Source organism: Pedobacter sp. D749 (assembly GCF_019317285.1).
GTDB lineage: Bacteria > Bacteroidota > Bacteroidia > Sphingobacteriales > Sphingobacteriaceae > Pedobacter.
In genome coordinates, this window is record NZ_CP079218.1 from 2,364,524 (window position 1) to 2,479,866 (window position 115,343).

Here is a 115,343-nt window from a genome sequence, read left to right on the forward strand (position 1 = left end):
TTTAAATGCCAATTTCGGGATTAAACTCGACAAACATTTCTCTGTTAACCCTTTTCTGCGTTATTTCTATGGAGATTATAAAATAGATGAAGGTGCGTTTGCCGATGGCTTACCAACTAATAACTCTATTTTAAAGCAGTTTAGTGCGGGCTTCAATTCAGAATACAAATTCAATACTGGTAAAATAACGTTAAATTATAGCCACGAGAGCAATTCAAATGATGTAAAGTCTAGTTATGCAGGTTTTCCAAGTAATTTTTTAAACTTCGGTAAACTTAATGTAGTTGATTTATTCTACAACCAGAAACTGGGTAATAAATTAGATTTATTGGTAGGTATCGACAACAGAAAAATGAAATTAGTTACTGATACCAAAAACCCAACAACCAATATCTTCGCTGCTTATGGATCATTGTTCTTACATGATTTAAGTATTTTTAACCTGGAAGTAGGCGGACGTTACAATAAACATGACCAATATGGCGAAAACTATACCTACTCAGTTACCCCAAGCATTAACATTATTAAAGAAGTAAAATTATTTGGAACAGTATCTACTGCATTCAAAGTTCCTACACTGAATATGTTGTTTGGTCAATATGGTGCCAATCTTGATCTGAAACCAGAAAAATCTCAAAATTATGAGGCTGGTGTAAACTTAAATATCGATGAAGAAGCATTTACTTTGCGCATTACAGGTTTTAAACGCGATTTAACTGATGCTATCGTTTACACCACTGGTTATATTAATCAGGGTAACCAAAAGTATAAAGGTTTTGAGATTGAGCCAGCGGCAAAATTCAGTGTTTTCAATATTAATGGTTACTATGCTTTTGTTGAAGGAAATACGGGAACAACCAATTTTTTAATCCGTAGACCAAAACACACCTTCGGCATTAATGCAGGTGCACAGGCAACCAGCAACCTATATGCAAGTGTCAACTTCCGTTATTTTGGCAAACGTTTCGATACCAATTTTATATCTTATTTAGATGAAGAGATGCCATCATATAACCTGTTAAATGCATATGTAGAATATGCCCTTGCTAAAAAACGCGTGAAAGTATTTTTTGATGCCAAAAATATCCTGAATAAAAAATATACTGAAATTATTGGCTACAATACACCAGGCTTTAACTTTAATACAGGTGTAAGTTTTAATATCCGCTAATAAAAATTTAACTTTGCCTCATACGTATTAACCAAAATAAAATGTCTCATTTAAAATTTAATCCACGCACCTTAATTTTGCTGTTGATGATATTGGCCATAACGGCATTCCGTTTATTGGTAACATTCAACTCTGATGAATTAAAGTTCGCCAATTTCTCATCAATAGGTGCTGTAGCTTTATTTGGAGGAGCCTATTTTAAAGATAATTTAAAAGCATTTGCCTTCCCGTTATTAAGCTTGTTCTTAAGTGATTTGATTTTATCGGCCACCATCTTTAGCAAATACAGCAGTGGTTTTCTTTATGAAGGCTGGTATTGGACCTATATTGCCTTTGCTTTGATGGTGTTGGTTGGTAGAATAATGCTTAAAAATGTAAGCATAGTAAATCTGTTGGCATCAACCTTAGTTATTGTTTTAATCCACTGGATTGTAAGCGATATTGGTGTATGGTACCATAACCCTGCATATACGCAAGATATTGCCGGTTTTTGGACGTGTTTAGTCAAAGCTATTCCATTCGAGATTAGATTCTTAGAAGGAACTGTGATTTACGGCGCATTACTTTTTGGAGCTTTCGAAATCTTGAAAGTAAAATACCCGGTATTAAAGCTGCAAACGCAAAAGTTATAATTAACTGATTGGTGGCTCACCAAACAAAAAAATAGAAATCCTCTTTTGATTCGATTCAAAAGAGGATTTTTTTTAACTTCGAAAATCAATTCCATTTTACCTATTACATCTTACATCCAAATGAAAGTTGTTTCTTTTTTACCTGCCGCTACCAAAATGATTTACGATATGGGCCTGCAAGAATACCTGCATGGCGTAACATTCGAATGCCCTAAAGAGGCAGTAGATCAGCCAAAAGTTGTCCGCTGTATCCTCGAAGGCAAAAACTATTCAAGTATCGAAATCGATCGCATATTTTCAGCCTCAAAAGCGCAGGGTAAAAGTCTGTATTGGGTAGATGATGAGTTGTTAGAAAGCATAGCGCCCGACGTGGTTTTTACACAGGATATCTGCGAGGTTTGTAATATCGATACCGTTTGTACAGAAACGGCCGTAATGAAGCTAAGCAAACTACCTACGCTGGTTCCTTTATCGCCAAATAACTTACAGGATGTATTCGAATGTGCCATAACCATTGCCAAAGCTTTGGGTAAGGAAGAAGTGGCTTTAAATTACCTCGCAAGCTTACAAAAGAAAACAGATTATATTTTAGATCAGCTTAGGGCTAACCGGGCACCGTTAAAAAGGATCATGCTGATGGAATGGATCGAACCGATCTATAATTGCGGACATTGGATTCCTTTTCAGATTGCTGCAGCTGGTGGTGTTGATATGCTTTCCAACCCTGCTGGTGATTCGATTGTTACTCCATGGGAAAAGATTCTGAAGTACAATCCAGAAGTTTTGGTAATTGCTCCTTGTGGGTTCGATCAAAAAAGAAGTCTTGAAGAAATGGCGCTGCTCACCTCAAAACCAGGATGGGATAATTTAGAAGCCGTAAAGAATAATCAGGTTTATATTGCCGACTTTGATATGTTTACCCAGCCAAGCATTGGTACTTTGGTAGAAGGTATTGAAGCTTTAGCTTGCATGTTCCACCCGGAGATTTTTAAAGCTGATGAAAATATGGCTAAGAAGTTTATCAATTACGCGCAATCACTACAATCAGTGTAATATATATGAAATTAGTTGTGTTAACAGGAGCAGGGATCAGTGCCGAAAGTGGATTAAAAACATTCAGGGATGCTGATGGTTTGTGGGAAGGTTACAATATATATGATGTGGCCACACCCGAAGCCTGGGAAAGAAATCCGGAATTAGTACAGGAGTTCTATAACGAAAGAAGAAGACAGGTTTTAGCTGCAAAACCCAACCATGCCCATCATTTATTGGCAGAACTGGAAAAAGATTTTGATGTAGAAATTATTACCCAAAATATTGATGATTTGCATGAAAGGGCAGGATCAACCAAAGTTACCCATCTTCATGGTGTAATTACCAAATCGCAATCCGATTTAAAATCAGAATTAGTTTATCCCATTACAGGCGCTGAAATTAAAATGGGCGAGTTATGCGAATTCGGTTCTCAGCTCAGGCCCCATGTAGTTTGGTTTGGTGAAGCCGTTCCGATAATAGAAGTAGCGGCTAAACTTTGTAAACAGGCCGACGTATTTGCAATTATTGGTACATCATTAGCCGTTTATCCGGCAGCAGGCCTGATAGACTTTGTGCCATCTGTGATCGACAAATACATCATTGATCCTAAGACACCAGATGTAAAACGTTATAAAAACGTAATCAATATCGAGAAAAATGCAGTCGAAGGTGTTGCAGAGTTAAAAGGACTGTTGTCGAATGCCAGATAAAAAGATTTGTATTTTTAACTGGAGCGGAGGTAAAGACAGTACTTTGGCACTCCACTATGCCTTACTAGACCAAACTATAGAAATCCGTTACCTCATTACCACGGTCACAGAAAAGTACAATAGGGTATCCATGCATGGTGTTAGAGAAGCCCTGCTGATTAAACAGGCTGAAAGCATTGGTATTCCATTGTATCAGATCCGTTTAGGAGAAATGCCTGATATGGAAACCTACGATCGTACAATGAAACAACACCTCACTAAGTTTAAAGAAGAAGGCATCACACACTCTATTTTTGGTGATATCTTTCTGGAAGATTTACGAACATACCGCGAAAACAAATTAGCAGAAATAGAAATTACTGCAATTTTTCCATTGTGGCAGAAAAATACTAAAGAACTAATTGAAGAATTCTTGAATCTGAGCTATAAAACCATCATTGTTTGCACGCAACAAAATCTCGAAAACTTTTGTGGAAAAGTAATCAGTATGGATTTAATTAATCAATTACCTGCAGAAATTGACCCTTGCGGAGAAAACGGAGAGTTTCATACTTTCGCCTTTGAGGGACCAATATTTAGGAAAAAAATCGCTTTTACCATAGTTGAGAAGGTATTCAGAACTTATAATACACCAAAGAAAACGGAAGAAAATGAAGATTCACCATGCTCAACCTCAGCACTTTCCGGCTTCTGGTATTCAGACTTAGTGGAATAATTTTCCATTTTCAAAACATTTTGGCATCATTTTTTCTTTAGTACTGGTAATTAACTAAATCACACATCCATTGAAACCTGTTTAGCGAGGTTAGGTAGCTGAACAAGTGTCATTAAAAAAATTAAAAGTTATGAAAAAGATATTGGTAGTAATCGCATTAAGTTCTTCAGTTTTATTTGCTTGTAACAATAAAGCAAAAGAAGAAGCTGCATTAAAACAACAACAAGCTGACAAGGAATTAGCAATTAAAGCAGTAAAAGACAGTTTAAGATTAGATAGCTTTAAAAAAGCAGAAGTGGCTAAAGCAGAGCAAGAAAAAGAAGCTAAACACCAGGCAGAATTAATAGCAGCCAGAAAGGCAGGAGCAGCGTCGTCAAGATCATCAAGATCGTATGCAAGCTCTGGTGGTAGTTCAAGTGCTGCATACGGTGGTACACAACCAACAGCAAAGAAAAAAGGTTGGAGCGACGCAGCTAAAGGTGCAGTTATTGGTGGTGCAGCAGGAGCAGTTGGTGGTGCTTTAATCGATAAGAAAAAAGGTAGAGGTGCTATAATCGGCGGATTAGTTGGAGCTGGTGGCGGTTATTTAATCGGTAGAGGCGAAGACAGAAAATCTGGTCGGGTACAGCCTAAAAACTAATCTTTTTTAAAAGATATGAAAAGTCCTGATTTACATCAGGACTTTTTTTATGTCTAATAAAAAATGATTAATATATTTAAAGAAAAAAGAACCCATGACAGAAATCCATACCGCTGATAAAGGACAGATTCAACACTTCGTAATGTTCTGGTTAAAACCTCAACTGACTAAAACCGAAATCGCAGATTTCGCCAACTTCTTCGAAAGTTTAAAACCAATAAAATATATTAAAACATTAAGTTACGGCCTGGCGGCTAATACGCCTGTACGCCCCGTAACTGATAACTCTTTTACATACTCTTTAACCATTACATTTGCCAACATTGCAGATCATAACGCGTACCAGGAAGATAAAACACATTTAGATGCGGTAGAAAAATTCTCTCAAAACTGGTACAGGGTAGTAGTACACGATACAGTGGTTTCTGTTTAAAACCCATTTTGTTATTTCGTTTCAAACTGATAAATCTACATTTTAACCACGGATGCACACGGATAAACACAGATTTTATTTAATTGCAGCTTTATCTTGCCTAATGCCTAGAGATTTGTGTTTGATAAACAAAGGAGTTGTGGGGTAGGAACTGGTGATCGTCATTTCGACTGAAGCGCAGCGAATGGAGAAATCTTTAAACTGTGGTAAAAGATTTCTCCACTGCGGTCGAAATGACGACCTTTGCATGGAATTTTATTGAAAGATGTTTTTTACAAAGTAATTCTTGTTTCATCCCAAAATCACTAAACCTCCCATTTATTTGGCTAAATCAAGTGTCAAAATTATATTTTGTATAATAATTCAAAAATCAATATATCAATAACTTATACTGCTTTATCTTAATAAAAACTATCAACACCACATCATTTCAACTCCAAAAACACCCTTAAATTCAGAATATAATTCTGTATACTCATTTAACGTGTTGTAAATCAATAAATTGATTCGATTATTTCTAATATTGATGCCTGTTATATGCTGCTGTAAAGTCGGTGCGCATAATCTTAAATTTAGCGATAACAGTCTGGATAAATTCTTCATCCAAAATTTCGAATACATCATTTACGCCTCCTCCACTCAGGTCAAGCTCAGCCAGTTTATAACTTTGCTCAAAAGTACCCTGTTCAAATTTGATGATGAATTTCTGGTTCATCGAAAAAATGGTAATCTTACATTCCGGATGTGGAAGTTCTGCTACTACTCTCATTTATTTATATTTTATTTACGATTCAATACATACACCATTAAGCGTACCCCAACTATCTATAATAGCGAAACGGGCAAACAACTCTTCATTATACCATTTACGCTCCCTGGTGAGTTTAATAACGTCTGAATGATCGTGTGATTGATAGGCGTAAGCCTTCATGCTTTCAGCGCTTTCCCATATCGAAAAAGTAGCCTGATCAAAAAAGGGATTTTCACCAACTCCGGCAGAAAGAACAAACCCAGGAGCATTTCTCATGGCATTCGCTGCCCGTTTTATATTCTGCCTAAACTCTTTTAATTTATTAAATTTAATAGCTGCGCGGGTGATCACTGCTATTTTACCCTGGTGCTGACTCTTGGTTTTTGAAATTTTAAACGGCTCTATTCCTGACCATAAGCCATGACTGGATAAAGGATTTAGTAAGATGGTAAAACTTTCGATCCCAAAAAAATTAAACCATTTTACAACAAAAGAATTACCATAAAAACGATCACAATCGTTTCTATTATCCCAGGCAGTAAGTACCGCCCAATGCTTATAATCTGGTGCAAGATCTACCTGAGCATCTTTTCCGCTTCCCATTAATTTCCAGAATCTACATGTTTTATTTAGCCATAGCGGCAATCTTAAAACCGCCATGCCGATAAATGCAAAAGGAATGGTTAGGCGATGGAATTTCGTAATGGTTAAGGCTACAATCATTAATTAAATTGATAAGGCTCAAAACTAATAATTTTAGAAATAGGTTGTCGTTCAAATTTTCGTCATTAAATCATCTTTACAGTTGCGTTTGGTAAATCATGATTAACTTTGGCTGTAAACGCAATAAACATGGCAGAAGATTTAACCATTACCCGAAACATATCGAAAGAAGAGCAGTACCAATCTATCATCCCTCAAATTGAGGCATTATTGTATGGTGAAACAGATTTTATAGCCAACCTGGCAAATGTTGCTGCTGCACTAAAAGAACAGTTTGGTTGGTTTTGGGTAGGTTTTTACCTGGTAAAACAGGATGAACTGGTATTGGGCCCGTTTCAAGGTCCGGTGGCCTGCACAAGGATTAAAAGAGGAAAAGGAGTGTGCGGGGCTTCATGGGAGCAGGCAGCAACTATTATTGTTCCTGATGTTGATGCGTTTCCCGGACACATTGCCTGCGCATCTGCTTCGAAGTCAGAAATTGTTTTGCCGCTGATTGTAAATGGTAAAGTGATTGGTGTTTTAGATGTGGACAGTGAAGTGTTGAATAAATTTGATGAGACAGATCAGATTTATTTAGAGCAAGTTATTCATGTTTTGTTAAATAGATAATTTATATCTGATATTGAAATTAAAACCAGAATATTACCTGAATGAGGATGTTGTAGGTCTTGCCAAAGATTTACTCGGTAAGGTTTTGTACACGAAAATCGGTGATGAAATCACTGCAGGAATCATCGTAGAAACAGAAGCCTATTTTGGAATAAAAGATAAAGCGTCTCATGCTTATGGCGGTCGCCGTACCAACCGCACCGAAACCATGTATGGTGCAGGTGGCATTGCCTATGTGTATCTTTGTTATGGTATGCATCATCTTTTTAATGTGGTTACTTCCGTCGAAAATGATCCTCATGCCGTTTTGATCAGGGGTATTGAGCCTTTAGTTGGTGTAGAAATTATTGAAGAACGGAGAAATATGCCTCATACAAAAGGTGCTATTTCTGCTGGACCCGGATCTGCGGCAAAAGCATTAGGGATCGATAAAACCTTTAACGCAAAAAATCTTTCTGGTGATGATATCTGGATCGAAGATCATGGTGTAAAATATAATGAAGAAGATATTGCGGCTACACCGCGTGTAGGTATTGCTTATGCTAAAGAGCATGCTTTGCTGCCCTGGCGATTCTTTGTTAAAGGTAATAAATATGTAAGTAAACCAAATAAGGTTTAATTACCAGAAACATTTTACCGCGCTTCCTGTTGTCTTTATAAAACAAAATAAAGATGAAAAACGAGAAAAATATAGCTATCCTTAAAGAAATGGCCGAAAGTGTAAGAACATGTATGTTTACCACATTTTCTTCATCAGATGAATTTGGAAGCAGACCAATGGGAACTGCGAAAATCGAAGACGATGGTAGTTTGTGGTTTTACACAAATGAATATTCGCTGAAATCAAAAGAAATTTCAAAAGAAAATAATGTATTGCTGGCCTACAGCGATCCATCCAATAATACATACCTTACCGTTAAGGGTAAAGCTGAGCTTGTGGATGATAAAGTTCGCAAAGAAGCGTATTTCTCACCATTTGCGAAAGCATGGTTTCCGGATGGAGTCGAAGACCCAAGATTAATCCTGATTAAAGTTACTCCGGAAGAGGCAGAATACTGGGATGCTTCATCGTCTAAAATTGTTGTATTATTCAGCATTTTAAAAGCAGTTGTTACTGGTGATACGCCAGACTTAGGCAAGCACGATACAATTAAATTTTAAAAGCATTAAATAAATTGAAAAGCAGGATTGGGAACAATGCCTGCTTTTTTTGTAGTTTTGAGCCAATGAATTTCGAAAATAACCTATCATTCGCACAAAAACTTGATGAAGCTGATCAGCTCCGTCATTTCAGGTCTCAGTTCTTATTTCCAAACCACAACGGAAAAGATTTTATTTATCTGTGTGGCAATTCATTAGGGCTTCAACCTAAAGTTGCATCTGAAGTTTTAAAAGGTCAGCTCGATAACTGGGCAAACTATGCTGTGGAGGGATGGTTTGATGGAAACGAACCCTGGATGTTCTACCATAAGGCACTTAAAAAGTTAATAGCCCCGATTGTTGGCGCATTACCAGCTGAAGTTTGCCCGATGAATACTTTGACTGTAAATCTCCATTTGTTAATGGTTAGCTTTTATCAGCCCAAAGGCAAACGCTTCAAAATCATTATGGAAGGCGGAGCATTCCCATCCGATCAGTATGCAATAGAAAGCCAAGTGAGGTTTCATGGTTTTGATCCAAAAGAAGCGATTATAGAGGTTTTTCCAAAAGAAGGCGATGAAATACTCCGCACCGAAGATATCATAGCTAAAATCAAAGAAAATGCAGATGAAATCGCTTTGGTTTTATTTGGCGGGATAAATTACTACACCGGACAATGGTACGACATGGAAACCATTACCAAAGCAGGCCATGAGATCGGGGCAATTGTAGGCTGGGATCTGGCGCATGCCGCAGGTAATGTTCCTGTTAAATTGCATGATTGGGATGTTGATTTTGCCTGCTGGTGCTCATACAAATATCAAAACTCTGGTCCGGGGGGAATAAGCGGAATCTTTGTTCACGAAAAACATTTCAGTAATACCCAATTAAATCGCTTTGCAGGGTGGTGGGGTTACCAGGAAAGTAAACGCTTTAAAATGGAAAAAGGTTTTGTTCCTGAAGCAGGGGCTGATGGCTGGCAGGTGAGCTGTACGCAGGTAATGCCGATGGCCTTGTACCATGCTTCGCTACAGATTTTCGAAAAAGCAGGTTTTATAGCGCCATTAAGAGAGAAAAGTATTACTTTAACTGCTTATCTTGAATTCATTATAAATGAAGTGAATAAGGATTTAGGATTTCAGCAATATAAAATCATTACACCAAATAACCCTAAAGATAGAGGAGCACAGTTATCCATCATTGCCCAGCGTAGCGGTAAGCAAATTTTTGATGGTTTAATGAACAATAATGTACTCGGCGATTGGCGCGAACCCGATGTAATCCGTTTAAGTGCCGTGCCACTTTATAACTCTTATGAAGATATTTACTTAGCCGGACAGGCGTTATTAAAAGTGAGTAAAGATATTTTAACGTAGAAAAGATAAAAAATGATTAACTACAACCCTAAAGACTGGAGTACCTTCATTTTTCATATTGATAAAAGCGACACCTTTAGAAAGCTTTGGCCTTTAATGCTTGGGGTAGCTATATTTTCGGGGCTGGTTGCTTATGCTGAATTGAATTACTTTCAGCTTTCTAAAACGAGTAATGTAACCAATATTGGCATGATGCATAGCTTATTGGGCTTTGTTTTGTCACTTTTGTTGGTTTTCAGAACGAATACGGCTTATGATAGGTGGTGGGAAGGCAGGAAACTGCTTGGATCATTAACCAATGTAAGCCGTAACCTGGCTTTAAAGATTAAGGCACTTAAACTAACTGATGAGGATGTTCGCTTTTTTGAATACGGCATTCCTAAATATGCTTTTGCGCTAAAAGAACATTTAAGAGAAAAAATGTATTTTGGGAAGAACAGCTTATTGATAGAAGTTGAAGAAGGTAAACATGTTCCAAACCAGATAGCAGGTAGTTTAACCAACAGATTCTACGGGTTGTTAGAAAAAGGTTCGATTTCGCAGGAACAGTTTATTGTTCTTTCCAGTGACTTTAATCAGTTTACAGATATCTGTGGTGCTTGCGAAAGAATTAAAAACACGCCAATCCCGTTTTCTTACAGCGCATTTATTAAAAAATTTATTTTTGTTTATGTGATCACTCTACCATTTGGTTGGGTGTTCAGTTTAGGTTATTTTGTGGTGCCAATCGTTCCCTTTATCCTCTATGTATTAGCGAGTTTGGAGCTGATAGCTGAAGAAATAGAGAACCCGTTTGGCTATGATGCGAATGATCTTCCGGTAGATCAGATTTGTACCAATATCGAAAAACATGTAGGAGAGATTTTAGGCTAATGATCAAGATTGCCTGGCATCCTCTTTACGCACACCCTTTACCTGAAGGGCATCGCTTTCCGATGCTGAAATATGAATTGATACCTGAACAGCTTTTACACGAAGGTACGATAGAAGAACAAAATCTATTTAGTTCTGAGCCAGTGAGTGAAGATATCATCTTGTTAACGCATCAACGAACCTATTGGGAGCAACTAAGAGATTTAACACTTTCAGAAAAAGAACAGAGGAGGATCGGATTCCCCTTAAATGCGCAACTCTTAGAACGGGAATTAAGGATTACACAAGGAACAATTGATGCGGCACATTTTGCATTAAAAAATGGAATTGCTTTTAATGTGGCTGGAGGGACGCACCATGCAGGCAGCAATTGGGGAGAAGGATTCTGTCTGTTAAACGATCAGGCAATAACGGCTAACTATTTACTAAATAATGGTTTATCAAAACGCATCTTAATTATTGATTTAGATGTGCATCAGGGAAATGGAACAGCAGAAATTTTTCGAAATGAGCCAAGGGTATTTACTTTTTCGATGCACGGAGATAAAAATTTTCCTTTCAGAAAAGAAGTTTCCAGTCTGGATGTTCCTTTAAATGATGGCGTCCAGGATGAAGAATATCTATCTATTTTAAAATTCAATCTAAAAAAGGCTTTTGAAAGTGCTCAACCAGATTTCGTGTTTTATTTATCAGGAGTGGATGTACTTTCGACAGATAAGCTTGGTAAACTGTCACTCAGCAAAGTCGCATGCAAGGAACGCGACAGATTGGTATTACAAGCATGCAAGGATAAAAACTTACCGGTTCAGGTAAGTATGGGAGGTGGTTATTCTACGGAAATCAAAGATATTGTAGATGCACACTGCAATACCTATCGGCTGGCTTTTGATTTATTTACCTAGGTCATGACGCAAAAACCATAATATCCTTATCTTCGCGGCAATATGTTGGAGATCATTTATCAGGACGAAAATCTAATTGCAATTAATAAACCCCACGGATTGTTGGTGCATCAATCATCAATTGCCAGAGATGCGACCGAATTCGCACTTCAGTTACTCAGAGACCAGGTGGGCAAACACGTTAGCCCGGTTCATCGTTTAGATAGAAAGACGAGTGGAATCCTATTATTTGCTTTTGATAAGGTATCGGAAATCGCTATGCATCAGCAGTTTATGAATACAGAGACTGATAAAAAATATCTTGCTATCCTGCGTGGTTTCACACCTGACACCATGGATATCGACTATCCATTAGCTAAAGAAAACGGAACCATGCAAGATGCTTTCACCTCGTTCATTACCCTTCAAAGATCAGAAGTTGAAGTAGCTTTTGGCAAACATCCAACATCCCGTTACTCATTGGTAGAAGCTACTCCTAAAACCGGAAGAATGCATCAACTTAGGCGTCATTTTAGTCATATCTTACATCCAATTATTGGCGACAGGACGCACGGATGCAACAAACAGAATAAATTTTTTAAAGATCAGTGGGAGATGACCACCATGTTATTACATGCATCTGAACTAAAATTTACGCATCCAATCACTAAAGAAAGAATCCATTTAAAAGCTTGCTTGCACGACGAATTTAAGCGGGTAATGGATTTCATGAAAATGGAACTTTAGCACAATTTTTAACCTCAAAATCTGTTTATATAACATCTATGATTAAATACCTACGTTTTACATTTCCAGTTTTAGCGCTTTTCGCAGCCAGTTGCTCTTCAGTTTATATGCCAAACGTTCCAAATACGCCTATGTTAAGTAAACAGGGTGAATTTAGCGGAGGCGCGCATATTTCTTTAAAAGGTAATGCCAGTGTTAATGGTGCTTATGCTGTTTCGGATCATATTGGTTTATTGTTTAGTGGTTCAAGAATGAACAGCGAAAGAAAAACCAAAGATTTTGGACATAAATTAATTGAGATCGGCGGGGGATACTTTGATACCTTTGGTCCGGATAACAACCGTATTATTGAGGTTTATGCTGGCGTAGGTAAGGGCTGGAGTGACATTACCTTACGCGATTTTAAAAATGATATTCTGATCAGCAGTGAATTGCAGGAAGTAGATTACAGAAAAACGTTTTTACAAGTAAATTACAGTTCGAAAAAGAAAAACAACCTGCGTTTGTTTGGAACCGACTTCCCGATCAATTATGGTACTGCGCTGAGAATTAGTCATATTAAAATGGACCGTTTCTTTTTAAATGGAGTTGTTCAACCAAAAGAAGACAATATTTTCTTTGAACCGGTTTTCTTTACCCGCATGGCGCTGAGCAAAACCTTTCAGTTACAATATACCACAAGCAGTAATATTGGCCTGAAGAACCGCAAATATATGTCTGCAGGAAATTCAATCTTCACCATTGGTGTTGTGGTAAATGTGGGAGGGAAATAGCACCTGCTGTCATTCTGAGCGCAGCGAAGAATCTGTTTTGACTAAGCCTATATTAACTTCAATCTTCTGTTGAGCCTGAGGAAGTCGAAGTATCTACTGTTCCTGGCTAAGGGATTATTCGCTACGCTCTGAATGACAGAATCTATCAGTACGGCCGTCATTCTCGCGCAGGCGGGAATCTTAAAGCGATTGCATTACGATTCCCAATCAAGTTGGTAATGACGATTCCTCGCAGCCTATAGTTCCCTAAAAAATCTGTCATTCATATTGATTTTTATACAATAAATTATCCCTCAGAATGACAATTAAATAATCTTCAAACTTCTCGTTTTATTACTTATTCTCTTCGTTCCATCCGATAGCTATCGAATGGAGCGAAGCGAAATGAATAATCTATCCATAAGAAATTCTGTTTGATAGATTTCTCCACTGCGGTCGAAATGACGAATTTTATCTAAGGATGCATCTGCTCCATCTTCAAACTTCTCGTTTTGTTTTGGAACCTTAAAAACAATAGGATAGAGGCTGTTAATAATCCTAAGGTTAACCCATACCAAATACCATTAACGCCTAAGTTAAAATGAAATCCCAATACATAACCAATAGGAATTCCAACTACCCAATAGGCTAAAAAAGTAATAAAGGTTGGAATGTTGACATCTCCTATGCCACGTAAAACGCCTAATCCCACGACCTGGGTACCATCAAATAATTGAAAAAAGCCTGCAATAATTAATAGTTGTGCTGCAATAGGAATTACTGCTGCATCTTCGGTATAAATAAAAGGCATGATGTTGTTGGCTAGTACAAAAATAACCGCAGTACAACACATAAACAATAAAATAACGTGATAACTGGCTATAGCAGATTTACGTAAATCGTCAAAATTTTTCTTTCCAAAGTTATTTCCTGTTTTAATGGTCGCTGCAGAAGCTACACCACTGGCAATCATATAAGTCATTGCGGCTAAACTAATGGCGATTTGATGTGCAGCCTGTTCTGTTGCACCAATCGTACCAATAAGCACTGCTGCCCCACTAAAAGCACTGATTTCGAAAGAGTATTGCATGGCAACCGGCATTCCGATCTTTGCAATTTTAATTGCCCTTATTTTATCAAAAAACGTGGCTTTAAAACTCGTCAGGTACTTTTTAAAGTACTGTGAACGTAAAACGTAAAAACACATTACTGTAGCCATTAAAATCCTGTCAATTAGAGTACTTAAACCTACTCCGCTAACACCCATCGATTTAATGCCGAACATTCCTTTAACGAAAATAATTCCCAGGATGATATTGAGTGCATTTCCCCAGATCGAAACGAACATCGCCTGTTTGGTAAAACCTAAGCCCTCAGCAAACTGTTTAAAGGTCTGAAAAATCAATAATGGAATAATTGAAATTGATAAAAGATTCAGGTAGGGTTTTGCATAGCGTACTACCTCAGGGGTTTGTTCAAGTCGATCGATGACAAAAAATATCCCCAATTGAACCAGTACATATAAAAATATGCCTATACAGATATTAATGATTAAACTGTTTGACAGAAGTTTTCCGCATTCATCGTAATTCTGCCGACCGTTTTCTTGTGCTATGAGTGGCGTTAAACCATAAGAAATACCCAATCCTATTACTAAAATAAGCATGAATATGCTATTAACCAGCGAAACAGCAGCCAATTGAATAGTATCCGTAAAATGACCTACAATAATACTATCAGCCATGTGTACCAAAGTATGACCAACCTGAGAACCTACAATTGGCAGCGCCAAATGAAGATTTTCTTTGTAATAGGGTTTATACCTGGTGTAAATTTTAGAAAACATAAGATTGCAAAGGTCGCGTTTTTAAAGCTCAAAAAGTAGGGATGTAGAAAAGTTAATCTCTAACGGTCGTCCTTTCGACTGAAGCAAAGCGGAATGGAGAAACCTAAAGAGATAGATTTTTCTTCCGAATTTCAGAGGCTGTGCTTCAGTCTAGATGACGTGGCACGAGAAATCGTCATTCCCAACTCAATTGGGAATCTTAATGCAATAAGCGTAAAGATTAAGATTCCCGCCTGCGCCTATCGTGTGGACACATCTTTTTGAGTTTAATTTTTTAGGCGTTTTGCTAGCTTCCTTAAATAACCCATTGTTTTAACCGAAGAACGCCGTCAATCCCAAGGGCCGGAGAAATCAAAAAAACAGGTGCAGAATAGAACAAATAGCATTGCCAAACCTAAAACGCAGTGGTTTTGTGTTCATAAACGCTAATTTAAAGTTTTAAAGAAGTATTGAACACAAAACGAAGTGCCGCTGTTTTTTTGATGTGTATAGGATTGTGTAAAAGGCCCATTGCTGGATTGACAGAGCGCTTTGGGTACTTTGGCGCTCCAAAGTACCATGCCACCGCGGCATAGACAATGCTTGCTTAATTAATGTTTTGGAAATAAATGCCTTTTTATAACTGGAAAGATGCTGAAATAAATTCAGCATGACGACCGCCTTAATGAAGTACTAAAAAAACATATATATAGGTAACAAAAGATGTGTCCACACGATAGGCCTGCGCGGGAATGACGATTTTTCTAATTAAATTCTATTATAATTATATTCAACTACCTAACAGCTGTAAAATACTCTTCCTTTTCTGAAGTATGCGACTTAATTACATTGGTCAGGATTAAATTCACCAATACTTTTTGGGCTTTGCGGTACGAACTGCGTAATAGTTTGCTAAACTCTTTCAGGGTAATTTTTTCATTCTGTTCCAGGTATTCGAGCAGTTTTTTCTCGTTCTCCGAGTAAGAGATTAACACGCCGTCATTTTTATATTCCTGTTTAAGTACTTCAACAATAATCCGACTGGCTAAAATGCTTTTATCATCAATGCGGATATAAGCCCACCATTTTTTTTGATCATCAAGTGCATAATGCGGTTTGGTATCACTTTCAGGAATATTAACTACCAGCACTAATTTATCATCAACATAAATTTCCTCAAAGTAAGGTTCAATCGCAGGCTTACAAAACTGATGTGCAGAAGTTAAAATCATATATTTCTCTTCTTCTTCTGATTTCACACCTTTAATAGATCCATCATCGGCCACACCAATTAATAATTTACCACCTTTATTATTAGCAAAAGCAACCAGACTCTTGGCAATTTTCTCTGTATTGGTAATGGTTTTCTTAAAATCGAGCATAACGCCCTCACCCTGCAAAATTAAACTCTTAATACTCGGCATAATCTAAAAATTAGTAAGCAACTCTGGGCGTTTCGCCCTGATGCAGGTTTCGGATATATACTTCATTCATTACGGTCGCACACAGTTCACCATTCTTATTGGTTATTTCCATGGGGTAAGCCTTTACAAACTTTCCAATGGTTTTTAAGGCATGTTCTGCTTCAGCAAGCATGTCGTCAGTTACTGTTATAGTAAAATATAATGTAGAACGACCAGGTTTTAAATATTGTATAGAGGCGCTCTTTAACCAAACACGTACTTTAAATCCCCGACGTTGCATTAACTGATCAAATAACAAGGCATAAAACGGGTCAGTAGCTGCATAAATAGTGCCTCCAAAAATAGAACCGTTATAATTTTTATTCAGAAAACTCTTGCTAAGCTTAACTGTACAGCTTCTAAATTCATTTTCAAATCTCTGAACCCAAATGCGTTGAAAAAATAGGGGTGGGTAAAAACGCATTACCCATTTAAGGGTATTTTGAGAAATTATCATACTTACTAATATCAGAAAGTTTTATCACCTTTTAAAGTTTTGGCCGTGTTGTTTTAGTAATATTTCAGTAATTTAGATCATGCATGTTATGATCCCCTTAGCGACGCTTTAACAGATTTGGATAGTCGTGGTTATAATTTAATTTTAATTGAAAATATATCTCGAGGCTGCTGAATAAATTAAAGATCCATCACGAATAGCAATTGTTTTATAACATAATCATTTAAAAATCAGCATTATCTGTTAAAAAACATCCTTTTTGAAGAAAAAAAATAAAACCAAATGATTAAAAGGTTGTTAGGATGATAGATAACAATAAAAACTATGAAAAAAATAATCTTAAGTCTTGCTTTTGCGGGTTCTCTTATGATAGCCACATCAGCATGCAATTCGTCAAAAAATATGGCTGGTTCTTCAGACAGCACTAAAACGGATTCGACAACAACGGCACCAATGGATACAACATCTAAAAAAATGCCAGACACGACAAAAATGCCAACTGACACTACAAAAAAGAACCCTACTATGTAGGATCTTAAAAGCCACTCTAACGCAGAGTGGCTTTTATTTTTAAGAATCTATTTTAAATATTTGTGTTATTGCGTATTTTCAGCGTTTAAACCAAATAATTAAATGGATCATCAAGCAAAAACCAACAGCCGTAATGTTATTTTCTTAGTTATCGTAGCCGCCCTGGGCTATTTTGTTGACATTTACGATCTTGTTTTATTTTCTGTTGTAAGGGTAAAAAGTTTTACAGATATCGGTGTTTCTGCAGCACATATGCGTACTGAAGGAGAGTATGTAATCAATATGCAGATGTTCGGCTTATTGCTTGGCGGTTTGCTTTGGGGAATCATAGGTGATAAATTTGGCAGAATCAAAGTATTATTTGGATCAATTTTAATGTATTCGTTAGCAAATTTAGCCAATGGTTTTGCTACAGATGTACACACTTATGCCATCATCAGGCTTATAGCAGGCATCGGTTTGGCAGGCGAGTTAGGTGCAGGGATTACACTTGTTACCGAAACCATGGACAAAGAAAAACGTGGTTACGGCACTATGGTGGTAGCTGGCATTGGTTTACTGGGAGCAGCAGCAGCAGCTACCATCGGCAAACATTTTACCTGGCAAACCTCTTATTTTGTAGGTGGTGGTATGGGTTTGCTTTTGTTGCTCTTACGTGTAGGTACTTTCGAATCGGGTATGTTTAAACATGCTGAGCAAAGTTCAGAAGTTTCGAAAGGCAACTTTTTTATGCTTTTTTCTAACCGGAAGCGGTTTTTAAAGTACCTGGCCTGTATCTGTTTAGGGCTTCCACTTTGGTTTATTGTAGGTATTCTGGTTACTCAATCGCCAGAAATCGGGAAAGCACTGGGTGCAAAAGATTTATTGAATGCCGGCACGGGCATTATGTACACTTACTTCGGTATTGCCATCGGCGACGTAGTATGTGGCTTTTTGGCGCAGGTATTAAAGTCACGCAGGAAAACAGTCCTTATTTTTCAAAGTTTATCAGTGATTACCGTACTCGTTTATTTAAACAGTACAGGTTTAACTGAAAGTAGTTTTATCCTGATCTGCCTGTTTATGGGCTTTGCAGTAGGCTATTGGGCAACGTTTGTAACTATTGCTGCTGAACAGTTTGGTACTAACATCCGCTCAACAGTTACCACCACAGCGCCAAACTTTGTACGTGGGGCATTAATTCCGATTACATTTGCTTTTGAATTTTTTGTACACCGTTATAACATTGTTTCGGCCGGTTTTATTGTCATGGGAATTGTTACCGTGATCGCCATGATTTCGGTCGTCTATTTAAAAGAAAGCTTTAATAAAGACCTTAATTATCTAGAACATTAGTTTTAGGACCAGGGACTAAAGACTCCCAAGACTAACAGCAATGTCAATAAAATGTACTATCTAAACATAAATCAATATAGCTGGTTTAATAGGCTTAAATTTGTATAGAAATAGAACGAGCCGTCATGTTTAAAGAAGAAGTAGCAGCGAGATATAAGCAAATTCAGGATGAAATTTGCCGCGGATTGGAAATTGCCGATGGCAAAGGAAAATTTGAAGAAGAACTGTGGGAGAGAAGCGGCGGGGGAGGCGGACGTACGCGGATTATGCAAAATGGTGCAATTATCGAAAAGGGTGGTGTAAATTTCTCCGCTGTACATGGAAAGCTTCCGGAAGCGGTAAAAAAAGCATTTAATGTGACAGAAGATGATTTTTTTGCTACAGGCGTTTCAATTGTGATTCACCCAAATCATCCGCTGGTGCCAATTATTCATATGAATATCCGTTATTTTGAACTCAATGAAGAAACACGTTGGTTTGGTGGCGGTATCGATTTAACGCCGCATTATGTTTTCGAAAACGATGCCCGTTTCTTTCACCATAAACTAAAACAGGCTTGTGACGATTTCGGTGCTGAATTTTATCCAAAATTCAAAACACACGCTGATGATTATTTTTTTATTAAACACCGTGAAGAAACCCGTGGTATTGGCGGTATTTTTTACGATCGCTTAAAACCTGAAAACACCAATTTATCGTGGGAGCAGATTTTAGATTTCTCCATCAATATCGGCGAAACATTTTTGCCGATTTATACCGAATTAATTGACCGTAACCGGGACAAAGAATTTACCGAAGCACATAAAGAGTGGCAATACCAACGCCGTAGCCGTTATGTAGAATTTAATTTAGTTTACGATTCTGGAACTAAATTCGGACTGGAAACCAACGGACGGATAGAATCTATTTTAATGAGTTTGCCTCCACAAGCTAACTGGGGTTATAATGTTCAGCCCGAAATTAATTCTGAAGAATACAAAACGATACAGCTGCTTAAAAAAGGGATTAACTGGGTTTAGGAATTGCTGTTGTCTAAGTATAAATATAAGTTTATCAAAACAAAGTCAATGGTGCTGATACCACGTGAAAACCAGCTTTTAGCTTTCCAATTCTAAAATCATTTACAACATTGTGGGCCATGCGGGTCGGTTCGGGAATGCGATAATTTCCGACACAGTTTTTAATGATCGCTAAGCTTTGATCAGCAGTAATTAAATGACCAGCGGATACATAAACAGGTGCGCAATTGATTTTTGTTTTCAATGCAAAACCAAGGAGCTCACCTGTATTATTTTTAATTTCTGAAGTGCTATATCTGACATTTTCTGGCTGGTGATCTTTTCCGTGCAAGAGACTTTTTGCGCAGCCAATTGTAGCTTGATTAGCCAAAATACCAAAATGCGAAGCAACACCCATACGGCGTGGGTGCAAAATTCCATTGCCATCCAATACCACAACATCTGGTTTCTCGACTATCAATTCCCAAACTTTTAATAATGCCGGAACTTCATTAAAACCCAAAAATCCTGGCTTGTAAGGAAAACTAGTTTCATAAGTTTCTAAGGCGAATGATTTTAAAATCATTTCCGGGTAACTTAAGATTACAATTCCTGCATACATGGTGGTGCTGTTTTTATTGAAAGAAATATCAGCGCCTGCAATGGTTTCTATTTTATCAAGCGGTTGAAATTTTAATTGTTTAGCCAGTTCAATTTGATAAGCGGTAGCCTCCTCGAAACTATAATGATCATACATGGTTTTAGTACAAGTTAATGCTGTAAATTGTTTGATTAAACCTAATTGTAAGAGTTAAACTATCAGTGTGTGGGTTTTATTTTTAATAATGCGAAGAATGTGTAATAACCAGGAAAGTAGTATTAAATTTCAATACTTTAACTATTTTAGAGGTATATACCAGATTTTGCCATGAAAATGACGAGTATTGCCTTTTTTGATATCGAACTAAACGCCACTGGCAAATTGTTGCTTGATATCGGCTGTGTTTTGTCAGATGGTACGGGTTTCCATAAAAATCACCCCGAAGAATTTGCACAGTTTATTACGCAGTGCGATTTTATTTGTGGACATAATATTGTGGCACATGATCTGGCTTACCTGCGAAGGCATTTTGGTCATCCAGAATGGGGCCTGGATAAGGCTATTGACACGCTGTTATTATCGCCTTTACTATTTCCGAGGCAACCCTACCATCGCCTGCTTAAAGATGATAAGGTACAAACAGAAGAACGCAACAATCCTTTAAATGATGCAAAAAAAGCGAGGGATCTGTTTTACGATGAGTTAAGCGCCTTTAGAGCACTAGATGATACATTTAAGGGCATCCTGTATGGACTTTTGCACAATCAAAGCGGCTTTGATAATTTTTTCAGGTATCTTAATTATACCGCTCCAGTTAATAAAGAACAGTTGACGTCCAAAATCAGAGGCTTATTTCAAGGTGAGATTTGTAAAGAGAGTGAGCTCGATCATTTTATAGATGAAGATCCCGTTGCTTTGGCCTATACTTTAGCCTTGCTCAATTGCGGTGATCGTTTCTCTATCACACCACCATGGGTATTAAAAAACTACCCAGATGTAGAGCGACTGTTTTTCCTTATGCGGAACAATCCCTGTTTGCAGGGATGCGATTATTGCAGTCGCGCCCATGACCCGCTACTGGCTTTAAAAAAGCATTTCGTTTTTTCAGGTTTCCGAAAATATGGTGATGAACCGCTGCAGGAAGATGCCGTTAGGGCAGCTATCCAGGGGGAATCCATTTTGGCAGTATTTCCCACCGGTGGCGGCAAGTCTATCACTTTCCAGGTACCAGCATTGATGAGTGGCGAAAATGCCAAAGCGCTTACGGTGGTAATTGCGCCCTTACAGTCTTTGATGAAAGACCAGGTAGATAACCTGGAAAAGAAAGGCATTACAGAAGCCGTTACCATCAATGGATTATTAGATCCGATAGATCGTGGTAAAGCAATCGAACGCATAGAAAACGGCTATGCAAGCTTACTTTACATTTCGCCTGAGTCGCTCCGTTCAGTTACTATTGAACGATTGTTGCTCAAAAGAAAGATCGCCAGGTTTGTGATTGATGAAGCGCATTGCTTCTCATCCTGGGGTCAGGATTTTCGGGTAGATTACTTATATATCGGTGATTTTATCAAAAATCTGCAGCAAAAGAAAGGGCTCGATTATACCATCCCAGTGTCATGCTTCACGGCTACCGCAAAGCAAAGGGTAATTGAAGATATCCGGTCTTATTTCAAGGAGAAATTACAACTTGATTTAAGGGTATTCCAGGCTGATGCTTCGCGCACCAACCTGCATTACCGTGTTTATCGGCGGGATAATGAGGAAGAAAAATATAATCAGCTAAGGAACATCATCGAGGAAAAGAATTGTCCTACCATTGTATATGTGTCACGTACAAAAAGAGCCAAAAAATTAGCCCAAAAGCTAACCAGCGATGGATTTGTAGCCAAAGCTTATCATGGCAAAATGGAGAAAGACAAAAAGTCTAAAAATCAAAATGCCTTTATGAGTGGTGAGGTCGATATTATGGTGGCTACTTCAGCATTTGGCATGGGAGTAGACAAAAGCGATGTAGGTGCGGTTATACATTATGATATTTCGGACTCACTTGAGAATTACGTGCAGGAGGCGGGAAGGGCAGGACGTGATGAACAGATACAGGCCGATTGTTTCGTACTATTTAATGAGGAAGATCTGGATAAACATTTCATCCTGCTCAATCAAACTAAAATCAGCAGCAAAGAGATTAACCAGGTATGGAAAGCCATAAAGGAATTAACAAGGTCGAGGGATAGGGCGTCCAATTCGGCGCTAGAGATTGCAAGGAAGGCAGGTTGGGATGATGGTATCAGTGAGATTGAAACCAGGGTAACCACTGCCATAGCCGCCCTGGAAGATGCCGGCTATTTAAAGCGCGGGCAAAACATGCCCCGGGTTTTTGCCACCAGCATCCTGAGTAAAAATGCACAAGAGGCGATTGAGCGGATTAACGCATCAGAAAAGTTTTCCAAAGATCAGCGGGAGCAAGCGGTGCGCATTATTAAAAAACTATTTTCGAGCAAAAGCAAAAGATTATCTACAGACGAGGTGGCCGAATCGAGAATAGATTATATATCCGATCAGCTGGGCATATACAAAGAGCAGGTAATCCGGGCAATTGAATTAATGCGGGATGAAAACATACTGGCCCATACCAAAGATCTTACCGCTTTTATTAAGAAAACAGAATCTACTAGCAGATCATTAGCCATTGTAGAAAGCTTTAGAAAACAGGAAGAACTTTTATTGGCGCAGTTAAAAGAGGAAGAAGCTGCATATAATTTAAAAGAGATCATTGAGGCATTTTTGAAATCAAGCATCAAAGACAGTTCGCTTAATCAGTTAAAGACCATTATTAATTTCTGGGCCATAAAAAGATGGATCAATCGCCGTAACCTGAAACATTCAAAGAACCATATAAAGATCGGTTTATTGGTGGATAAAAATACCTTTCGCGAAAAGCAGGAAAAACGGCATTTGCTCGCCAGGATGATTACAGAGTACCTGCACAAAAAAGCGGCAGCACTAATTGCACCCGATAATCAGCAGGAAGAAGTATTGATAGAGTTTTCGGTACAGGAACTCAGAGAGGTGGTTGAAAAGGAACAAGGGATGTTTTCAGTGCAGGCCAGTATTGATGATATCGAAGACAGTTTGTTTTACCTGTCTCGCATAGCAGCCATTAAGATCGAAGGCGGTTTCATGGTAGTGCATAATAAGCTCACCATCGAGCGCATTGAAAAGAACAACCGCATACAATACAAAGAAAGCGACTACGAAAAATTAAAACAGTTTTACCAGCAAAAAGTACAGCAGATCCATATAGTAGGAGAATATGCCCAAAAAATGATCCGTAACTATAAAGAAGCCCTACAGTTTGTGGATGACTATTTCAGGCTTAACTATACTTCTTTTCTCTCAAAATATTTTCCCGGCAGCAGGCAGGATGAAATAAAACGTACCCTTACGCCTGCAAAATTCATGAAATTATTTGGTGCGCTTTCGCCAACGCAATTGAAGATCATAAATGATACCAGCAGCCAGTACATTGTAGTAGCTGCCGGCCCTGGGAGTGGCAAAACAAAGCTATTGGTACATAAACTGGCCTCCTTACTTATTGCCGAGGATGTAAAGCACGAGCAGTTACTGATGCTTACATTTTCCCGTGCAGCAGCCACAGAATTTAAAAAACGACTGATGGAGCTCATTGGCAAAGCAGTTCATTACACCGAAATCAAAACCTTTCATTCTTATTGCTTTGATCTGCTGGGTAGAGTAGGAAGCCTTACAGAATCTGAAAACATCATACAAACGGCAGTAGACAAAATAAAAGCTGGCGAGATGGAACCCTTCAGGATAACTAAAGCTGTGCTGGTAGTAGATGAAGCCCAGGACATGAATAGGGAAGAGTATGAACTGGTACAGGCCCTCATGCAACACAATGAAGATATGCGGGTAATATTGGTTGGCGATGACGACCAGAATATATATGGTTTTCGAGGGGCAGATTCAGCCTATATGCAAGCGCTTATTACCGAAAAAGGTGCAGTTAAGTACGAACTTACGGTAAACTACCGCAGTAAAAACAATATTGTATCGCTGGCCAACCAATGGTCCACTACAATTGGCCAGCGGCTCAAAACCGAACCTTGCTTTGCCAGCCAGCATCAAAATGGGCTTATCCACATCACAGAATATACCCATAACCACATTATTGTTCCGTTGGCCGGTATTATAGGCAAGGCCGAGCTATCGGGATCTACATGCGTGCTTACCCAAACCAACGAAGAAGCCACGTTGCTCTGTGGTTTGCTCGCGCAACAAAAGCTACAGGTCAGGCTTATTCAATCAAACGATGGCTTTAATCTCTATAACCTGTACGAGCTGCGCATTTTTTCCGATATGATTGATAGCTATGCAGACAGTCCGCTGGTAACCGATGATGAATGGAGCGATGCCAAACGACGCTTAATGGCGCATATCCATACTAGTGCCCAGAAAAATCTTGCTATTGCTGCCATCCGTGCATTTGAAGAGGTGAACACAGCCAAGAAATATAAAAGTGACTGGAAGGCTTTTCTTTTTGAATCTAAAGTAGAAGACTTCCTGGATATTAATACCATAGTGATATACACTTCTACTATTCACAAAGCCAAGGGTAAGGAATTTGACAACGTGTACCTATTATTGCAGCATTTTAAACCACTTACTGATGAGCACAAGCGGCAATTTTATGTGGCCATTACAAGAGCCAAAACCAAGCTTAACATACACTACCAGGGCCAATATCTTCAGCCTTTTTCTGCTGAGGAACTTGTTTATACTGAAGACGATAACCAATATCCAGAGCCGCAACAAATAGCTATACATCTTACGTTTAGAGATGTTCAACTGGGCTATTTCGAATATGTACAACACCGCATCAACTTACTTTTTAGCGGTGCATCTCTGCAACCAACAGAAGAAGGCCTGACCAATGCCCAAGGTGAGCTCATCCTTAAATATTCCCAAAAATTCATGACAGCCTTGCAGGAGCGCTTCGATCAGGGATTTAAAATTACTGCTGCCAGCATAAATTTTATAGTGTACTGGAAAGATGAGGCCAAACAAAAAGAATCTAAGATCATATTGCCTTCGTTGTTGCTGAAAAAAGTATAAGCACACTATTTTTATGGTATGGAGCGTGTCCCCGGTATGGGCCCATGCATCCAATGCAGCATCAGGCTAGTTTATAGCCTTCGTATCCATAAAACCGCTACTACCCCTCACGCGACAACACAAATCCAGGGAATGTATTTATATCTTGTAACAAAAGATGTATTATTCTACAGTTTTGGTTCCAAAGAGTCTTATTCCATTTTCTTTGAAGCTTTTCTTTACTGGGTCTTTTTCCATCATTTCTTGCACTTATAGTAATACCATTTAACTTGGCGTATATTGTATTGTTCAAATTAGATTATTGCGCAAATTTCTCTTCCAGGATGGCTCGCCAATCTCTTCAAAAACAACTTTCTTTCTGTTTTCAATCCAGTTTCTGAAGTTTACCAGGTCCCTGGTATTGGGACTGGCTTTATGACAACGGCGACAAAGCAGTACAAGATTAGCTGCAACCATTAATGCTTTGGGAACGATATGGCATTTTTGAAGATAGTTGTGATTATTCCATGCTTTAATATTCGCGTCAGAAACATCTATATAAAAAGAACCATCGAAGGCATTACATGCCCAGTAAGATGGTTCGCCCCAATCCATTATGTAATCAAAATGCAGGTGTACAATATCTTTCCAGTAAAAAGCGATTTGAGCGCGGTTCGGCATTGCTTTTCTAAGCTTAGTACATTCGATGTTATCAATATGAATCACCCTGTCTTTTATTTATGATGTTATTAAACTCGAAGAGCGGCCAGGGCATTATTAATATGTGCTCTGCAAAGTAAGCTCGTACGTATTACCAAAAAGACTGCAATATTACGGGTTCAGCAAAAGGTTTCATAAATTGCAATAGAATATTTTTCGGACCAAACTATGCCTAATCAATATACATTTAATGACTTCGACCCGAGGGAGTTTGAATTTTTGTGCAGAGACCTGTTACAGCTGACAATAAGCGAAGAGACTGGAAGGCCATTTCTTTTTAACAGCTTTAGTGAAGGTGCAGATGGGGGTATTGATGCAATTTTTGAAGATGAAAAGGAGAAAATAGTGCTCCAATGCAAACGCTGGAGCGACTTTGATGCTTTGTATGCGACGCTCAAAAACTCGGAATTGCCCAAAGTCATCAGGCTCAATCCTACCCGGTATATTATTGCCACCTCCTGCAAGCTGTCTCAAAGGCAGATGGAGAAAATATATACGCTGTTTAAGCCTTATGTACACAGTACCAATGACATCCTGGGGCAAGCCATGATCAATAACCTGCTGGCGCTATACCCTGATGTGGAATTGAGCTATCCGCGCTTATACCTGCATAGTGCAACGGTTTTGAACCGCCTGCTACAGGCCAATGTGTACAACCAGTCTGTCGATAAGCTTAAAAAATACCACAAGGTCTCCCGGTTTTATGTGCCCGATGCCTCCTTTCAGCAAGCCTTAAAGATATTGAACGACAAACGGTATGTGATTATTTCGGGCGAGCCGGGTGTGGGTAAGTCCACGCTGGCCGGTATTCTAAGCCTGTATTACCTGGAACAGGGATACGAGTTTATCTTCCTGCGCAGGAGCATATCAGAAGCGGAGGGGAGTGTATGGAATGCACAAAAGAAGCAGGTATTCTTCTTCGATGATTTTTTGGGCAGCACTACATTTGAAGGCTTTGACCGTAATGAAGATCGCCAATTGCTTGATTTTATCAGCAAAATCGTTGATTCTTCCAATAAGCTGCTGTTGATCACGACCAGAGAATATGTATTCAAACAGGCTGAAGCTATATATCCAGAACTTAAAAAACTCCATTTTACAAAATGCCTGATCCGCCAAAAGGAATTTACACCAGCCTTCAAGATCAATATTTTATACAATTACCTGTATTATTCAAAAGTAGAGCTGAAGCATATTGAGCCACTATTATATGACGAACACTACAAGGAAATTATTCACCACAACAACTTTACACCCAGGCTTATTGATGATTACCTGGATCGGTATTACAACCTGTATGCAGATAGCTATTCCCTGTATTTTGGTTTGAAAAAGTACCTCGATGATCCTTATTCTTATTGGGAAACAATATTCCTGAAACTGAGTGAAAACGCACAAATACTCCTGCTCATCATGGCCATAACAGAAGAGCCCTCCATTGAAGCATTGTTGTTCAAAACCTTTATAAATGTAGGGCTGCACCGCAAGATATATGAGCAGGGATATGAGCAGGATAGATTTGACCAGGCTGTAGCCGAGCTTGCCGAATCATTTATATCCATATCCCACAATCCGGAAATTAAAAGAGGAGATGGGAGTATTTCTTCAATGGATTATTCCCTCATTTTTACAGCATTCAGGACCGATAATTTTTTTGAATTTCAAAACCCCTCCATTAAGGATTTTACGGTAAACTATCTTAGGAAAAGAGAAGACCTAGTCGCTTTCATGATCCGCGGCGCTACGCTTTTCAACCAGTTGTATTTTGTTTTTGCCACGAGCAAGGAGGATAAGCATATTGAGGATTATGATACAGACACGCCATTCTCGATCGGCAAAATCATTTTATCCCCTTCTTTATGCGCGCTGATGGCTGAAAAAATGATCAGCGAATTTGATACCTTACCAATAGCCAAAGTAAAAAGGATCGACTGGGAGGGAGGAGACACTTCTTTCCACTTGGATAATGATCAATTTGATAACCGCATGGATAAACTGTGGCTGCTATGCCGTTATTTCCCCTTAGCTAACCACGAAACGGTACTCAGGTTTGTCAAAGAAAAATATGAGCAATTGCTCGAGGAAGATAAATTTGCGAAACAAGCCATGACGTCCGGGAGCAATTATCGTGCATTATCTTTGGCAGAGCGGATTACTCAAACAGATATCATCAAGAAACTCCAACCTTTTGTATCTTTTGATCCGCTCGCGACCGTAAAGGCCTATTATCATAACCTCCGGTTTGCAAAAGAATTCTTCGGCCTGCATTACCTGCAGGAAATTTTCCCTGATGCTTATTATGAAGTGGTTACTACCAATATAAAAGATATCAGGCGCTGGATTAAAGGAATGATTTATGATGATATTGATTATTATTTATGGGAAGGCACACATGAAGCCGAATTGGCAATAGATGAGCTGGTGGATGAAGAACTGGAGCATCTTGAAGAGATCTACAAATTCAAGCTGAGCAAAAAAACTAAGCAGGACATTAATGATATGGCAGGACGTGAATTATTCAGGATAAATAAGCTTAAGAAAAATGCTGATAACCTGGTTTACGAACCGGAAGAAGACCTGGCAGAAGAAACTCCAAGAGCCAAACAGCTGGATAAACAGAAATATAAGGCATACCAGCTGGCCTTGAATAGGCTGAAACCTAATTGGGCTGAAGATTGGGAGGAGGAAGAAGATGCTTTCAGGTATATCAGGTCCACGGCGAATGATCCGGCTGCAGCCGAGCACCTGATTGGCCGGATTGCTAATCATAAACATTACCAGGATTTACTGGATAATACCAGAAATACTGATCTTTTATTGAATTATTTGATTGTGCATAAAGAAGACGTTCTTAACGAATATGCGTTTTACGAATGTCTTCTTTTGTCTGACTCATGGAAAGAAGAGCAATTAACCACCTTGCAGGCTGTTGCTTACAATTTATATATTAATGAGCTTTTTACCTTCCGGCAGAATACTTTTGAAAGTGCCCTTAGCAAGGTGGCACTTATACCCGTTGAGCAATACCGTACCATCCTGCAGCAGCAAGACATCTGGTTCCGGTTTCCGAATACAACATTCCATATATTTCTCTCGGTAAGGTATATGATAAACCTCCCGGAGCAAGAAAGAAGTGAGTTGTACAGAAGTTTTAAAGACGATGATGACTGTGTGCATTACGACAACCGGGAAATACTTTGGCGGTTATGCTACGAGGCCGATAAAGATCTGTTTTGTGCTCACTTTATAGTCCCGGTAATCCAATCTGAACTGAATATAATTTTTAATAAGTACGAAGATGAAATGACAATTCAGTATTTAGAGAAAAACAGCCTTGATTATGAATTTGGTTTTTGGAAAGAAGCGCAACAATTTGAAATCGACCGAGCTGGTGGTGGAAATGCCTTATTGGACGATATTGCCAGAGTTTTTGAAGAATGGAACATTCCAGATCCCTTCTGGAGCATAGGCGACTGTTTTAATATCAGTTATATAGAAAATACTGCAGTTATTAAATATATGCAGCAACATTGCCCCGTTACAGATGGCCAATATAAGATTGATCTTACAGATGAGCTGAAGAATGCAACATTCCGGAAATTATTAAAGCCTGCAGGTGTTACCCGGATAATAGTAGATTATACAGTCGCATGGAGCAAAGTGCTGCTTGAACTACAATAGGAACCCGAACCCACTTACAGCAACAAACCTTAAACACACCCGTATGTCCAGTATTTTTTTAAGCCACACCAGTATCGATAAGCCCTTTGTAGAAAAGCTGGCCAAAGACCTCAAAAGAATAGGGGTCGAAGTATGGTACGATAAATGGGAGATAGGCATTGGCGAATCCATAACCTGGAAAATAGAAACCGGCATTCGCGAGAATGAATACCTAGGTATCATCCTCTCTCCCGAAGCCCTGCAGTCCGAGTGGGTTAGGGGCGAGCTCAGCGCTGCCTGGGTAAAGCAGATGCGTTCCAAAAAAGTATTCATACTGCCGGTATTGTACCGCGAATGCGAGATACCCCTACTGCTTGCCGACAAAAAGTATGCTGACTTCCGCTCCAGCTACGATGATGGATTCCAGACCCTGGCCAAGGCTTTTGGAATTAAGGATACCGATACATTATCCGTAGAAAACTGGCGAAAATTTACCAATAGGAAAGATGTTGATTGGAAAAAATACAAGGAACTGGAATTTGAATCATTGGTTACAACACTGGTAGATAGAACCATAGCTTACAACTGGTCTTCTTACGTTGGTGGTACGGCCAATCCTTTTTCTATACAGTTGCATGCCAGTATTGCTATAACTCATGGCAATTTGGGTAACCAGGTTACACATAAATATATCAGCAAGTATGTTACATTTAAGTTGAAGTCAGGCACTAATGCCTATTGGGCCGCATCAAAAGAGATGTATAACCCCAATCATTTAAAGGCTGGCGACTTTGATATTTATGTAGGCAACTCTATCAATGCCTGTGATGAATATCTTTGGCGGATAATGGAAGATTTTAAAAATCAATATAAAAACCCTAAAGAAAAACCTATACATTTTACTAATAAGTTTATAAAAAGCAATGATTACAGAGAAGTTTCGCGTGAGCTGATGAAAAAGCTTCATTGGTATAAAGGGGATAATTTATTCTGATTTATTACAGCGCAACAAGACAAGCTATACTACCATTCTTTTGAAAAGTGTAAGGAGTACTACAAGACAGGCTTCACCCTAATAGAATATGAAACAAAAGTCTAACCTGAGAAGGCCATAATAGCTAAATTTGAGGGAAATCCTTATTTCAAAGAATTTTTGGCCTACTTTTTTACCGCCCAAAACCTATCACATGTTCAGGACCTGGTCGATAAACTTATAACGATTGCGCGGACTCTTGCGGTGCGCAGGGCCCGGCAAAAATGCGGGCCCTGCGTGGGCCTTGCAGCGTGGAAGCATATTTTTGCCTTGATTTTTGGTTCTTTTTGATCAAGCAAAAGAGCACACACTGAAATTATCTCTGAATGCGCCTACAAGGCACATTGCATTTTTTCTAAGCGACTATTTTTTGTCCTATAATTAATATTATGTTAAGTTTTGTTTTCGAACACTATCCTATCCTCGTTAGATTTCCTATAAAATTACAGTTCCTGAAGTTTGCGGTTAAGTTCCTGTGCCTTATCTGTTACGCCTTTTTTGTTATAGATATCAATCAGCAACTGTACAGTTTTCTTATCGTTTGGATTAATTTCGTTGGCACGTTGTAAAGCAAATTGTGCGCGGTTAATTAGACCTTTATATTTTTCGGTTTTGTCCGCATCGCCTTTGCGCAAAGTTTCGTTCGCAGTATTGATATAAGCTAAACTCAATTGGTACAAGGCATCGAAATAATTCTGGTCTGTGGTTAATGCTTTATCGTAAGCTAAAATTGCTGTAGCATTATTTCCTCCAACCTGTTGCAGGTAACCGTACAGAAAATAAAGCAGTTTATTTCCTTTTTCCACTTTTAAATTATTTTCGATCAATCCCTGTGCTTTACTATAATTTTCTGTGTCAAGCAAAAGATTGATATAATCGTTCGTTAAAAAACGGTTAAATGGATTTAAAACCAATCCATCTTCTAAAGTTTTGATAGCGGTTTCGTTTTCTGATTTCACTACATACATCTGGGCCATTTTCTGAAAAACAGATGGATTTTTAATGCCATTTTCTTTTGCACGTTTAAAATAAGTTAAAGATTCATCGTAAGATTGAATATTTAATGCACAAATCGCGGTATTTAAGGCCAAAGTAGTATCAGCAGGAAAATTATCTGATACTTCTTTCAGATCGGCAAATGCCTCTTTAAATTCGTTGTTAAAATAGGCTTCATTGCCTTTATCCTGCTTTTTGATCAAAATATTATGGTCAGATGCTTTAATAAGTCCCCCATTATCATTGTAACGGTCTAATGCTTTTGCTTTGGCAACCGCCTCTACTGCGCTGTCATAAAATTTATTTGCATTATTCGGGTCGGTATCAATCAGTGATGCAAATGAGGTAAGGTAAGATTTTATAGACCAGGTTTCTGTCCAGTTTTTGGTTTTGTTATCTTTTTCGGCAGATTCTATCGATTTTAAGCCTTCTGTAATGATGCTTAACTGCTTTTTCTCATCTTCTTTATTGGCTATAGAAGCCTGAAGTTTGCCGACTGAATTTCTGGCAATCAGAATCTGACTTTTTTGGGCTACAGCATTAAATGAGACGAAAATTAAAGCGGTTAAAGATATTTTAAGGCAATTCTGCATAATGTATAGATGTGATAAAACCGTAATAAACCATAAAAATAAACATAAAAAAAAGAGCCCCGAAATTTCGGGGCTCTTTTTTTAAATCGTATCAGAATTATTGTTTAGGTAATGCATCTAAACGTTTCTTAACATCTTCGTAATTTTTAGTGTCATTTCTAAAAGCATAGATCGTTTTTAATGTTTCTAATGCACCCTGGTTTTTAGCATCAACTTCTAAAGCTTTTTTGTAAAATGGAAGTGATTTATCTAACAAAGCATTCATTTTACCGGTTACTTCATTAAATTCTTTTACTTTTTTAGGATCGATTTTATTTCTGTCGGCCTGTAATTTTAAAGCCTGGCTGAAATAGATATTACCTAATAAAACCTGATAACTAGGGTTATTTGGCTCTTTTGCAGCTAAAGCAACCAACATTTGCTCCGATTTTGCTGCATCACCCCTATCAATATAGATCTGGGTTTCAGTTTTGATCCAGTCGGTATTTTCAGGGAATTTTGCACTTGCTTCTTTAATAACGGCCAAAGCAGCTGTAGTATCTTTCTGCTTGCTTAAAACAGCATTGATAATTTCAGAATATAATTCTTTAGATTGTGGTGAGTTTAAAGAGATCACTTTTTTAAACTGAGTAATCATACCTGGATAATCTTCAATATTTCTTGCTGCAATACCAGCATTTAAATACATCGCAGTATCTTGTGGGTTAATTACCGTTGCAGCAACAAATTTCTCGTAAGCTGTTTTGTAATCTTTTTTGTTGTAAGCAATTACACCAGCGTTTCTAACTGCATTACTCACATTCGTTTCAGCTGAACTGATGTTGTCCTTTTCAGCACCTTTAGTATCCAGTTTTTTTGCTTCAACAATAGCTTCTTGTGCAATTTTCAAATTTGCATCAGCGTTTGCAGTACTGGTTGAATCTAAAATCGCTGCAGAAGAAGCAAATAGCGCACGGTAAGACCATGCTTCAGGCATTACTTTAGATTTTTCATCCGCAATGGCTTTATCAGTATGGGCCAAGCCTTTAGCTAACGCTTCAAGTTTTTTTGCCAATGGAGTTGTAGCGCTTGAAGAAGTTAACTGGAATAAACCCCAGTCGTTTTTTGCCGCGTTTACTTCACTTTTCTGAGCAAAAGCAGCGCTTACCGCACCTGCTAGAAATATACTTAGAAATACTCTTTTCATAATTTTTATTCTAATCTTAATTTTAGTTAATTTTCTTCTTCCGTTTCGTTATCTGATTCGCCCTCTTCTTCTTCAGTATCATCAGCTTCCGGAGTAGTATCTGCTTCTATTTCTTCACCGTCTGTAACTACAACATCAGTTAAATCTACTGTTTCTTCCTCGTCTTCCTCGTGGTCAATTTTAGTAACCGATGCAATCTCGTCATCACCTTTTAACGATATTAAACGAACCCCTTGTGTGGCACGTCCCATTACCCTTAATGCTGATACCGGAATTCTGATTACAATGCCTGAACGGTTAATGATCATCAAATCTTCGCTATCAGTAACGTCTTTTATAGAAACTAATTGCCCGGTTTTTTCAGTAACGTTAATTGTTTTTACACCTTTACCACCTCGGTTAGTTACACGGTAATCTTCAATATCGGTACGTTTTCCGTAACCTTTTTCTGATACTACTAACACCGTAACTTCAGGATTGTTTACAGCAATCATGCCAACAACTTCATCCTGGTCGTGTGCAAGCCTTACACCGCGTACACCAGTAGCTGTTCTTCCCATCGGACGAACGGTTTTTTCATTGAAACGGATGGCTCTTCCTGAGCGTAAAGCCATTACAATTTCGCTTTCACCGTTGGTTAAACAAGCTTCTAATAAGATATCGCCTTCGTTAATGTTAATGGCATTGATACCATTTACACGTGGACGTGAATACGCTTCAAGAGAAGTTTTCTTAATGGTACCTTTTTTAGTACACATGATGATGAAATTGTTCTCTAAATATTCCTGGTCTTTAAGGTTTTTAACTTTGATATAGGCCTTAATTTTCTCTTCTTTCGGGATGTTGATGATGTTCTGTATCGCTCTTCCTTTACTGGTTCTCGAACCTTCCGGAATTTCGTACACCCTCAACCAGAAACACCTTCCGGCTTCGGTAAAGAATAACATGTAATTGTGGTTAGTAGCTACCAGCATGTGCTCAATAAAATCTTCATTTCTTGAGTTACTGCCTTTAGATCCTTTTCCGCCCCTTCCCTGCGCTTTAAATTCGCTTGCCGGGGTACGTTTTACATAACCTTCGTGAGAGATGGTGATCACAACTTCTTCATCGTCGATGAAATCTTCCATACTCATGTCTTCGGCTGAGTGAACGATTGTAGTTCTGCGTTCATCGCCAAATTTCTGTTTCACTTCTTCCAGTTCATCCTTGATAATCTGCATACGCAAACCTTCATCTGCTAAAATAGATTTCAAGTATTCGATGGTTTTCATTAATTCAGCATATTCTTCTTTAATCTTATCACGCTCTAGTCCTGTTAAACGACGCAATGTCATATCCAGAATCGCACGTGCCTGAAGGTCGCTTAGCCCGAATTTCTCCATTAAGCCTAAACGGGCTTCCTCTGGCGTTTCTGATGCACGGATTAATTTAATTACCTCATCTAAATGATCTAAAGCAATTAAATAACCTTCTAAAATGTGTGCACGTTTTTCAGCCTCTGCCAATTCATATTTGGTACGGCGAACAATTACATCATGACGGTGATCCACAAAGTGAACAATCAAATCTTTAAGATTTAACATCTGTGGACGGCCTTTTACCAATGCAATGTTATTTACACTGAAAGAGGTTTGTAAAGCTGTATACTTATATAGGTTGTTTAAAACGATAGAAGCATTTGCATCACGTTTAATTTCGTAAACGATGCGGATACCATCTTTGTTCGATTCGTCTTTGATGTTCGAAATGCCTTCCAGTTTTTTCTCGCCAACCAATTCAGCAGTACGCTCAATCATTTGTGCTTTATTTACCTGGTACGGAATTTCGGTAACAATAATTACCTCACGGTCTTTAATGTTTTCGATTTCGGCTTTTGCACGCATTACAATACGTCCGCGGCCAGTTTCGAATGCTTCTTTTACACCAGTATAACCATAAATAATACCACCTGTAGGGAAATCGGGAGCTTTTACAAACTTCATCAATTCCTCTATCGTAATATCTCTATTGTCGATATAGTTTATTACACCATCAATTGCTTCAGTTAAGTTATGTGGCGCCATGTTGGTGGCCATACCTACTGCAATACCAGAAGAACCGTTAACTAAAAGATTAGGGATTTTTGCAGGTAAAACCGTTGGTTCCTGCTCTGTATCATCAAAGTTTAATTGAAAATCTACCGTATCTTTATTGATATCGGCAACCATTTCTTCGGCAAGTTTGCTAAAACGTGCCTCGGTATAACGCATTGCAGCCGGAGAGTCACCATCAATGTGACCAAAGTTACCCTGACCATCTACCATTGGATAACGCAAACTCCAATCCTGAGCCATACGAACCATGGTAAAATATACCGATGCATCACCGTGTGGGTGGTACTTACCTAAAACCTCACCCACAATACGGGCAGATTTTTTATAAGGTTTTCCACTGGTTACACCTAAACCCAACATGCCGTAGAGCACACGGCGGTGTACTGGTTTCAATCCATCACGCACATCAGGCAAAGCCCTCGATACGATAACCGACATTGAATAATCAATGTAAGCCGATTTCATCTGCTCTTCTATATTAATTTGAATGATTTTGTCGTTCTGCTGATTTTCTAAATCTTCTGCCATAAATTATTATTCTCGCTACTTAAAACGATATTAAAAAAGGGTATTACTATAACCTTGCGAATTTAACAAAATTATGCCGAATTAAGGCATTGTGGAAAATTTTTGACCTTTGTTATAGGTTTTTCACTCCCAATACAATTTTAAGTTATTGAAGGCTAGTTTAAGAGTTTTTGATTTAGGCATGTTTAGATTTTGAAAGCTACTAATATTATTAGATTAACATTTTTTTTTGAAAATGTATGGTTCTATCTTAATGGCGGTCTGCAGCCCTGCTACCGCTGCAAGTCCTCGCTCGTTACCTCGCTGTGGGCTTTTCGCTATATCAGGTTTATAAACGAGGGTTCTTTATCAAACATTTCGGCTAAAACCAGATAGGTTTATAGAACTAAAATTTACATTCTTAGGTAATTCTAATACTTTTGCTTTTCAACCTTTTATAAGATGGCAAACGAAAAAAAATCTGCAATGAGTTTTATTATGGTAACCCTCCTGATCGATTTTACAGGCTTTGGGATCATTATTCCGGTTTTACCTAAACTTATACAGGATTTTACCGGTGGCGGTTTTGGGCTGGCAGCAGAATATGGCGGCTGGCTTACCCTTGCTTATGCATCGGTACAATTCATTTTTTCGCCGATTATTGGCGCTTTAAGCGACCGTTACGGTCGGCGGCCGGTATTATTGAGTTCGTTATTCGGGTTAGGTATCGATTATATATTTCTGGCTTTCGCTCCTTCAATTGTTTGGTTATTTGTAGGAAGGATTATCGCCGGGATTACCGGAGCGAGTTTTACTACTGCACAAGCCTATATTGCTGATGTTTCCTCGCCTGAGAAAAGAGCGCAGAATTTCGGTCTGGTTGGCGCTGCTTTTGGTGTAGGTTTTATTTTAGGTCCGGTTTTAGGTGGTGCATTTATTCATTTTGGTACGCGTGTTCCTTTTATGGTTGCTGCAGGTTTATCTTTGATTAACTGGCTTTATGGCTATTTTATATTACCGGAGTCATTACCGGTTGAAAAACGCAGGGCTTTCGAATGGAAAAGAGCAAACCCAATAGGCTCATTGGTTAGTATCGGTAAATATCCGGCACTGTTGGGTTTAATGATTACTTTATTCTTATTGTATTTCGCAAGTCACTCGGTGCAATCGAACTGGACATTTTATACCATGGAAAAATTCGACTGGGATGCCGCATGGGTGGGTTATTCATTGGGTTTTGTGGGCTTGGTGATTGGAATTGTACAAGGAGGTTTAATCAGGGTAATTTTGCCGAAAATTGGAGAAAAGAAAGCGGTTTATTTTGGCCTGATTTTATATGTAATCGGCTTTACGGCTTTTGCTTTTGCGTCAAAAGGCTGGATGATGTTTGCCTTTATGCTGCCTTACGGTTTAGCCGGAATCGGTGGACCAGCGATGCAGGGTTTAATCTCTAATCAGATCCCATCAAATGCCCAGGGCGAAATGCAAGGTGTTTTAACGGGTTTACAAAGTTTGGCGGCCATATTTGCACCATGGGTGATGACGCATATTTTTGCTTATTTTATAGAAGGTAAAGCACCTGTTTATTTTCCGGGGGCACCGTTTATATTGAGTGCGGTGCTAACGTTAATTGGATTGTTTATTTGTTTAAGAAGTTTGAAGAAATATCATTAATGAATTCCCCGCAGATTTGAGAAGATAAAAAACGCAGATTATACAGTTTTGGCAGCTAAAAGTTCCACGCTAACATTTATAAAAATCCTCTTAAATCTGAGTACCTTTTCTTCGGAATTTGCGGGAAACAAATCACTATAACAATTCATTCGCTAAATTAGCCAATCGCTGCACTCCCCTTTTTGGAGCATAATATGAATACCGTATATTGAGTGCCGTGTTAACGTTAATTGGGTTGTTTATTTGTTTAAGGAGTTTGAAGAAATATCATTAATGAGTTCCCCACAGATTTGAGAAGATAAAAAACGCAGATTATATAGTTTTGGCAGCTAAAAGTTCCACGCTAACATTTATAAAAATCCTCTTAAATCTGCGTACCTTTTCTGCGGAATTTGCGGGAAACAAATCACTATAACAATTCATTCACTAAATTAGCCAATTGCTGCACTCCCCTTTTTGGAGCATAATAAGAATACCGTATATTGAGTGCCGTGTTAACGTTAATTGGGTTGTTTATTTGTTTAAGGAGTTTGAAGAAATATCATTAATTAGTTCCCCGCAGATTTGAGAAGATAAAAAACGCAGATCCTACAGATTTGGCAGCTAAAAGTTCCACGCTAACATTTATAAAAACCCTCTTAAATCTGCGTACCTTTTCTGCGGAATTTGCGGGAAACAAATCACTATAACAATTCATTCGCTAAATTAGCCAATCGCTGCACTCCCCTTTTTGGAGCATAATATGAATACTGTTTATATTGAATGCCGTGTTAACGTTAATTGGGTTGTTTATTTGTTTAAGAAGTTTGAAGAAATATCATTAGTTACAAATGTGGCTGTAGCTCTAATAAGAAAAATCGTCATCTCGACTGAAGCGCAGCGGAATGGAGAGATCTACCCTCGAGATAGATTTCTCGACTTCGTTGCACTCCGCTCGAAATGACGATCACTTGGTTGGAAGTAGAATCTTACAACAGTTCACTCGCTAAATTAGCCAATTGCTGCACTCGCCTTTTTTGAGCAGAATATGAACCCATTTATATTGAATGCCGTGTTAACGTTGATTGAGTTATTTATAGCACTTAGGTCTTTAAGAAAATACCATTAAGCTAAGCATTCAATACCCTGTATTCGTTATAAGCCATAACCACATTGTAAACCAAAAGAATTATCCCCTGGATATTTACGAGCTTATCAATATCTAATTTAAGGATTGTTGCAGCCAAATAAATGACCAGGATTGATCCTGCCGATATAAAAAAGGAAAGCTTAAATGAGCGATAAAGCATTGATAATCTGAACAGGGTTTTTCTTTTAAAAAGTACCGGATCTTTAATGAGTTGAATGAGATTTCCGAATACAAAAAACAAAATTAAAAAGATTGCAATTCCCGATAGCGTTCCTTGGTTCAGGTTTGGAATAACGAGATAACCATTATAAATAAAATAAGCAACTATCGCAATACAAAAAAACGCTTTCAATAACTGCCAGTTCTTATTTGCTAAAAGCCATTTCATCCATTCAAAATCAGTTTCAGAGGCTTTCTGTTCGAGCTTTGATCTTGTTTCAGGTGAAAAAGATATAAAAGGATTTATCAATCCAATGATCACAATCAGCATTGTACTTACAAACTGAAAAACACCATCAGCTATCAGGATTTTGATTCTTTCTGCATTTAAAATTCCTGGTGTGAAACATGAAATTAAAATCAATGCAATGATAACTAAATGAAAAACCAGAGGACTAAAATTCTCAATTTTATTAGTCCCGTTATTTGGGTTATCCATTACAGTTAATTTACCAGAATCCTTATCCAGATATTTATTCATTACCCGAATTGCAATAATGATGAAGAACAAAGAGAACATGGAGCCCAATAGAATAGAATTTTAGTGGTGAAGAAATATAAGTTTTGTATTCAGAAATAAGCTAAAGTAAGGCATTTGCCAAATTGGCCAATTCACTCCTTTCGCCTTTTTGCAAAGTGATATGGGCATAAAGGGGATGATTTTTCGCGTTTTCGATTAAATAAGACAGGCCATTACTTTCTGAATCGAGGTATGGCGTATCAATCTGATAAATATCGCCCGTAAAAACAATTTTAGTATGCTCTCCTGCCCTTGAAATAATCGTTTTAACTTCATGTGGTGTAAGATTTTGGGCTTCGTCAATGATAAAGAAGATTTTGGTCAGTGTTCTGCCTCTGATAAATGCCAAAGGGGCTATGGCTATTTTCTCGGTCGTAATCAGCTCATCAATCTTTTCCGACATTTTATCATCGCCAATAAACTGTTCTTTAATAAAACGCAGGTTATCCCATATCGGCGCCATAAAAGGATCTGTTTTCGATTTTGCATCGCCCGGAAGGAAGCCGATATCTTTATTGCTCAAGGAAACGATCGGCCGGGTAACATAAATTTGTCTGAAATTTTTACGCTGTTCTAAAGCGCTGGCCAGCGCCAATAAGGTTTTTCCGGTTCCTGCATTACCCTGAATACTCACCAGCCTGATTTCGGGATCTAAAAGGGCATGAATGGCAAATGCCTGCTCTATATTTTTGGGTTTGATCTTAAAAATGGCATCAGTAGAAACGGTCGAGATGGTTTTTAAGCTATTATTGTAAAATACGTTGGCGGTTTTTCTTTTATTTTTAAGGATATAAAAGTGGTTGGCATTTTTTGGCGGTAATCCCAGATCAGCTGCATCTATAAAAGCATGTTTTTTCACCTCTTCTATCACTTCGATCGGGAAATCAATCAGCTCTGTTTTACCCGCATAAAGCTCGTCTACATTTTTGATTTTACCCGTTTCGTAATCTTCGGCATTTAAATCCAAGGCTTTTGCTTTTAACCTCAGGCAAATGTCTTTCGATACCAGGATTACTTTTTTATCTGGATGCTCCTCTTTTAAGCTTAATGCAGCATTTAAAATTTTATGGTCTGTTTTGCCTTTTCCATAAATGTTCTCTGCATCTACAATTAAAGGTTTCTCGTTCAGCACTACCCTAAATTTACCCGAATCCGGACTTTTTAGCGAAATCCAGTCGCTGATTAACCGCTGTTTAGAAGTTTCGTCGATCAGGCGAATAAAACTTCTGGCTTCAAAGTTCCGGGTATCATTTCCGCTTTTGAAATTATCAAGCTCTTCTAGCACCTGGATGGGAATGGCCACATCATGCTCATGGAAGTTATTTATCGCATCGTGATCGTATAAAATAACCGAGGTATCTAAAACGAATATTTTTTTTGATGGATGGGAGATCGATTTACCTTTTTTGGCCATTTGGTAAATTTAATATTTTAAGAATAATTAGCAGAAAAATTGGCTATTCTTTTTTGGCCATTATCCAAAATCAGGGGCAAAATAAAAACGGGGAAGTCTTCTTTCGATTCTTTCCCCGTTTTAACTTTAAAAACAACCATAGCTGTATTTTAAAGCATCTAATTCTTGTTACTTTGATTTTTCCGTTTTCGTTAGGTTTTGCAACTTTTGCGATCCGTGAAAATTTATTTCCAACTCTTCCGTCCGTAAACCTCTTAGTTTTCCATAAGCTCTGTTTGGGCCTGTTCGATTTTCTCATTCTCCAACCTTGCGGTGGTCATGTATATTCTTACTCGGTTTAACCCTTTCTGAAATTAATCGTTTTCCCTGTAAACTATCCGAAACAATTCCCCTTTCGGTTCCTTATCTCTTTTGGATTGTTTTGTCAGAATTCAAAGTACTTCGTATTTGATATGATCTAATTTAGTGGGAAAAGAGCCATTTTGCAAGAAAAAATAAACGTTTTTATAAACAAAGTTATCCACTTAAAAATACTGGTTGTCAACATGTTAATTTTCAAAAATCTTAGTTTTCACTACAAAATCACAGCATCTTAAAAGGTTATTAACAATAATAGAAATTGAACTTATAAACATAGCTTATCAATTTATCAATCAGACAGTTACTATTTTTCTGCTTAAAAATCAAAAAAAGAAAAAAAACTTAATTTTAATCACAACAAAAAACTTCGCTATTATGTTATTTTTGTAACATGCAGATCAGGCAACCCATTAGAAATATACAAGACTTCTTACTGAGTACGTATTTTGCCGACGGTCTCCGTATTACTATTGGTGTGTTGCTCCCCTCTTTAATTCTGGCCCAGTTTGGCATGTTAAAGTACGGGATGACCTTATCACTTGGGGCATTGTGTGTGAGCGTGGTAGATAGTCCGGGGCCAATGGTTCACCGGAGAAATGCCATGCTGATTACCACAGCACTCATATTTACCTTTTCCATCATAACCGGGTTAACCAACAAAAACCATTATTTTATCGGTTTTTTATTGGCTGTATCGAGTTTTGTATTTTCGATGTTTTATATCTATGGAGTTAGGGCTGCATCAGTTGGTACTGCAGTTTTGTTGATTATGGTATTGAGCATTGATGATATTCGTCCATGGCAAGAAGTATTGTTATACGCTTTTATGGTTCTGGCTGGTGGACTTTGGTATACTGGTTTAAGCTATTTTGTGTATAGATTACGTCCTTTCCGTTTGGTACAGCAATCGTTAAGTGATTCTATTTTAGAGGTTGCAGATTTTCTGCGCGAAAAAGCTAAGTTTTATCATCAAAACAACAATTATGATAAAACCTATTCAGACTTGTTACAACTTCAGGTTTCTGTTCATGAAAAACAAGATGCCGTAAGAGAATTACTATTTAGAACCCGCGAAATTGTAAGAGATTCTACTCCTGAGGGCAGATTTTTATTATTGGTTTTTGTAGATATGGTTGATCTGTTTGAGCAGGTAATGTCTACTTATTATAATTATGAGCAGTTGCATCATCAATTTGATAAAGCAGGTATATTATCAGATTATGAGATGGCCATTAAACGGATCTCTTACGCTCTTGACGATATCGCATTTGCATTAAAAAGTGGTGGAACACCTGTGGTTTCAAAACGTTTACTGATTGAGATTGAAAGGTTAAAGATCAAAATTAACGATCTGGAAAAGAACAATCAGAATCAGGAGTACAATACCTTAGGTATTATTGCCTTAAAAAACATTGAGGTGAACATTGAGAATATCCTGGCAAGGGTTAAAACTATCTTCAGCTATTTTAAAATCCGAAACAGTAAAGATATCAGACAGGCAGAGGTAGATACAGAGAAATTTATCACCAGACAAAAATTCGATTTTAAACTGTTTACAGAGAATCTAACCTATACTTCTTCTACTTTCAGGCATTCGTTACGGGTTACTGTGGTGATGCTTTTGGGTTTTATAGTAGCTCAGATCCTCAATTTCTCGCATAGTTATTGGATTCTGCTCACCATCCTGGTAATTTCGAAACCGGGTTTTAGTTTAACCAAAGAACGTAACTATCAACGTTTAATCGGCACCACAGTTGGGGCCTTTATTGGTATGGCCGTAATAACTTACATTCACGATCGAAACACTTTATTCGTGATCCTGTTAATCTGCATGATTGGCTGTTATAGTTTCCAAAGGAAAAATTATGTAGTGAGTGTTCTATTTATGACACCCTATATCTTAATCCTCTTTGATTTCCTAGGTATGGGATCAATAGCGCTGGCCCGTGAACGGATTTATGATACTTTTATAGGCTCCGGCATTGCGTTATTGGCCAGTTATTCTTTATTTCCAACCTGGGAGTATGAAAAGCTCAAAGAGGCAATGGTCAACATCTTAAAAGCAAATAAGGCTTATTATGAACAGGTGATTAAATTGTATTTTGAGAAAAATTATAACAGAACGGAATATAAACTGGCACGGAAAGAAGTGTATGTAAGCACGGCAAATTTGGCTTCCCTGTTTCAAAGAATGTTTTCTGAACCCAAAAGCAAACAGTTGTTCATAAAAGAGGTACACCAGTTTACAGCTTTAAGTCATTTATTGTCTTCTTATGTTGCCACACTTTCGCTCTACAATAAGGAGCATCAATTTATCTTTGAGAGTTTCGATAACCTAAAACCTCTTGCCAATAACACCAATTATTTATTAGATACATCAATTGATAATTTGGAACAGGGAACCAATACCATTGATAATGTACCCTTAATCAGGTTAAACGACAATGGTTTGGGAATAAAAAAAGGTGAAGATTTAATTCCGGAGCAATTCGATCTGATCCAGAAGGTTGCTTACGACATCTACAAACTATCGGTAAAAATAAAACTTTAGTTAAAAAAACTTCTTGCTAAGTGGTCACCTAGGCACCTGCTAAAATGGAAAGCTGCAAAACAAATTATTTAAGATCTTACTAACATTTCTGATAGCCGCCCGAATCGGCTTACATTAAATCTTAATATATCCCTCAGCGGTATGATTAGGCAATCTTTGCGGCTACTAAAAACAAAGACAAGTATAATTTGTTAAACTTAATCAATTAAGAAATTATTATGGAAAAGCTATATACAGCTGAAGTTACAGCTACTGGAGGAAGAGACGGACACATTAAATCAAGTGATGGAATTTTAGATTTAGAGCTAAGAAAGCCAAAAGAACTTGGAGGGCAAGGAGGTGCTACAAACCCGGAAGAGCTTTTTGCTGCTGCCTGGGGGCCGTGTTATCTTGGAGCCTTAGGCTCAGTTGCGGAACGTGAAGGTGTTGATATTAGCGAAGCAAATGTTAAAGTATTAGTTTCTTTTAATAAAGACGGAAACTCTTTTGTACTTTCTGCTGATCTGGATGTTCATATTCCAGGGATTTCTCATGAGGAAGCACAAGCTTTAGCTGATAAGGCACATCGGGCCTGTCCATATTCGAAAGCAACTAAAGGAAATATTGAAGTAAGGGTTACTGCAGTCTAGTAAAGCATTTGACTTGAAATTACCGATGACCCAGAAAACAAAAAAAGTTCCGATTGCTCGGAACTTTTTTTTGGATTATATTTCTTAGTTAAACAGCTTCTTGTTCAATCCTTGTATTTGCAGGTCTGCCATTTTTAAAGGCATCACGGGTTTTCAAACCTAATAGTTCAAACATGGCCATATCATCTACAAAAGCAGGATTGGGTGTAGTTAATAATTTATCGCCTGCAAAAATAGAACTTGCACCGGCCATAAAGCAGAAAGCTTGTTCCAGCGTACTCATTTCATTTCTACCAGCTGATAAGCGCACTACCGAATTTGGCATTACGATCCGTGCAGTAGCAATCATCCTTACCATATCCCAGATTGGAACACGCGGTTGATTTTCCAAAGGCGTTCCTTTTACCGGAACTAAAGCATTAACCGGAACCGATTCAGGATGTTTTTCCATATTCGATAAAGTCTGCAACATCGAAACGCGGTCTTCTACCGTTTCACCTAAACCGATAATACCTCCGCTACAAACTGTTAATTTCGCTTTACGTACGTTTTTAATGGTATTTAAACGGTCATCGTAAGTTCTGGTTGAGATAATACGTTTATAATCATCTTCCGAAGTATCAATATTATGGTTATAAGCATATAAACCGGCATCAGCTAAACGCTGCGCCTGATTTTCAGTAAGCATACCCAAGGTACAGCAAACTTCCATATCCATATCATTAACCGCTTTAACCATTTCAATTACGCGGTCGAAATCGCGGTTATCGCGCACTTCGCGCCAGGCAGCACCCATACACAAACGTGATGCGCCACCTTCTTTAGCTTTAACAGCAGCACTAACTACCTGGCCAACCTGCATTAAAGGTTGTACTTCTAACTCAGTGTGGTAACGGGCAGCTTGTGGGCAATATGAACAATCTTCGGCACAACCTCCCGTTTTGATCGAGATTAATGAACTTACCTGAACTTCATTGTAATCTTTATTCTCTCTGTGGATACTTGCAGCTTCGTAAACCAGATCTAAAAATGGCCTGTTATAAATTTCGTATATTTCTTCTTTTGTCCAATCGTGTCTTGTTGTTTGCATGTGGATCAGATTTTACAGATTTAATTTTATTCGTCTTAGTTAATTAACAGTCAGCCAATTCAGTCTTTCGGATAAAGATACCGAAGTCCTAAAATCAAGCATATCCTGATTATAGTAAAAGTTTACTGGCCAATCCTAAAATTAACAGGAAGCCAAAAACATCGGTAAAAGTAGTAATAATTATAGATGATGCAATGGCAGGATCGATACCTACTCGTTTTAAAATAAGTGGAATACCTGCACCAGTGATACCCGCAATAACCAAATTACCCGTCATAGCCAGGAAGATAACCAAACCGAGCATTGGGTTCCCATCAAAAAAGAATGCAAAAATAAATACAATTAATCCGTTTGATGCCCCATTGATCAAGCCTACGGTAAACTCCTTTAAAACGGTTCTATAAGCTTGCTTATCTGTTAAATCGTAAAGGGAAATACGCCTCACCGTTACAGCAAGCGCTTGGGTGGCTGCATTTCCGCCCATCCCGGCAATAATGGTCATGTAAGCTGCTAAGGAAGGGATTAATTTAATGGTGGGATCGAAATAACGTACTACTGATGAAGCTAAAAAAGCTGTACCGAGATTGATAATCAACCATGGCAAACGCGATTTTACCGCTTCTACCCAGTTACCACTTAATTCCTCATCTTCCGATACCCCTGAAATTTTTAAGATATCTTCCGTACTTTCCGCTTCCATTACATCAATTACATCATCGAAAGTTACCCTGCCTAATAATTTCTGCTGATCATCTATTACCGGGATACTGGTTAAATTATATTGAGAAATGAGGTTGGCTACTTCTTCCTGGTCGGTATCGGGATGCACGTAAACGGCATCTATTTTAACCAATTCAGTTATTTTGGCATTATGTTTTGCCTTGATAATATCTTTTAACGAAACAATGCCTTTAAAAATTTCCGCATCGTCCACCACGTAAATGGTATAAAACTCTTCCATTTCTTCACTCTGGCGGATAATCTCGTCAATTGCATCTTTTTTGGTGAGGTTGATGTTTACACAGATCAGTTCTGTGTTCATCAAACCACCAGCGGTTTTTTCGTCGTAAGTTAAAAGGTTCCTGATTTCTGAAGCATGATCTTCGGTAAGATCTTCCAGAATTTCTTTCTGCTCGTGATCTTCCAGTTGCGAAATAATGTCCGTTGCATCATCATAATCCAGCTCCTCAACAATTTCGGTACGTTTATCGGGGTGAAGCTCAAAGAGTAAATCCTCCGGATGGGATTCTTCATCCATTTCCGAAATAATTTCGGAAGCGATCTCTGCCGGAAGAAGGTTGATAATATGCCGTTGTTCGGATTTATCCAAACGCTCGAACAAAATCGCAATTTCTGAGGCATGGTATTCCTCTAAAACTATTTTTAAAGTTTCATCACCGGCTAAAATTGCATTTTTAACCTTGAGTACGTCGCTTTTATCTATTTCGAATGACTGCATCTATAACCTAACCAAAACGCCCTAAAGCTACATATATTAAAAATTGATTTTTTACAATAAGTGACTTTTAATGTTAGTCATTTGATGTAAAATCCTGATTATTTCCATTAAGCCATCCTTTCCCAGCTTATAGAATATTAGGTGAGATTTAACCGCCGAACATCTGTATCCCATTAATATATGATCCATTACTTTTCCATGTTCAAAATGATTTGATATATATTCACACTCACTAAGTAACAAACTGTAATATCTATCTGCCTGATCTTTAGACCAATTCTTAAATGTATATAACCAAATATCTTCAAGATCTATCTGTGCAGGCTTACTAATATGGTAGGTAACCATTATAAATGCTTGCGGTGTAACTCTTGCAAGTGTTTAACGGGGTCGAAATTTTTCACAAACCCACTTTCCTCACCTATTTTTAGCGCTTCACGTAGCAATTCGATTTGCTTCTCTTCTTCTTCTAAAAGTCTTAAGCTTGTTCTAATCACCTCGCTTGCAGAATTAAATTTACCAGAGGCAATTTTTTCGTTGATAAAATTATCGAAATGATCGCCTAGAAGGATTGATGTATTTCGTCCCATAATTACATTATTTGATTAAATATACCAATAATTGGTATTATTTAACAAATATTATTTAAACCAACCTTTACGCCAAAAGTAAATTACCTGTATAACAGCTATCACTCCCATCACAATCCAGGTGTATAAATAACCATGTTCAGCATATAATTCCGGCATGTTATCTTTCAGTATTTTTCCGGTTGCGGGGTCTTCCCTGCTAAAATTCATCCCGTAAATTCCTGCAATAAATGTTAATGGAATAAATATGGATGAAATGATGGTCAAAACTTTCATAATTTCGTTCATCCGGTTACTGATGATCGATAAATTCATATCAATATTGGCAGATGCAATCTCTTTTAAAGATTCAATAAAATCAATAATCTGGATGCAGTGATCGTAAGCATCTTTCATATAGGTTTTAGTCAAATCGGATATCAACGGACTATCCGTACGGATAATATCATTCAATTTATCTCTTTCCGGCCAGGTTACTTTCCTAATGGTGATCAATGATCGTTTAATGGCCTGTGTATCGTACATGATTCTTTTGTCAGGATGATCATATAAGCGGTCTTCAATCGCATCTAATTCTTCGCCCCAAAAATTTAAAAGGCTAAAGTAATTATCTACAATCACATCCATGATGGCGTACATTAAATAACTGCTGCCACCAATGCGGATGTTGCCCTTCCCTATTTCTAAACGTTTCCTTACCGGTTCAAAACAATCTGCATAAGTTTCCTGGAAGGTAATTAGTGTACGTTCCGATAAAACAAAGGAAATCTGATCATTGCAGAGCACATTATCCTCGCCTAAATATAAATGCCTGCTTACTGAAAAAATATACTTATCATTATCATATTCATCCAGCTTAGGACGCTGATAAGAACTCGTAATATCTTCAAGCACGAGCCTGCTAATGTCTAGTTTATCGTAGAGGGTTTCAAATATATTGGGATCAGCCAAACCTTTGATATCAAACCAGTAATAAAAATCTTTGTTCTCGATTAGTTTATCGATGTTATTGATGTTTTCCAGTTCGGTTTTCTTATAACTCTTATCATTATAAGTGTGCAATACAATGTGCGGCTTTAATGCATCTTCATCGATGGCGTACAAACCCGGACTGGTGCCAGGCGCTGGAACTTTATAGTGTTTATGACGGTTACGTGGCTTGCTTTTTCCCATATGTTACAAATATAGCCGGGCTTGGGGGCCCTGGTTAAATAACAGATCAACAATACTTAAGTTGGGTAAAAATTGATGTTTATCTTCAAAAACCTGATAATAGGACTTATTGTTTACAATATCTTCCTGTTTTTTAGGGTTCATGATCAAACGGAAATCCAATTCTGGTTTGATGTCATCAAAATATTCGCCCGTTACCCCAAAGCTCTTATTCAATTTTAGCTTTTTGTTTAACCACTCTAAAAGTTCGAAGTTATAATCGAACAAAAATTCAAATTTGTTGGTATAAAAACGCGAGAGTTCATCTTCGTAAAACTCGAAATAAGCAGAACTCCGGTAACAGCTTTCTAAACTCAACCAATGCAAACGTTGCCAGTTAAAATCGTAACTGATCCGCACATCCTTCATTTTCGTATGTGTTTTAGCACCTTTAACCACCGGAACGGTAATATCAAGTTTGCCATTGGGCGAATAAATACTGGCCCTGTTACGGTAAGTCTGCTTGGCTAAATGCTCATGTTTTTCAATTAAAAAATCCTCTCCCAGTTTTTGCAATAAACTAAAATAACCTACTGGCGGAAGATAAAATAATGGAAGTATAGCTGTATTCTGCATTTGAAAATTTATGTTTGTAGCTGAAACGTTTTAAATTAATGATTAAAAGAGGGATTGCGCATGTTGGCGTATTTTTTTTATACCTGTTATCGCTACTCCCCCTGTCTTTGCTGTTTTTTTTTGCAAGATTACTATATTATCTGCTTTATTACGTAATAGGCTATCGAAAAAAAGTTGTCAGACAAAATTTAACCCATTCTTTCCCCGAAAAATCAGCCGCTGAAATAAAGGTTATAGAGAAAAAGTTTTTCCTGTACCTGGCCGAACTTATTTTTGAAATCATCAAAATGACCAGTATTTCGAAAACCGAAACCTTAAAAAGGGTAAAATTTACCGGATTGGAACAATTGGAAGTTCATTTTAAAAGAGGTGAAAGTGTACTGGCCTGTACAGGGCACTATGGCAATTGGGAATTAGGTACTTTAGCACTTGGATTGAGCATATCGGCCAAAACAATGGTCATTTTTAAACCCATCAAAAATAAAATTTTCGAAACCTGGTTTGATCGTATGCGCACGAAGTATGGCAATGTTTTCATTGCTATGCGACAAACGCTACGTGGCATGGCCGCCTATAAAAATGAGCCTACACTTTTGTGTTTTGCAAGCGATCAATCGCCTACCAGAGAAGAAACCAAATATTTTGTAGATTTTTTAAATCAACCGACTGCTGCACTTTTAGGTGTAGAAAAAATTGCAAAATCGACCAAAAGACCAATATATTACTTTAAGGTAAGTGTGGTTAAAAAAGGTTATTACCATGTTGAAGTGTTGCCCATGTGCCTCGAACCTGAAAAAATGAAAGAATTTGAGATTACTGACCTGCACTTTAAATTTTTAGAGAACATTATAAAAGAACAGCCTCAATACTGGCTCTGGAGCCATAAGCGCTGGAAATTTAAACCCGAATAAAAAGAATGAACCCATCAGTAGCCGTTGTAATTTTAAACTGGAATGGAAAAGCATATTTAAAGCAGTTTTTACCCGGAATTTTGCTTTCCGAATATGATAACCTGCAAATTGTTGTGGGCGATAATGCCTCAACAGATGATTCAGTTTCATTTTTACAAGAAAATTTCCCAACTGTTAAAATTATCCAAAATGATCAGAACTATGGATTTGCAGGAGGCTACAATAAAGTTTTAGAACGTGTAGAAGCTGATTATTTTATTTTGCTTAACTCAGATGTAGAAGTTGTTCCAAACTGGATCAAACCTATCATCAGCCTAATGGAAAGTGATGCTCAGATTGCAGCAGCACAGCCCAAAATTAAATGGCAACTAAACAAAAACCAGTTCGAATACGCAGGCGCTGCCGGAGGTTACCTGGATATTTATGCTTTTCCTTTCTGTCGCGGAAGACTTTTTAATGTTTATGAGTTTGATAACGGTCAATATAATGAGCAAAAAGAAGTTTTTTGGGCCAGTGGAGCAGCCTTTTTTATCAAAAGTAAATGCTGGAGAGAAGCCGGTGGATTGGATGCCGATCTTTTCGCCCACATGGAGGAAATAGACCTGTGCTGGCGCTTAAAAAACCTGAACTACAAAATTATGTATTGTCCGGATGCTGAAGTGTACCATGTTGGGGGCGGAACTTTACAAACGGAAAATCCATTTAAAACTTACCTCAATTTCAGGAATAACCTCATCATCATGCAGAAAAACCTTCCTGCAGGTGATGCCATTTTCAGGATTACTATCAGAATGTTTATTGATTTTATTGCCTGGTGGCATTTTCTGCTAACGGGAAAACCTAAATTTACAATGGCAGTGACCAAAGGCCATTGGCATTTTCTTAAATCTTTATCAAAAACCAATAAAAAACGTAAAGCCGTTCAAAAAGAATACACGAAACATACGGGGGTGTACAACAACAGTGTTGTTTGGGCATTTTTTATTAAGAAAATTAAATATTTTTCAAAATTAACTTAAAAACAGATTCGTCATTCTAAACTCCATTGAATTTTTAAAGCATATTGCATTAAGATTCCCACCCGCGCAAGAATGACGATTGTCTCTTTAAGTGCTGTCAGATGTTACCATCTGACAGTTTAATATCAGAATATATTAAACCAACAAACTTTCGATCGCCAGGCGGTAACCCTTCATTCCAAACCCGGTTAAAACACCCTGACAGTTTTTCCCCGTCAACGAAACATGGCGGTATTCTTCGCGTGCATAGATATTTGAAATATGTACCTCAACAACAGGCGTTTTAATGGCAGCTATAGCATCTGCAATGGCTACAGAAGTATGCGTATAACCACCAGCATTAAGCACTACCCCATCATAACTGAAACCTACTTCATGTAGTTTATTAATAATTTCGCCCTCCACATTACTTTGGTAGTATTCAATTTCGATCTCCGGATAAACTGATTTTAATTCTTTAATGTAATCTTCAATACTGGTATTTCCGTAGATAGATGGCTCACGAACGCCCAATAGATTTAAGTTTGGGCCATTAATAATTTGTATTTTCATAATATAATGTTGTAACGTTGCAATGTTATAAAAAATCTCAAATAAAAGCATGCTTTGGCCATCATATATTAAAGGATTTAAGTCGTACCTGAAGTTAGAGCGGTCGTTATCTGGCAATTCTATAGCAGCTTACCTCAATGATATTGATAAGTTGATCCAGTATTTCCAATCTTTAAATGAAGAACCCAAATTAAGCGACATTACCATAATAGACCTAAAATCTTTCATTTCATGGTTAAATGAGCTTGGTATGCTTGCAAGTACACAGGCAAGGGTAATATCAGGATTAAAAGCTTTTTTCTCTTATCTAATGCTCGAAGATATAATCAGTAATAATCCTACTGCATTATTGGAAGCACCCAAACTGAGTCGAAAATTACCTGACACGCTTAATATCCACGAAATTAATGAGCTGATCGCTGCAATAGATGCTTCAAAACCCGAAGGGATGCGGAACAAAGCCATCATGGAAGTATTATATGGCTGTGGCTTACGTGTTACCGAACTAACAGAACTTAGAATTTCCAGTCTTTTTCCGCAAATCGAATTTATTAAAGTAATTGGAAAGGGAAATAAAGAGCGTTTGGTACCCATTGGGGGTGTAGCTTTAAAACTGCTCGACATTTACATTAACGAAGTTCGGGTACATGCAAATATTAAAAAAGGACATGAAGATTTTATCTTTTTAAACCGTTCTGGCGCTAAGCTTTCACGGATTTCTATTTTTAACCTGATTAAAAGCCTGGCCGTGGCCACGGGATTAAAGAAAACGATCAGTCCACATACATTAAGGCATTCATTCGCGACACATTTAATTGAAGGTGGTGCTGATTTGCGTGCGGTTCAGGAGATGTTGGGCCATTCAAGCATTACCACCACAGAAATTTATACGCACATTGATAGAGATTACTTAAGAGAGGTAATTACTCAGTTTCATCCGAGATCTTAATTATAAACAAATTTAAATATGATTAATGTTACAGTTCCATTTGATAAAAGCATGTTTATTAAAAGTAATAAACTCAAATTTAGATTAGAATATAAGCAGAGTTATATAAAATTGCTCATTTATGTTATGCTAACAATGGGATTAATAATTTTAATTATTACAGATAAAGGACCATCCTCATCTTTTTATGGGGTAGCTGGAGTGATACTTTTCATATTGACTTTTAATTATATATTAAGAATTATAAATGTACGAACACTTTTTTTTAGAGAAATGGATGCCCTGAGTGAGAAACATGAGAAACAGAATTTCATTTATACTTACGAATTTACTGATGATGAGTTTAGTTATTCTGATAATGAAAAAAGATTTCATTTTAATTGGGGAGCCTTCTCAAATTATTCAGTTATCAATGATTTCTTTATATTGTTGATTGACAAACGAATATTTCTCATGCTGCACAAATCTGAAACAAGTGAGTCACAATTTAATGATATCATTGAATTAACTAATTCAAAGCTGAGTTTTAAAAAAGTTTAATCATCCTAGCCTTACCCAAAACGGCTAATTTTCCGTGCATCCGTGAATTATTTTTAACTACAAAGGCACAAAGTTGAATTATAGTGTTTTCGCTGCTCTATGTATCCGGACTTTCGGACACCTGACTCCTGACTTAGTAATATTTTCCTCACCATTAAGAAGTTAAGGACATTAAGCATTCATCGATAAGTCCTGTAGTGGTAGAAATTGATCATTGATTTCGATCCCATCATCCATTTTCCATTACACCTCTTCCATCAAAACCCCTGCTTTAACCATCCGATCTTTCCCTTGCATATCTTTCCTTAACTCAATATTAGAAAATCCCTTAGCAGCTAACATTTCAATAGTCTCTTCACCTAAATATTCATTAATTTCAAAGAAAAGTTGTCCATAAGGTTTTAGATTGGTTTTTGCAAAATCAGCGATGGCTTTATAAAAAATTAAAGGGTTTTCGTCGCTTACAAATAAAGCCAGATGTGGTTCATATACTAATACGTTGTTATGCATCTCTATTTTTTCTAAACATCTGATATACGGCGGATTACTTACGATGATATCAAATTTTTCTTCAGATTGAAATGTTAAAATATCTGCTGTAATAAAATTGATTTCAACACCAATTTGCTGGGCATTCTGTTTTGCAACTTCGATAGCATCAGCAGATACATCCAAAGTGGTTACCTGAATGTTTGGTAAGTGTTTTTTAAGGGTTATTGGGATACAACCAGATCCAGTTCCAATATCAAGCATACTTAGCTTTTTTGGTGACTCAAAACTGTTAACTAAAAACTGTGTATTGCAAACTGAAATGATCCATTCTACCAATTCCTCTGTCTCAGGTCTTGGTATCAATACATTTTCGTTTACTTTAAAAACCAAACCGTAAAAATGGGCTTCCTCCAGAATATGCTGAATGGGTTTTCCAATCTGCAGGTCGTTAAGGATGCTCAGTAGTTTTTGCATATTGATAAAGCTGATGTCGATATCCTTTTGCATGATCAGTTTACCTGAAGATAAAGCTAAAACCTTCTCGGCTGCAATAGTAAATAATGCTTTTGCTTCATTACGATCATATAAAGCGCCAAGTTCCAGTTCATAATGCTCGGCTAATTCTCTCACCTTCATATATACAAAATTACTTAATTGAGATGATAACAGCGCTCTTTGATAAGAGCCATGACTCTTTTTTTACTACTTTTGCGCTAATGAGCGATGAATTTTACGTAAAACGTTGTCTTGACCTGGCGATCTTAGCTTCGGGGAACGTTAGTCCGAACCCGATGGTTGGTTGTGTGATTGTTGTAAACGGCAAAATTATTGGAGAAGGATATCATCAGGAATATGGAAAATCGCACGCCGAACCCAATGCCGTTAAAGCTGTATTTGATCAATATGGAGATGAGGCTGAGGCCATGTTAAAACAGGCAACAGCTTACGTTAACCTGGAGCCCTGTGCACATTTTGGTAAAACGCCTCCATGTGCAGATTTATTGGTAAAACATCAGTTAAAGAAAATAGTTATTGGCAATAGAGATCCTTTTTCAGGGGTTGATGGTAAAGGTATCGAAAAACTAAAAAATGCAGGAATTGAAGTAGTAAGTGGAATTCTGGACGATGATTGCCGTTATTTCAACAGAAGGTTTTTTACCAGGATCGAAAAACAAAGGCCATATATCATTTTAAAATGGGCAGAAACTGCGAATGGTTATTTCGCGACGAAAGATGGTCACCAGAAGTGGATCAGCGGAGCTTTAGCCAAACGTTTGGCACACCAATGGCGTAGCGAAGAAGATGCAATCCTGATTGGCAAACAGACTGCGATTATGGATAACCCACAGTTAACTTCCCGTGAGTGGCCTGGTAAAAACCCCATACGTCTCGTCATCGACAAAAACCTTCAGGTGCCACTAAGCAATCATATCTTTAATGCAGCGGCCAAAACCATTATCTTTAATGAGGTTAAAACAGATGTTGTTGACAATATCCATTATATCCAGATGGAAGACATGCACTTTTATTTAGCACAAAAAATCGCTTTTCAACTTTACCTGATGGATATACAATCTGTAATTATTGAAGGGGGCGCCAATATTTTAAATCAATTTTTAAATACTAACCTATGGGATGAAGCACGTATTTTTACTTCATCTACCAGCTGGAGTGATGGGGTTTCTTCTCCAAACATTAATGGAAGTCTCCAGGAAACCATACAAATTGAAAATGACAAACTCTCTATCTATCTAAACGACATCAAATAAATGATCTACATTATTTTAAGCATTTGCTGTAGTGTTACCGTAGCTGTATTATTAAAGCTGGCAAAACGGTACCAAATCAGTATTATTCAAGCCGTTACCATTAATTATCTTGCTGCACTAAGCTTATGTTTTCTTTTTTTTAAACCCGATGTCAAACTGATTAATTCTACTGCACCATGGCCTATTTATATTGCACTGGCTATTTTATTGCCGTCGATATTTTTATTCCTTGCTGCATCAGTAAAGAATCTTGGCATTGTTAAAACCGACATTGCGCAACGCTTGTCGCTATTTATTCCGATACTGGCGGCTTATTTTATTTTTAAAGAAGATTTTAATAACCTTAAAATTATTGGCCTTTTGATAGGTTTCGTTGCTATTTTCTTAACTTTTTTACGAAAATCCGATCAGGAAAAAGGCAGCAAAGGAAGCCTGCTTTTCCCTATTATGGTATTTGTCGGTTTTGGCGTAATCGATGTCCTTTTTAAACAAATTGCATTATATAAAGAACTGCCTTATACAACTTCGCTTTTCACAGTTTTCTGCCTTTCATTCGTCGTATCGCTGCTCATTGTGATCACCATGGTTATTTCGGGAAAAATAAAATTACAATTGGTTAATGTTGTTTGTGGACTGATTTTGGGCTTTTTTAACTTTGGCAACATTCTTTTTTACATGAAGGCTCATAAGGCATTGGCAGAAAATCCATCTACCGTTTTTGCAGCCATGAATTTAGGGGTAATTATTGCAGGTACATTAATTGGCGTAATTGCTTTTAAAGAAAAATTAACTAAACTGAATTATGTGGGGATAGTTTTGGCTATCGCTGCTGTTATCTTTATAACCTTATCACAAAATGCTGTTCGATGATTCCTATAAAACCATCGAAAATACCTCAGAAGGTATATTTCGAGATAAGGGCAGCAAATTTATTGCTTATGCCTACCCAATCCGCAGTGAAGAAGAAGTAAAGCCAATCATTATGAGCCTGCGTGCTACTAATGCAAAGGCCAATCATTTTTGTTATGCTTACCGTTTAACGCCAGATCGGTCTGTTTATAGAACGAATGATGATGGAGAACCTTCTGGTACCGCCGGCAGGCCAATCCTGAATTGTTTATTATCAGAAGACATTACCAATGTTTTAATTGTAGTTGTGCGTTATTTTGGCGGCACCTTACTCGGAGTTCCGGGTTTAATTAACGCATACAAAAACGCTAGTATAGAAGCCATTAAAGCTTCAAAAATTATTGCGAAAACGGTTAATGATGTGTATGAAGCTCATTTCGAATACCTACAGATGAATGATGTAATGAAGTTGAGCAAAGAGGAAAATTTACAGATTTTAGCGCAACAGTTTGATACCAATTGTATCTTGAAATTTGAAGTGAGAAAGGCACAACTCAATCAGGTTTTGAGTAAATTTGATAAAATTGAAGGTGTTAAACTAAAATATCTCCACACAATTTAATAACTACAGATACTAGTTCTGCGTTGATCAGCGAAATCTGCGGGAATAAATAGAATGTAGATAAAACGTAATTAGTAACCACAGATCAGAAGGATCAACACAGATAAATCTGTTTCTGTAGAATCTGCTGGGACAATATAAACCAAATATGAAAATATCCGAAAGCGACTTAATTATCAATCCTGATGGCAGCATCTACCACTTAAATCTTCTGCCTGGAGATATTGCAGATACCGTAATTACCGTGGGCGACCCAGACCGTGTTGGCGAAGTGAGTAAATATTTCGACCAGATAGAATTTAAAAAAGGAAAGCGGGAATTTATTACCCATACCGGTTATATAGGTAAAAAGAGGGTAACTGTACTTTCAACAGGTATTGGTACAGATAACATTGATATCGTTTTTAATGAACTGGATGCGCTGGTAAACGTCGATTTCGAAACCCGTGAAGTAAAAAAAGAATTGACCTCACTGAATATTATCCGTGTAGGCACATCAGGAGCCGTTCAGCCAGACATCCCCATGGGAACGATTTTAGCCTCCTCCCATGGTTTGGGTATGGATGCTTTAATGAATTATTACCTGCAGCAATTATCTGGCGATGAGCAACTTTTAATGGATGACATCAAGATACATTTTGGTCATTTAAAAAATATCAACCCCTACTTAACAGCTGCCGATGAAGGTCTTTTAAATACCATTGGCAAAGATATGGTTCATGGCATCACCATTACTGCTCCGGGTTTTTACGCTCCACAAGGCAGGATAGTACGGGCGAAAAATGCAGTTCCCGATTTCATCGGACTTATTAATAGTTTCCAGAGCAACCAGTATCGCATTACCAATTTAGAAATGGAAACAGCAGGGATTTACGCATTAGCAAAAGTTTTGGGACATAAAGCACTTTCGGTAAATGCTATCTTAGCCAGTCGCGTGAAATTCGAATTCAGTAATGAGCCTGATAAAATTGTAGAACAGGCCATTAAAACGGTGTTGGAAAGGATTTAATTAAGGCCGATCAATCACCAATATAACCTCAAGTGCACTAAGATGTCTCAGGTGGTTAAAATAAACCATTAATAACCTATAAAGCACTAAAATTAACAACTTATCCAAAAAACTGAAAAGTCAGATGGTAACATCTAACTCCACTTAAATAAATCTTTTAAAAAGATCTCTCCACTACGTTTACTTCGGTCGAGATGAAGATTGTAGAGAAATAAAAAGGCCTGAAATTTCAGGCCTCCATGTTTATACTATTCGTATCTTCTCTTTTACGAGTTCATTCCCTTCTGTATCCAGATAAGTGCAGGTCATCTCATCAAGATCAGTAACCCATTTTTCCACTCCCGCATCTGCCGCCTGTTTACAAAAGGTAATATAATCTGTTTCACCTTGTTGATGTACTTCTAAAGCGTGTTCCAATTTTCCTGCAGAAGATTCTTCATTGATAATCAAAGTTGGATATTCATCAGGACTCAGCTGTTGTGCATTATCTTCGTCATCAAAATAGATCGATAAACCATTGCTTACATAAACATCATTCCGTTTAACACCCAATTCCTTAATTTCTTTTATAAACTGCGGGAAATCTGCACCAGTTTTAATTTTTGATTCTGCTGCCCGGATGTTTTCGATAGTGAACATAATTTATTTGTTTAATGAAACTTTGTAAATGGTTGTTTGCGTGTACAAATCTTCTGGTCTTAATATGGTACTTGGAAATTCAGGAATGTTTATTGCATTGGGGTGATGCTGTGTTTCCACACAAAAAGCACCGAAGCTGCCGTAATCCCTTCCGCCTTTACCATTTTTTACATCCAAATATTTTGAGGTATAAAGATGTGCTACAGGTTCTGTTGTATATACGCTTAAAACTAAACCACTTTCTTCTTCAATTGTTTTGGCTGCCAGCGATAAATCGCCATAGATTTTATCCAGAACGTAAGTTTGGTCGTAACCTTCTTCCTCATCCCAATCCTGCCCAATCGCCTTAGATTTTGTAAAATCCAGGTGTGTACCTTCAACAGGGATCAGTTTACCTGTTACCGAATAATTACTGTCCTGCTCTAAATAATTTGAAGCGAAAATCTGTTGCTTATGGTTTTTGACGTTTCCGCCTTCAGTAGCCAGGTTAAAATAACCATGATGTGTTAAATTGATTGCGGTAGCCTGATCAGTCTCTGCTTCATAACTTAAAATCAACTCATCATTTTCGGTAAGTTCGAAAGTAAGATCGATGATCAGGTTGCCTGGGAAATTCTCTTCGCCATCCACACTTTCATATTGTAAGGTAACCGACGATTGTTGCCCTTCGCCCACTTCAACAATATCCCAAACTTTTTTATCAAAGCCTTCTATACCGCCGTGTAGCGTATCAGTACCAGCATTTTGTGCCAGTTGATAGTCTTCTCCGTCAATGGTAAACCGGCCATTTTTGATGCGATTGGCATAACGCCCCACAACAGCGCCCAGATATGGATACTGGGTTAGGTAATCCGGATTGAGGTATTCGTCGAAAGTATCAAAGCCCAATACAATATCCTGCATTTCACCTTTGGCGTTTTTAACGATGAATTTGTTAATGATCGCACCATAATTGAATATTTTAACATAAGTGCCTTTACTATTGGTTAGTTCGATTGCGATAACTTCTTCGCCATCAATAATTTTTCCGGTAGGTATTTGCTGAACGCTCATAAATTGTAACTTAGGGCTTTTGTATCCTAAACAAACATACTACTATTAATGCTTTTAATAAATATATTTTAGCCAAATGAATATTAACCTTGAGGAAAAATTTGCAGCGCAATACCATAAAAAAGCCGATGCCATATATTTTACACCCGGTCGCGTTAACCTCATTGGCGAGCATATTGATTACAACGGCGGTCTGGTAATGCCCTGTGCCATTACCCTTGGAACCTGGTTGGCCATTGCGCCTAATAATGAAAACAAATTTAGGTTTAAGAGTCTGAATTTCGAGATGGAAACGACTCTTGAAAGCAATGTTTTAAATGGAAAAGATGGTAGCCATTGGACCAATTATCCTATAGGTGTAATTAATGAAATGATCAAAGATGGAAAAGAGATCACCGGACTGGATTTTCTTTTTTATGGAAATATCCCCATCGGATCAGGGCTTTCTTCTTCTGCATCGATTGAAATCGCTACGGCTTATGCTTTAAACAGTTACTTTAACCTGGGTTACGACCGATTAGATCTTGTTAAGATTGCCAAAAGGGTGGAGAATGATTTTATTGGCCTAAACTCAGGCATAATGGATCAATTTGCGGTTGCTTTCGGCGAAAAAAACAAAGCGATTGTTTTAGACTGCGAGACTTTAAAATATAAAATGGTTGATATTGATCTAGGGAACTATGTGCTGGCCATCATTAATACCAATAAACCGCGCGAACTGGCAGATTCTAAATATAATGAACGTGTTGCTGAATGTCAAACAGCCTTAAAGTTATTAAACGAAGAAATTACACTTCACTATCTTTGTGAGCTTAACGCTGAAAAGTTTGCTTTACACAGCCATTTAATAACAGATGAAACTATTTTAAACCGTGCAACACATGTAGTTAAGGAAAATGATCGGGTTCATTTGGCTGCTAAAGCATTAAACGGCGGAAACCTGGAAGAATTCGGCCGCCTGATGTATGCCTCACATGAATCGTTAAGAACACTATATGAAGTAAGCGGTAAAGAACTGGATACTGTAGTAGATTTCTGTACCGGCTATGACCATGTAATCGGTGCACGAATGACAGGCGCTGGCTTTGGTGGTTGTGCAATTGCATTACTGGAGAAAGGATACGAAGAAGACTTTGCAAAACACTTAACAGATTATTACGTAGATAAAATTGGCTACCCTGCAGCAATTTATATTAGCGAAATTGGTAATGGTCCAATTAAGTTGTAATATATTAACCACAGATAAACACAGATTCGTAATTATACCTCATCGGTGTAATCACTTTAAAAAATAATGAGAAAATTAAAATTAGACGAGTTAAACCGTCCGGATATTGAAGCGTTTAAAGCACAGGAAAAATTACCTGTTGTAGTGGTTTTGGATAATGTGCGCAGTATGCACAATGTAGGTTCAATATTCCGTACTGCTGATGGATTTGCTTTAGAAAAAGTGATTCTTTGTGGCATAACTGCACAACCACCACACCGTGAGATTGAAAAAACGGCTCTGGGTGCTACACAATCGGTAGACTGGATTCACTATACAAACACTTTACAAGCTGTTGATGCCCTTAGGGATTTAGGATACGAAATTATTGCCATTGAACAGGCAGAGAATAGCACGATGCTAAATACTTTTACACCCGATCCCAATAAAAAATATGCGCTTATTTTCGGGAATGAAGTTGATGGTGTTAGCGATGAGGTAATGGCTAAAATTGATGAATGCATAGAAATTCCGCAATTTGGAACCAAACATTCTTTTAACATCGTAATTTCTGCTGGAATAGTATTTTGGGATTTCTTTGCTAAACTGAGGCTGTAATTTATCCAAATTTTTCACAACGAAAAACAAAGAGATGTTATTCAGCAATAAGAAAAACCCAATTAGACAAGTAGAATTTTAATGACTTCATAAACGACCTTTTTTAGGTTTTGTTCAGAATACTATACAAAAACTAACATAATTTCAGTTACATAGTAACATTTTTGTGAAATTAATTTATACTCTTAATCTCCTGATAACATGCTATTTGTGTAAAATATATGGTGTTTGGCAAGATTTTTTCTAAGACCATGCAAAACAGTACGATAAAAAAACTGTTAAGACACTAATATTAAAAAATAGAATAACATGAATACGAGAATTACAAAATCAACAATGTTGGTTGCATTATTGGGTTTATCATCACAATTGTTTGCCCAGGATACACCAACAACTACGAGTACCACTGGGCGTTTCTCTCCTAAAGAATTTCGTACCTGGTCAATAGGTGTACATGGAGGTTTGCTAACCCCAAGAACTATTTTTGGCAACTCTAATCACCAATTTCAAACTCCAGTAGAACACATCGGTTATGGTGGTTACATTAAAAAACAAATTTTACCTCAATTAGGCATCCAAGCAGATTTCCTTGCAGGTAAAGTTGAAGAATTAAGAATCGCAAATGGTGTTGATGCTGCCGGAAATACAACTTACGCTGCAAACACTGGTTACAAAACCAACATCCAATGGTCTGGAGCTTTATCAGCAGTTTGGAATGTTGCCAACATTAACATTAATAATGAAAATGCGGTAATCATCCCTTACTTAAAAGCCGGTGCTGGTTACATGTCATCTGGTGCTACAACTATGCCAGCTAACACACAAGATGCAGGTTATTACAGAGAAGGCTGGTTTGTACCAGTAGGTGCCGGTTTTAAATTGGGTGTTGCCAAAGGTATCAATGTAGATTTAGGTTACGATGTAAATTTTGTTAAATCTGCTAAGTTTGATGGGGTTAACTCTGGTGCTAACGACAGATTTGCTTATGCACACGCAGGTTTAGAATTTGCTTTAGGAAGTAAAGAAAAACCTCAGTTACAAAACTACAGCTCATTGGCTAACTTACGTCAGCAAAGTGCTGAAGAAAGTGCTGAATTAAGAAGAGCATTATCTACTGCTGAGCAAAATGCACAACGCGATAGAGAGCAATATGCTAAAGACCTTGGCGATGACGATAATGATGGTGTAGCTAACAAATTCGACAAATGTCCTGGCACTGCTTCAGGTACAGTTGTTGATGGTTCTGGTTGCCCAATCAAAGTTAAACGTGAAGTAATTAAAGAAACCAGAGTAATTACTGAAGAAGATCGTAAAGTGGTTAAAGATGCGATTTCTAACTTAGAATTCGATTTAGGTAAATCAACTATCCGTTCTAAATCATACGCTACTTTAAATCGTGTTGCTGGTTTATTGGTAGATAAAAACTTTAGCTTAAAATTAGCTGGTCACACTGATAATACCGGTGGCAGAGAGTTAAACTTACGTTTATCTAAAGACAGAGCTGAATCAGTAAAAGCTTACTTAGTATCTCAAGGTGCAAATGCATCACGAATTGAAGCTACAGGTTACGGACCTGACCAGCCAATTGCAACAAATAAAACTGCAGCTGGCCGTCAACAAAACCGTCGTGTAGAGTTTACTTTATACTAATCGTAAATAACGGTTAACGAAAAAAGCTCCTCAGATTAATTTCTGAGGAGCTTTTTTTATATAGTAGAAATCAGTCATCCTAAACCTTTTCAGGATTGTTATTGGCGGAATAAACCCTGAAATAAATCCGATAGCTACCGGATCAGGGTGACTCACCGTTGTTAAGACAATCCCTTTTTATTCTTATAGGTCATTTTGGCTTTAGTGCCTGCGCTATAATTATAGTTTTTTAGATTGCTGGCTTTCTTTTCATGAAATGCAGCACCGCGCTCAGAAGATTCATCTTCTTCGGCACCTTTTTTTTTCTTCGGTTTATCAGCAGCATCAACCACTTTCAAATCTTCAGGTAATTCCATTACCTCCAATTTCTGGCCAATAGCCTGCTCAATTTTTTTCACCTCAATCAATTCAATATCGGTAGAAAAAGTAATGGCCACCACATCTTCATCGCCATGTTTAACAATGCGCTGAATTAAAGTTTCTTTCTGCTCTGGCAATTCTAAGTGCAGGATAAAAGGAATCCCTTCAATATTGAGTTCGCCTAAATTCTCATTGGCCACAATTAAAACCCGCGCCTCTGGGTTATTTTTAAAGTCTTCAATATCATCGTAACCTTTATCATCAAAAAACAGCGAGCGATAGATACTGATCTCACCTTCTTTATGCTGATTAAAGTTTTTATAAACTGTTTGTGCCGTTAAACGTGTATTTACAAAAACCACAACTTTATCAAAAATTTCAGTATCGCCCAATAATAAGGTTAACAGGTTTAGCTTTGTTCTGAAATTCGGCACCAGATAAAGCATCTGCTGATAAACTTCCGCTTGCTTTTCGCCTAATTCATCAACCTCGATGGTTGTGGTAGAATCTTTCATAAAAGGCGAAATCATGTGGTTCAATTTTTCGTGCATTACCTCAGTAAATACCACATGCTGGGATTTATAGGCACTGTTTGCTAATTCTACAACTGGTAATTGCAGGCCTTTTTTAACAATAAGTTCCGCATTATCCACTATAAACAACTGGATTTTGTTTGTATTTAGTGCCAATTTAAGGTACAAGGCACGGGCACGGTCTGGTACTGCTACAATAATATCGCAGCCATCTGTTATTTCATTCATTTGAGCATCAACAGCGCCACGGCTATCAATTCCTAAAATTCTAAATGTACTGTTCCGGTTTAATAATTTAAATTGTTCCAAAACATGATCAACATGTTCCGCATCCGGCACTAAAATTAAAGCCCTCGGCGCTTCCTCAAAGGCGTATTTCAACTTCATTAAAGTAGCCAAAACATAAGTTGTTGTTTTTCCCGAACCCTCTGGTCCCACCGCTATAACATCTTGTCCACCTAAAATGCGCGACATTGTTCTGGACTGGATTTCTTTTGGAGTTAAAAATCCTGCATCAGTCATGGCCGTTACAAGTGGTTTGCTAAGTTTTAATTTATCTAAAGACACAATTACTATTTTAATGTTTGAACTGCAAATATCCTTAAAATAATTAGCTTTTCTGAATTTGAATTTAAAGGCTTAAAAATAGATCAAAAGAAAAAATTGAAATATTTCTGATAAGGCTATCAACTTCAACCCGATATTTCAATAAAATTGAATTAAAATAAAAATTATTTTCCTGTAAATGAGTTAGTTAAAATATTTTTTCACCTAATAACTACTAAATCTATAGATTTTATATACTTATTTTTATATTTGCTCATCATTAATCATTAATCATTAATCATTAATCATTAATCATTAACAAAAAATATGTTGAACAATTAAACAATAAAATCATGTCGATTTATTTTCAGTACCCAGCCATAGCTGAATATCCGAAACTCATTTATCCTTTGCAAACAGAAACTGAAGAACCGGCAATTGTAACGGATGAAGATAGTGCAAATAAAGAACAAATTTTAGAGCTGAGAGATTATTTAGCACTAAAGCAATTATAAAAATACGGCCAGTTGACCGATGGGAAGGTTGGAGTTTCATAAACTCTTTATAATGGTTCGAATCCATTACTAGGCCGCAAAGTGTATCTCATAACACTTTATCCTGATTCTGCTCAATCAGGCAAGATTTGGTTATCTTATATTTGTTTTGTTGTTAGCAAAGGCTATCCGCGATGGGTAGCCTTTACCTTTCTGAGTAAATACAATGATCCTGAGCACTGCGAAGGATTTCGACCAAATATCCTAACTTTTTGATTATTTAGAAGCTCAGTTTCAGTGCCTATGGTCAGGGCTTGGTCCTGCTGTTCACTGCAATCTTTTTGGAAATATATTCACAAATACAATATTGTGTAGCCAAAAAGTATTTCCGTTTCCATCAGGGCTATTTAAGCAGATACAGTGATTTAAAACTGAATAATTAATAGTGCTAAAACTTAATTAATAGATTCTTCGCTGCTACCTTCGGCAGATTCTAATAGAAATATCGTCCTCTCGACCGGAGCAACGCGAAGTGGAGAGATCTATACAGGCAGATTTTGCTGCGCAGAGCCTTCGGGTTCTCGACTGCGTTACACTCTGCTCTAAATGATGGTAACTTGAGAGAATTTACGCGTAGATTAATTGCTATCATTCATATTCACTTTAATTACAATAAATTATCGCTAAGCACAACAAAAACTTTTTTTTCAAAATCTCAAAACATTTTATTTCATTCGTGGTTATTTATATAATTCACATTATACTAATCTTTTACAGATTAATTTGTTTGGTTTAAAAAAGGGATTTATGGATATAAATCCCTTTTCTTTTATGCAAGAATTTTAAATCATATATTTAGCCATATCAATTCCACTACCCTATTTTAGATGAACAGAAAACATTTCCTTTCTTCATTTATAGCAGCTGCAACTGTATTTCCTGCTTTTAAAACCTTGGCAAATACCATAGACAATGAAAGTTCATCGTTTAAAATCCCACCATACTTAAAACCTGGTGATAACATTGGAATAACAAGTCCGGCAGGATACATTACCCTGGAACAGATTCAGCCTTCTGTTTTACAAATGCAAAGTTGGGGTTTTACAATAAAAGTAGGCGATACCATTGGCAAACGCGATTTTACTTATGGCGGTACCGATGATGAAAGGTTAGCGGATTTTCAGCAAATGCTTGATGATCCAAATATAAATGCCATTATGTGTGCCCGTGGTGGTTATGGTTTTGTACGGATAATCGATAAACTCGATTTCTCTTTGTTCAAAAGAAAACCAAAATGGATTATTGGCTTTAGTGATATCACTGTTTTACATTGCCATTTGGCCAAGAATTATGGCATTGCCTCTATCCACTCCAAAATGTGCAATAGTTTTCCCGATGATTGGAGTAAAGCCGAACCCATACAGATTGAAACGATTTTATCCATAAAAAACGCTTTAATTGGTGAGCAAATGGGTTACACCGCTCCTTCTAACATGAATAACCGGCAAGGAAAAGTTGATGGCATTTTAGTAGGCGGAAACCTGAGTATCATCGAAACACTGGCGGACAGCGATTCTGATTTAGATACAAAAGATAAAATCCTTTTTATCGAAGAAACTGGCGAATACCTCTACAGAATTGATAGAATGTTGTGGAACCTAAAACGCAGCGGCAAACTGAAAAACCTAAAGGGATTAATTGTTGGTGGTTTTAAAATCAAACCTGATGATGCAGGCGAAGAATTTGGCAAAACCATTTATGATATTGTGCTCGAAAAGGTAAAAGAATACGCCTACCCTATCGCATTCGATTTTCCGGTTGGTCACCAACGTAATAATTTTGCACTGAAATGTGGTATACGACATACTTTTATCGTAAATGAAACTGAGTCGGTATTACGAACGGTTTAACTTATTTTACCATTCGTATTTTCGTCATCTCGCCTGAAACGTAGTGGAATGGAGAGATATACCTCGATAGATTTAGCTTCGCTGAGCACTTACGTGGTTCTCGGCTGCGTTTGCACTACGATCGAAATGACTAGCTTTATCATGCTCAAAATAACATACAATCTACTCTTTCTGTTAAAACTCAAAACTGACTAATCTCAAAGTTCTAACCTTTCGTCGCAGCATTTTCTGCATTGGTCTCAATTGTTAAAATGCGGCCTTAACCGGATATATTTTTGTGTTCAATAGTTCATAGACACAAAATTTATTCGCCATGAGCAGATACATTAAATATATTGTCGTACTCATTTTGCTTGGTGCGGGCTACAAAAGCAGAGCTCAGGATATCCCACAGGTTTGGGATCTGAAAACGGCTATCGAGTATGCCAAAGAAAAAAACATCAACATCAATACCTTAAAGCTGAGTTCGCAAACTGCTGAGCAAAATTTAATTGCTTCAAAAGCCGCTGTACTCCCAAATTTATCGGGAAATGTTTCACAAGCCATTACCAATTATAAATCCGGTTTGCAAAATACAAGTGGTTTTGGCTTAAGTTCAGATATGACGCTTTATAATGGAAGTTATTTAAAAAACGATATCAAGTCTAAAGAACTCAGCCTGCAAACCGCAAATCTATCGGTAGAAGCAGCTAAAAACGATATTACCATCTCCATCACCCAGGCCTATCTGAATATTTTATTGGCCAGAGAAAATATCACCTATTTAAAAGATTTGTTGACCACCAGCGAGGCCCAGGTTAAACAATCAGAACAGCAATTTAAATTTGGAACCATAGCCAAAAAAGATTTATTGCAGTTGCAGGCCACTTATGCCAACGATAAATATACGTTGGTTACTGCACAAAATACTTTACAGCAAAATATTTTAACCTTAAAGCAACTGTTGCAAATTCCTACAACTACACCTTTCGAAGTAAGTACAACCGATACCGTTGCCGTTGCTCCAGCATTGGATAATTTAGCCTCGGCACAAGATCAAGCCTTGCGTACCCGTCCGGAAATTAAAAGCGGAGAATTGAATATCCAGCTTCAAAGCACCGAACTGGCCAAAGCAAAATCAACCTTACGCCCAACGCTGAGTTTAGGAGGATCGCTAAATACAGGCTATAACAATAATAATATCGGTGGTTATGGATACCAGTTAAATAATAGTTTTTATCAAAACTTAGGTTTAACACTTTCCATTCCGATTTTTGATAGAAAAGTGACCAAAACAAATGTGGCGAAAGCAAATATCGGCATTGAGCAGGCCCGTTTATCGCTTTTAGATGCCAAAACAACTTTGACTCAAAATGTAGAACGTGCTTACATTAACGTACAAAATGCAAACAGCCAATATGCCGCTGCGCAAGAGCAGTTTAAATATACAAGCGAGGCATTAAGGATTTCTAACGCAGCTTTAAAAGAAGGTACCAATAACATTGTAGAAAACCTGCAACAGAAAAATTTATATGTGCAGGCATTACAGGCCTTTGTTCAGGCAAAATATACAGCAAGTCTTTATACCAAGATCTATAACTTTTATACAGGAGTTCCTATTACTAACTAAAATACATGATGATGGCTACCGCCTAGTCTGCTTAATATTTGAATCATGAAAAAGAAAACAATATTTATTATCACAGGTATCGCAGTTGCATTATTTGCTGTTTGGTACTTCGCGCTGCGCAAAAAAGAACAGGTGGTTGTTCTCGAAACCGAAAAACCTAAAATGGGTTATATTTCAGAAAATGTTACAGCCACAGGAAAGGTGCAACCGGTAGATACAGTAGCTGTAGGTACTCAGGTTTCGGGAACCATTAAAACGCTTTATGCCGATTTTAATTCGAAGGTTAAAAAAGGACAGTTATTGGCCGAATTGGATAAAACCCTGTTCGAAGCTACTGTAAATCAATATCAGGCCAACCTGGTAAGTGCTCAAAGTGCATTGGTTTATCAGCAGGGTAATTTCAGCCGGCAAAGCAACCTGTATAAGGTTGGTGCGGTGAGCAAAGCAGATTATGATAATGCACTATATACCTATAATGCTTCAAAAGCATCGGTTAATAGCATTAAGGCTCAACTTGCTTCTGCTCAAAAGAATCTGTCACTGGCCAGCATTTATTCTCCCATTGATGGAACAGTGCTTTCAAGAAGTGTTAGTGAAGGAACAACCGTAGCGGCCAGCTTTAGTACACCAACCATTTTCAGTATTGCTAAAGATCTGACTAAAATGCAGGTAGAAGCCTCTGTAGATGAGGCTGATGTAGGCGATATCTCAAAAGGAGAAAGAGCAACGTTTACTGTTGATGCCTTTTTAAACGATACCTTTAAAGGAACCATACAAGAAATCAGGCTAAGTCCGTCCATTTCCTCTAATGTGGTTACTTATAAAACCATCATCAACACTTCAAATGATGCGAATAAGTTAAAACCCGGTATGACAGCAAATATCACCATCTTCACTAAAGAAGTGAATAATGCGCTGCTTATCCCTACCAAAGCTATAAAATTTGCTCCTGATTCAACTTTAGCGGGTAAATATCAAATGACCTGGGTTAATCCAGAAAGGAAACCTGCCGGAGCAGACGAGGCATATGTTTGGGTACAAAAAAGTCCGAAAGAATTGGTGCAGAAGAAAATTAAAACCGGTATAAACGACAATACACATGTTGAAGTTTTATCAGGATTAGCAGCAGCAGATGTAGTGATTACAGGTTCACAGCGCATGGGTAAAAGTCAGACGGCAGCACAAAGTCAATCTAGTCCTTTTATGCCAAAACGCCCAGGCGGTAACAGAAGGAAATAATGGAACAGAAGATATTAGATATACACGATTTAAAACGGGAGTTTGTAATGGGTGATCAAACCGTTAGGGCTTTGAAAGGCATCACTTTTGATATCAAGGCCGGCGAATTTGTAACCATTATGGGCAGTAGTGGCTCGGGTAAAACAACACTTTTAAATATTCTGGGTTGTTTAGACAAACCCACTGAAGGCAGTTATCTGCTTGATGGTGTTGATGTAAAAAGCTTAAACCGTGACGAACTGGCTGGTTTGCGTAATACTAAAATCGGCTTTGTTTTCCAGGCCTATAACCTGTTGCCAAGAACATCGGCACTGGAGAATGTTGAGTTGCCTCTATTTTACAACAAAACCATCACAGCTGAAGAACGAAGAGCAAGAGCCATTAAATCACTCGAATCGGTAAAACTTGCCGAGCGTTTTGATCATACCCCAAGTCAGCTTTCTGGCGGTCAGCAGCAGCGTGTAGCCATTGCCAGGGCTTTAGTTAATCACCCGGTGATGATTTTGGCCGATGAAGCTACAGGAAACCTGGATACGCGTACCTCTTATGAGATTATGGCCCTGATGCAGGAGTTGAATGCAGAAGGGAAAACGATCGTTTTTGTAACACACGAGCCTGATATCGCTGCTTTTAGTACCAGGACCATTATGCTTCGCGACGGAAAAATCCAAAAGGACAGCATTAACCAAAATCAACGTTCGGCCAGAGAGGCACTTGCCAATTTACCAGAATCGGATGATTACTAATTTGAGAAGATCATGAGCATTATAAATTTATTAAAGATTGCCTTTAGAGCATTAAAAAGAAATAAGCTACGTGCCTTTTTAACCATGCTCGGCATCATTATCGGTGTGGCCGCGGTAATTGCCATGATGGCCATTGGTGAAGGTTCGAAACAAAGTATCAGGTCTTCATTATCAGGAATGGGTTCGAACATGATTACCATCATGCCCCAAAGCAATGAACCTGGTGGTGTACGTTTGCAGGGAAGCAGCATCCAGACTTTAAAACTGGAAGATATTACAGCGATTCAAAAATTACAATCTAAAAATATAAATGGTTTATCGCCTGTGGTTTCTACCAGCGGACAGGCCATTAAAGGTGGTTATAACTGGCCAACCACCATTACAGGGGTGAGTCCGGATTATCTGAACATCCGCCAATTAAAACTTCAGGATGGTATTCTTTTTTCTGAAAATGATGTAAAAAGCTTTGCCAAGGTTTGCCTGTTGGGTAAAACCGTAATCGATAACCTATTTCCTGACGGAAGCAACCCAATCGGGCAGATCATCAGGTTTAAAAATATTCCTTTTCAGGTAATTGGTATTTTAGAACCTAAAGGACAGAGTAATTTTGGCCAGGATCAGGATGATATTATCCTTGCCCCTTTTACTACTGTACAAAAGAGAATTACGGCAACTAATTACCTACAGAGTATTTATGCTTCTGCCACTACCGAAGCTTCGAGCGCAGCTGCTACAACCGAAATTTCGGATGCTATAAGAGAAAGCCACAGGTTAACTGCGGCAGAAACCGACGATTTTCAGGTTCGTACACAGGCCGAGTTAATTAGCACCATCAGTTCAACCAGCAGCATGCTTACCGTACTTTTAACCGCTATTGCAGGTATTTCACTGTTTATCGGTGGTATCGGGATTATGAATATTATGTATGTTTCGGTTACCGAACGTACCCGCGAAATCGGTCTGCGCATGTCTATCGGTGCTCGTGGACAAGATGTTTTGATGCAATTTTTAATAGAGGCTATATTAATTAGTATCACCGGTGGAATTATCGGGGTAATTTTGGGTGTAAGTTCAGCATACCTCATCTCCTATTTCTTAAACTGGCCAATTTTAATCGCAGAATCTTCAATTATCATTTCCTTTGTTGTATGTGCCATTACTGGTGTTTTCTTCGGCTATTATCCAGCCAAAAAAGCCTCTAATTTAGATCCGATTGATGCATTAAGATACGAGTAGCGATCAGCACTAGTGCTAAGCGCTCGCGTCATCCCCGCGCAGGCAGGGATCTTAAAGCATTTTAACATGATCCCTGAAATAAATTCAACGTGACAAAGCGTAAAAACATAATAAATAATAACTTAGCGATGCAAAGCGCCAAAGAAAAAATAATGACAATTAATTTCTCCAAAAAGTGGATAAAAATTACCCTCCATATTCTGGTATGGGTGGTTTTGATCACTTTACCTTATATCATTAATGTTAACCGTAGCCGTCCCCCTCACCCACTAAGCAGTTACGAAGAAAACCAGTTCCTTCGCTTAAATTTCATCAGTTATTTTTATTGGATTGCTATATTTTATTTAAATAATAAGGTTTTAATTCCATCATTTTTCTACAGAAAGAAATATTTGTGGTATGGCTTATCGTTTGTTGGCTGTTTACTTTCGGCCATTACCATTCACTCTATATTATTCAGGATTTTACTGCCCGATTTTGATTTTAACCTTGGCCGTACACTTTGGTTTAATACACCAACATTTTTATTGACCATTGCCGCCAGTACCGCTTTTACCATGATTTCTGACCGGATTAATGAAGAGAAAAGAGCTTTGCAGCGCGAACAAGAGAACATGAAAACCGAACTTTCATTTTTACGTTCTCAAATCAGTCCGCACTTTATTTTTAATGTTTTAAACAACATTGTGGCACTGGTAAGGCTTAAAAGTAACGAATTGGAGCCAACGGTGATGAAATTATCCGGTTTGATGCAATATATGCTTTATGAAACCGATGAAGAAAAAGTATCCATCAAAACGGAAACCGAATACCTGCAGGCTTATATAGATCTGCAAAAACAGCGCTTCGGCAAAAAAGTAGTAATAGAAACAAACATTGATATAGAAAGAGAGTTTGATGAAATTGAACCTATGTTACTGATCCCGTTTATTGAAAATGCTTTTAAACATGGCGTTGGCATGATCGAAAAACCGCAGATTTTTGTTGATTTAAAAACAGAAAACGAACTTTTGACATTTACTGTCCGGAATAAATTTAGCGAAGATGAAAATGAGGTAAAAGATGCTGCATCGGGCATTGGCCTTGCGAATGTAAGCAGAAGGCTAAATTTACTTTATGGCAAAGAGCATCAGCTGGAAATAGAGAAAAAAGATGGCTGGTTTAATGTTTACCTCACTTTAAAATTAACAGTATGATAAAATGTTTAGCCATTGATGATGAGCCTTTAGCCCTGCAATTACTGGCTGACAACATCAGCCGTATTCCTTTTTTGGGGCTGGTAGCTAGTTGTGATGACGCTTTTGCTGCCAATAAAATGATGCAGGAACAATCGATAGACCTTATTTTTATCGATATCCAGATGCCGGGTATTACCGGCTTACAATTTATCCAGAGCTTGGTTAAAAAGCCCATGGTGATTATTGTTACTGCCTATAAACAATATGCTTTGGATGGCTTTGCACTCGATGTGGTGGATTATTTAATGAAACCGGTATCGCTTGATCGTTTTATGAAAGCCTGCAATAAAGCTAGAGACCTGTACGAACTCAAACAATCGGCAGAACATAACAACTTACCCAAACAGGATTATATGTTTGTAAATGTGGGCTACAGTTTAATGAAGATTAGTTTTAATGAGATTACTTACGTAGAAGGACTTAAAGATTATATCCAGATCCATACCTCTGCAAGTCCAAAAGCCGCGGTAGTGCGTATGAGTATGAAAAGTATAGAAGAACAACTGCCTGCTTATTTCGAAAGGATCCACAAATCATTTATCGTAAATATCAATAAAATTACATCCATTAGAAAAAACGCTTTATTTATTGATGATAAGGAATTACCAGTAAGCGATAGTTATAAAGAGGTAATTGAAAAGTTATTAAAATAAAAGCATTTATCCTGTATATTGTGTGCGTTTAGCACCTTACATGAACTATATTTTATTCGGCATTGCAGCCATAATACTTTTAATGATATTTGCTTTTTTTGATTCGAGAAAAAAGAAAAAGCAGATTTTAAAAGAGCTTGAAAACAGCTGGGGAAAGGAAAAAACAGAACCTATCAATTTCGACAAAGCAAGTTGGTACGCTAATTATGTAAAGGAAAAAGTATTTCATACGCTTTCTCACCAAACCATGGCCGATATCGATTTCGATCAGTTATTTGCAAAAATTGATCGTACCACAAGTAAAATAGGGCAACAATTCCTCTACAATAAACTTGCAAAGCCAACTAATAACCTAGAGGAACTTAAAAAACTAAAAGCTCAGGCCGATTTCTTTGCCGCAAATCAAGAAATAAGAGGAAAAGTTCGCGCCGAGCTGGTAAAATTGAACAGCAGCGAAAGCTATTCTGTGGTATTATTGTTCAATAATAAATTGGTTGAAAAACCATCCTGGTTTAAATGGTTTTCCATAGATCTGCTCATTTTAGTGGTATTATTGATTTTATCCATTAAAGTCTCAGTCTGTTTAATATTGGTATTGCTGCTGATTACATTTAATGCCACTTATTTAAACTATTGGAATAAAAAACACCTGCTTATTTTTACCAAATCACTCTCGCAGCTTAATATTTTGATTAACGTTTCGAGAAAACTGGTAAAAGAAAAAATACCATTCGAGGCTGATAAAATAAAAAACGCCATTCCGATGTTCAGGAAATTTCAGCGAAGAATCGGCATTCTTTATCAGGATTTCAGTCAAAATAGTCAAGGCGATTTAAGTCAGGTACCACTTTACCTGTTCGAGATCATTAAAGCAATTTTCTTAATCGAAATCTTTACTTTTTTTAAGTTGATCAAGCTGATCGAAAATAATCAGGATGATATTTTAAACCTCTACCAATATGTGGGGTCGATAGATATGGCAATTGCCGTAGCCTCATTAAAAGAAAGTGAACAGATCTGCGAACCTGAATTTACTGAACCATATAAAGGAATTGAAATTAAAAGTATCAGGCATCCGTTGATCGATAACTGTATTGAAAATGAAATAAAGCTGGATCATAAAAGCATGTTGATTACAGGCTCAAACATGTCGGGCAAATCAACTTTTCTCCGTACTGTGGCTATCAATTCATTATTAGCTCAAACCATTTATGTTTGTTTTGCTGAAGCATATAAAGCACCATTTTTTAAATTGCACACTTCAATAAGAATCGACGATAACTTATTTCAGGGTAAAAGCTATTTTTTAGAGGAAGTTGATGTAATGTCGACCCTGATTGAAGCAGTTAAAAATCCCGATCAGAATCTTTTTATTCTGGATGAAGTATTTAAAGGTACCAACACCATAGAAAGGATTGCAGCAGCAAAGGCCATATTATCGCATTTAAACCGTGAGCAAAACCTCACTTTTGTGGCTACGCACGATATCGAATTGTCCAACATGCTTGCAAAAGAATATGAACTTTATCATTTTACCGAAACGATAACCGATAATGAGCTTATTTTTGATCATAAACTAAAAGAAGGTCCGCTTAAAACTAAAAATGCAATCAAAATTTTAGAAATGTCTAATTATCCAAAGCAAATTATTCAGGAAGCATTGCAGATTAGCAAGGATTTGAGTTCTTGAATTTGATTCTCGTACAAAACCAATATTTAGAGTCTATCCTTTCAACAGTAATCTATTATTGACAGCTGATTAAATAAGTTCGTATTTTTGATTATACAACAATTGTTATGACTATAATCGCACATCCTAAAAATAAAAAACAAGAGGCTGCAATTGAAGCTGTTTTAAAAGCTTTAGATGTTTATTTTCAAAAAGAAGAAGAAAGTCCTTACAATCCAGAATTTGTGGCGAAAGTTAAAGCAAGAGCTGCTAGTGCAGAAAAAGGCAATGTAACGAGAATTAAAGGCCCTAATAATATATGGGAAAGTATTTTATAGAAGTTGAGAGGCTTGCAAAAAAAGATCTAGAATTACATTACAAATCTGGAGACAAAGCTTCAGTTAAGCGAATAAACCAAATTTTTATAGAACTATCAGAGCATCCTGAAACGGGAATTGGAAACCGGAAAGATAGATTGATCTATAAAATAGAAGAGAACATCGTTACTGTTACCATAATCTCTGCATTTGGTCATTACGGAGATAAATAAACTAAACTCTTCTTGTCATTCTGAATGTAGTGAAGAATCTTCAATAATTATGCAGACTTTAATTTTCTAACGATGAAAATTTGCGTTGATAGATCTCTCCACTACATTGCACTTCGGTCGAGATGCCGAAGCTTATTAGATTAATATTTACACCGTTTTCACCTCGTCCTCACTATAATCCTTAATATCAGTAATATAGCCATTTATCAAAAGAAAATCGAACAAGGGTTTAGCTTCTGGTGTTATTGGCATATTCTCTGTGGTAATTACCTGATTGGTCTTTTTATCTAGGAAAGGGTAAGCAAATAACCGCACATTAGTATTAAACATATCGTTTACGTAGCTCAATAACTGGCCAGAGTAGTTTTCTCCGGTGAAGTTTTTAGAATTGAATACAAATTTTAAGTTATTGATGTTTGTTGCCAATCCAACACTTTTAGGCTTGCACCTTGCCAAATATTTTGCCAAGCGGTTGTGGCGCGTAAAGTTAGATACGATCACGATATTACCCGTATCGCACATTTCCTGTGCTCTTTTAGCCACTGTTTCCAGGTCAATATCATCAGGGGTTTCTTGTCCATCCGTTAAAACGTTGGTTAACAAAACCTCTATCATTACCGCTAAGTTCCCATCTTCTACTTTATTGGTACGTTTAAACTGATCGGTAGCTTTATTGAATAAATTAAAGTTAGGCAATGATTTCTGACCATATTTAGTCCTCAAAATCATGATATCCTTTTTATACAAAAGATCTTTAGCCTGACGGGGGTGTGCGTCGGCGTCGAAAATTGCAGCGGCAGAAAAATCTTTCATAATCATATACAGATTAAGCAGTATATTATCTACGCCTGGAAAAGCAGGTCCTTTAACTGAAATTAAATCGATTTCTACCGATCCGATTGTTAAGTTATCAGCCAGTGATTCTACCATTATTTTAGGATCCTGATAATAGTAAAAAGCTGCGTAAAGTAAGTTTACACCAATAATACCGAGCACACGCTGTTGCATATTTACGTCAGTATCCAACAAACGGACGTGAAAAAATATTTCATTTGGTAAACCACCCGGTTCATTTTGGAAACGGATTCCAACCCAACCATGTGGTTCATTCGTGCGTTTGTAATTTAGCGTTGTTACGGTATCAGCAAAGGCAAAAAAAGTACGGCTTTCGTATTTCTCTCCTGATAAACGCTCATTGAGTAAGCCAAATTCATGATCAAGCATCTGTAAAAGCCGGTTCTGACTTACATAACGGCCATTCGTTTCTGCTCCGTAGATGGCATCGCTAAAAGTCATATCGTAAGCCGACATGGTTTTGGCAACTGTTCCAGATGCTGCGCCAGCATTAAAAAAGTTTCGTGAAACTTCCTGTCCCGCTCCTATCTCGGCAAAAGTGCCGTAAATTCGTGGGTCAAGATTTATTTTTAGTGCTTTACGCTTTGTATCCAGAATTTCTCTCTCCATGCCGCAAAAGTACGAAAAATGAGATTAACGTGATTTTAAGAATGTAACTTAAAATCAATCTAAATACTACTACTGGGATTCTTCACCCTATCTTGATTTTACATGGAATAAGCTTCTGTTTTGCAGAAAAGATGCTGAAATGAATCAGCATGACGATATGAGCAAAAAAATAAGGTTAATACCATCCGGCATTAACCCTATAAACCTAAACTTAAACCTATTATGAAACCTGCGTCAACTATCCATCGCATCTGTATCAAATTCACCTGATGCAAGCTTCATAAGCTTTGAAAAAACTAAACTATTATGAAAAACCCTCTTTCGAGAATATTTTTATTACGATACTACAATTTCTTTGTGCTGTAATTTAGCATCGTCTTTTTTGCTGATGTTAATTGATAAGATCCCGTCTTTATATTCAGCAGTAATATTATCACCATCAGCACTGTCTGGTAAATTAAATGATCTTGCAAATGAGCTATAATCAAATTCTTTACGCGTAAAGTCTTTACTTACCTGGGTTTCGTCTTTTTTAACTTCTGCCCAAACAGAAAGCGTATCTTTTTTCAAATTGATCTGAAAATCTTCTTTCTTCAAACCTGGAGCAGCAAGCTCAATTACATAAGCAGTTTCATTTTCATGAATGTTTACATTTGGTGATTTATCAACCAATTTGTTTTTACTTACTGCATCGCTAAACAATGAATCAAAAACATTGTTAAAGTAAGGAGCTGTGTTACGGGTTCTGTTGTTAAAATTTACTAGTGTCATATCGCTTATTCTTTATTTTTTTAATTTTTAAATTGACAATACACCATATTCAACTTATATACCAAACCAAATATTTATGATTTTTAAGACATTTTGGCAAAATAAACCCAAATCAAAAGACAAATTGACAGATATCAGGGCTTTTTCAGACAAATTCAACTATAAAACCAATATCCATTTGCGCTTTATTGATTTCGATTTGATGGGGCATGTAAATAATTCTATCTATTTTACCTATCTCGAAATTGCCAGATCCAAATATTGGGAAGAAATTATAAAATGGGACTGGAAGAAAACCGGAATCGTGATTGCCCATGCAGAACTGGATTACATTTTACCGATTGTAATGAATGATAAAATCGCCATACATGTAAAAACATCGAGGATTGGTAACACCAGTTTTGACCTGGATTACCAAATTGTGAAACTAAAAGGAACAGAAGAAGTAATTTGCAGTAAAGGCAAAACCGTTTGCATTGCAGTTGATTATGTTACAGGTAAACCTACAGCTATCCCGGATGAAGAAAAGCAGAAAATGCTAGCTTTTGAGCAGTTAAAATAACTGAGTAGAACCCGTCATGCTGAACTTGTTTCAGCATCTTAATATACTGGTTACTATTAAGACCCTGAAACAAGTTCAGGGTGACGAATAAAAATTAATCAGGCATAATCTTCCCGGGATTTAATATTCCATTCGGATCGAAAACAGTTTTAATTCCGCGCATTAAATTAAGGTGGATTTCAGAATACTTTATTGGCATAAATTCTTTTTGTACCAGGCCAATTCCATGTTCTCCAGATAGTGTCCCACCTAAAGCCGTGGTTAATTCAAATATTTCAGCAATACCGAATTTGAGTTTGTTTTTCCAGTCTTCATCACTCATTCCGGCTTTAATGATGTTTACATGTAGATTTCCATCACCGGCGTGACCATAACAAACACTTTCGAAACCGTATTTTGCGCCAATTTCTTTTATTCCATTAATGAGTTGAGGTAAAGCCGCCCGCGGCACAACAGTATCTTCCTCTTTGTATACGGAATTGGATTTTACCGATTCGGCCATGGTTCTTCTCATCCGCCACAATTCTTCCTTTTGAGCTGCAGTATCTGCAAATAATACTTCTGTACAGTTGTGTTCTTCTAAAACCACATTTGTTTTCTCGCAGTTTTTGAAAATATCATCTAAATCATCACCATCAAACTCAATCATTAATAGAGCGGCCACGCCATCTTTTAAATCAAATTTGATGTCGTCAAACTTGATCACCCACTCCACTCCTTTCCGTTCCATAAATTCCAAAGCCGATGGCGTAACGCCAGCTCTGAAAATTGCCGAAACCGCCGCACAGGCATCTTCATTTGTGCTGAAAGCGCCCATCATTAAAACGGACTGGGTAGGTTTTGGCAATAATTTGGTTACAATTTTGGTTACCACCCCCAAAGTACCTTCCGAACCGATCATTAACTGTGTTAAATTATAGCCTGATGCATACTTCAAAGTATTTGCGCCTGTCCAGATGATATCGCCGTTAGGCAAAACCACTTCAAGATTTAAGATATACTCGCGTATAGTGCCATATTTTACTACCCTTGGTCCACCAGAACCATGCGCCACATTACCGCCAATAAAACAAGATCCTTTACTGCTTGGATCAACCGGATACAAAAGACCTTTCCCGGCTACTGCATTAATAAACTCTTCAGTAATAACCCCTGGCTCAACAGTTGCCTGTAAGTTTTCGGTATCAATATCGATGATGGATTTAAATTTTTCCATTGATAGGGAAACACCACCATAAATCGGCAAAGCGGCACCACTTAAACCCGTACCACCACCGCGGGGCGTAACCGGAACATGGTGGGCATTACAGATTTTCAATACAGCAGAAACTTCTTCAGGCGAAGTTGGCTTTACCACCAACTCTGGTTGGTAACGCAAATCCTCCGTTTCGTCATGACTGTAATTTTCTAAACTTTCCGCATCAGTAAAAACTTTATCTGCTCCAATGGCAGCTTTAATTTCTGCTAAAATTTCAGCATTTATCTTCGTAAAATTCATTTTAATTGGCTGATTTGTAAGTAAGCTTAACAAAGGAATACCCGATCTGGCCAGGCATTGGTGGGTTTAATTTCTTCATACTCACCTTTACAGTTTCAACAAAGGGATACAATTCAATCACTTTCGAAATGATATTCTTCAAAACACTTTCTAAAAGCTTTTGTGTATGTTTCATTTCTTCAAGGATGATGTGATTCAAATCCTCGTAATTAACGGTTTGTGCCAGTTCGTCATCAAAACCCTGTGGTGTAAATTCTGTTTCTAAATCTACAACAAAATGATTTCCAATCAGTTGCTCTTCTGGATAATAACCATGCAGGGCGAAACATTTTACATCTTTTAAAGCTACTGTTTGTTTGAAATGGTTCATGTATGTTCTGTAAGTTGCAAAATTAAATTTTTATTCATGAATATAATGCCCCTTGCCGTAAATTGTTACCTTTGAAATGAACGCGGTTTCTTAACCAGATAATACGAAATTACATGAGCAAATCAGTAAAAAAAGACCTGTACGAGGCGCCAGACTATTATTTATTAGATGAATTATTAACCGATGAGCACAAATTAATCCGTGCTACGGCCAGAGATTGGGTAAAAAAAGAAGTGAGCCCAATTATTGAAGATTACGCACAAAAAGCAGAATTTCCAAAACATTTAATAAAAGGCCTGGCCGATATTGGTGCTTTTGGCCCTACCATTCCGGTTGAGTATGGTGGAGCAGGTTTAGATTATACGGCTTATGGAATTTTGATGCAGGAAATAGAACGTGGCGATTCAGGTATCCGTTCTACAGCCTCCGTTCAGGGTTCGTTGGTGATGTATCCGATTTATGCTTATGGAACTGAGGAACAGCGTAAAAAATATCTCCCTAAATTAGCCAGCGGCGAAATGATGGGCTGTTTCGGTTTAACAGAACCTGATCATGGCTCCAATCCGGGGGGCATGGTAACCAACATTAAAGATGCCGGTAGCCATTATATTCTAAATGGAGCAAAGATGTGGATCAGCAATGCACCATTTGCGGATATTGCTGTGGTTTGGGCAAAAGATGAAGCTGGAAAAATCAGGGGCTTGATTGTAGAGCGGGGAATGGAGGGATTTTCTACACCCGAAACGCACAACAAATGGAGCTTACGTGCATCGGCAACCGGTGAGCTTGTATTTGACAATGTTAAAGTTCCAAAAGAAAATATTTTTCCCGAAATCAGCGGATTAAAAGGACCATTGGGTTGCTTAAATCAGGCACGTTATGGGATTGCATGGGGCGCTTTAGGCGCAGCAATGGACTGTTACGATACCGCTTTGCGTTACTCAAAAGAGCGTGTTCAGTTCGGAAAACCAATTGGCGGTTTTCAGCTTCAACAAAAGAAACTGGCCGAAATGGTGACTGAAATTACTAAAGGTCAGCTGTTGGTTTGGCGTCTGGGCGTATTGAAAAGTGAAAACAGGGCGTCGGCTGAACAAATATCAATGGCCAAACGAAACAGTGTAGAAATTGCACTGGATATTGCGCGTAATGCCCGCCAAATGCTTGGTGGCATGGGCATAACCGGGGAATACTCGATTATGCGCCACATGATGAACTTAGAATCGGTGGTTACCTACGAAGGCACACATGATATACATTTACTGATTACGGGAATGGATGTGACCGGATTAAATGCGTTTAAATAGATATGATAAAAAAAATTACGCTCTCAGTTTGTATTATTTTAGCGATGGCCAATTTGGCTTTTGCGCAAAAAGGAAAGGTTGCTATAAATGCGAAATTACCTGATTGGCTACAAACAGTAAAGGTGGTAAACAGTAAACCAGCTTACAAAAATATTCAGGATGGATATTATCTTTTTCTTTTTGAAAAACAGAACAATTTAGAAACAAAAGAACAGTATTCGCACATTATAAGAGAAATCAGTAATGGTACCGGTGTTCAAAATGGCTCTGAGATATCTGTTTCTTATGATCCAAGTTACGAAAAGCTCGTATTTCATAAATTGACAATCTGGCGCGGCAATAAGCCAATGGATAAACTCAATTTACAGAATTTCAAAATCCTGCAAAATGAAAAAGAATTATCACGGTTTATATACAGTGGCTTATATACGGCTTACTTAATATTGGATGACATTAGAAAGGGTGATCGGATTGAATATGCGTACACGATCCAGGGAAGTAATCCCGTGTTTCCTAAGTACTCGAACACCATTTATTTCGAAGGTAGCAGTCAGATTGTTAACGTTTATAACAACATCATTTTTAAACCAGGCAGAAATATCCGAACTAAGAATTTTAATAGTGTACCTCCTTTAAAAAGATCTGTTGTAAAAGGCTTAAATGTTTTTGAGTGGCAAAATTCAATGTCAAAAACCTACCCATCAAATGATTTTGAGCCTTCCGATTTTGATCCATTTGCAAGGGTTCAAATATCAGAATATAACAATTGGCAAGAAATTGTAGACTGGGGACTGAGTTTACAACAATTTAACGCTAAAAATTCTCCCATTATAAACGAAAAAGTAGCAGAATTAAAACTTAAAGCTAAGGGAAATAAAGAAAAGTATCTTGAACTGGCAACAAGATTTGTGCAGGATGAAATAAGGTACATGGGCATTGAGATCGGTGAGTATTCGCACCGCCCAAATAGTCCAGAAAAGATATTAAAGCAACGATACGGAGATTGCAAAGATAAATCAACTTTGTTATGTAATTTATTAAAAGCTAATGGTATTAACGCATATTCGGTATTTCTTAATACTTATCTTAAGAAAGAAACAGCATCATTGTTACCTAGCCCCAGCGTGTTTAATCATGAGACAGTAGTTGCAGAATTTGACGATAGAAAAATTTACATCGATCCAACTGTTGCCAATCAGCGTGGACCTATTTTTAATAATTACTTTCCATACACCGCAAAAGTTCTGGTGATAAAGGATGGCAATAAAGAATTAACTGAAACTGCTCAACAGAACCTTGGTAAGCTAAAATCATTAGTAGTTTTTAATGTTGGCGATACCTCTGGAACAAGTAAATCTACGCTTCGCATTACCAGTGATTATTCGAACAATTATGCTGATAATTTTAGAGACAATTTAAACAATGAGGGAGCAGATAATATTGAAAAATCTTATGTAAAGTATTATTCAAATCTTTATCCTGGATTAACCATAAAAGATCCGATTGAGATCAAAGATAATGAAGCTGAAAATATAATATCTGTAACTGAAACGTATGAAATAGATAGTTTATGGACACGTAGCGAAACTGACCAATCAAAACGCTTGGCTTACTTTTATGGCGATCTGATTAATGAACAGATTGTATCGATCAAGAAATTTAGAAATGCTCCGCTCTCGTTAAAATTTCCATGTACCATTGAACAGGAAGTAAGGATTATCCTGCCTGAAATTTGGAATTTCGAGAATGAAAATATAAATATCGACAATGAGAATTACAGGTTTTTATACAGTGCCAACGCGAAATTCAATACTTTAACACTAACGTATTATTATCAAAATTTCACTCCTGTTTTACAAACTAATAGCATAAACGATTATATAAAGGATAGTAAAGAAATACTTAATACACTATCTTATGGCATTTATTGGGGTGGAACAGGCCCCATTGAAAATGACGGACTAAATCTCAAATTACTTGGAATCGGATTTGTGGCACTTTTACTCTCCACATTTATTGCCATTTATCTTTACACCAGAAAAACAGAAGTTAATCTGGATTCTATTAAAAATGCATGGAGATTGGGGGGCTGGTTAGCTATACCAGGCATCGGCATTACACTAAATCCACTGATTATACTGGTTTCGGCATTAAAACAAGGTATTTACACTGATAAGATATGGCAAGGCATTCAACTAAATGCACATTCGCTTTTACTTAATTTGTCGGTAATATTTACAGTTGTATTTAATGTGATGTTATTTGTTTTCAGCATTTTTATATTAGTATCATTTTATAAACGAAGGGATTTTTTTCCAAAATATTACATTGCCTTCCTTATTTTTTCATTCTTAATTACTTTATTAGATACTACAGCGAGTATCTATATCAATAAGCTGGTAAATAACGAGATTTTGGGAGCTTCAGAATTTTATTCTGTATTCAGAATTGGTATTTTTGCTGCTATTTGGATTACCTATTTCTTAAAATCGGAACGTGTTAAACAAACCTTTGTATTTTCTTATCCCGATTCGGAATGGAGAAAGGCAGTAATTCAGGATTTAAATGAAAATTTCAGAATTAATAATCTGGAACAAGAAGAAAATATTATTAAAAATCAAGAAACAATAGATATAGAAGAAAATGAAAGATTTTAAAAAATACACCTACATACCTGCACCACCTGAAGAAGTTTATTTAGCCCTTACCAAAGAAACCAGCATAAAATTATGGACAGGTGCTGAAGTGGAGTTTGAAGAAGTACCAGAAACAGAATTTTCTTTCTGGGACGGAGATATTACGGGCAAAAACATCGAATTTACTTACGGTAAACAGATTGTGCAGCAATGGTACTTTGGAGAAGAAAACGAACCTTCTATTGTTACCATCAAACTTCACGAAGATAAAAAAGGAACTTCACTGGAGTTTAAACAAACCAATATCCCTGATGAAGATTATGAAGATTTTACCTCAGGCATTCAGGAATATTTCCTGGGTGGGTTGGTTGATTTTTTTGACGAATAAATAAAAATGAAAACTAAAATTAATGCTCTCCTTTTTTCTCTGCTTTTAATCATTTTATCAAGTTCTTGCAGAACATACCTTAGCCCTGCTTTACCTGGAAATAATATGGGCTATCTGCCTCGTCCGATGGAAGCCGACAGTGTTAAATCTTTAATACATGCATCAGCAAGTTTTGCCGGGGCATCTTCTCCGGGAAATGGTAGTATTTCATTTGAATTGGGTATGCTGAATATCAATCGTGCCCATACTTTTAAAGGATTTAATATTGCTTATGGCGTATTTGGTTATATGGGCAGTGCAGAAAATACTTATCCAGATAATGTTAATGATACTAATTCAGATTACCCTTCTGCTTTTAACAAAACCATGTATGGCTTTGGCCTGAGAACTTCTATAGGCTTGAATAGCATGTCTGCTAATGGAAATACAGATTTCAGATTTATCAATTGGGAAAACTCTTTAAGCGCCGAAAGTGGAGCGTACGCTGATTTTAGGGAAGAAATTTATAGTGGTAAAGTTTACAATTATGCAGGTGTTTCAAATAGGAAAAGATTTTGGACCACAGGTTTATCGACAGAAGTGATCTTTAGAGGAAGAAGTAATCATGATATTAGACATGCTTTCAGGCTTTTTATCGGTGGAACACCAAGACTAGCTAACAGTTTTAGATACGGTGATCTCGCAGATCTTGATAAAATAATTAAAGGCTCTGGAGCTTGGAACCTTAGCTACTTCTTAAATGTAAAAAAAATTACGCTTTCATTTGAAATAGCCGAAAATATAAATCTGGCAAGCAAGATTTCATTGGGTTATAAATTCTAATAAAAACTTATCGAAGCGATTACTGTTCTGATAGAAATAAAATATTATGAACAGAACATTAGGAATTATATTAATCGTTGTAGGCATTGCTATGCTGATCTGGACAGGTTTTACCTATACCAAAAAAGAAAAGCTGGTTGATGCCGGCCCCATTCAAATTTCTGCCGATAAAGAAAAGTCCGTGAATTGGCCTCCTTACGCAGGTGGTATTATTTTAGTGGCGGGTGTAATTGTATTCATCGCATCTGGAAAGCGAAAATAACTCAGCTGTCTTTTTATCTCTTCATTTCTTCCTGTCTCCTATTAAGCAAATGCCTTAAGTTTTTAATAAATCTGGCCTAAATTTAATTGCAACAATGTAGCGATAAATATATTATTTATTTTGCAACATAGTTGCAATTGATTATCTTAGTACTGTTGCAACCGGGGATAAGCCGAAACCCCGTAACCACCAGTAGGCATCATATTTAATCACTTATTTTATGAAAAATCAATCAGAAAAAATCACATTGAGCTTAGAAGACCTTCAGTTAGAAAGTTTTGTAACCAGTATTGACAGTGAAGTTGCGATGCGTTTATCAGGTGGTTTAGGTAATGTATCAGAACCTACACACACTGAACAAACAGATGACCATCATACCCCACCGGTAAGATGTACCACGGTAATCTGCTAGTTACTTAATTCAATTTCAAGGCGCCATTTGGCGCCTTGTTTATTCCTCTACACATAAAAAACCACTCATTAACAACAGGCGGATTTGTAATACAATTTTTTGACTGATTTGTTCCTTTTCCGTAGCTGGTTTAAAATATTCGTGGGTAATTTCATCAATTAATTGGGATGTTTTCATTTTCCTATTAACCAAAGATTCAACGATGATGGCTGAAAAGGTTCCGATTTTAATTTCTTCCACACCACTTTCATGGCTATATAAAAGAAGCTTACTACCGTTTTCATCTTCTCCGAAATATTTTACATGATCACTCAGTTTTAAATCCAGCACCATGAAATCGGAATCTGATTTTTGATTGGCACTTTCTGCATTTTTCTTAAGGTAAATATTTTGTTGCTGATAGCTAAAATAACCTTTATGAAGTTTCCATAGCTTCAATAGTTTTGATTCCAACCGGAATGATTGCGTGATTGCTTCATTCGCTCCTTCTATCTGGCTGATTTTGACAGACAATACATCACTAAACTCATCAATATTCTTTACTTCATACAGTGCACCAATGCCGACACCTAACTGATCAAGTTTTCCAATAGTTCTTTTGAAGTATGACGAAAAAATTTTCCGTTTAATATCAACCGTTGAGAACCGTCCTTCCAGATTAATTATTTTTGCAGGTTTGGGTAAAGTTGGTTTTGCCACTGAATCAGATTGATCTCCAGCTATCAATTGTAAAAGCACATAACCTACACCGGCTTTTCCAGAGAAAAGACCATAATCATCTGCTCCACATGATAAATATTCGCTGTAGCTGTTTGTTTTTTGATATTGTTTAATGGCTCCGTCAATCGCATCACAAATATGATCAGCTATTCCGGCTCTGTCCTTATTGCACATCAAAAACGGAATCATTCCGCTGTAGCCGCTTACCAAAGTGAAATCTGGCCGGGGTTTGTTTTGAAGATCTGATAAACATTTTTCAAGTGTGCGGTTACAATGTTCTGAATAGATTTCTTTTTCAGTGAGCGCAAATGCAAGACTCCTTGATAAACCCACTCCTGCCGCACCATGTGCCCAGGCATTCGCCCCTGCCATATCTGAAATAAAAGTTTCCAGTTGCCAGAGATGTGCGCCTGGTTTTGAAAGTTCATAATTGCCTATCCGCAAATCAAGCCAGTTATTTGCAGGGGAATGATAATATTGCATTTCATAAGCCAACACTTCTTCCGCCAGATACAACAAACCAGGTTCATCAAAATACATACTCAATTGCATCAGACAATATGCAATACCTGATGCCCCATGAGAAAACCCGGTCATGCTATCGTATGCCTTTTTCGATTGATGATAATCCCATTTCAACCCCATCTCTGATACCCGTGCTTCCTGAATTAACCGGTCTAAGAGTAAATGGATCAATCTTAAAACTTCTTCATGCTGACTGTGGTGATAAAGTAGTGTAAATATCAGTAAATTACCTGTATAGCCACTTAATAAATCTGCTTTCAGTAATTCCGTGCTAAGCTGAGTTTGGTTGGATAATGTTAAAAGCAATGCATTATTCAGGTATTTCTGGATTCCGGTTGCTTCGTAAATCTTTAAATTTGTATAAATCACTCCACCAAGGCCGGTATAGAACGCAAAGAATTTCGGTTTGAGGATGGCTTCAGATTTCATCATTCTACTCATCATTTTATCAATTAAACTGATGTGCGCTTCGCTTTGATCAAAACGATAAAGTTCAAGAAAGAATAAGGCTATTCCGCAATTGCCATTAAAAATATCATAGCTTTCCTGAAAGGCATATTCATTCGGATTGATGTAATAAGGCGTTGGCCACCATGCTTCATCCACTGTTTCCTTTTTATGCAAGAGCAAGTCGTTCTTTATTTCATGAAGATGATTGGTAAAAACTTCGATCTGAGCAGCTGTAAACATAGAATTTAATTGGAATGATATACTTGAAAAATATATTCGATGCAGGTTTTGATCACATATATCAGGTAAGCTTCTTCCTGATTGGCAATGCCCAGCCGATTATTGGTCATGTGTATCAGGCTTGAAACGATTTCCTGGAATTTAAATTCATCAAATTCTGCTGTTTGATACTGATCCATAACTTTCTGGCTGCACATCATATACTTTGCTAAATCATCATGAAGACTGTTTACGGCAAGCTCTTCCCAGAAAGAGGCTGCTGCCAGGCAAACTATTTCTTTTTTGGATAAAAATGCCTGTTCAAATTGATTGAGCCAAAATGCCTTTTCATGGTCCCCGGAAAAACCTGAACGATAAAGTTTAGGTAACCATCCGTTTATAAAAAAACCACATAATCTGATGATTTTGTCAGGCTTTAACCCGGCACAGAATAATAGAACCAGGTGAAGCTTTACCGCCTGTAAAGTAATCTGACTGCTATTTTCCCTAATCAGTAACCAGTTTAAAACATAGGTAGATGAAGCGGCAAAATGCTGTTCTGCCCAGGCGATACTTTTTACATTCCCATAACGGCTAATCTCAGGATCATATTCAACGTACAGAACTTTTTCCACCCGGAAAGAATTGCTTTGAAATTGACAAAGATCATTACTTAACGAACTGGTAATCTGTTCATGGTAAAACGAATTGGCATGAAGTCTCAACCGAATATGACTCCCTCCTTCCCAATAGCGGATAAAGAACCAGGGAGAATCAGCAAAAAAACAAAATTTCCATTTACTGATGAAGGGCGCAATGGCCTGTTTCAAAAGCTCATCAGCATTTCCGGTATAATAAATATGCAGACTGAGCCAGGTATAACTGATTGGTTTGATTGTGCTATCCATTATACCACTGCATTAAATATTCTTTAACTCCACTTTCCACAGGTACCGGAAGCACTTCTTCTATGGTGATGTTATTTCCTGCTCTTGCTAAAAGCCGTTTAAACATAGCTACAAACAACGGCTTATCTAAAGTTAAATATTGTGGTTTATAGTCATCATGCAGGCCTTCTTTTTTGTTGATCTCGCCATCTACAGCTTTGTTTTGATAAGAACGTTTCCTTAGAAACAAAAAGAAATTTATTGGTATTTTCTGCAATTCGAACCAGCTATGTAAGCGAATAAAATATTCAAAATCCGCCTCCATTGTTTGCTGAACAGGGATTACAGCAGTTTTTATTCTCCATGTTTTTCTCCTGATGATTACTGTTTCTTCAAATGTGATTCTTGGAAGCAGGTAAACATCAGGCGCTGAATTTGCAAATCTGCCTAGATCATACTGATCTATCAGCTGGATAAAAGGCTGTAATGAAATCCTTGCATCAGGATTAAAGTGCGCCAATAACTGGTATAAGTTGGAACGGTTATAAAAAGATTCCAAACTCAAATCATAGCTGTAGAGTTCATGATCATTTAGCCATAGTCTAAGCTTGTTCGTATCCGAATCAAGGCAAACCCTTAAATTACCAACATTAATTTGCTGATCTGCAGGATAGATATTATTTCCAGAGGGAAGCGTAAGCTCGTGACTGAGCAAAGGAGGATGAATATTTGCGTTAAAGGTTGACGCATCATTTAGTTCAGCTTTAATTACTTCTGGATTTAATGACTCATTTTGAGCAATAAAATCTTCCTGTATTTTTGAATCAAACAAAGACAGAAATCTTCCGCTTACCTTTCCCATTCCGGGTAAAAGCGAATTGATTACCCCATAAAGCTGGTCTCGTTTCTCGCACACATAAAATTGTACAAAAGCGCCTACCGATGAAATTTCTCCAAGATCCGGTTGAACAGGTAAATCTGCAAAAAAATCAGCGGTTAGGTTTAATGTATCATCTAAAGTAGTTTGTTGCTCCAGTTTGGTAAGAACAGCTATTTTCCAAGGCATTGAATCTGTTAATGCCTGATCATTCTGGTTTACCTGCTCCATTTCGGGCTTTTTAATATAGAAATAGTAGTCCCGATAAAACTCGGTTATTTTTATCTTTTCATGTCTAGGATAGTGTTTAATATAAAAATCACGCATCTTGATGCGCTCTTTTCGCATCACATCTAGCGGTAGCAGAAATTTGGCAAGCGCATTCGTTTTAGAAGCAAACTCCGCTATCCCTTTTTTGGGCAATACTTCAGTTTCATCTGTAAAACAATCTTCAAAAAAAATATTACGTGCCGAGAAATAGTAAGGAACAAAGTTGTTGGTTAAAAAGGCCGCTTGGTTTTGAGATTCTTTTTCTCCAATGATTTTTTTCTCCTCAGCACTCGTATAGTAAGGTAAGTTTGCTTCTTTTTGTAATTTAAGAAAAGTGCTGTTCACTGCTTTTTCTGCCTCCTGTAAAATCACGTAGCGTTTATCAGTTCCTGCTGTTGCATAGCTTTCACGGTGAATTTGCAATGTTTCGAAAAGGCTGATTAAAGGCTTTACTAAGTGAATTTTATCTGGTACAGCTTTAAAAAACGACAATAGTTTTATGTCCCAGTTTTCTTCCATCCCGGAAAAGCCAAAGCCTGGCTCGAACAAGCCGGTGTTGATCAATTTTATGATATAAGCTTTAATGCTTTCGTGGCTGGCATCTTCTACATGATCTGACAGATATTTTATTAATTCGGCTAAAGTAACTGATTGGTGGTTTTGATGAAAATAATTGACAATCAAGAGTTGCAAACCATTTGCAGGCAATTGCTGAAAGGATTCGATGTTATTGAAATTAGTCAGGAATTGTATTTTATCACCTTTGATTTCTGCTGTGATATTAATTTTCAGCAATAAATATTCATTCAATACCGGATGTTGCCTCAGTATGGATCGTAAGTATTCGAAAAGAATATTGTTCAGCTTCAGTTTACTCTGAACTTTAGGATTTTTATTTGGATGGTTTATCAGATGAGCACTGGTGGTCATCAGGCCAGTAAAAGTAAAGCTGCTAAATGGCGAAGTTTTAAAAGCCATCCGGCTGAGATACCGCAATAAACTAAATTCCATTCGCAGCTCTTTTTGCTTAAAATTTTCCGGGGCTTTTGTAACAAAACTTTTCAGTTGGGTGTAAAGCACCGGGCTGGATAACATTAAAGCATTTTGCAGCGCTGGGTTTAATGCCATTTGCTGAACAAGTTTTTGATGTAATCTTAATTCGTGGTTAAATAGCTTCTTGTTTACCTCAAAGAATTTATTGATTAGGGTTTCGTTTAACAGGTAAGCTTCAAAATATTCAGATAATAATTTGGCATTCAAGCCTTTAATAAGCGTATATTGTTCTGCATCTACCCGCTTGTTATTAAATATTTTTCTTTTAAGATTGATTAACTGTTGCCTCAATTGATCGTCGGTTTGTTCACTGATGATCGGAAATAAGGCATCACATAAAGTATTTTTTAATTCTTCCCTTCTTTTGAGATATTCATGGTGTGTTTCTATCAGCTTTTCGCCTTGATGAAATGTAAGCTGATTGAATACATCGTGGTTAAGATTCGCATATCGAACTAAGGAATAAGGGAAAATTCTGACTGACATAAGATGGTTATAGGTTAATGGAAAATCATTGGCCAAGTTCAAGTTGATTTTTGATCAGGTGGTAATAGTGCCCTTTGATTTGAAGCAACTGCTGATGCGTACCAACTTCTTTAATTTCACCTTGCTGAAGCACTACAATTTGGTCTGCATTTTTTACCGTACTGAGCCTGTGGGCAACGATCAGCACCGTTTTACCCTGAAAAAAAGTATTGAGATTATTTACGATTGAAAGTTCATTCTGTGCATCTAACGAATTAGTGGCCTCGTCAAGAAAAACGTAATCCGGATTACGGTAAATCATCCTGGCGATTAACAGGCGCTGTTTCTGGCCTTCACTTAAGCCAAATCCATCTCTACCGACCACGGTTTCATAGCCGAAGGGCATTTTCAGGAAAAAAGCATGCATGTTGGCCATTGTAGCTGCCTCATGAAGACGATTAAAATCTTTAACTTCCGCTCCTGCGAAAATATTATTAGCGATAGTATCCATGAAAACATATCCATCCTGCATCACTACACCGCAATGTTTTCGCCATGATCTGGCATTAATGGCTTCAATTTTTTGCGCACCAATTTCAATACTGCCTGCCGAAGAAGCATAAAATTTAAGTAAAAGCTTTATCAATGTTGTCTTCCCGCTGCCGCTGGTACCCACAATAGCTGTTACTTTTCCGGCTGGAATTTTCAAACTGAAATTTTTTAATACCTGTGCACTGTGTTTGCCCCCGTATTGAAAAGATACCTGATTCAGCTCAATATCTACCGGTCCATCCCCATTCACTTCATCATCCATGCCAAAATCTTCTTCAGTTTCTTGTTGCACTTCATCTATACGCAATAAACTGAATGCTGCATTTTGCGAAACCCTTGAAAATTCCACTAACTGGTTTACCGGAGCATTTAACTGCCCACAGATATAAGTAATGGCCAGCATGCCACCCAATGTTACCTGATCATGGATCACCAGCATGGCTGCAGCATAAGTGATCAGCACGTTCTTTACCTCGTTAATAAAAGCACCTACCCCCTGCATTCGCTGATCAAGTTGCAATGCTTCAAGTTTGAGATCGAAAGATTGATCTTGTAATCCTTCCCAAAGCTGTTTTTTTTCTTCTTCACTCCCAGTTAATTTGATTTCCTGCATGGCATAGAAAATTTCCAGGAGCAGTTGCTGGTTGGCAGAAAGTACCTTGAACTTCTTCTGATCAATCATTTTTCGCTTCTGTTGAAAAGAGTTAGACCAGATTACGCTGATGCCAGCGCCGACAATAAATAGCAGAAAAATCTGCCAGTTGTAATGAAGCAAAACACCACCAAGTACAATTAAGGTAATTGCCGATAAAATAAAATTGATGAGTGAATTGGTCAGGAATTCCTCTATGCGTTGATTATCATTCACGCGCTGCATATTATCTCCCGCCTGCCGGTTGTCAAAAAATGAAAAGGGCAATTTCATCAGTTTTGCCAGAAAATCTTTCAGCATGGTGATGCTCGTTCGGGCACCAATTCTAAATAACAATCTCCCCCGAACAAAATCCATCAGCATCCGGCCAGAAAAAAGCATCAGCTGCCCTAAACAAATCAGCAATAACAAATTGATATTTTTCCCTTGAATGCCCTTATCTACAATCATTTGGGTTAGCAAAGGAATCAAGAGTGAGAAACCACTGGCCAGTGCCAAACTCACCGCTATGGGGAACCAGCCTTTTCGGTGTAATTTTAGGTAAGGAATAAGGTTCCACAACGAAGTTTTATGCTCCGGCTTGCTATCCATTTCATGAAATGAACGGGTTGTCTCTAATAACAATACCCGACCAATCTGTGTATCATCATTGATATTCCAGCCCGATAAAAATGCAGCCGTATCTAATTTTATTTTACTGTTAAGCGCCGGATCTGCAAGATAGACTGATTCATCATTTACTTCATAAACCACCACATAATGTTCTTTTTGCCAGTGCACTATGCAAGGCATGGGTAGTCTGTGTAGTTTATTATATTCCAATTCCGCAGCCATGGTTTTGAAGCCAATGTTTTCTGCGGCATCAATTAAATCAAGCATTGTGGTGCCTTGTTTCCCGATTTTGCAAAGCTTTCTTAAATGCTGCATGGAAAAATTCTTACCGTGATAGCCAGCAATCATTTTAAGGCAAACCGGACCACAATCCATGGCATCTGGCTGCTTATAAAACGGGTACTTTCTCCTGCGGATAAAATCTTTAACCATAATATTTTTTAAAAACCGTAAATGCAATGTAGTTGCAAATATGTAAAATATAATGCAACTTTGATGCATTATTAAATTAATCTTTTAATGAAAAAAAACAACTTTGCCATTTGGCAAATGCTGATAAAAAAAGAGTTGCTGGTAATTTACCGGAACAAGACGATGCTCATCTCCACGGTAATGATCTGGACACTTTTTATTGCGGCTGCCATTTGTACATACTTAGATTATCAATCGGCACACAAACAAAGAATTGAAGCCAACACAATTTTCAGGCAGCAATGGGCGCATCAACAACGCAATCCACATGATGCGGCGCATTTTGGCACTTACCTTTTTAAATCGATCAATCTGTTAAACGTATTTGATACCGGATTAGATGACTATGCCGGGAATACCTACCGTATTGAAGCCCATGTGCAGCACGAACCTAATGCAGCAAATGCGGAAGGAAATGATAGTTCCATGCGTTTCGGCAGGCTCACACTTGCTTTGATTTTGCAATTGCTCATTCCGCTGCTCATCCTTTTCATCACAGCAACCAGCATTACCGTAGAAAAAGAACAGGGTACATTAAAAATGCTGCTGGCTCAGGGATTAAGCACTTCAAGGTTAATATGGGTTAAGGTAATTTCAAGTTACCTTTTTATCATAACGGTGGTTCTACCAGTCTTTTTATTGATGATCATGATGTTATTGGTTTCTCCCGGATCTGACGTACTGCTCACCAGATTACTTTGGATGATATTAGCATTTCTATTGTATTTTTTATTCATTGCCTTGCTGGGCATATTGATTTCAGCCTGGAGTGGTAATTCTGGAAAAGCACTTTTAACTGCCTTGAGCTGCTGGATATTAATGAGCATCGTTTCGCCGAAATTACTCACCGGGATTGCCGATCGCAGCTATCCGCCTATGTCTCGCGCAGCTTTTACTGAGCTTGTTGAACAGGGCTACAGAAAGGGGCTTAACGGCCATGATCCTTATGCAGAACGCGGGGAACGTTTCGTTAATAATATTCTTAAAAAATACAATGTAGACAGCATTAGTGAGCTTCCTTTTAATGTTGAGGGTTTAACTTTTCAATACCATGAGGATTATCGTAATATGGTGTTTAACTACTATCTGGAAAAAGTATCGCGACAGTTTGATAAACAACAAAACTTTTTAACGATAGCGGGAATCTTTAATCCTTTTCTCTCCATCAAGCGGATTTCGATGGCGCTTTCTGGCACCGATTATTATCATCACCAGTATTTTTTTAAACAGGCGCAAACTTACCGCAATCACTTAATTAAAACGCTGAATCTGCAACTCGCCATGCATAGTAAAGATGTAAAGGGTGAGTATACCTTGGGGCCTCAGTATTTTGCCCAGCTTCAAAACTTTGATGATCAGCTTCCACCTATCCATAAGGTGATCCAGTTAAACCAGATTGGACTATATGCTATTGCCGGATGGATTCTGTTACTCGCCGCATTGCTCCAGTTTATCGCTTCACGTTCTTTAGCCCGCCATTATGAACCTGCTTAAAATCGTATTTAAATTTGAACTGCGCATGCTTCTCAGACAGCGATTGGTATTGTGCTTAATTGCTTTCTTCTTTCTAACAGGCCTTTACAGTATCTATGATGGCTACCATTTAACCAAAAAGCAACTTACGGCTATTGATAGTCTGGAACGAAATTACGATCAGAAATTTAATGAGCTGGCTAAAAATTTTACAGCAGATACCACTACATCGGCAGGAAAAACCAGCTATGCGCAGGCAGGAATTCCATCTGTGATTGAATACCGGAATCCGCTCAATGCGGTACACAAACCTGCAACACTATCGTCACTATCTGTAGGACAAAGGGATATATTACCTTATTATGAGTTAATTACCAGAAAACGCAATGCAGTAAATGCGCCAAATGCTGAAATTGCCAATCCGGAAATGCTCGCAGCCGGAAATTTCGATCTCGCCTATGTGATCATTTACCTTTTCCCATTATTGGCTATCGCATTATCATATAATACCTGGTCGAAAGAGAAAGAACAACAAACTGATCGCCTGTTGGCTGTTCAGGGAGAGCATCCTAACCGCATCATCGTTTATAAACTTGGCTTTCGTTTTACAGTGGTAGCATTACTGGCCTGGTTGCTGAGTGCTATCGGAATCATAAGTGATTCGCAACTCAGTTCCTTTAACCTGACTACTTCCTTATTATGGTTTTTTACCGTTACAGTATATCTGGCATTCTGGTTTTCAATCTGTTTAATGCTGATCAAACTCGGTAAAAGTTCTGCTGTGAATGCACTCTACCTACTGGCTGCATGGTGCTTCTTTCTCCTGGTATTGCCTGCCCTTACCAACGCCTTCATTCGCCAGAAGTATCCTATTCCATTAAAAACGGATGAAGCCGTTGCTTTACGTGAAAACAGCGAAGCCATTTGGGCAATGCCTAAACAAGCGCTTATTGATACGTTTTATGCGAATCACCCAAAATATAATTCCTTAAAAAGCGCTGCGGATACCAGCGAGAATAGCACCGTTCGTTTCAGTGCTTATTATGATCTTCTGGGCAGGAAAATGACTTCGGTGATAATACATTACAATCAGTATCCACGAAAGCAAAATTTGATTTCAGCTAAATTAAGCTGGATTAATCCGGCTACGAAAACACAATACTTGCTCAACTCAATAGCAGAAAGTGGCCTGACGGATTATTTATCTTATCAAAACCAGGTCAATCACTTTCAAAAAACATGGGTCGATTTCATGACAGGTTATATTATTCATAATAGAAATTTAAGCCTTGCTGACTTACATCATCTTCCCGAATTTAAAATGCAACCAGCTCCGGAAAAGAACACAAATATCTTAACAGACATCCTTGGGCTGCTGATTATTTCCCTCTCTATCCTATTCTTGAGTACAAAAATCAAATTACCATTATAACACAATTACCATCAATTTAATAAAATCACAGAAATGAAGAAAAAACTTTACTTGTTATTAATCACCCTTATTTACATTCCCCAGCTATTTGCACAACAGCAAAGCAAAACGAAATCTACATTAGATTCTAACAGAACGCAGCAGTTAAGAGAAATCAGTATTGCCGGAAAAAAAGCTGTTAAATTGCGAAAAGACACCTTATCTGCAGCCTTGAGAATGCAGATCCCACTACTTCAGATGCCTCAAAACATCATTAGTATTTCCGCAGCATTGATACAGCAGCAAGGAAGTTTTCAATTAAAAGACATGGCCAGGAATGCCAGCGGAATCTATTTCGGATACAACAGTTCGCCTTTTGACAATTCTGCTTCCATTAAAATCAGAGGGTTTAATGCCGCTACCACCATTAACGGAATGCCCAGCCGACTGGTGCTTGGCGCAACACTTGATGATGAAGCGCTAATTGAAAATCTGGAATTCATTAAAGGTCCGGCCGGATTTATCAGTGCTGTTGGCGAACCCGGCGGAACATTAAACATTTCTACCAAAACACCGAAAGAAAAGCTACTGAATGTACAGCTTAACGGAGGTAATTACAACCTTTTCAGATCTACAGTTGATGTTGGCAGTAAAGCTTTAGACAAAGGGTTTTCTTATCGTTTCAACGCAGCATATCAGCGGCAAAATTCTTATCTGAACAAGATGAAAACGGAGAAATATGTGATTGCTCCAGTAGTTCAGTATAATTTCAGCCCGCGGACTTATGTCATTGCCGAATATAATTACATTCGCGGTGAAGTAAAAAATGGTTCATCAATCAATAAACTTCGCCAGGATAAAGATGTATTGCAAGATCCGATTGGCGTAAATTACAGCGCGGGTATTGGCCTTCCGTTGAGTGTTGCACAAACACATACGGGCAGATTTGTAGCCGTTCACAAATTCAATTCGAACTGGCAGCTAACTTCCCAATCTAATTATGTGAAGGCTCCTTCTACGCAGTGGTATATGGTTTCATCAAATAACAGAACTTCGATCAGCTTTGATGATGCGGGTAAAACTAAACGGATATCCAGTAATTCTAATTTGTTAGGTGAAACCTATAACACCAACTTATTTCTGAATGGTAAATTTAACACCGGGCAGTTTAAACATACCCTTTTGGTTGGTGGCGATTATACTAAAGGAAAAGATTCGCTTTCAACCTATTATGGAACCAATCCAATCGCGTTCGACCGCAACAATCCGAATTATGATGTCGATCCAAATATGGTAGCTGTAACCAAAAGATCCATCAGGCAGGAAAATAAAATTCATTACACGGCGGCGTACGTTTATGACAACATTGCCTTAAATAAATTGCTACTGACTATTGGAGCGCGATATACGGAATACAGAAATCAGAATATTTTAACGACCACAAAAGGTCCACGTACCCCTGATCAATACAAGCAACATGCCTTTTCACCTCGTTTAGCACTAACTTTTACTCCGGATTCTACTTCTTCCATCTACTTTTTGTATGACCAATCTTTTGTTCCGCAAACGGGTCAGGTAGTAACTGAAACTACAGCCAGTGCAACGGCAGGACAGCGGACAGTTACGGGAACAAGACCTATAGACCCTCAATTCGGAAATAGCTTCGATCTTGGTTTTAAAAAAAAATGGTTTAATGGCAAGTTGCTAACCACCATAAACGGTTTCCACTCGGCAAAACAAAATGTATCTGCCAGGGATTTTAGAAGTTACACAGCTGCTGCGGGCGCTGTAGCTTATTACCTGCAATTAGGCGAAGTAGTGAGTAACGGGATTGAAGTTGATGTGATTGGAAACATCACCGATCGCCTTTCATTAGTGGCGAATTACACCTATGTAGATGCTAAAATTACCAAAGACAATAACCTTGATCCTACACCAGACAATCCTTCTATTATAGGACAAAAAATGCCTGATGTGCCTCAACAAATTTTTAATACCTGGATTCAATATAGCATTCCATTAAAGGGGTATAATAAAATTTCACTGAGTGCCGGCCAAACCAGTATTGCAAAACTCTCTGCAATTAGTCAGCGGGATGTTTTTTTGCCGAATTATACCAAGTTTGATGCTGGGGTGAGCTTTACAAATCCGAGATATTGGGTTAGGGTAATTGCAGATAACCTGGCGAATAAACGCTATATTTCTTCCGGGGATATTACAACTGATTTCCCATATACCGGGAATAACTATTTCTTTGTTGAAGGAGAACCCTTTAACATCAGGTTTTCTGTTGGCATTAAGTTTTAACACCTTATTGCCTAAATAAAAAGATCGCCGATACGTTTGCAGCATTTGCTACACGTATCGGCGATTGATATTAAATCTCGTTACTGTAAACCGATCTTATGGCATCCCTAAGGTTATATTTGGAAGCCATTACCTCTCCATAAGCACCTGCACTACGGATGGCAAAAATATCACCTCTGAAAGATTCTGGCTGCTCAACTTCTTTACCAAAACAATCGGTACTTTCGCAGATTGGTCCAACGATGTCGTATTTAACTGAGGTTTGAGATTTGAGATTTAAGATTTGTGACAAGTTTTCGATCTTATGGTAGGCCTGATATAAAGCCGGGCGCATCAATTCGGTCATCCCTGCATCTAAAACCACGAAATTTTTCTTCTTTCCTTTTTTAATGTAAAGTGCTCTTGTAATTAATGAAGCTGATTGTCCAACTAAAGCCCTACCCAGCTCAAAATGCACTTCCTGACCAGGTTTAACAGTCAGAAACTCGTTAAAAATCTTGAAGTAAGCTTCGAAATCTGGAATTTGATGATCGGGATTGTAATAATCAATTCCTAAGCCGCCACCAACATTTAACACTTTAAGGTTAAATCCTTTATCTTCAAACCAGGCTGCAAATTCATTTACACGCACGCAAAGGTTTTTATACACATCCAGATTAGTAATTTGTGAACCAATATGGAAGTGAATACCTATAAATTTCAAGTTTACAGATGCTTTTAAAGTCTCTGCACATTCTGGCAAATCCCATGAGTTGATACCGAATTTATTTTCATCTAAACCCGTGGTAATGTTGTGGTGGGTATGGGCATCAACATTTGGATTGATGCGAATAGCCACCTGAGCGGTTTTGCTCTTTTTACCGGCAAGTTCATTTAACACTTCTAATTCCTGGATAGATTCTACATTAAAGCAGAAAATATCAAGATCAAGCGCTTCGTTGATTTCTTTATCCGATTTGCCTACTCCGGCAAAAACGATTTTTTTGTGATCGAAACCTACTTCAACAGCTCTTCTCACCTCTCCTGCACTCACACAATCTGCACCGAAACCAATTTCTTTGATCTGGTTTAACAGCACACTATTGAAGTTCGCTTTTAATGCATAATGGATATGGAAATGGTATGGAGCCGCTGCATCTGCACAGATATGCAAGGTTTTTTGCAACAGATCGGTATCATAGTAGTAAAAAGGCGTTTCAATATTGTTAAACTTTGATATATCTTTATCGGCGAACATGTTCAAATTCCTTATTATAATTTTAATTTTATTCTTCGGGTTAGTTTATTTGGGTAACTACCTGGATTTAAAACATGGAAGAATTACCCGGAAACAATACAATGGAAAAATCCGATTTTTTATCGTGTTACTTTTTATTGTACTGTTCCTTTTATTTATCAAAAAATGAAGATAGCAGCTGCCATATTTATCATTCTTATTCTTTCTGCGGGATTGTATAACTCCTACAAAAAATATAAAAACGGATTACTACCATCAAGCTTTTTGGCTTTTCACTTCCTAATCGGATTAATGGTAGTAATTGGCGCCTTTTTTCTCCTATTCGAATAATCTATTGTGTAAGCTTCTTAAAGCCTCAGTTTTATACTCGCTTAAAATTAAAAGCGATACGTTATAGTTGCTTCCTCCGTAAGAAATCATACGGATTGGAATGTGTTTTAAACCTTCCAAAACCCTGCTGGCGAAACCATGTTTCTCAGAGCCAAAATCGCCAACCACACAAACAATACTGTGGTTGGTATCTACTTCAACTGTTCCGAAACTTTCCAGTTCTTCGATAATCTGCGGTAAATGAGCTGTTTCATCAATGGTTAGTGATACGGCTACCTCAGAAGTAGTAATCATATCGATTGGTGTTTTGTACCGCTCAAAAACTTCAAAAACACGGCGTAAGAAACCATAAGCCAATAACATGCGGCTCGATTGGATGCGGATTGCAGTAATCCCATCTTTAGCAGCGATTGATTTAATCTTCCCTTTTTCGCTATCATGCGTAATCAAAGTACCCGCCGCAGAAGGCTCCATTGTATTTAATAAACGAACCGGAATTTTATATTTCTGTGCAGGGAAAACCGATTGAGGATGCAAAATCTTTGCACCAAAATAAGCCAACTCAGCTGCTTCATCAAATGATAGCTGGGCAATTGGCCTGGTGCCTTTAACAATACGTGGATCATTGTTGTGCATGCCGTCTATATCCGTCCAGATCTGAACTTCTTCGGCCAGAATTGCAGCGCCTAACAATGAGGCCGTGTAGTCACTACCCCCACGACGCAGGTTATCTACTTCTCCAAAACTGTTGCGACAGATGTACCCTTGCGTAATAAATAACTTATTGTCTTTATGCTCTTCCAACAAAGGTGTTAAGTGCTTTGTGGTAAATGGAATATCAGGCTCGTTATCTTCATCCGTTTTCATGAAATCCAATGCGGGTAACAATACGGATTCGATTCCAATTGACTTCAAATAGATGTGATATAAAGTGGTAGACAATAATTCGCCTTGCGCCAGTACTACTTTTTCCTCAATTGAAGTGAAAATATCATTGGTTAAAACGGCTAAAAAGCTGAAATGGTAATCAATCACTTCATTTCCCATTTCCTGAAAATCAGCAGCGGGCAAAAGTTCAATTACGAAATCCTTATATTTTTGATATAAATTTTCTACGGCGGTACTTCCGTTCTTCTTATCTCCGGCTAAAAAATAATTAGAAATCTCTACTAAACTATTTGTAGTTCCAGAAACGGCTGATAACACTACAATCTGTTCTTCATTTGGATCTATGATATCCAATAACTTCGTCATACGCTCGGGGCTACCAACTGATGTACCCCCAAATTTTAATATTTTCATCTACTCAAATTATTATTAACTGTGATAAAAACTGCCAAAACTTTACATAATCCCTTTCGGATTGTGAAAAAGTTAAGATGATTTTACTTTAATACCGGAATTTCTTTATTATTGTATCGGGGCGTGAAAATAAGCAAAACAAGCTTAAAAGCAACACCCTCAACAAAATAAAATTTGGATGAGTTGAAATAAATAGGTTTCAACCAAACATCATTCATTTAAATTTGTTCAACACCAGATATTAAATTAAAAAAACAGCTCAATGCAGGCAATTGACCAATCAACGCAAGCCACAATTAATCAGTGGTTAAGTGGGAATTATGATGAAAATACAAAGGCAGAAATTCAGGCTCTTGTAAACAAAGATGCGACTACCGAATTAATAGATGCATTTTATAGAAGTTTAGAGTTTGGAACAGGCGGTTTACGCGGTATAATGGGTGCAGGTTCTAACCGGATAAACAAATACACCATTGGAACCGCTACACAGGGATTGGCCAACTACTTAAACAACAAATATCCGAACGAGAAAATCAAAGTGGCCATTGCGCATGATAGTCGCAACAACTCTGATTATTTCGCCAAAATTACGGCTGACGTTTTTTCAGCAAACGGAATCCATGTATATTTCTTCTCTGCATTAAGACCAACGCCAGAGCTTTCTTTCGCTGTGCGCCATTTTGGTTGTAAAAGTGGAGTTATGTTAACCGCATCGCATAATCCTAAAGAATATAACGGTTATAAAGCTTATGGTGCAGACGGTGGCCAGTTTACTTCTCCTGATGATAAATTGGTAATTGATGAAGTAAGCAAGATTAAAAGCATTGATGAAGTAAAATTTGATCGTGTAGATTCAAATATTGAATTAATTGGCGAAGATGTAGATAAACTTTATTTAGATGGTATTGCAGCACTTTCAATTTCTCCGGAAGCCATTAAAAGACAGCACGATTTAAAAATTGTTTATTCACCTATCCACGGAACGGGAATCACATTGGTGCCTAAAGCGCTAGCTCAATTTGGTTTTACCAACGTAACCCTAGTTGAAGAGCAAAGCACACCAGACGGAAATTTCCCAACTGTGGTTTATCCAAATCCAGAGGAAAAAGAAGCATTAACTTTAGCGATGAACAAAGCAAAAGAGATTGATGCTGATTTAGTTTTGGCAACTGATCCAGATGCGGATCGTGTAGGTATTGCCGTAAAAGATAATGATGGCGAATGGGTGCTACTGAATGGTAACCAAACAGGTAGTCTGTTAATTAACTATTTATTATCAGCCTGGCAAGATAGCGGCAAATTAGATGGTAACCAGTTTATTGTGAAAACCATTGTAACCTCTAACCTGATCGAAGAGATTGCCAAAAAGAAAAATGTAACCTATTACAATACCTTAACAGGATTTAAATACATCGGTCAGTTAATGACTGAGCTGGAAGGCAAAAAATACTTTATTGGTGGTGGCGAAGAAAGCTATGGCTATTTGATCGGCGATTTAGTACGCGATAAAGATGCAGTAGTTTCTGCAGCTTTTATCTCTGAAATGACTGCTTATTACAAAGATAAAGGTGCAAGTTTATACAATGCCTTATTGGATATGTATGTAGAATATGGCCTTTATAAAGAAGATCTGGTTTCGTTGACCAAAAAAGGTAAATCAGGTGCTGAAGAAATTAAAGCCATGATGGTTAAATTCAGGGAAAATCCTCCTGCAACATTAGGCGGTTCTAAAGTTTCAGTATTGAAAGATTACGAATTGAGTCAGGAAACAGATTTAGCAACAGGAAAAGTAACTAAACTGGATTACCCGACTTCGGATGTTTTGCAATTTATTACTGAAGATGGAAGTATCGTTTCGGCTCGTCCGAGTGGTACGGAGCCTAAAATTAAATTCTATTGCAGTGTAAATGCACCTTTAGCCGATAGGAAAGATTTTGATTCGGTTAATGCACAGCTTGGAGAAAAAATTAAAGCGGTAATGGCCGATTTGCAGGCATAAGGCAGCCGAAGATTTGCAGATTACAATAATCCAGATGCATAAATTGTATCTGGATTATTTTTGTTTAAAAATCTGATAATCTGTGGCTAACCTATTTTATTAAATTAGAAATGTTTTGTTTCGACACATAAATTATAGCCGGTTCTGCCTTTTCATTATCTGAATACTTACCCGAATTTTTATCATAAATGGCACTTGTAGCCGAAACATAAAGTCTTCCTTTTTCATCAAGATACAGATTGGTGATCTGATTATTAAATGGTAATGAAAGTGTTCTGGTATTGCCATTTTCAATTATTTCAACTGTACTTTTTAAAACGCTATTGTGATTGGGATTATCATTTATAGGTTCTAAATTTTCTTTTAATCGGATCGTTATTTGGTTATTCGGATAAACAGTAGCATATTCTTTTGATCTATTTATCGACTTCGCTCCTTCATAAAATGATTGCCAGCTTAAACCGTTATCTAAACTTAAATATTGTGAAAATGATGTCAACATCTGTCCGGACTGACTTTTTAACGATTTCGAACTTAGAGTAAAAATGCTATCGCCTTTCACTAAAAGACCATAAAAAGGTTGATGAGTGGTTTTTACATTTACCCATGTTTTTCCTTTATCATACGTTTGACGAATATCATATAAGGTTGAGACGGTAAGTGTATCATCTAAATTCCCGTAAACAGCATGGGCTTCTTTTCCATTTGCAATTTCGAGCCTGGTCCAATCTGGATCACTAAAGGCTGGAGGTACATCTGGAACTTCTTTTTTGGCGCATGATGACAATACCATCATCAACGCGATAGTTTTAAATAATTTCATAGGTTTCATTTTTGTGTATGGCAAGATAGAAAAAAATTACTTTAACTAAAAGCGCAGGTAAAAGCCTGCTGCACAAACTCAAAAATATATTAGAATCACTAAATCTTAAAGAATTAAATTCCTGAAAAACATCACCTTATATCAATTTTAAGTTCTACTTTAAAATTTAAACTCAGGCAATTTTTATTTTCCTTTGCTGCAACCAATTTCTTTAATACTTTTGCAGCGCAATACCATGCTCAAAAAAACCTTAATATATCTGATCATTATATGCACCGTTAGCAACGGTTTCATGCAATTGGTGATTTATTCTGGTTATAAAATGAACAAAGAATACATTACCAGTGTATTCTGTATTAATAAAGAGCATCCTGAATTACATTGTGATGGGCAGTGTTTCCTGGCAAAAAAACTGAAAGACCTTGATGGTAAAAACAAACAGGCTCAGGAAAACCTTAAAAGAGTTATAGAAGCTGAACCCAGATTTCAGACTATTGCATTGAACCATCATATTCCTTATTTCATCATCACTTCAGAAAATCTTTACATCGAAAAACCGGTTAAAGATCTTTCCATATCCATATTCCATCCTCCAAAATTGGGTTAATTTTTAATTATAACCACTAATAACATCAAATAGAAAGCACCAGTTAATGCCAATCAGGCGTTAAGCAGCCATGTTTATCTATAAAATACAAATGTTATCCCGCTGGTTAGTTTGAAACTATTAATCACCACCCAATTTTTAATGAATGAAATTCAAAATACTAACAGGCATTTTGCTATGCCTTAATATTGCTGCATACGCCCAAACAATTAAAGGAAAAATATACGATGCGCAAACAAAGGAACCTGTTGTCGCCGCGCTGGTTAAGGAAAAAAATAGTGCTAACATTACAAAAACCAACAACGAAGGTTATTTCGAATTAACTTGCAGCCAGGCTTCGCCAGATATTTTAATTAGCTGCATCAGTTATAAAAATGTAGAAATTAAAGCCTACAACAATCAAAATATAGAATTAACAACCGATTCCAGAACTTTGCAGAGTGTTATGGTTACGGCAAATAGAGAAGCTTCATTACGTAGCGAAACGCCTATTGCAATAACTAAACTTAGTGCTAAATTAATCGACGAGACGAAAGCTACCACTTTATTTGAGGTGGTAAATAAGACACCTGGTGTTTTGATGGTCGATTTAGGCAATGAACAACACATGATGTCTATCCGACAGCCAATTACAACCAACCCGTATTATTTATATATGGAAGATGGTGTTCCTATTCGTCCGATGGGTGTTTTTAATCACAATGCCCTGTTACAAATTAATCAATATACGGTTAGTTCTATCGAAGTTGTTAAAGGTCCGGTTTCATCCATCTACGGACCAGAAGCTATTGGTGGTGCAGTTAATTTTATCATGCAAAGACCAACAACAGTTCCTACTGCTAAAGCAGGATTTCAATTTGATAACTGGGGATATAAGCGGTTTCAGTTTGGTACTGGTGCTACAATTGGAAAATTTGGATTCTACATTGGAGGTTTAACCAGTAAACAAACCAATTCTTGGATGACCACTTCTGACTATGATAAACAAACAATAAATGCTCGTTTAGAATATAATTTCACTCCTAAAACACGCTTAATTGGTAATTTTATTTACGGCAAATACAACTCCCAAATGAGTGGTAGTGTAGATAGTATTGCTTTTTATAGTAGAAACTACCTGAGTACATCTGATTTTGCTTACCGCAAATCGGACGCGAACAGAACACGGTTAACCCTTGAACATGAATGGAATGAAAATGCTAAATCATTTATTACCATTTTTAACAGAAACGATCAATTAGGGCAAAATCCTTCCTATGGTATCAGATGGAAAACAGGACAAACTACTGCAACTGGTCAAATTAATGCTAACAATTTCAGTAGCTATGGTGTTATTGCGCAGCACAGTCAACATTTCAACTTCTTAAATTCAAAATTAATTGCCGGAGCCATGTTTGATTATTCTCCAAACGATTATTGGGCTTATCAAACTGATTTAATTGCACAACTTCGTCCTGATGGAAAATCGGTTGAAAAATATAGCCTTAAAGAAGAACGTCCGGATATTGAATTGTCTGATTACAATGCTAAAATCCGCAATGCCGCAAGTTATCTGCAATATGATTTCGAGCTGGTAAAAAAAATAAGATTTTCTACAGGTCTCCGATATGACAGGATGAGTTTTACCTATATTAATAACTTAGATAATAGTTCTGGAGAAAAAGCATATAGTAAGTTAACGCCTAAAATTGGTTTAACTTATCAGATCGATCAGGAGAAAGGACTATATGCCAATTACGCACAAGGTTTTTCGCCAACCGCTTTAACTGCAATTTTTAGAGCAAAGCCTAACACCAGTCCTGCCCAATTTTATTATAACCTGGCGCCTGCAACTTTCCAGAATTATGAGCTTGGAGGTTGGGCAACATTCATTAACCATAAAGTTTATGCTGATATTGCTATTTACCAAATGAATGGTACTAATGAATTGCTAAGTATCCGTCAACCAGATAATTCAACCGATTATCAATCGGCAGGAAAAACTTTGCATCGTGGAATTGAATTTGGCCTTACCGCTAATCCTGATCCTCAATTTTCTTTCCGTTTTGGCGGTACAGTTGCCATACACAAATTCATCAGTTTTCAGGTAAGTGATAATCCCAAAGATGCCCTACAAAACCTGAACAATTACGAAATGCCATCTGCTCCACGCTGGGTATACAATACAGAGTTTAACTACTATCCAAAACAATTGCCAAATCTACGGATGTCCATAGAGTTGCAACATTTATCTTCTTACTACCAGGATCAGATAAACACAGTTAAATATGATGGTTATACGCTACTAAACTACCGGATTGGGTATAAAATTAAAGGTGTGGAAGTATATAGTAATGTAATGAACTTAGGAAATACGCTTTATGCAACAAATGTTACCAGAGGAAACAATGCAACAGATACAAGCACCTTTACTCCTGCGGCACCAAGAACATTCGTGTTCGGAATCCAATATAACTTTGCAGGAAAAAAATAGAAGTACCAAAAGATGTCATCAGATCGCTTCAGGTTTTCATTTTACCTCTTCATTTAAAATAAAAAATTTTAAAGATGAATAATAAAACATCAAATTTTAAACAAAGCGTCAAGCGTAATATGTACAAATGTCATCGTACTATTGGGCTTATTACCGTTATTCCTGTTATTTTCTGGACATTATCCGGATTGATGCATCCTTTTCTATCCAATTGGTTTAAGCCTCAAATTGCCCATCAGATTTTAGTACCAAAACCCATCAATAAGGGGCAGATTAAACTCACACTTCAGGATGTTTTGCTTAAAAATAATATCCAGGAATTTAAAAACTTCAGGATAGTAAATTTCGATCAGCAAACCTATTATCAGCTTAAAAGTATCAAGGGAGATTTACACTATTTTAATACAACAACAGGAATAGCATTAAGTAATGGAGACGAACATTATGCTGAATATCTGGCCCGTTATTTTATCGCAGACCGTTCTAGTAAAATTAAATCAATTACTGTTCAAACAGGTTTTAGTCAGCAATATAAATATGTAAACAGATATCTTCCGGTTTGGAAAGTAAGTTTTAACCGAAAAGATGCCATGGATGTTTATGTAGAAACAGCCTCTTCTCAATTGGCTACTTTTAATACTGACGCAAGAAAAACCTTTTTATGGCTGTTTGATAATTTCCATAGCTGGTCATTTTTAGAAGCAATCAGTAATAACACGTTTAAAACCTGTGTTATGGTGGTTTTATTGTCCATTATTACTTTATCTGCTTTAAGTGGTATTTTAATTTATGGTATACTCTGGAAAAAATTTAAAAAACCAAAACAGGGAAGCAAAATTGGTTTCTTAAGGCTTTACCACCGTCAGATTGGAATTTGCATTTCTTTATTAACATTAACCTTTGCATTTAGCGGAGCCTATCATATTATGAATAAGCTTAACTCAAATACCATTCAGAATGTAATTTACCAGCCAAACATCAATCTTAGTGAACTTAAAATACCCAATAACGTTTTAAATTTAGATTCGGACCGGCTGAACAATATTTCCCTTGTAAAGTTTAAAAAACAGGTATATTTTCAAATATTCTACAATAAGACCGAAGATCTGCCGGAAGAAACGATTTATATCAATGCAAAAGATAGTTCCAAACTCAACAACGGTAATCTCGAATATGCTAAATTCTTAGCGAATAAATTTGAAAACAAATCAGAAGATACAGACGAGCCCGAAATGGAATGTTGTACTTCAAACGCTACTGAAAATGACATTTGCAAAGCGAAACTAATAAAAACCAGCGTACTCTATAAATTCGATGATAGAGAATATGGGTTTGTTTTTAAACGCCTCCCTGTTGTAAAACTAACATATAACACTCCCAATCACACTAATTTATATATCGACACCAAAACATCCCGTTTAGCTGCAAAAATTGCAGATGCCGATCGTTACGAAGGGTATTCTTTTGCTTTTCTGCACAAATTCCATTACCTGGATTGGGCAGGGAAAAACTTTCGTGATTTCTTTATCTTATTAGCGGCCCTGTTAATTTTAACCGTTAGCTTGCTCGGCTTAATAATTTTTATAAAAAAGTAAAAAACAAAATACAGTAAATTTGAAACATATTAATCAATTATAATACAATGAAAAATATCAACTATATCACAATTCTTATAAGCGCAGGTTTATTATTCGCATCTTGCAAACAAGAAAGAAAACTTCCATTTTATGGCGAGCGCCATGCAGAAACAGTTAAAGATGCTGCAGGTGTAGAAAAAATTGATACGGTTTACCAAACGATTCCTGCTTGGTCTTTCTTAAACCAGGATAGCATTGTAACGACCAATAAGTCAACGGATGGCAAAGTTTATGTGGCCGATTTCTTTTTTACTTCCTGCACCACCATCTGTCCTACCATGCACCGTAACTTAATGACGGTTTATAATGACTTTAAAAGCAATCCAGATGTAATGTTTGTATCACATACAATTGATTTTAAATATGACAAACCTCATGTTTTAAAAAAATACGCCCAAAAATTAGGCGTAGATGGTCCGAAATGGCAATTTCTTTATGGTACAAAAGATAGCGTATACACTTTGGCCGAAAAAAACTACTTAGTGGCAGTTGGCGAAGACAGTACTGCTAAAGATGGTTATATTCACCAGGGTTACCTGGTTTTAATTGATAAAGACAGGCGCATCCGCGGTGCTTACGATGGCACCAAAGAAGATCAGGTAGAGCAGTTGAAAAAAGATATTCCCGTTTTGTTGGCCGAATATAAAAAGTAAAGTTATATTTAATCATCCTTTCGATCCGCTAGCTATCGGATCGAAAGGATGATTTTCACTACAAAACATCCATGCGCAAGTACATTATCAATTCAGTTTTTTCCCTTTTTATTATAGGCATCATTGTTTCCTGTCAAAATCAGGAAACCATCGATCTGCAAAATTACATGTCGAACGGAAAAGATATTTATAAAGCCAAATGCCAAAACTGCCATGGTGTAAATGGCGAAGGATTAGGTAAACTTGCTCCCCCACTTACCGATTCGGTATTTCTAAAAGCAAATAAAACTCGTTTAGCCTGTTTTATTAAAAACGGTGCAAACGAATCTTTGATCATTCATGGTCAGGAATACAAAGAAAAAATGCCATCTTTCCCCGAATTGGCTGATATTGATGTGGCACAGGTAATGGTTTTCATTACCAATTCGTTTGGCAACAAGCAAGGCTTTGTACCTTATTCGAAGGTTTCAAAAGATTTGCAGAATTGTAAATAATATTCAGTATTATAAAAATACCAACGAATAAATATCACAATAATGATATTTTAGATACTTTGTGCTTAAAAAAACCCATATTTGCGCAAAATGCAGGCTGTTCTATCGCTGTTTCGAATAAAATCGGAAGAGAGGAAAGTCCGGGCAACGCAGGGCATCCCGCTTTCTAACGGAAAGGAATTCAGGAATGAAAACCTGAATTACGGATTAGTGCAGCAGAAAATATACCGCTCTGGCTTATGTCGGAGTAAGGGTGAAAACGTGCGGTAAGAGCGCACGAGCATTGCAGGCGACTGCAGTGGTTTGTAAACCCCGGGAGTTGAAAGACCAAATAGGCTAACATTCCGACTTTATGCCGGAATAAAGGGCTGCCCGTCCGATGTTAGTGGGTAGGTCGTTAGAGATAAACGGCAACGTTTATACTGGATAAATGATAGAAGCCTGAGCAATCAGGAAACAGAACCCGGCTTATAGGCCTGCATTTTTTTTACTCACTTAGCAAAATACGCTTGGTTTCACTCAGTTTAGCAGTTTCTTCTTCTCCAAGTACCGGAAATTCAAGATCTAAACTTTTTAACTTTTCTACAATAATCTCACTAATAGCCAGCCGGGTAAACCATTTTTTATCAGCGGGTATAATATGCCAGGGTGATTCTTCTGTACTTGTAGCATTGATTGCATCTTCATAAGCATCCATATATTTATCCCACAAAGCCCTTTCTTTAATATCACCTGAAGAGAATTTCCAGTTTTTGGTAGGATCATCAATACGTTCTAAAAAGCGTTGTTTTTGTTCATCCTGGCTAACATTTAAAAAGAACTTTAAAATTACCGTTCCATTAGCGGTTAAATGCTCTTCAAAATTTTTAATGCTATTGTAGCGCTTCTGCCAAAAACTTTTGCCAATCTCTTTAACATCATCAAAACCTGGAATATTTTCGCTCAGAATATATTCGGGATGTACCTTACAAACCAAAACGTTTTCGTAATGCGAACGGTTATGAATACCTATTCTACCGCGTTCCGGCAAAGCTTTATAATGTCTCCACAAAAAATCGTGTTCATATTCTTCTGGTGTAGGAACTTTAAAACTATAAACCTGGCATCCCTGCGGATTTAATCCACTCATGACGTGCTCAATGGCGCTGTCTTTACCAGCAGCATCCATCGCCTGAAAAATGATCAGAACAGAATGTTTGCCTGAGGCATATAATTTCTCCTGTAAATGGTTTAATTCTATTTTCGAATTCACCAATGCATCTTTAGCCTTTTCTTTGTTATAACTACCGGTAAAATCAGTTTTATGATTTTTTAAAGAAAATTTCTCACCTCCTTGTACAATTAACCCTTTAAATTCGTTCTTCATAATCATGTATTATTTTAGATAAATCGATGCATCGATAATTTAAATATAGAACTAAAAAATAAGTAAATTAAATACGTTAATTTGCATAGAGAGTTTTTTATATTTAACGCCACAGCTTTTACCTAAAGATCATCTTATCCAATATGTTTAAAGAGATAAAGAACAAGTACTTACGTTATTCTACAATATTTTTATTTTTTATAATAATTTTCTTTTCTGCCCTGCAATTAAATTTTTTGTGGCTATTTGGCTACTCACCAAGTGTTCGGGATATTAAAGCACCTACCCTCCGTGTTGGCTCTGAACTTTACACTGCAGATGGAAAACTGATTGGCAGATATTTTAAAGAAAACAGAACGCCTGTAAATTATAATGATATTTCACCTGGTGTAATACATGCTCTGGTTGCTACTGAAGACGTGCGTTTTTATAAACATTGGGGTATCGATGTGCAGGCAGTTGGCCGCGCAGTTATTGGTTTGGGAAAGGATGGCGGAGCCAGCACCATTACCCAGCAGCTGGCAAAAAATCTCTACCGTACACGTTATAATAAATCGCAGGGGTTATTGATTAAAATACCTTTAGTAAGAACCTTAATAGTAAAACTCAAGGAATGGATGACAGCTGTAAAGTTAGAATCCAATTATTCTAAAAATGATATCATCACCATGTATCTGAATACCGTGTCGTTCGGTAATAATACCTATGGCATAAAAACGGCCAGCCGGATTTACTTTGATAAAGAAGCAAAAGATTTAGCCACTACAGATGCAGCTATGCTGGTGGGGATGTTAAAAGGAACAACCTTATATAATCCAACTAAAAATCCTGCAAAAGCTTTGGAAAGAAGAAATGTAGTACTTGCGCAAATGAACAAGTACAAATACCTGAGTAAGGATAGTTTAACACAATTATCAAAAGAGCCTGTTAAACTGAAAGAAGGTAAAATGCAGGATGGCAGTGATGGCGACTCTTATTTAAGGGCAGCTGTGGCTAAATATTTAGAGAAATGGTGTACTGATAATGGTTACGATCTTTACGAAGATGGTTTAAAAATTTACACGACAATCGATTCACGACTGCAGGGTTATGCCGAAGAAGCGGTTGCCGATGAGATGAGGATTTTGCAACGCAGGTTTTATAGTGTTTGGGGCAAGGAAGATCCCTGGTATGATTCGGAAAAACAAAAGGTTGATTACCCCGACCGTGCGATGAAAAACCTTCCGATTTATTCACTTTTGCAAAAAAAGTTCCCTAACAATCCAGATTCTGTTATCGCCTATTTCAATAAAAAGAAAAGAATGCAGATTTTCACTTATAAAGGAGATCGCGATACTTTATTCTCTACTTTAGATTCGATCCGTTATTACGGAAAAATCATGAATACGGGAATGATGACGATGGAACCTGCAAGTGGTAAAATTAAAGTTTGGGTTGGTGGTATCGACCATAAGTTTTTCAAATACGATCACGTAAATCAGGCTAAACGCCAGGCAGGCTCTACTTTTAAACCATTTGCTTATTTAACGGCTTTAGAACAAGGGATGAGTCCTTGTGATAAATTTACGGATAAGCCGGTTAAAATTGCTTACCAGGATAAAGGCGAAACGAAATATTGGGAGCCAAAAAATGCCGATTATAGTGTTTCCTACCGCGAAATGAGCTTACGCTGGGCCATGGCAAAATCAGTGAATACCATTACTGCCCAGGTAACGGAAAAGGTTGGCTGGGATAATGTGGTTAAATATGCACACGAATGTGGTATTGACAGTCACCTGGAATCTGTACCATCGGTAAGTTTAGGATCAAATGATGTTACCGTTTACGAAATGGTAAAAGCTTATTCTACATTTATGAATAAGGGGATTAAAACAGATCCCATATTGGTAGAAAAAATTACCGATCAGGATAACAATTTAATAGATGAATTTAAACCTAAAACAAAAAGGGTTTTAACTGAAGAAATTGCCTGGTTAATGACCTATATGTTCCGTGGTGGTATGGAAGAACCTGAAGGTACTTCCCAGGCCTTATGGGAATGGCCTGACCTTTTTAAGAAAAACAACCAGATTGGTGGTAAAACAGGTACTTCTTCTGATTATGTGGATGCCTGGTACATGGGCTTAACCAAAGATCTGGTGACTGGTGTTTGGGTAGGTTGTGATGAAAGAACAGCCCACTTTAAAAATGGCGAGCAAGGTGAAGGATCGAGAACTGCCCTGCCAATTTTTGCTAAGTTTATGGAAAAAGTTTACCTCGATCCGAAATCAGGATATACTTATGGGCCCTTCCCTAAAGCAACAGTTGATATTACCCGCACTTACAATTGCCCTAGTCCAAGAATTGTCAGGGATACAACATCAACTGACAGCGTAACCGTTGATTCTACTGATTTTACCGTTCCTACCGAAGTACCCGTTACTACGGAACCAGTAAACAATGAACCCGAAGTTAAAAAAGAAGAAAATAAAACAGAGCCTGCTCAAAATCCCGTTACCCCAACTGTGCCACTAACCAGAAAAGAAGAACGTGAACTTCGGAGGAAACAACGTCAGGAAGAAAAGGAAAAAAAGAAAAACGAAGATAACAATCAGCAATAG

The 115,343-nt window shown here is 37.5% G+C and carries 98 protein-coding genes and 1 other RNA gene (1 of these 99 cut by a window edge); 64 read left to right on the forward strand and 35 right to left on the reverse strand.

Going from position 1 to position 115,343, the window contains the following annotated elements:
* The 7 genes from KYH19_RS09465 to KYH19_RS09495 form a co-directional block, all read left to right on the forward strand.
* Positions 1–1,171 carry the 3' portion of a TonB-dependent siderophore receptor gene (locus KYH19_RS09465; protein WP_219078498.1) on the forward strand. The gene continues 695 nt to the left of window position 1, outside the view, so 1,171 of the gene's 1,866 nt are visible here — the last part of the coding sequence; its start codon lies beyond the left edge, outside the window; the stop codon is at positions 1,169–1,171.
* Positions 1,172–1,212: 41 nt separating this feature from the next.
* Positions 1,213–1,803 carry a DUF6580 family putative transport protein gene (locus KYH19_RS09470; protein WP_219078499.1) on the forward strand — a complete coding sequence of 197 codons (591 nt, stop codon included), beginning with the start codon at positions 1,213–1,215 and terminating at the stop codon, positions 1,801–1,803.
* A gap of 120 nt (positions 1,804–1,923) precedes the next feature.
* Positions 1,924–2,856, forward strand: coding sequence for an ABC transporter substrate-binding protein (locus KYH19_RS09475; protein ID WP_219078500.1), 933 nt, complete (start codon positions 1,924–1,926; stop codon positions 2,854–2,856).
* Positions 2,857–2,861: 5 nt separating this feature from the next.
* Entirely contained in the window at positions 2,862–3,548 is a 687-nt protein-coding gene (locus tag KYH19_RS09480; protein WP_219078501.1) for a Sir2 family NAD-dependent protein deacetylase, read from the forward strand.
* Positions 3,538–4,263 carry a diphthine--ammonia ligase gene (locus KYH19_RS09485; RefSeq protein ID WP_219078502.1) on the forward strand — a complete coding sequence of 242 codons (726 nt, stop codon included), beginning with the start codon at positions 3,538–3,540 and terminating at the stop codon, positions 4,261–4,263. Before KYH19_RS09480 ends, KYH19_RS09485 begins: the two co-directional genes overlap by 11 nt.
* 130 nt (positions 4,264–4,393) lie before the next feature.
* On the forward strand, positions 4,394–4,903 hold the full coding sequence (locus tag KYH19_RS09490) for a YMGG-like glycine zipper-containing protein (protein ID WP_219078503.1): 510 nt from the start codon (positions 4,394–4,396) through the stop codon (positions 4,901–4,903).
* A 94-nt stretch (positions 4,904–4,997) separates the two neighbouring features.
* Positions 4,998–5,336, forward strand: coding sequence for a Dabb family protein (locus tag KYH19_RS09495; RefSeq protein ID WP_219078504.1), 339 nt, complete (start codon positions 4,998–5,000; stop codon positions 5,334–5,336).
* Positions 5,337–5,853: 517 nt separating this feature from the next.
* On the opposite strand, the gene KYH19_RS09500 is transcribed toward KYH19_RS09495, so the two are convergent.
* Both KYH19_RS09500 and KYH19_RS09505 read right to left on the reverse strand, forming a co-directional pair.
* A complete protein-coding gene (locus KYH19_RS09500; RefSeq protein WP_147230439.1) occupies positions 5,854–6,105 on the reverse strand; it encodes a hypothetical protein in 252 nt (83 codons plus the stop codon).
* Positions 6,106–6,120: 15 nt separating this feature from the next.
* The gene (locus KYH19_RS09505; RefSeq protein WP_219078505.1) at positions 6,121–6,810 is read right to left on the reverse strand and encodes a DUF3291 domain-containing protein; all 690 of its coding nucleotides are present in this window, start codon (positions 6,808–6,810) and stop codon (positions 6,121–6,123) included.
* A 129-nt stretch (positions 6,811–6,939) separates the two neighbouring features.
* On the opposite strand from KYH19_RS09505, the gene KYH19_RS09510 reads away from it, so the two are divergent.
* The 8 genes from KYH19_RS09510 (at position 6,940) to KYH19_RS09545 (ending at position 13,209) form a co-directional block, all read left to right on the forward strand.
* Complete coding sequence (locus KYH19_RS09510; protein ID WP_219078506.1) at positions 6,940–7,419, forward strand: GAF domain-containing protein; 480 nt, start codon at positions 6,940–6,942, stop codon at positions 7,417–7,419.
* Positions 7,420–7,432: 13 nt separating this feature from the next.
* Complete coding sequence (locus tag KYH19_RS09515; protein ID WP_219078507.1) at positions 7,433–8,038, forward strand: DNA-3-methyladenine glycosylase; 606 nt, start codon at positions 7,433–7,435, stop codon at positions 8,036–8,038.
* Between the two features lie 53 nt (positions 8,039–8,091).
* Positions 8,092–8,580, forward strand: a complete 489-nt coding sequence (locus KYH19_RS09520) for a pyridoxamine 5'-phosphate oxidase family protein (protein ID WP_219078508.1) — start codon at positions 8,092–8,094, stop codon at positions 8,578–8,580.
* A gap of 65 nt (positions 8,581–8,645) precedes the next feature.
* A complete protein-coding gene (gene kynU, locus KYH19_RS09525) occupies positions 8,646–9,935 on the forward strand; it encodes a kynureninase (protein WP_219078509.1) in 1,290 nt (429 codons plus the stop codon).
* 12 nt (positions 9,936–9,947) lie between these two features.
* Positions 9,948–10,808 carry a bestrophin family protein gene (locus KYH19_RS09530; protein WP_132397696.1) on the forward strand — a complete coding sequence of 287 codons (861 nt, stop codon included), beginning with the start codon at positions 9,948–9,950 and terminating at the stop codon, positions 10,806–10,808.
* Positions 10,808–11,710, forward strand: coding sequence for a histone deacetylase (locus tag KYH19_RS09535; protein WP_219078510.1), 903 nt, complete (start codon positions 10,808–10,810; stop codon positions 11,708–11,710). The genes KYH19_RS09530 and KYH19_RS09535 overlap by 1 nt, the downstream gene beginning before the upstream one ends.
* Before the next feature lie 42 nt (positions 11,711–11,752).
* Complete coding sequence (locus KYH19_RS09540) at positions 11,753–12,436, forward strand: pseudouridine synthase (protein ID WP_219078511.1); 684 nt, start codon at positions 11,753–11,755, stop codon at positions 12,434–12,436.
* A 38-nt stretch (positions 12,437–12,474) separates the two neighbouring features.
* Positions 12,475–13,209, forward strand: a complete 735-nt coding sequence (locus tag KYH19_RS09545) for a hypothetical protein (protein WP_219078512.1) — start codon at positions 12,475–12,477, stop codon at positions 13,207–13,209.
* 454 nt (positions 13,210–13,663) lie between these two features.
* Here the strand turns inward: KYH19_RS09545 and KYH19_RS09550 are convergent, their stop codons facing one another.
* From KYH19_RS09550 to KYH19_RS09560, 3 genes are all read right to left on the reverse strand, one after another.
* Entirely contained in the window at positions 13,664–15,034 is a 1,371-nt protein-coding gene (locus KYH19_RS09550) for an MATE family efflux transporter (protein WP_219078513.1), read from the reverse strand.
* Between the two features lie 773 nt (positions 15,035–15,807).
* Positions 15,808–16,437: a helix-turn-helix domain-containing protein gene (locus tag KYH19_RS09555; RefSeq protein ID WP_132397706.1), complete on the reverse strand. Its 630-nt coding sequence runs from the start codon at positions 16,435–16,437 to the stop codon at positions 15,808–15,810.
* 10 nt (positions 16,438–16,447) lie between these two features.
* Positions 16,448–16,933: a PaaI family thioesterase gene (locus tag KYH19_RS09560; RefSeq protein ID WP_121284831.1), complete on the reverse strand. Its 486-nt coding sequence runs from the start codon at positions 16,931–16,933 to the stop codon at positions 16,448–16,450.
* A gap of 324 nt (positions 16,934–17,257) precedes the next feature.
* On the opposite strand from KYH19_RS09560, the gene KYH19_RS09565 reads away from it, so the two are divergent.
* The 3 genes from KYH19_RS09565 (at position 17,258) to hemF (ending at position 19,818) form a co-directional block, all read left to right on the forward strand.
* Positions 17,258–17,464, forward strand: a complete 207-nt coding sequence (locus KYH19_RS09565) for a coproporphyrinogen III oxidase (RefSeq protein WP_219078514.1) — start codon at positions 17,258–17,260, stop codon at positions 17,462–17,464.
* A 102-nt stretch (positions 17,465–17,566) separates the two neighbouring features.
* Entirely contained in the window at positions 17,567–18,799 is a 1,233-nt protein-coding gene (locus KYH19_RS09570) for an MFS transporter (RefSeq protein WP_219078515.1), read from the forward strand.
* Positions 18,800–18,924: 125 nt separating this feature from the next.
* Positions 18,925–19,818, forward strand: a complete 894-nt coding sequence (gene hemF, locus KYH19_RS09575) for an oxygen-dependent coproporphyrinogen oxidase (protein ID WP_219078516.1) — start codon at positions 18,925–18,927, stop codon at positions 19,816–19,818.
* A 34-nt stretch (positions 19,819–19,852) separates the two neighbouring features.
* Here the strand turns inward: hemF and KYH19_RS09580 are convergent, their stop codons facing one another.
* Entirely contained in the window at positions 19,853–20,554 is a 702-nt protein-coding gene (locus tag KYH19_RS09580; protein ID WP_219078517.1) for an endonuclease V, read from the reverse strand.
* A 171-nt stretch (positions 20,555–20,725) separates the two neighbouring features.
* Between KYH19_RS09580 and KYH19_RS09585 the strand changes: the two genes are divergently transcribed.
* On the forward strand, positions 20,726–25,537 hold the full coding sequence (locus KYH19_RS09585) for a RecQ family ATP-dependent DNA helicase (RefSeq protein WP_219078518.1): 4,812 nt from the start codon (positions 20,726–20,728) through the stop codon (positions 25,535–25,537).
* 288 nt (positions 25,538–25,825) lie between these two features.
* Here the strand turns inward: KYH19_RS09585 and KYH19_RS09590 are convergent, their stop codons facing one another.
* Positions 25,826–26,197 (reverse strand): hypothetical protein, encoded by a 372-nt coding sequence (locus tag KYH19_RS09590; RefSeq protein ID WP_219078519.1) that lies wholly within the window; start codon positions 26,195–26,197, stop codon positions 25,826–25,828.
* A gap of 207 nt (positions 26,198–26,404) precedes the next feature.
* Between KYH19_RS09590 and KYH19_RS09595 the strand changes: the two genes are divergently transcribed.
* Positions 26,405–29,917, forward strand: a complete 3,513-nt coding sequence (locus KYH19_RS09595) for a restriction endonuclease (protein WP_219078520.1) — start codon at positions 26,405–26,407, stop codon at positions 29,915–29,917.
* 43 nt (positions 29,918–29,960) lie between these two features.
* Positions 29,961–30,890, forward strand: a complete 930-nt coding sequence (locus KYH19_RS09600) for a toll/interleukin-1 receptor domain-containing protein (protein WP_219078521.1) — start codon at positions 29,961–29,963, stop codon at positions 30,888–30,890.
* 482 nt (positions 30,891–31,372) lie between these two features.
* Here the strand turns inward: KYH19_RS09600 and KYH19_RS09605 are convergent, their stop codons facing one another.
* The 3 genes from KYH19_RS09605 to gyrA form a co-directional block, all read right to left on the reverse strand.
* Entirely contained in the window at positions 31,373–32,518 is a 1,146-nt protein-coding gene (locus tag KYH19_RS09605) for a lipopolysaccharide assembly protein LapB (RefSeq protein ID WP_219078522.1), read from the reverse strand.
* Positions 32,519–32,615: 97 nt separating this feature from the next.
* A complete protein-coding gene (locus KYH19_RS09610; RefSeq protein WP_219078523.1) occupies positions 32,616–33,704 on the reverse strand; it encodes a tetratricopeptide repeat protein in 1,089 nt (362 codons plus the stop codon).
* Positions 33,705–33,730: 26 nt separating this feature from the next.
* Positions 33,731–36,325 carry a DNA gyrase subunit A gene (gyrA, locus tag KYH19_RS09615; RefSeq protein ID WP_219078524.1) on the reverse strand — a complete coding sequence of 865 codons (2,595 nt, stop codon included), beginning with the start codon at positions 36,323–36,325 and terminating at the stop codon, positions 33,731–33,733.
* A gap of 441 nt (positions 36,326–36,766) precedes the next feature.
* On the opposite strand from gyrA, the gene KYH19_RS09620 reads away from it, so the two are divergent.
* Complete coding sequence (locus KYH19_RS09620) at positions 36,767–37,978, forward strand: TCR/Tet family MFS transporter (RefSeq protein ID WP_219078525.1); 1,212 nt, start codon at positions 36,767–36,769, stop codon at positions 37,976–37,978.
* 1,109 nt (positions 37,979–39,087) lie between these two features.
* Here KYH19_RS09620 and KYH19_RS09625 read toward each other — a convergent pair.
* Positions 39,088–39,807 carry a hypothetical protein gene (locus KYH19_RS09625; protein ID WP_219078526.1) on the reverse strand — a complete coding sequence of 240 codons (720 nt, stop codon included), beginning with the start codon at positions 39,805–39,807 and terminating at the stop codon, positions 39,088–39,090.
* Positions 39,808–39,907: 100 nt separating this feature from the next.
* Positions 39,908–41,260 carry a PhoH family protein gene (locus tag KYH19_RS09630; RefSeq protein ID WP_132397734.1) on the reverse strand — a complete coding sequence of 451 codons (1,353 nt, stop codon included), beginning with the start codon at positions 41,258–41,260 and terminating at the stop codon, positions 39,908–39,910.
* 751 nt (positions 41,261–42,011) lie between these two features.
* On the opposite strand from KYH19_RS09630, the gene KYH19_RS09635 reads away from it, so the two are divergent.
* A complete protein-coding gene (locus tag KYH19_RS09635) occupies positions 42,012–44,171 on the forward strand; it encodes an FUSC family membrane protein (RefSeq protein WP_219078527.1) in 2,160 nt (719 codons plus the stop codon).
* 218 nt (positions 44,172–44,389) lie between these two features.
* Positions 44,390–44,800 (forward strand): organic hydroperoxide resistance protein, encoded by a 411-nt coding sequence (locus KYH19_RS09640; RefSeq protein ID WP_132397738.1) that lies wholly within the window; start codon positions 44,390–44,392, stop codon positions 44,798–44,800.
* A gap of 88 nt (positions 44,801–44,888) precedes the next feature.
* Here the strand turns inward: KYH19_RS09640 and bioB are convergent, their stop codons facing one another.
* The 6 genes from bioB to KYH19_RS09670 form a co-directional block, all read right to left on the reverse strand.
* The gene (gene bioB / locus KYH19_RS09645; protein WP_219078528.1) at positions 44,889–45,890 is read right to left on the reverse strand and encodes a biotin synthase BioB; all 1,002 of its coding nucleotides are present in this window, start codon (positions 45,888–45,890) and stop codon (positions 44,889–44,891) included.
* Positions 45,891–45,999: 109 nt separating this feature from the next.
* Positions 46,000–47,349: a magnesium transporter gene (gene mgtE, locus KYH19_RS09650; RefSeq protein WP_219078529.1), complete on the reverse strand. Its 1,350-nt coding sequence runs from the start codon at positions 47,347–47,349 to the stop codon at positions 46,000–46,002.
* Positions 47,350–47,400: 51 nt separating this feature from the next.
* On the reverse strand, positions 47,401–47,697 hold the full coding sequence (locus tag KYH19_RS24360) for a type II toxin-antitoxin system RelE/ParE family toxin (protein ID WP_219078530.1): 297 nt from the start codon (positions 47,695–47,697) through the stop codon (positions 47,401–47,403).
* Positions 47,697–47,939 carry a type II toxin-antitoxin system ParD family antitoxin gene (locus KYH19_RS09660; RefSeq protein WP_219078531.1) on the reverse strand — a complete coding sequence of 81 codons (243 nt, stop codon included), beginning with the start codon at positions 47,937–47,939 and terminating at the stop codon, positions 47,697–47,699. Before KYH19_RS09660 ends, KYH19_RS24360 begins: the two co-directional genes overlap by 1 nt.
* 51 nt (positions 47,940–47,990) lie before the next feature.
* Positions 47,991–49,112, reverse strand: coding sequence for a magnesium/cobalt transporter CorA (gene corA, locus KYH19_RS09665; RefSeq protein ID WP_219078532.1), 1,122 nt, complete (start codon positions 49,110–49,112; stop codon positions 47,991–47,993).
* Between the two features lie 3 nt (positions 49,113–49,115).
* Positions 49,116–49,727 carry a WbqC family protein gene (locus KYH19_RS09670; RefSeq protein ID WP_219078533.1) on the reverse strand — a complete coding sequence of 204 codons (612 nt, stop codon included), beginning with the start codon at positions 49,725–49,727 and terminating at the stop codon, positions 49,116–49,118.
* Positions 49,728–49,765: 38 nt separating this feature from the next.
* Between KYH19_RS09670 and KYH19_RS09675 the strand changes: the two genes are divergently transcribed.
* Together KYH19_RS09675 and KYH19_RS09680 are read left to right on the forward strand one after the other, a co-directional pair.
* Entirely contained in the window at positions 49,766–50,638 is an 873-nt protein-coding gene (locus tag KYH19_RS09675; RefSeq protein ID WP_219078534.1) for a lysophospholipid acyltransferase family protein, read from the forward strand.
* A gap of 5 nt (positions 50,639–50,643) precedes the next feature.
* Positions 50,644–51,657, forward strand: coding sequence for a glycosyltransferase family 2 protein (locus KYH19_RS09680; RefSeq protein WP_219078535.1), 1,014 nt, complete (start codon positions 50,644–50,646; stop codon positions 51,655–51,657).
* 135 nt (positions 51,658–51,792) lie between these two features.
* On the opposite strand, the gene aroQ is transcribed toward KYH19_RS09680, so the two are convergent.
* Positions 51,793–52,209 carry a type II 3-dehydroquinate dehydratase gene (gene aroQ / locus KYH19_RS09685; RefSeq protein ID WP_025144771.1) on the reverse strand — a complete coding sequence of 139 codons (417 nt, stop codon included), beginning with the start codon at positions 52,207–52,209 and terminating at the stop codon, positions 51,793–51,795.
* Positions 52,210–52,258: 49 nt separating this feature from the next.
* Between aroQ and xerD the strand changes: the two genes are divergently transcribed.
* Both xerD and KYH19_RS09695 read left to right on the forward strand, forming a co-directional pair.
* Entirely contained in the window at positions 52,259–53,158 is a 900-nt protein-coding gene (gene xerD, locus KYH19_RS09690; protein ID WP_219078536.1) for a site-specific tyrosine recombinase XerD, read from the forward strand.
* Between the two features lie 18 nt (positions 53,159–53,176).
* Positions 53,177–53,698 carry a hypothetical protein gene (locus tag KYH19_RS09695; RefSeq protein ID WP_219078537.1) on the forward strand — a complete coding sequence of 174 codons (522 nt, stop codon included), beginning with the start codon at positions 53,177–53,179 and terminating at the stop codon, positions 53,696–53,698.
* Between the two features lie 243 nt (positions 53,699–53,941).
* On the opposite strand, the gene prmC is transcribed toward KYH19_RS09695, so the two are convergent.
* Entirely contained in the window at positions 53,942–54,826 is an 885-nt protein-coding gene (gene prmC, locus KYH19_RS09700; protein WP_219078538.1) for a peptide chain release factor N(5)-glutamine methyltransferase, read from the reverse strand.
* A gap of 80 nt (positions 54,827–54,906) precedes the next feature.
* Here prmC and ribD point away from each other — a divergent pair, with 80 nt between their 5' ends.
* From ribD to KYH19_RS09720, 4 genes are all read left to right on the forward strand, one after another.
* Positions 54,907–55,959 carry a bifunctional diaminohydroxyphosphoribosylaminopyrimidine deaminase/5-amino-6-(5-phosphoribosylamino)uracil reductase RibD gene (gene ribD, locus KYH19_RS09705; RefSeq protein WP_219078912.1) on the forward strand — a complete coding sequence of 351 codons (1,053 nt, stop codon included), beginning with the start codon at positions 54,907–54,909 and terminating at the stop codon, positions 55,957–55,959.
* Positions 55,960–56,829: a DMT family transporter gene (locus KYH19_RS09710; RefSeq protein WP_219078539.1), complete on the forward strand. Its 870-nt coding sequence runs from the start codon at positions 55,960–55,962 to the stop codon at positions 56,827–56,829.
* Positions 56,816–57,430 (forward strand): YigZ family protein, encoded by a 615-nt coding sequence (locus KYH19_RS09715; protein ID WP_219078540.1) that lies wholly within the window; start codon positions 56,816–56,818, stop codon positions 57,428–57,430. The genes KYH19_RS09710 and KYH19_RS09715 overlap by 14 nt, the downstream gene beginning before the upstream one ends.
* 148 nt (positions 57,431–57,578) lie before the next feature.
* Positions 57,579–58,439 carry a nucleoside phosphorylase gene (locus KYH19_RS09720; RefSeq protein WP_219078541.1) on the forward strand — a complete coding sequence of 287 codons (861 nt, stop codon included), beginning with the start codon at positions 57,579–57,581 and terminating at the stop codon, positions 58,437–58,439.
* 243 nt (positions 58,440–58,682) lie between these two features.
* Here KYH19_RS09720 and KYH19_RS09725 read toward each other — a convergent pair whose 3' ends face one another.
* Both KYH19_RS09725 and KYH19_RS09730 read right to left on the reverse strand, forming a co-directional pair.
* Positions 58,683–59,078 (reverse strand): DUF1398 domain-containing protein, encoded by a 396-nt coding sequence (locus tag KYH19_RS09725; RefSeq protein ID WP_219078542.1) that lies wholly within the window; start codon positions 59,076–59,078, stop codon positions 58,683–58,685.
* Positions 59,079–59,081: 3 nt separating this feature from the next.
* Positions 59,082–60,131 carry an aldose epimerase family protein gene (locus KYH19_RS09730; protein WP_219078543.1) on the reverse strand — a complete coding sequence of 350 codons (1,050 nt, stop codon included), beginning with the start codon at positions 60,129–60,131 and terminating at the stop codon, positions 59,082–59,084.
* Positions 60,132–60,207: 76 nt separating this feature from the next.
* On the opposite strand from KYH19_RS09730, the gene KYH19_RS09735 reads away from it, so the two are divergent.
* The 3 genes from KYH19_RS09735 (at position 60,208) to KYH19_RS09745 (ending at position 63,606) form a co-directional block, all read left to right on the forward strand.
* Entirely contained in the window at positions 60,208–61,359 is a 1,152-nt protein-coding gene (locus KYH19_RS09735) for a galactokinase (protein WP_219078544.1), read from the forward strand.
* A 66-nt stretch (positions 61,360–61,425) separates the two neighbouring features.
* The gene (locus KYH19_RS09740; RefSeq protein WP_219078545.1) at positions 61,426–61,956 is read left to right on the forward strand and encodes an RNA methyltransferase; all 531 of its coding nucleotides are present in this window, start codon (positions 61,426–61,428) and stop codon (positions 61,954–61,956) included.
* 309 nt (positions 61,957–62,265) lie between these two features.
* Positions 62,266–63,606 carry an OmpA family protein gene (locus tag KYH19_RS09745; RefSeq protein ID WP_132397773.1) on the forward strand — a complete coding sequence of 447 codons (1,341 nt, stop codon included), beginning with the start codon at positions 62,266–62,268 and terminating at the stop codon, positions 63,604–63,606.
* A 161-nt stretch (positions 63,607–63,767) separates the two neighbouring features.
* Here KYH19_RS09745 and KYH19_RS09750 read toward each other — a convergent pair whose 3' ends face one another.
* Positions 63,768–65,066: a DEAD/DEAH box helicase gene (locus KYH19_RS09750; RefSeq protein WP_219078546.1), complete on the reverse strand. Its 1,299-nt coding sequence runs from the start codon at positions 65,064–65,066 to the stop codon at positions 63,768–63,770.
* 332 nt (positions 65,067–65,398) lie between these two features.
* Here KYH19_RS09750 and KYH19_RS09755 point away from each other — a divergent pair, with 332 nt between their 5' ends.
* The 11 genes from KYH19_RS09755 to KYH19_RS09805 all read left to right on the forward strand — a co-directional run bounded on the left by KYH19_RS09755 (position 65,399) and on the right by KYH19_RS09805 (position 76,389).
* Positions 65,399–65,560, forward strand: a complete 162-nt coding sequence (locus KYH19_RS09755) for a hypothetical protein (protein WP_219078547.1) — start codon at positions 65,399–65,401, stop codon at positions 65,558–65,560.
* Between the two features lie 866 nt (positions 65,561–66,426).
* On the forward strand, positions 66,427–67,449 hold the full coding sequence (locus KYH19_RS09760; protein ID WP_219078548.1) for an LD-carboxypeptidase: 1,023 nt from the start codon (positions 66,427–66,429) through the stop codon (positions 67,447–67,449).
* A 313-nt stretch (positions 67,450–67,762) separates the two neighbouring features.
* Complete coding sequence (locus tag KYH19_RS09765; protein WP_219078549.1) at positions 67,763–69,058, forward strand: TolC family protein; 1,296 nt, start codon at positions 67,763–67,765, stop codon at positions 69,056–69,058.
* A 45-nt stretch (positions 69,059–69,103) separates the two neighbouring features.
* A complete protein-coding gene (locus tag KYH19_RS09770) occupies positions 69,104–70,297 on the forward strand; it encodes an efflux RND transporter periplasmic adaptor subunit (protein ID WP_219078550.1) in 1,194 nt (397 codons plus the stop codon).
* Positions 70,297–71,043: an ABC transporter ATP-binding protein gene (locus KYH19_RS09775; RefSeq protein ID WP_304622546.1), complete on the forward strand. Its 747-nt coding sequence runs from the start codon at positions 70,297–70,299 to the stop codon at positions 71,041–71,043. Before KYH19_RS09770 ends, KYH19_RS09775 begins: the two co-directional genes overlap by 1 nt.
* 12 nt (positions 71,044–71,055) lie before the next feature.
* Positions 71,056–72,279, forward strand: a complete 1,224-nt coding sequence (locus KYH19_RS09780; protein WP_187594660.1) for an ABC transporter permease — start codon at positions 71,056–71,058, stop codon at positions 72,277–72,279.
* A gap of 152 nt (positions 72,280–72,431) precedes the next feature.
* Entirely contained in the window at positions 72,432–73,475 is a 1,044-nt protein-coding gene (locus KYH19_RS09785) for a sensor histidine kinase (protein ID WP_219078551.1), read from the forward strand.
* Positions 73,472–74,170, forward strand: a complete 699-nt coding sequence (locus KYH19_RS09790; protein ID WP_219078552.1) for a LytTR family DNA-binding domain-containing protein — start codon at positions 73,472–73,474, stop codon at positions 74,168–74,170. The genes KYH19_RS09785 and KYH19_RS09790 overlap by 4 nt, the downstream gene beginning before the upstream one ends.
* Positions 74,171–74,210: 40 nt before the next feature.
* Positions 74,211–75,860, forward strand: a complete 1,650-nt coding sequence (locus tag KYH19_RS09795; RefSeq protein ID WP_219078553.1) for a hypothetical protein — start codon at positions 74,211–74,213, stop codon at positions 75,858–75,860.
* Positions 75,861–75,967: 107 nt separating this feature from the next.
* Positions 75,968–76,177 (forward strand): DUF2683 family protein, encoded by a 210-nt coding sequence (locus KYH19_RS09800; protein ID WP_219078554.1) that lies wholly within the window; start codon positions 75,968–75,970, stop codon positions 76,175–76,177.
* Positions 76,159–76,389 carry a type II toxin-antitoxin system YoeB family toxin gene (locus KYH19_RS09805; protein ID WP_219078555.1) on the forward strand — a complete coding sequence of 77 codons (231 nt, stop codon included), beginning with the start codon at positions 76,159–76,161 and terminating at the stop codon, positions 76,387–76,389. The genes KYH19_RS09800 and KYH19_RS09805 overlap by 19 nt, the downstream gene beginning before the upstream one ends.
* A 147-nt stretch (positions 76,390–76,536) precedes the next feature.
* Here KYH19_RS09805 and KYH19_RS09810 read toward each other — a convergent pair whose 3' ends face one another.
* Both KYH19_RS09810 and KYH19_RS09815 read right to left on the reverse strand, forming a co-directional pair.
* Positions 76,537–77,853 (reverse strand): nicotinamide mononucleotide adenylyltransferase, encoded by a 1,317-nt coding sequence (locus tag KYH19_RS09810; RefSeq protein WP_219078556.1) that lies wholly within the window; start codon positions 77,851–77,853, stop codon positions 76,537–76,539.
* 336 nt (positions 77,854–78,189) lie between these two features.
* Positions 78,190–78,624 (reverse strand): Hsp20/alpha crystallin family protein, encoded by a 435-nt coding sequence (locus tag KYH19_RS09815; protein ID WP_219078557.1) that lies wholly within the window; start codon positions 78,622–78,624, stop codon positions 78,190–78,192.
* 76 nt (positions 78,625–78,700) lie between these two features.
* Here KYH19_RS09815 and KYH19_RS09820 point away from each other — a divergent pair, with 76 nt between their 5' ends.
* Positions 78,701–79,186, forward strand: coding sequence for a thioesterase family protein (locus KYH19_RS09820; protein WP_219078558.1), 486 nt, complete (start codon positions 78,701–78,703; stop codon positions 79,184–79,186).
* A gap of 94 nt (positions 79,187–79,280) precedes the next feature.
* Here KYH19_RS09820 and KYH19_RS09825 read toward each other — a convergent pair whose 3' ends face one another.
* Positions 79,281–80,684, reverse strand: a complete 1,404-nt coding sequence (locus tag KYH19_RS09825) for an FAD-binding oxidoreductase (protein WP_219078559.1) — start codon at positions 80,682–80,684, stop codon at positions 79,281–79,283.
* A 1-nt stretch (position 80,685) separates the two neighbouring features.
* Positions 80,686–81,054 (reverse strand): dihydroneopterin aldolase, encoded by a 369-nt coding sequence (folB, locus tag KYH19_RS09830; protein WP_219078560.1) that lies wholly within the window; start codon positions 81,052–81,054, stop codon positions 80,686–80,688.
* Positions 81,055–81,167: 113 nt separating this feature from the next.
* Here folB and KYH19_RS09835 point away from each other — a divergent pair, with 113 nt between their 5' ends.
* The 6 genes from KYH19_RS09835 to KYH19_RS09860 all read left to right on the forward strand — a co-directional run bounded on the left by KYH19_RS09835 (position 81,168) and on the right by KYH19_RS09860 (position 86,878).
* A complete protein-coding gene (locus tag KYH19_RS09835; RefSeq protein ID WP_121284875.1) occupies positions 81,168–82,358 on the forward strand; it encodes an acyl-CoA dehydrogenase family protein in 1,191 nt (396 codons plus the stop codon).
* 2 nt (positions 82,359–82,360) lie between these two features.
* Complete coding sequence (locus KYH19_RS09840) at positions 82,361–85,015, forward strand: DUF3857 domain-containing protein (RefSeq protein ID WP_219078561.1); 2,655 nt, start codon at positions 82,361–82,363, stop codon at positions 85,013–85,015.
* A complete protein-coding gene (locus KYH19_RS09845; RefSeq protein ID WP_132397801.1) occupies positions 85,002–85,382 on the forward strand; it encodes an SRPBCC domain-containing protein in 381 nt (126 codons plus the stop codon). The genes KYH19_RS09840 and KYH19_RS09845 overlap by 14 nt, the downstream gene beginning before the upstream one ends.
* A 6-nt stretch (positions 85,383–85,388) precedes the next feature.
* The gene (locus KYH19_RS09850) at positions 85,389–86,204 is read left to right on the forward strand and encodes a hypothetical protein (protein WP_219078562.1); all 816 of its coding nucleotides are present in this window, start codon (positions 85,389–85,391) and stop codon (positions 86,202–86,204) included.
* A gap of 46 nt (positions 86,205–86,250) precedes the next feature.
* Positions 86,251–86,466 carry a hypothetical protein gene (locus KYH19_RS09855; RefSeq protein WP_121284879.1) on the forward strand — a complete coding sequence of 72 codons (216 nt, stop codon included), beginning with the start codon at positions 86,251–86,253 and terminating at the stop codon, positions 86,464–86,466.
* A 220-nt stretch (positions 86,467–86,686) separates the two neighbouring features.
* Positions 86,687–86,878 (forward strand): pinensin family lanthipeptide, encoded by a 192-nt coding sequence (locus KYH19_RS09860; protein WP_088302624.1) that lies wholly within the window; start codon positions 86,687–86,689, stop codon positions 86,876–86,878.
* 39 nt (positions 86,879–86,917) lie between these two features.
* On the opposite strand, the gene KYH19_RS09865 is transcribed toward KYH19_RS09860, so the two are convergent.
* The 4 genes from KYH19_RS09865 to KYH19_RS09880 are packed head-to-tail and all read right to left on the reverse strand — an operon-like array spanning position 86,918 to position 94,592.
* Positions 86,918–88,813, reverse strand: coding sequence for a lanthionine synthetase LanC family protein (locus KYH19_RS09865; protein ID WP_219078563.1), 1,896 nt, complete (start codon positions 88,811–88,813; stop codon positions 86,918–86,920).
* A gap of 5 nt (positions 88,814–88,818) precedes the next feature.
* Positions 88,819–89,700, reverse strand: a complete 882-nt coding sequence (locus tag KYH19_RS09870) for a thiopeptide-type bacteriocin biosynthesis protein (protein ID WP_219078564.1) — start codon at positions 89,698–89,700, stop codon at positions 88,819–88,821.
* Positions 89,693–92,365: a lantibiotic dehydratase gene (locus tag KYH19_RS09875; protein ID WP_219078565.1), complete on the reverse strand. Its 2,673-nt coding sequence runs from the start codon at positions 92,363–92,365 to the stop codon at positions 89,693–89,695. The genes KYH19_RS09870 and KYH19_RS09875 overlap by 8 nt, the downstream gene beginning before the upstream one ends.
* Before the next feature lie 25 nt (positions 92,366–92,390).
* Positions 92,391–94,592 (reverse strand): peptidase domain-containing ABC transporter, encoded by a 2,202-nt coding sequence (locus KYH19_RS09880; protein WP_219078566.1) that lies wholly within the window; start codon positions 94,590–94,592, stop codon positions 92,391–92,393.
* Between the two features lie 87 nt (positions 94,593–94,679).
* Here KYH19_RS09880 and KYH19_RS09885 point away from each other — a divergent pair, with 87 nt between their 5' ends.
* Genes KYH19_RS09885 through KYH19_RS09895 form a run of 3 tightly spaced genes read left to right on the forward strand, consistent with a single transcriptional unit; the run spans position 94,680 to position 99,822 of the window.
* Positions 94,680–96,125 carry an ABC transporter permease subunit gene (locus KYH19_RS09885; RefSeq protein WP_219078567.1) on the forward strand — a complete coding sequence of 482 codons (1,446 nt, stop codon included), beginning with the start codon at positions 94,680–94,682 and terminating at the stop codon, positions 96,123–96,125.
* Positions 96,112–97,536, forward strand: a complete 1,425-nt coding sequence (locus KYH19_RS09890) for an ABC transporter permease (RefSeq protein WP_219078568.1) — start codon at positions 96,112–96,114, stop codon at positions 97,534–97,536. The genes KYH19_RS09885 and KYH19_RS09890 overlap by 14 nt, the downstream gene beginning before the upstream one ends.
* Before the next feature lie 33 nt (positions 97,537–97,569).
* Positions 97,570–99,822 carry a TonB-dependent siderophore receptor gene (locus tag KYH19_RS09895; protein WP_219078569.1) on the forward strand — a complete coding sequence of 751 codons (2,253 nt, stop codon included), beginning with the start codon at positions 97,570–97,572 and terminating at the stop codon, positions 99,820–99,822.
* Between the two features lie 70 nt (positions 99,823–99,892).
* On the opposite strand, the gene lysA is transcribed toward KYH19_RS09895, so the two are convergent.
* A complete protein-coding gene (gene lysA, locus KYH19_RS09900; protein ID WP_219078570.1) occupies positions 99,893–101,059 on the reverse strand; it encodes a diaminopimelate decarboxylase in 1,167 nt (388 codons plus the stop codon).
* A gap of 318 nt (positions 101,060–101,377) precedes the next feature.
* Positions 101,378–102,691, reverse strand: coding sequence for an aspartate kinase (locus tag KYH19_RS09905; protein WP_219078571.1), 1,314 nt, complete (start codon positions 102,689–102,691; stop codon positions 101,378–101,380).
* Between the two features lie 262 nt (positions 102,692–102,953).
* On the opposite strand from KYH19_RS09905, the gene KYH19_RS09910 reads away from it, so the two are divergent.
* A complete protein-coding gene (locus KYH19_RS09910; RefSeq protein WP_219078572.1) occupies positions 102,954–104,690 on the forward strand; it encodes a phospho-sugar mutase in 1,737 nt (578 codons plus the stop codon).
* A gap of 91 nt (positions 104,691–104,781) precedes the next feature.
* Here KYH19_RS09910 and KYH19_RS09915 read toward each other — a convergent pair whose 3' ends face one another.
* A complete protein-coding gene (locus KYH19_RS09915) occupies positions 104,782–105,513 on the reverse strand; it encodes a hypothetical protein (RefSeq protein WP_219078573.1) in 732 nt (243 codons plus the stop codon).
* 322 nt (positions 105,514–105,835) lie between these two features.
* On the opposite strand from KYH19_RS09915, the gene KYH19_RS09920 reads away from it, so the two are divergent.
* From KYH19_RS09920 to rnpB, 6 genes are all read left to right on the forward strand, one after another.
* Positions 105,836–106,120 carry a hypothetical protein gene (locus tag KYH19_RS09920; RefSeq protein ID WP_132397827.1) on the forward strand — a complete coding sequence of 95 codons (285 nt, stop codon included), beginning with the start codon at positions 105,836–105,838 and terminating at the stop codon, positions 106,118–106,120.
* 145 nt (positions 106,121–106,265) lie between these two features.
* Positions 106,266–108,593 carry a TonB-dependent receptor gene (locus KYH19_RS09925; RefSeq protein ID WP_219078574.1) on the forward strand — a complete coding sequence of 776 codons (2,328 nt, stop codon included), beginning with the start codon at positions 106,266–106,268 and terminating at the stop codon, positions 108,591–108,593.
* Positions 108,594–108,667: 74 nt separating this feature from the next.
* On the forward strand, positions 108,668–110,188 hold the full coding sequence (locus KYH19_RS09930; protein ID WP_219078575.1) for a PepSY domain-containing protein: 1,521 nt from the start codon (positions 108,668–108,670) through the stop codon (positions 110,186–110,188).
* Between the two features lie 47 nt (positions 110,189–110,235).
* The gene (locus KYH19_RS09935) at positions 110,236–110,883 is read left to right on the forward strand and encodes an SCO family protein (RefSeq protein WP_219078576.1); all 648 of its coding nucleotides are present in this window, start codon (positions 110,236–110,238) and stop codon (positions 110,881–110,883) included.
* Between the two features lie 71 nt (positions 110,884–110,954).
* Positions 110,955–111,377 carry a cytochrome c gene (locus KYH19_RS09940; protein WP_219078577.1) on the forward strand — a complete coding sequence of 141 codons (423 nt, stop codon included), beginning with the start codon at positions 110,955–110,957 and terminating at the stop codon, positions 111,375–111,377.
* Between the two features lie 89 nt (positions 111,378–111,466).
* Positions 111,467–111,864: RNase P RNA component class A (gene rnpB / locus KYH19_RS09945), an RNA gene on the forward strand.
* On the opposite strand, the gene KYH19_RS09950 is transcribed toward rnpB, so the two are convergent.
* The gene (locus tag KYH19_RS09950; protein WP_132397835.1) at positions 111,865–112,743 is read right to left on the reverse strand and encodes a polyphosphate kinase 2 family protein; all 879 of its coding nucleotides are present in this window, start codon (positions 112,741–112,743) and stop codon (positions 111,865–111,867) included. It lies immediately after the preceding RNA gene.
* A gap of 143 nt (positions 112,744–112,886) precedes the next feature.
* Between KYH19_RS09950 and KYH19_RS09955 the strand changes: the two genes are divergently transcribed.
* Entirely contained in the window at positions 112,887–115,343 is a 2,457-nt protein-coding gene (locus tag KYH19_RS09955; protein ID WP_219078578.1) for a transglycosylase domain-containing protein, read from the forward strand.

Coding starts and splice junctions, on each gene's coding strand:
- KYH19_RS09555 (WP_132397706.1), bottom strand. CDS start 16,437: ATGCCGAGTATTAAGAGTTTAATTTTGCAGGGTGAGGGCGTTATGCTC.
- KYH19_RS09720 (WP_219078541.1), top strand. CDS start 57,579: ATGAAAATATCCGAAAGCGACTTAATTATCAATCCTGATGGCAGCATC.
- KYH19_RS09600 (WP_219078521.1), top strand. CDS start 29,961: ATGTCCAGTATTTTTTTAAGCCACACCAGTATCGATAAGCCCTTTGTA.
- KYH19_RS09760 (WP_219078548.1), top strand. CDS start 66,427: ATGAACAGAAAACATTTCCTTTCTTCATTTATAGCAGCTGCAACTGTA.
- KYH19_RS09725 (WP_219078542.1), bottom strand. CDS start 59,078: ATGTTCACTATCGAAAACATCCGGGCAGCAGAATCAAAAATTAAAACT.
- gyrA (WP_219078524.1), bottom strand. CDS start 36,325: ATGGCAGAAGATTTAGAAAATCAGCAGAACGACAAAATCATTCAAATT.
- KYH19_RS09790 (WP_219078552.1), top strand. CDS start 73,472: ATGATAAAATGTTTAGCCATTGATGATGAGCCTTTAGCCCTGCAATTA.
- KYH19_RS09915 (WP_219078573.1), bottom strand. CDS start 105,513: ATGAAATTATTTAAAACTATCGCGTTGATGATGGTATTGTCATCATGC.
- KYH19_RS09845 (WP_132397801.1), top strand. CDS start 85,002: ATGAAAGATTTTAAAAAATACACCTACATACCTGCACCACCTGAAGAA.
- KYH19_RS09825 (WP_219078559.1), bottom strand. CDS start 80,684: ATGAATTTTACGAAGATAAATGCTGAAATTTTAGCAGAAATTAAAGCT.
- KYH19_RS09955 (WP_219078578.1), top strand. CDS start 112,887: ATGTTTAAAGAGATAAAGAACAAGTACTTACGTTATTCTACAATATTT.
- KYH19_RS09635 (WP_219078527.1), top strand. CDS start 42,012: ATGCAGATCAGGCAACCCATTAGAAATATACAAGACTTCTTACTGAGT.
- KYH19_RS09670 (WP_219078533.1), bottom strand. CDS start 49,727: ATGCAGAATACAGCTATACTTCCATTATTTTATCTTCCGCCAGTAGGT.
- KYH19_RS09590 (WP_219078519.1), bottom strand. CDS start 26,197: ATGCCGAACCGCGCTCAAATCGCTTTTTACTGGAAAGATATTGTACAC.
- KYH19_RS09475 (WP_219078500.1), top strand. CDS start 1,924: ATGAAAGTTGTTTCTTTTTTACCTGCCGCTACCAAAATGATTTACGAT.
- KYH19_RS09480 (WP_219078501.1), top strand. CDS start 2,862: ATGAAATTAGTTGTGTTAACAGGAGCAGGGATCAGTGCCGAAAGTGGA.
- corA (WP_219078532.1), bottom strand. CDS start 49,112: ATGGGAAAAAGCAAGCCACGTAACCGTCATAAACACTATAAAGTTCCA.
- KYH19_RS09620 (WP_219078525.1), top strand. CDS start 36,767: ATGGCAAACGAAAAAAAATCTGCAATGAGTTTTATTATGGTAACCCTC.
- xerD (WP_219078536.1), top strand. CDS start 52,259: ATGCTTTGGCCATCATATATTAAAGGATTTAAGTCGTACCTGAAGTTA.
- KYH19_RS09935 (WP_219078576.1), top strand. CDS start 110,236: ATGAAAAATATCAACTATATCACAATTCTTATAAGCGCAGGTTTATTA.
- KYH19_RS09710 (WP_219078539.1), top strand. CDS start 55,960: ATGATCTACATTATTTTAAGCATTTGCTGTAGTGTTACCGTAGCTGTA.
- KYH19_RS09550 (WP_219078513.1), bottom strand. CDS start 15,034: ATGTTTTCTAAAATTTACACCAGGTATAAACCCTATTACAAAGAAAAT.
- KYH19_RS09630 (WP_132397734.1), bottom strand. CDS start 41,260: ATGGCCAAAAAAGGTAAATCGATCTCCCATCCATCAAAAAAAATATTC.
- KYH19_RS09545 (WP_219078512.1), top strand. CDS start 12,475: ATGATTAAATACCTACGTTTTACATTTCCAGTTTTAGCGCTTTTCGCA.
- KYH19_RS09565 (WP_219078514.1), top strand. CDS start 17,258: ATGAAAAAAATAATCTTAAGTCTTGCTTTTGCGGGTTCTCTTATGATA.
- KYH19_RS09780 (WP_187594660.1), top strand. CDS start 71,056: ATGAGCATTATAAATTTATTAAAGATTGCCTTTAGAGCATTAAAAAGA.
- KYH19_RS09925 (WP_219078574.1), top strand. CDS start 106,266: ATGAAATTCAAAATACTAACAGGCATTTTGCTATGCCTTAATATTGCT.
- KYH19_RS09920 (WP_132397827.1), top strand. CDS start 105,836: ATGAACAAAGAATACATTACCAGTGTATTCTGTATTAATAAAGAGCAT.
- KYH19_RS09500 (WP_147230439.1), bottom strand. CDS start 6,105: ATGAGAGTAGTAGCAGAACTTCCACATCCGGAATGTAAGATTACCATT.
- KYH19_RS09680 (WP_219078535.1), top strand. CDS start 50,644: ATGAACCCATCAGTAGCCGTTGTAATTTTAAACTGGAATGGAAAAGCA.
- KYH19_RS09950 (WP_132397835.1), bottom strand. CDS start 112,743: ATGAAGAACGAATTTAAAGGGTTAATTGTACAAGGAGGTGAGAAATTT.
- KYH19_RS09770 (WP_219078550.1), top strand. CDS start 69,104: ATGAAAAAGAAAACAATATTTATTATCACAGGTATCGCAGTTGCATTA.
- KYH19_RS09485 (WP_219078502.1), top strand. CDS start 3,538: ATGCCAGATAAAAAGATTTGTATTTTTAACTGGAGCGGAGGTAAAGAC.
- aroQ (WP_025144771.1), bottom strand. CDS start 52,209: ATGAAAATACAAATTATTAATGGCCCAAACTTAAATCTATTGGGCGTT.
- KYH19_RS09850 (WP_219078562.1), top strand. CDS start 85,389: ATGAAAACTAAAATTAATGCTCTCCTTTTTTCTCTGCTTTTAATCATT.
- KYH19_RS09785 (WP_219078551.1), top strand. CDS start 72,432: ATGACAATTAATTTCTCCAAAAAGTGGATAAAAATTACCCTCCATATT.
- KYH19_RS09535 (WP_219078510.1), top strand. CDS start 10,808: ATGATCAAGATTGCCTGGCATCCTCTTTACGCACACCCTTTACCTGAA.
- KYH19_RS09870 (WP_219078564.1), bottom strand. CDS start 89,700: ATGGATAGCACAATCAAACCAATCAGTTATACCTGGCTCAGTCTGCAT.
- KYH19_RS09490 (WP_219078503.1), top strand. CDS start 4,394: ATGAAAAAGATATTGGTAGTAATCGCATTAAGTTCTTCAGTTTTATTT.
- KYH19_RS09860 (WP_088302624.1), top strand. CDS start 86,687: ATGAAAAATCAATCAGAAAAAATCACATTGAGCTTAGAAGACCTTCAG.
- KYH19_RS09755 (WP_219078547.1), top strand. CDS start 65,399: ATGTCGATTTATTTTCAGTACCCAGCCATAGCTGAATATCCGAAACTC.
- mgtE (WP_219078529.1), bottom strand. CDS start 47,349: ATGCAGTCATTCGAAATAGATAAAAGCGACGTACTCAAGGTTAAAAAT.
- KYH19_RS09505 (WP_219078505.1), bottom strand. CDS start 6,810: ATGATTGTAGCCTTAACCATTACGAAATTCCATCGCCTAACCATTCCT.
- KYH19_RS09910 (WP_219078572.1), top strand. CDS start 102,954: ATGCAGGCAATTGACCAATCAACGCAAGCCACAATTAATCAGTGGTTA.
- KYH19_RS09775 (WP_304622546.1), top strand. CDS start 70,297: ATGGAACAGAAGATATTAGATATACACGATTTAAAACGGGAGTTTGTA.
- KYH19_RS09660 (WP_219078531.1), bottom strand. CDS start 47,939: ATGGGACGAAATACATCAATCCTTCTAGGCGATCATTTCGATAATTTT.
- KYH19_RS09805 (WP_219078555.1), top strand. CDS start 76,159: ATGGGAAAGTATTTTATAGAAGTTGAGAGGCTTGCAAAAAAAGATCTA.
- KYH19_RS09530 (WP_132397696.1), top strand. CDS start 9,948: ATGATTAACTACAACCCTAAAGACTGGAGTACCTTCATTTTTCATATT.
- KYH19_RS09815 (WP_219078557.1), bottom strand. CDS start 78,624: ATGACACTAGTAAATTTTAACAACAGAACCCGTAACACAGCTCCTTAC.
- KYH19_RS09800 (WP_219078554.1), top strand. CDS start 75,968: ATGACTATAATCGCACATCCTAAAAATAAAAAACAAGAGGCTGCAATT.
- KYH19_RS09880 (WP_219078566.1), bottom strand. CDS start 94,592: ATGGTTAAAGATTTTATCCGCAGGAGAAAGTACCCGTTTTATAAGCAG.
- lysA (WP_219078570.1), bottom strand. CDS start 101,059: ATGTTCGCCGATAAAGATATATCAAAGTTTAACAATATTGAAACGCCT.
- KYH19_RS09675 (WP_219078534.1), top strand. CDS start 49,766: ATGATTAAAAGAGGGATTGCGCATGTTGGCGTATTTTTTTTATACCTG.
- KYH19_RS09605 (WP_219078522.1), bottom strand. CDS start 32,518: ATGCAGAATTGCCTTAAAATATCTTTAACCGCTTTAATTTTCGTCTCA.
- kynU (WP_219078509.1), top strand. CDS start 8,646: ATGAATTTCGAAAATAACCTATCATTCGCACAAAAACTTGATGAAGCT.
- KYH19_RS09820 (WP_219078558.1), top strand. CDS start 78,701: ATGATTTTTAAGACATTTTGGCAAAATAAACCCAAATCAAAAGACAAA.
- KYH19_RS09595 (WP_219078520.1), top strand. CDS start 26,405: ATGCCTAATCAATATACATTTAATGACTTCGACCCGAGGGAGTTTGAA.
- KYH19_RS09610 (WP_219078523.1), bottom strand. CDS start 33,704: ATGAAAAGAGTATTTCTAAGTATATTTCTAGCAGGTGCGGTAAGCGCT.
- KYH19_RS09625 (WP_219078526.1), bottom strand. CDS start 39,807: ATGAATAAATATCTGGATAAGGATTCTGGTAAATTAACTGTAATGGAT.
- KYH19_RS09885 (WP_219078567.1), top strand. CDS start 94,680: ATGAAAAAAAACAACTTTGCCATTTGGCAAATGCTGATAAAAAAAGAG.
- KYH19_RS09715 (WP_219078540.1), top strand. CDS start 56,816: ATGCTGTTCGATGATTCCTATAAAACCATCGAAAATACCTCAGAAGGT.
- KYH19_RS09495 (WP_219078504.1), top strand. CDS start 4,998: ATGACAGAAATCCATACCGCTGATAAAGGACAGATTCAACACTTCGTA.
- folB (WP_219078560.1), bottom strand. CDS start 81,054: ATGAACCATTTCAAACAAACAGTAGCTTTAAAAGATGTAAAATGTTTC.
- KYH19_RS09840 (WP_219078561.1), top strand. CDS start 82,361: ATGATAAAAAAAATTACGCTCTCAGTTTGTATTATTTTAGCGATGGCC.
- prmC (WP_219078538.1), bottom strand. CDS start 54,826: ATGAAGGTGAGAGAATTAGCCGAGCATTATGAACTGGAACTTGGCGCT.
- KYH19_RS09745 (WP_132397773.1), top strand. CDS start 62,266: ATGAATACGAGAATTACAAAATCAACAATGTTGGTTGCATTATTGGGT.
- KYH19_RS09765 (WP_219078549.1), top strand. CDS start 67,763: ATGAGCAGATACATTAAATATATTGTCGTACTCATTTTGCTTGGTGCG.
- KYH19_RS09930 (WP_219078575.1), top strand. CDS start 108,668: ATGAATAATAAAACATCAAATTTTAAACAAAGCGTCAAGCGTAATATG.
- KYH19_RS09795 (WP_219078553.1), top strand. CDS start 74,211: ATGAACTATATTTTATTCGGCATTGCAGCCATAATACTTTTAATGATA.
- KYH19_RS09895 (WP_219078569.1), top strand. CDS start 97,570: ATGAAGAAAAAACTTTACTTGTTATTAATCACCCTTATTTACATTCCC.
- KYH19_RS09695 (WP_219078537.1), top strand. CDS start 53,177: ATGATTAATGTTACAGTTCCATTTGATAAAAGCATGTTTATTAAAAGT.
- KYH19_RS24360 (WP_219078530.1), bottom strand. CDS start 47,697: ATGGTTACCTACCATATTAGTAAGCCTGCACAGATAGATCTTGAAGAT.
- KYH19_RS09560 (WP_121284831.1), bottom strand. CDS start 16,933: ATGATAATTTCTCAAAATACCCTTAAATGGGTAATGCGTTTTTACCCA.
- KYH19_RS09470 (WP_219078499.1), top strand. CDS start 1,213: ATGTCTCATTTAAAATTTAATCCACGCACCTTAATTTTGCTGTTGATG.
- KYH19_RS09580 (WP_219078517.1), bottom strand. CDS start 20,554: ATGTATGATCATTATAGTTTCGAGGAGGCTACCGCTTATCAAATTGAA.
- KYH19_RS09810 (WP_219078556.1), bottom strand. CDS start 77,853: ATGGAGAGAGAAATTCTGGATACAAAGCGTAAAGCACTAAAAATAAAT.
- KYH19_RS09585 (WP_219078518.1), top strand. CDS start 20,726: ATGAAAATGACGAGTATTGCCTTTTTTGATATCGAACTAAACGCCACT.
- KYH19_RS09510 (WP_219078506.1), top strand. CDS start 6,940: ATGGCAGAAGATTTAACCATTACCCGAAACATATCGAAAGAAGAGCAG.
- KYH19_RS09640 (WP_132397738.1), top strand. CDS start 44,390: ATGGAAAAGCTATATACAGCTGAAGTTACAGCTACTGGAGGAAGAGAC.
- ribD (WP_219078912.1), top strand. CDS start 54,907: ATGAGCGATGAATTTTACGTAAAACGTTGTCTTGACCTGGCGATCTTA.
- KYH19_RS09835 (WP_121284875.1), top strand. CDS start 81,168: ATGAGCAAATCAGTAAAAAAAGACCTGTACGAGGCGCCAGACTATTAT.
- KYH19_RS09905 (WP_219078571.1), bottom strand. CDS start 102,691: ATGAAAATATTAAAATTTGGGGGTACATCAGTTGGTAGCCCCGAGCGT.
- KYH19_RS09735 (WP_219078544.1), top strand. CDS start 60,208: ATGAATATTAACCTTGAGGAAAAATTTGCAGCGCAATACCATAAAAAA.
- hemF (WP_219078516.1), top strand. CDS start 18,925: ATGTTTAAAGAAGAAGTAGCAGCGAGATATAAGCAAATTCAGGATGAA.
- KYH19_RS09855 (WP_121284879.1), top strand. CDS start 86,251: ATGAACAGAACATTAGGAATTATATTAATCGTTGTAGGCATTGCTATG.
- KYH19_RS09540 (WP_219078511.1), top strand. CDS start 11,753: ATGTTGGAGATCATTTATCAGGACGAAAATCTAATTGCAATTAATAAA.
- KYH19_RS09865 (WP_219078563.1), bottom strand. CDS start 88,813: ATGTTTACAGCTGCTCAGATCGAAGTTTTTACCAATCATCTTCATGAA.
- KYH19_RS09570 (WP_219078515.1), top strand. CDS start 17,567: ATGGATCATCAAGCAAAAACCAACAGCCGTAATGTTATTTTCTTAGTT.
- KYH19_RS09890 (WP_219078568.1), top strand. CDS start 96,112: ATGAACCTGCTTAAAATCGTATTTAAATTTGAACTGCGCATGCTTCTC.
- KYH19_RS09940 (WP_219078577.1), top strand. CDS start 110,955: ATGCGCAAGTACATTATCAATTCAGTTTTTTCCCTTTTTATTATAGGC.
- bioB (WP_219078528.1), bottom strand. CDS start 45,890: ATGCAAACAACAAGACACGATTGGACAAAAGAAGAAATATACGAAATT.
- KYH19_RS09520 (WP_219078508.1), top strand. CDS start 8,092: ATGAAAAACGAGAAAAATATAGCTATCCTTAAAGAAATGGCCGAAAGT.
- KYH19_RS09730 (WP_219078543.1), bottom strand. CDS start 60,131: ATGAGCGTTCAGCAAATACCTACCGGAAAAATTATTGATGGCGAAGAA.
- KYH19_RS09740 (WP_219078545.1), top strand. CDS start 61,426: ATGAGAAAATTAAAATTAGACGAGTTAAACCGTCCGGATATTGAAGCG.
- KYH19_RS09875 (WP_219078565.1), bottom strand. CDS start 92,365: ATGTCAGTCAGAATTTTCCCTTATTCCTTAGTTCGATATGCGAATCTT.